107 protein-coding genes, 1 tRNA gene and 2 pseudogenes are annotated in these 112,507 nt (G+C 65.9%); 65 read left to right on the top strand and 45 right to left on the bottom strand.

Annotated elements, in window-relative coordinates; genetic code table 11:
- From SP5_RS00550 to SP5_RS00535, 4 genes are all read left to right on the top strand, one after another.
- A complete protein-coding gene (locus SP5_RS00550) occupies positions 1 to 1,785 on the top strand; it encodes a DUF885 domain-containing protein (RefSeq protein WP_084220505.1) in 1,785 nt (594 codons plus the stop codon).
- A 69-nt stretch (positions 1,786 to 1,854) separates the two neighbouring features.
- Positions 1,855 to 2,769 (top strand): dihydrodipicolinate synthase family protein, encoded by a 915-nt coding sequence (locus SP5_RS00545; RefSeq protein WP_042482501.1) that lies wholly within the window; start codon positions 1,855 to 1,857, stop codon positions 2,767 to 2,769.
- Entirely contained in the window at positions 2,769 to 3,479 is a 711-nt protein-coding gene (locus SP5_RS00540) for a GntR family transcriptional regulator (protein ID WP_083748215.1), read from the top strand. The genes SP5_RS00545 and SP5_RS00540 overlap by 1 nt, the downstream gene beginning before the upstream one ends.
- Positions 3,480 to 3,517: 38 nt before the next feature.
- A complete protein-coding gene (locus tag SP5_RS00535; protein WP_042482499.1) occupies positions 3,518 to 4,921 on the top strand; it encodes an amino acid permease in 1,404 nt (467 codons plus the stop codon).
- On the opposite strand, the gene SP5_RS00530 is transcribed toward SP5_RS00535, so the two are convergent.
- Positions 4,894 to 7,188, bottom strand: a complete 2,295-nt coding sequence (locus SP5_RS00530; protein ID WP_245613349.1) for a bifunctional diguanylate cyclase/phosphodiesterase — start codon at positions 7,186 to 7,188, stop codon at positions 4,894 to 4,896. The two genes, SP5_RS00535 and SP5_RS00530, sit on opposite strands and share 28 nt — an antisense overlap.
- A gap of 182 nt (positions 7,189 to 7,370) precedes the next feature.
- Here SP5_RS00530 and SP5_RS00525 point away from each other — a divergent pair, with 182 nt between their 5' ends.
- From SP5_RS00525 to SP5_RS18370, 3 genes are all read left to right on the top strand, one after another.
- Positions 7,371 to 7,979, top strand: coding sequence for a TetR/AcrR family transcriptional regulator (locus tag SP5_RS00525; protein ID WP_042482496.1), 609 nt, complete (start codon positions 7,371 to 7,373; stop codon positions 7,977 to 7,979).
- Between the two features lie 203 nt (positions 7,980 to 8,182).
- Positions 8,183 to 8,602, top strand: coding sequence for a hypothetical protein (locus SP5_RS00520; RefSeq protein ID WP_042482493.1), 420 nt, complete (start codon positions 8,183 to 8,185; stop codon positions 8,600 to 8,602).
- A 71-nt stretch (positions 8,603 to 8,673) separates the two neighbouring features.
- Positions 8,674 to 9,315, top strand: coding sequence for an alpha/beta hydrolase (locus SP5_RS18370; protein ID WP_167334659.1), 642 nt, complete (start codon positions 8,674 to 8,676; stop codon positions 9,313 to 9,315).
- 120 nt (positions 9,316 to 9,435) lie between these two features.
- Here the strand turns inward: SP5_RS18370 and SP5_RS00510 are convergent, their stop codons facing one another.
- Complete coding sequence (locus SP5_RS00510) at positions 9,436 to 9,660, bottom strand: hypothetical protein (protein ID WP_042482489.1); 225 nt, start codon at positions 9,658 to 9,660, stop codon at positions 9,436 to 9,438.
- 141 nt (positions 9,661 to 9,801) lie between these two features.
- Between SP5_RS00510 and SP5_RS00505 the strand changes: the two genes are divergently transcribed.
- From SP5_RS00505 to SP5_RS00495, 3 genes are all read left to right on the top strand, one after another.
- Positions 9,802 to 10,974, top strand: coding sequence for a hypothetical protein (locus SP5_RS00505; RefSeq protein ID WP_245613348.1), 1,173 nt, complete (start codon positions 9,802 to 9,804; stop codon positions 10,972 to 10,974).
- A gap of 63 nt (positions 10,975 to 11,037) precedes the next feature.
- A complete protein-coding gene (locus SP5_RS00500; RefSeq protein ID WP_042482484.1) occupies positions 11,038 to 12,042 on the top strand; it encodes a zinc-dependent alcohol dehydrogenase family protein in 1,005 nt (334 codons plus the stop codon).
- Positions 12,043 to 12,059: 17 nt separating this feature from the next.
- The gene (locus SP5_RS00495) at positions 12,060 to 13,340 is read left to right on the top strand and encodes an NAD(P)/FAD-dependent oxidoreductase (protein WP_042482599.1); all 1,281 of its coding nucleotides are present in this window, start codon (positions 12,060 to 12,062) and stop codon (positions 13,338 to 13,340) included.
- A gap of 6 nt (positions 13,341 to 13,346) precedes the next feature.
- On the opposite strand, the gene SP5_RS00490 is transcribed toward SP5_RS00495, so the two are convergent.
- Complete coding sequence (locus tag SP5_RS00490; RefSeq protein WP_042482481.1) at positions 13,347 to 13,991, bottom strand: GntR family transcriptional regulator; 645 nt, start codon at positions 13,989 to 13,991, stop codon at positions 13,347 to 13,349.
- Positions 13,992 to 14,097: 106 nt separating this feature from the next.
- Positions 14,098 to 16,152, bottom strand: a complete 2,055-nt coding sequence (locus tag SP5_RS00485) for an NAD(+) synthase (RefSeq protein ID WP_042482478.1) — start codon at positions 16,150 to 16,152, stop codon at positions 14,098 to 14,100.
- Positions 16,153 to 16,380: 228 nt separating this feature from the next.
- Between SP5_RS00485 and SP5_RS00480 the strand changes: the two genes are divergently transcribed.
- The 5 genes from SP5_RS00480 to der all read left to right on the top strand — a co-directional run bounded on the left by SP5_RS00480 (position 16,381) and on the right by der (position 21,213).
- Positions 16,381 to 16,725 carry an ArsC family reductase gene (locus SP5_RS00480; protein WP_042482476.1) on the top strand — a complete coding sequence of 115 codons (345 nt, stop codon included), beginning with the start codon at positions 16,381 to 16,383 and terminating at the stop codon, positions 16,723 to 16,725.
- Positions 16,726 to 16,775: 50 nt separating this feature from the next.
- On the top strand, positions 16,776 to 17,642 hold the full coding sequence (panB, locus tag SP5_RS00475; protein WP_042482473.1) for a 3-methyl-2-oxobutanoate hydroxymethyltransferase: 867 nt from the start codon (positions 16,776 to 16,778) through the stop codon (positions 17,640 to 17,642).
- Positions 17,643 to 17,726: 84 nt separating this feature from the next.
- Positions 17,727 to 18,428: a tetratricopeptide repeat protein gene (locus SP5_RS00470; protein ID WP_042482469.1), complete on the top strand. Its 702-nt coding sequence runs from the start codon at positions 17,727 to 17,729 to the stop codon at positions 18,426 to 18,428.
- Positions 18,425 to 19,747, top strand: a complete 1,323-nt coding sequence (locus tag SP5_RS00465; RefSeq protein ID WP_042482465.1) for an outer membrane protein assembly factor BamB family protein — start codon at positions 18,425 to 18,427, stop codon at positions 19,745 to 19,747. Before SP5_RS00470 ends, SP5_RS00465 begins: the two co-directional genes overlap by 4 nt.
- A 95-nt stretch (positions 19,748 to 19,842) precedes the next feature.
- Positions 19,843 to 21,213, top strand: a complete 1,371-nt coding sequence (gene der, locus SP5_RS00460) for a ribosome biogenesis GTPase Der (RefSeq protein WP_042482462.1) — start codon at positions 19,843 to 19,845, stop codon at positions 21,211 to 21,213.
- Positions 21,214 to 21,407: 194 nt separating this feature from the next.
- Here the strand turns inward: der and bfr are convergent, their stop codons facing one another.
- Positions 21,408 to 21,929 (bottom strand): bacterioferritin, encoded by a 522-nt coding sequence (gene bfr, locus SP5_RS00455; RefSeq protein WP_042482461.1) that lies wholly within the window; start codon positions 21,927 to 21,929, stop codon positions 21,408 to 21,410.
- A 152-nt stretch (positions 21,930 to 22,081) separates the two neighbouring features.
- Between bfr and SP5_RS19855 the strand changes: the two genes are divergently transcribed.
- The gene (locus SP5_RS19855; RefSeq protein WP_042482458.1) at positions 22,082 to 22,717 is read left to right on the top strand and encodes a PAS-domain containing protein; all 636 of its coding nucleotides are present in this window, start codon (positions 22,082 to 22,084) and stop codon (positions 22,715 to 22,717) included.
- Positions 22,718 to 22,739: 22 nt separating this feature from the next.
- Here SP5_RS19855 and SP5_RS00445 read toward each other — a convergent pair.
- From SP5_RS00445 to SP5_RS00435, 3 genes are all read right to left on the bottom strand, one after another.
- Positions 22,740 to 22,815: transfer RNA gene (locus SP5_RS00445), tRNA-Ile, on the bottom strand.
- Between the two features lie 159 nt (positions 22,816 to 22,974).
- Entirely contained in the window at positions 22,975 to 23,241 is a 267-nt protein-coding gene (locus SP5_RS00440) for a hypothetical protein (protein WP_042482455.1), read from the bottom strand.
- Between the two features lie 192 nt (positions 23,242 to 23,433).
- Complete coding sequence (locus SP5_RS00435) at positions 23,434 to 24,831, bottom strand: M20/M25/M40 family metallo-hydrolase (RefSeq protein WP_042482451.1); 1,398 nt, start codon at positions 24,829 to 24,831, stop codon at positions 23,434 to 23,436.
- 106 nt (positions 24,832 to 24,937) lie between these two features.
- Here SP5_RS00435 and ettA point away from each other — a divergent pair, with 106 nt between their 5' ends.
- Both ettA and SP5_RS00425 read left to right on the top strand, forming a co-directional pair.
- A complete protein-coding gene (gene ettA, locus SP5_RS00430; RefSeq protein ID WP_042482449.1) occupies positions 24,938 to 26,617 on the top strand; it encodes an energy-dependent translational throttle protein EttA in 1,680 nt (559 codons plus the stop codon).
- Positions 26,618 to 26,766: 149 nt separating this feature from the next.
- Complete coding sequence (locus SP5_RS00425; protein ID WP_042482447.1) at positions 26,767 to 27,951, top strand: sensor histidine kinase; 1,185 nt, start codon at positions 26,767 to 26,769, stop codon at positions 27,949 to 27,951.
- A gap of 24 nt (positions 27,952 to 27,975) precedes the next feature.
- Here the strand turns inward: SP5_RS00425 and SP5_RS00420 are convergent, their stop codons facing one another.
- The 4 genes from SP5_RS00420 to SP5_RS00405 form a co-directional block, all read right to left on the bottom strand.
- Positions 27,976 to 28,752, bottom strand: a complete 777-nt coding sequence (locus SP5_RS00420) for an NYN domain-containing protein (protein ID WP_042482446.1) — start codon at positions 28,750 to 28,752, stop codon at positions 27,976 to 27,978.
- Between the two features lie 26 nt (positions 28,753 to 28,778).
- Positions 28,779 to 29,159: a DoxX family protein gene (locus SP5_RS00415; RefSeq protein ID WP_042482444.1), complete on the bottom strand. Its 381-nt coding sequence runs from the start codon at positions 29,157 to 29,159 to the stop codon at positions 28,779 to 28,781.
- Positions 29,160 to 29,272: 113 nt separating this feature from the next.
- Positions 29,273 to 29,755 carry a transcription elongation factor GreB gene (gene greB / locus SP5_RS00410; RefSeq protein ID WP_042482441.1) on the bottom strand — a complete coding sequence of 161 codons (483 nt, stop codon included), beginning with the start codon at positions 29,753 to 29,755 and terminating at the stop codon, positions 29,273 to 29,275.
- Between the two features lie 30 nt (positions 29,756 to 29,785).
- On the bottom strand, positions 29,786 to 31,795 hold the full coding sequence (locus SP5_RS00405) for a lytic transglycosylase domain-containing protein (RefSeq protein ID WP_042482435.1): 2,010 nt from the start codon (positions 31,793 to 31,795) through the stop codon (positions 29,786 to 29,788).
- Positions 31,796 to 31,875: 80 nt separating this feature from the next.
- Here SP5_RS00405 and dapA point away from each other — a divergent pair, with 80 nt between their 5' ends.
- The 12 genes from dapA (at position 31,876) to SP5_RS00345 (ending at position 46,210) form a co-directional block, all read left to right on the top strand.
- Entirely contained in the window at positions 31,876 to 32,775 is a 900-nt protein-coding gene (gene dapA / locus SP5_RS00400) for a 4-hydroxy-tetrahydrodipicolinate synthase (RefSeq protein WP_042482433.1), read from the top strand.
- 72 nt (positions 32,776 to 32,847) lie between these two features.
- Positions 32,848 to 33,174, top strand: coding sequence for a hypothetical protein (locus tag SP5_RS00395; RefSeq protein WP_042482430.1), 327 nt, complete (start codon positions 32,848 to 32,850; stop codon positions 33,172 to 33,174).
- 79 nt (positions 33,175 to 33,253) lie between these two features.
- The gene (gene smpB, locus SP5_RS00390) at positions 33,254 to 33,733 is read left to right on the top strand and encodes an SsrA-binding protein SmpB (protein ID WP_007403364.1); all 480 of its coding nucleotides are present in this window, start codon (positions 33,254 to 33,256) and stop codon (positions 33,731 to 33,733) included.
- Positions 33,733 to 34,308, top strand: a complete 576-nt coding sequence (locus SP5_RS00385) for a DUF2062 domain-containing protein (protein ID WP_245613347.1) — start codon at positions 33,733 to 33,735, stop codon at positions 34,306 to 34,308. The genes smpB and SP5_RS00385 overlap by 1 nt, the downstream gene beginning before the upstream one ends.
- A 95-nt stretch (positions 34,309 to 34,403) precedes the next feature.
- Complete coding sequence (locus tag SP5_RS00380) at positions 34,404 to 36,461, top strand: M13 family metallopeptidase (protein ID WP_042482427.1); 2,058 nt, start codon at positions 34,404 to 34,406, stop codon at positions 36,459 to 36,461.
- A 62-nt stretch (positions 36,462 to 36,523) separates the two neighbouring features.
- Positions 36,524 to 38,551: a M13 family metallopeptidase gene (locus SP5_RS00375; protein WP_042482595.1), complete on the top strand. Its 2,028-nt coding sequence runs from the start codon at positions 36,524 to 36,526 to the stop codon at positions 38,549 to 38,551.
- A gap of 82 nt (positions 38,552 to 38,633) precedes the next feature.
- Positions 38,634 to 41,057, top strand: a complete 2,424-nt coding sequence (locus SP5_RS00370; protein WP_042482424.1) for a hybrid sensor histidine kinase/response regulator — start codon at positions 38,634 to 38,636, stop codon at positions 41,055 to 41,057.
- 27 nt (positions 41,058 to 41,084) lie between these two features.
- Positions 41,085 to 41,447 (top strand): response regulator, encoded by a 363-nt coding sequence (locus SP5_RS00365; protein WP_439645588.1) that lies wholly within the window; start codon positions 41,085 to 41,087, stop codon positions 41,445 to 41,447.
- Between the two features lie 88 nt (positions 41,448 to 41,535).
- Positions 41,536 to 43,257 (top strand): dihydroxy-acid dehydratase, encoded by a 1,722-nt coding sequence (gene ilvD / locus SP5_RS00360; protein ID WP_042482422.1) that lies wholly within the window; start codon positions 41,536 to 41,538, stop codon positions 43,255 to 43,257.
- Positions 43,244 to 43,630, top strand: coding sequence for a hypothetical protein (locus SP5_RS00355; RefSeq protein ID WP_042482420.1), 387 nt, complete (start codon positions 43,244 to 43,246; stop codon positions 43,628 to 43,630). The genes ilvD and SP5_RS00355 overlap by 14 nt, the downstream gene beginning before the upstream one ends.
- Complete coding sequence (locus SP5_RS00350; RefSeq protein WP_042482417.1) at positions 43,627 to 45,009, top strand: bifunctional ADP-dependent NAD(P)H-hydrate dehydratase/NAD(P)H-hydrate epimerase; 1,383 nt, start codon at positions 43,627 to 43,629, stop codon at positions 45,007 to 45,009. The genes SP5_RS00355 and SP5_RS00350 overlap by 4 nt, the downstream gene beginning before the upstream one ends.
- 4 nt (positions 45,010 to 45,013) lie before the next feature.
- Positions 45,014 to 46,210, top strand: a complete 1,197-nt coding sequence (locus SP5_RS00345) for a class I SAM-dependent RNA methyltransferase (RefSeq protein ID WP_042482414.1) — start codon at positions 45,014 to 45,016, stop codon at positions 46,208 to 46,210.
- Here SP5_RS00345 and truA read toward each other — a convergent pair.
- Positions 46,192 to 46,941, bottom strand: a complete 750-nt coding sequence (truA, locus tag SP5_RS00340; RefSeq protein WP_042482411.1) for a tRNA pseudouridine(38-40) synthase TruA — start codon at positions 46,939 to 46,941, stop codon at positions 46,192 to 46,194. The two genes, SP5_RS00345 and truA, sit on opposite strands and share 19 nt — an antisense overlap.
- Complete coding sequence (gene fmt / locus SP5_RS00335; RefSeq protein ID WP_042482408.1) at positions 46,938 to 47,843, bottom strand: methionyl-tRNA formyltransferase; 906 nt, start codon at positions 47,841 to 47,843, stop codon at positions 46,938 to 46,940. Before fmt ends, truA begins: the two co-directional genes overlap by 4 nt.
- 53 nt (positions 47,844 to 47,896) lie before the next feature.
- On the opposite strand from fmt, the gene recR reads away from it, so the two are divergent.
- From recR to SP5_RS00320, 3 genes are all read left to right on the top strand, one after another.
- The gene (recR, locus tag SP5_RS00330; protein ID WP_042482407.1) at positions 47,897 to 48,493 is read left to right on the top strand and encodes a recombination mediator RecR; all 597 of its coding nucleotides are present in this window, start codon (positions 47,897 to 47,899) and stop codon (positions 48,491 to 48,493) included.
- A gap of 45 nt (positions 48,494 to 48,538) precedes the next feature.
- Positions 48,539 to 49,060, top strand: coding sequence for a peptide deformylase (gene def, locus SP5_RS00325; protein WP_042482404.1), 522 nt, complete (start codon positions 48,539 to 48,541; stop codon positions 49,058 to 49,060).
- Between the two features lie 92 nt (positions 49,061 to 49,152).
- Entirely contained in the window at positions 49,153 to 50,607 is a 1,455-nt protein-coding gene (locus SP5_RS00320) for a DNA recombination protein RmuC (protein WP_042482401.1), read from the top strand.
- A 196-nt stretch (positions 50,608 to 50,803) separates the two neighbouring features.
- Here SP5_RS00320 and SP5_RS00315 read toward each other — a convergent pair whose 3' ends face one another.
- Positions 50,804 to 52,411 carry a phosphoenolpyruvate carboxykinase gene (locus SP5_RS00315; RefSeq protein WP_042482397.1) on the bottom strand — a complete coding sequence of 536 codons (1,608 nt, stop codon included), beginning with the start codon at positions 52,409 to 52,411 and terminating at the stop codon, positions 50,804 to 50,806.
- Between the two features lie 210 nt (positions 52,412 to 52,621).
- Here SP5_RS00315 and SP5_RS00310 point away from each other — a divergent pair, with 210 nt between their 5' ends.
- Genes SP5_RS00310 through SP5_RS00280 form a run of 7 tightly spaced genes read left to right on the top strand, consistent with a single transcriptional unit; the run spans position 52,622 to position 57,697 of the window.
- Positions 52,622 to 53,329, top strand: coding sequence for a response regulator transcription factor (locus tag SP5_RS00310; protein ID WP_042482394.1), 708 nt, complete (start codon positions 52,622 to 52,624; stop codon positions 53,327 to 53,329).
- Positions 53,298 to 54,863, top strand: a complete 1,566-nt coding sequence (locus tag SP5_RS00305) for a sensor histidine kinase (RefSeq protein WP_042482391.1) — start codon at positions 53,298 to 53,300, stop codon at positions 54,861 to 54,863. Before SP5_RS00310 ends, SP5_RS00305 begins: the two co-directional genes overlap by 32 nt.
- Entirely contained in the window at positions 54,863 to 55,318 is a 456-nt protein-coding gene (locus SP5_RS00300) for an HPr kinase/phosphorylase (RefSeq protein ID WP_042482388.1), read from the top strand. The genes SP5_RS00305 and SP5_RS00300 overlap by 1 nt, the downstream gene beginning before the upstream one ends.
- Positions 55,291 to 56,202, top strand: coding sequence for an RNase adapter RapZ (rapZ, locus tag SP5_RS00295; protein ID WP_157013527.1), 912 nt, complete (start codon positions 55,291 to 55,293; stop codon positions 56,200 to 56,202). Before SP5_RS00300 ends, rapZ begins: the two co-directional genes overlap by 28 nt.
- Positions 56,203 to 56,220: 18 nt before the next feature.
- Complete coding sequence (locus tag SP5_RS00290; RefSeq protein WP_042482384.1) at positions 56,221 to 56,628, top strand: PTS sugar transporter subunit IIA; 408 nt, start codon at positions 56,221 to 56,223, stop codon at positions 56,626 to 56,628.
- Positions 56,625 to 56,897: an HPr family phosphocarrier protein gene (locus tag SP5_RS00285; protein WP_042482381.1), complete on the top strand. Its 273-nt coding sequence runs from the start codon at positions 56,625 to 56,627 to the stop codon at positions 56,895 to 56,897. Before SP5_RS00290 ends, SP5_RS00285 begins: the two co-directional genes overlap by 4 nt.
- On the top strand, positions 56,897 to 57,697 hold the full coding sequence (locus tag SP5_RS00280) for a TrmH family RNA methyltransferase (RefSeq protein WP_042482378.1): 801 nt from the start codon (positions 56,897 to 56,899) through the stop codon (positions 57,695 to 57,697). The genes SP5_RS00285 and SP5_RS00280 overlap by 1 nt, the downstream gene beginning before the upstream one ends.
- A 9-nt stretch (positions 57,698 to 57,706) precedes the next feature.
- On the opposite strand, the gene SP5_RS00275 is transcribed toward SP5_RS00280, so the two are convergent.
- Together SP5_RS00275 and SP5_RS00270 are read right to left on the bottom strand one after the other, a co-directional pair.
- A complete protein-coding gene (locus tag SP5_RS00275; RefSeq protein ID WP_042482375.1) occupies positions 57,707 to 58,162 on the bottom strand; it encodes an NfeD family protein in 456 nt (151 codons plus the stop codon).
- Positions 58,159 to 59,133, bottom strand: a complete 975-nt coding sequence (locus tag SP5_RS00270; protein ID WP_042482372.1) for an SPFH domain-containing protein — start codon at positions 59,131 to 59,133, stop codon at positions 58,159 to 58,161. The genes SP5_RS00275 and SP5_RS00270 overlap by 4 nt, the downstream gene beginning before the upstream one ends.
- Positions 59,134 to 59,259: 126 nt before the next feature.
- Here SP5_RS00270 and guaB point away from each other — a divergent pair, with 126 nt between their 5' ends.
- Genes guaB through SP5_RS00255 form a run of 3 tightly spaced genes read left to right on the top strand, consistent with a single transcriptional unit; the run spans position 59,260 to position 62,459 of the window.
- Entirely contained in the window at positions 59,260 to 60,717 is a 1,458-nt protein-coding gene (gene guaB, locus SP5_RS00265; protein WP_042482369.1) for an IMP dehydrogenase, read from the top strand.
- 18 nt (positions 60,718 to 60,735) lie between these two features.
- Positions 60,736 to 61,923, top strand: coding sequence for an RsmB/NOP family class I SAM-dependent RNA methyltransferase (locus SP5_RS00260; RefSeq protein WP_042482366.1), 1,188 nt, complete (start codon positions 60,736 to 60,738; stop codon positions 61,921 to 61,923).
- A gap of 32 nt (positions 61,924 to 61,955) precedes the next feature.
- Positions 61,956 to 62,459: a tetratricopeptide repeat protein gene (locus SP5_RS00255; protein ID WP_174435488.1), complete on the top strand. Its 504-nt coding sequence runs from the start codon at positions 61,956 to 61,958 to the stop codon at positions 62,457 to 62,459.
- A 132-nt stretch (positions 62,460 to 62,591) separates the two neighbouring features.
- Here SP5_RS00255 and rsmA read toward each other — a convergent pair whose 3' ends face one another.
- The 4 genes from rsmA to SP5_RS00235 are packed head-to-tail and all read right to left on the bottom strand — an operon-like array spanning position 62,592 to position 68,083.
- The gene (gene rsmA / locus SP5_RS00250; protein WP_042482591.1) at positions 62,592 to 63,416 is read right to left on the bottom strand and encodes a 16S rRNA (adenine(1518)-N(6)/adenine(1519)-N(6))-dimethyltransferase RsmA; all 825 of its coding nucleotides are present in this window, start codon (positions 63,414 to 63,416) and stop codon (positions 62,592 to 62,594) included.
- A 1-nt stretch (position 63,417) separates the two neighbouring features.
- Positions 63,418 to 64,413, bottom strand: coding sequence for a 4-hydroxythreonine-4-phosphate dehydrogenase PdxA (gene pdxA / locus SP5_RS00245; RefSeq protein ID WP_084220500.1), 996 nt, complete (start codon positions 64,411 to 64,413; stop codon positions 63,418 to 63,420).
- Between the two features lies 1 nt (position 64,414).
- Positions 64,415 to 65,797 (bottom strand): peptidylprolyl isomerase, encoded by a 1,383-nt coding sequence (locus SP5_RS00240; protein WP_167334658.1) that lies wholly within the window; start codon positions 65,795 to 65,797, stop codon positions 64,415 to 64,417.
- A gap of 57 nt (positions 65,798 to 65,854) precedes the next feature.
- The gene (locus SP5_RS00235) at positions 65,855 to 68,083 is read right to left on the bottom strand and encodes an LPS-assembly protein LptD (RefSeq protein ID WP_174435487.1); all 2,229 of its coding nucleotides are present in this window, start codon (positions 68,081 to 68,083) and stop codon (positions 65,855 to 65,857) included.
- Between the two features lie 181 nt (positions 68,084 to 68,264).
- Between SP5_RS00235 and SP5_RS00230 the strand changes: the two genes are divergently transcribed.
- From SP5_RS00230 to SP5_RS00215, 4 genes are all read left to right on the top strand, one after another.
- On the top strand, positions 68,265 to 69,731 hold the full coding sequence (locus tag SP5_RS00230) for a leucyl aminopeptidase (RefSeq protein ID WP_042482359.1): 1,467 nt from the start codon (positions 68,265 to 68,267) through the stop codon (positions 69,729 to 69,731).
- A gap of 20 nt (positions 69,732 to 69,751) precedes the next feature.
- A complete protein-coding gene (locus tag SP5_RS00225; protein ID WP_042482356.1) occupies positions 69,752 to 70,192 on the top strand; it encodes a DNA polymerase III subunit chi in 441 nt (146 codons plus the stop codon).
- 219 nt (positions 70,193 to 70,411) lie between these two features.
- The gene (gene ndk / locus SP5_RS00220; protein WP_042482585.1) at positions 70,412 to 70,834 is read left to right on the top strand and encodes a nucleoside-diphosphate kinase; all 423 of its coding nucleotides are present in this window, start codon (positions 70,412 to 70,414) and stop codon (positions 70,832 to 70,834) included.
- Positions 70,834 to 71,352 (top strand): GNAT family N-acetyltransferase, encoded by a 519-nt coding sequence (locus SP5_RS00215; protein ID WP_042482353.1) that lies wholly within the window; start codon positions 70,834 to 70,836, stop codon positions 71,350 to 71,352. Before ndk ends, SP5_RS00215 begins: the two co-directional genes overlap by 1 nt.
- A 52-nt stretch (positions 71,353 to 71,404) precedes the next feature.
- Here SP5_RS00215 and SP5_RS00210 read toward each other — a convergent pair whose 3' ends face one another.
- From SP5_RS00210 to purM, 4 genes are read right to left on the bottom strand one after another with little or no spacing between them, the layout of a single operon-like run.
- The gene (locus SP5_RS00210) at positions 71,405 to 72,004 is read right to left on the bottom strand and encodes a hypothetical protein (protein WP_042482350.1); all 600 of its coding nucleotides are present in this window, start codon (positions 72,002 to 72,004) and stop codon (positions 71,405 to 71,407) included.
- Positions 72,001 to 72,288, bottom strand: a complete 288-nt coding sequence (locus SP5_RS00205) for a hypothetical protein (protein ID WP_042482347.1) — start codon at positions 72,286 to 72,288, stop codon at positions 72,001 to 72,003. The genes SP5_RS00210 and SP5_RS00205 overlap by 4 nt, the downstream gene beginning before the upstream one ends.
- Entirely contained in the window at positions 72,285 to 72,878 is a 594-nt protein-coding gene (gene purN / locus SP5_RS00200) for a phosphoribosylglycinamide formyltransferase (RefSeq protein WP_042482344.1), read from the bottom strand. The genes SP5_RS00205 and purN overlap by 4 nt, the downstream gene beginning before the upstream one ends.
- Positions 72,868 to 74,001 (bottom strand): phosphoribosylformylglycinamidine cyclo-ligase, encoded by a 1,134-nt coding sequence (gene purM / locus SP5_RS00195; RefSeq protein WP_042482341.1) that lies wholly within the window; start codon positions 73,999 to 74,001, stop codon positions 72,868 to 72,870. The genes purN and purM overlap by 11 nt, the downstream gene beginning before the upstream one ends.
- 59 nt (positions 74,002 to 74,060) lie before the next feature.
- Between purM and SP5_RS00190 the strand changes: the two genes are divergently transcribed.
- Genes SP5_RS00190 through SP5_RS00175 form a run of 4 tightly spaced genes read left to right on the top strand, consistent with a single transcriptional unit; the run spans position 74,061 to position 79,598 of the window.
- Positions 74,061 to 75,320, top strand: coding sequence for a hypothetical protein (locus tag SP5_RS00190; protein WP_042482338.1), 1,260 nt, complete (start codon positions 74,061 to 74,063; stop codon positions 75,318 to 75,320).
- Positions 75,317 to 75,925, top strand: a complete 609-nt coding sequence (locus tag SP5_RS00185) for an HdaA/DnaA family protein (protein WP_042482335.1) — start codon at positions 75,317 to 75,319, stop codon at positions 75,923 to 75,925. The genes SP5_RS00190 and SP5_RS00185 overlap by 4 nt, the downstream gene beginning before the upstream one ends.
- A gap of 17 nt (positions 75,926 to 75,942) precedes the next feature.
- Positions 75,943 to 78,108, top strand: a complete 2,166-nt coding sequence (locus tag SP5_RS00180; protein WP_042482332.1) for an RNA degradosome polyphosphate kinase — start codon at positions 75,943 to 75,945, stop codon at positions 78,106 to 78,108.
- Between the two features lie 17 nt (positions 78,109 to 78,125).
- A complete protein-coding gene (locus SP5_RS00175; protein ID WP_042482329.1) occupies positions 78,126 to 79,598 on the top strand; it encodes a Ppx/GppA family phosphatase in 1,473 nt (490 codons plus the stop codon).
- Here the strand turns inward: SP5_RS00175 and SP5_RS00170 are convergent.
- Both SP5_RS00170 and rnd read right to left on the bottom strand, forming a co-directional pair.
- A complete protein-coding gene (locus SP5_RS00170; RefSeq protein ID WP_042482326.1) occupies positions 79,585 to 79,872 on the bottom strand; it encodes an I78 family peptidase inhibitor in 288 nt (95 codons plus the stop codon). The two genes, SP5_RS00175 and SP5_RS00170, sit on opposite strands and share 14 nt — an antisense overlap.
- Positions 79,869 to 81,047: a ribonuclease D gene (gene rnd / locus SP5_RS00165; RefSeq protein ID WP_042482323.1), complete on the bottom strand. Its 1,179-nt coding sequence runs from the start codon at positions 81,045 to 81,047 to the stop codon at positions 79,869 to 79,871. Before rnd ends, SP5_RS00170 begins: the two co-directional genes overlap by 4 nt.
- Positions 81,048 to 81,185: 138 nt before the next feature.
- Between rnd and aspS the strand changes: the two genes are divergently transcribed.
- A complete protein-coding gene (gene aspS, locus SP5_RS00160; protein WP_042482582.1) occupies positions 81,186 to 82,997 on the top strand; it encodes an aspartate--tRNA ligase in 1,812 nt (603 codons plus the stop codon).
- Positions 82,998 to 83,087: 90 nt separating this feature from the next.
- On the opposite strand, the gene SP5_RS00155 is transcribed toward aspS, so the two are convergent.
- Positions 83,088 to 83,744, bottom strand: coding sequence for a carbonic anhydrase (locus tag SP5_RS00155; protein ID WP_042482322.1), 657 nt, complete (start codon positions 83,742 to 83,744; stop codon positions 83,088 to 83,090).
- Positions 83,745 to 83,896: 152 nt separating this feature from the next.
- On the opposite strand from SP5_RS00155, the gene lipA reads away from it, so the two are divergent.
- Positions 83,897 to 84,820, top strand: a complete 924-nt coding sequence (gene lipA / locus SP5_RS00150) for a lipoyl synthase (RefSeq protein ID WP_042482579.1) — start codon at positions 83,897 to 83,899, stop codon at positions 84,818 to 84,820.
- Positions 84,820 to 85,278 (top strand): type II toxin-antitoxin system RatA family toxin, encoded by a 459-nt coding sequence (locus tag SP5_RS00145; protein ID WP_042482319.1) that lies wholly within the window; start codon positions 84,820 to 84,822, stop codon positions 85,276 to 85,278. Before lipA ends, SP5_RS00145 begins: the two co-directional genes overlap by 1 nt.
- On the opposite strand, the gene SP5_RS00140 is transcribed toward SP5_RS00145, so the two are convergent.
- Genes SP5_RS00140 through SP5_RS00130 form a run of 3 tightly spaced genes read right to left on the bottom strand, consistent with a single transcriptional unit; the run spans position 85,239 to position 87,423 of the window.
- On the bottom strand, positions 85,239 to 85,739 hold the full coding sequence (locus SP5_RS00140; protein WP_042482316.1) for a CinA family protein: 501 nt from the start codon (positions 85,737 to 85,739) through the stop codon (positions 85,239 to 85,241). The genes SP5_RS00145 and SP5_RS00140 overlap by 40 nt on opposite strands.
- Positions 85,739 to 86,266, bottom strand: a complete 528-nt coding sequence (locus tag SP5_RS00135) for a hypothetical protein (protein WP_042482314.1) — start codon at positions 86,264 to 86,266, stop codon at positions 85,739 to 85,741. Before SP5_RS00135 ends, SP5_RS00140 begins: the two co-directional genes overlap by 1 nt.
- The gene (locus SP5_RS00130; RefSeq protein ID WP_042482311.1) at positions 86,263 to 87,423 is read right to left on the bottom strand and encodes a bifunctional 2-C-methyl-D-erythritol 4-phosphate cytidylyltransferase/2-C-methyl-D-erythritol 2,4-cyclodiphosphate synthase; all 1,161 of its coding nucleotides are present in this window, start codon (positions 87,421 to 87,423) and stop codon (positions 86,263 to 86,265) included. The genes SP5_RS00135 and SP5_RS00130 overlap by 4 nt, the downstream gene beginning before the upstream one ends.
- A 92-nt stretch (positions 87,424 to 87,515) precedes the next feature.
- On the opposite strand from SP5_RS00130, the gene dusB reads away from it, so the two are divergent.
- The 7 genes from dusB to hflX are packed head-to-tail and all read left to right on the top strand — an operon-like array spanning position 87,516 to position 96,625.
- The gene (gene dusB / locus SP5_RS00125) at positions 87,516 to 88,517 is read left to right on the top strand and encodes a tRNA dihydrouridine synthase DusB (protein WP_042482576.1); all 1,002 of its coding nucleotides are present in this window, start codon (positions 87,516 to 87,518) and stop codon (positions 88,515 to 88,517) included.
- Positions 88,438 to 89,568 carry a two-component system sensor histidine kinase NtrB gene (locus SP5_RS00120; protein ID WP_439645587.1) on the top strand — a complete coding sequence of 377 codons (1,131 nt, stop codon included), beginning with the start codon at positions 88,438 to 88,440 and terminating at the stop codon, positions 89,566 to 89,568. Before dusB ends, SP5_RS00120 begins: the two co-directional genes overlap by 80 nt.
- 10 nt (positions 89,569 to 89,578) lie before the next feature.
- Complete coding sequence (gene ntrC / locus SP5_RS00115) at positions 89,579 to 91,033, top strand: nitrogen regulation protein NR(I) (protein ID WP_042482307.1); 1,455 nt, start codon at positions 89,579 to 89,581, stop codon at positions 91,031 to 91,033.
- A 52-nt stretch (positions 91,034 to 91,085) separates the two neighbouring features.
- Positions 91,086 to 93,332, top strand: coding sequence for a sensor histidine kinase NtrY-like (locus SP5_RS00110; RefSeq protein WP_042482304.1), 2,247 nt, complete (start codon positions 91,086 to 91,088; stop codon positions 93,330 to 93,332).
- A 7-nt stretch (positions 93,333 to 93,339) separates the two neighbouring features.
- On the top strand, positions 93,340 to 94,716 hold the full coding sequence (ntrX, locus tag SP5_RS00105; protein ID WP_042482302.1) for a nitrogen assimilation response regulator NtrX: 1,377 nt from the start codon (positions 93,340 to 93,342) through the stop codon (positions 94,714 to 94,716).
- 17 nt (positions 94,717 to 94,733) lie between these two features.
- Entirely contained in the window at positions 94,734 to 95,336 is a 603-nt protein-coding gene (gene hfq, locus SP5_RS00100; RefSeq protein ID WP_281177287.1) for an RNA chaperone Hfq, read from the top strand.
- Entirely contained in the window at positions 95,333 to 96,625 is a 1,293-nt protein-coding gene (hflX, locus tag SP5_RS00095; RefSeq protein ID WP_042482299.1) for a GTPase HflX, read from the top strand. The genes hfq and hflX overlap by 4 nt, the downstream gene beginning before the upstream one ends.
- Here hflX and mazG read toward each other — a convergent pair.
- Together mazG and SP5_RS18630 are read right to left on the bottom strand one after the other, a co-directional pair.
- Positions 96,606 to 97,379 (bottom strand): nucleoside triphosphate pyrophosphohydrolase, encoded by a 774-nt coding sequence (gene mazG, locus SP5_RS00090; protein WP_042482297.1) that lies wholly within the window; start codon positions 97,377 to 97,379, stop codon positions 96,606 to 96,608. The genes hflX and mazG overlap by 20 nt on opposite strands.
- Before the next feature lie 247 nt (positions 97,380 to 97,626).
- Positions 97,627 to 98,346: pseudogene (locus SP5_RS18630) on the bottom strand (efflux RND transporter permease subunit); the annotation flags it as partial.
- Between the two features lie 163 nt (positions 98,347 to 98,509).
- On the opposite strand from SP5_RS18630, the gene SP5_RS00075 reads away from it, so the two are divergent.
- Together SP5_RS00075 and SP5_RS18945 are read left to right on the top strand one after the other, a co-directional pair.
- Positions 98,510 to 100,876, top strand: a complete 2,367-nt coding sequence (locus SP5_RS00075) for a membrane-bound PQQ-dependent dehydrogenase, glucose/quinate/shikimate family (RefSeq protein ID WP_042482292.1) — start codon at positions 98,510 to 98,512, stop codon at positions 100,874 to 100,876.
- A gap of 199 nt (positions 100,877 to 101,075) precedes the next feature.
- Entirely contained in the window at positions 101,076 to 101,285 is a 210-nt protein-coding gene (locus SP5_RS18945) for a hypothetical protein (RefSeq protein ID WP_157013526.1), read from the top strand.
- 444 nt (positions 101,286 to 101,729) lie between these two features.
- Here SP5_RS18945 and SP5_RS00065 read toward each other — a convergent pair.
- The 4 genes and pseudogenes from SP5_RS00065 to SP5_RS00050 form a co-directional block, all read right to left on the bottom strand.
- A pseudogene (locus tag SP5_RS00065) lies at positions 101,730 to 101,957 on the bottom strand (arsenical resistance protein ArsH); the annotation flags it as partial.
- On the bottom strand, positions 101,957 to 103,243 hold the full coding sequence (locus tag SP5_RS00060) for an arsenic transporter (RefSeq protein WP_042482285.1): 1,287 nt from the start codon (positions 103,241 to 103,243) through the stop codon (positions 101,957 to 101,959). The pseudogene SP5_RS00065 and the gene SP5_RS00060, both read right to left, overlap by 1 nt.
- Positions 103,243 to 103,671 carry an arsenate reductase (glutaredoxin) gene (gene arsC / locus SP5_RS00055; RefSeq protein WP_042482283.1) on the bottom strand — a complete coding sequence of 143 codons (429 nt, stop codon included), beginning with the start codon at positions 103,669 to 103,671 and terminating at the stop codon, positions 103,243 to 103,245. Before arsC ends, SP5_RS00060 begins: the two co-directional genes overlap by 1 nt.
- An 11-nt stretch (positions 103,672 to 103,682) precedes the next feature.
- The gene (locus SP5_RS00050; RefSeq protein WP_042482281.1) at positions 103,683 to 104,015 is read right to left on the bottom strand and encodes an ArsR/SmtB family transcription factor; all 333 of its coding nucleotides are present in this window, start codon (positions 104,013 to 104,015) and stop codon (positions 103,683 to 103,685) included.
- A gap of 155 nt (positions 104,016 to 104,170) precedes the next feature.
- Between SP5_RS00050 and SP5_RS18940 the strand changes: the two genes are divergently transcribed.
- Together SP5_RS18940 and SP5_RS00045 are read left to right on the top strand one after the other, a co-directional pair.
- Positions 104,171 to 104,467, top strand: coding sequence for a hypothetical protein (locus SP5_RS18940; protein ID WP_139330397.1), 297 nt, complete (start codon positions 104,171 to 104,173; stop codon positions 104,465 to 104,467).
- Between the two features lie 166 nt (positions 104,468 to 104,633).
- Entirely contained in the window at positions 104,634 to 105,440 is an 807-nt protein-coding gene (locus SP5_RS00045; RefSeq protein WP_042482279.1) for a hypothetical protein, read from the top strand.
- 51 nt (positions 105,441 to 105,491) lie between these two features.
- On the opposite strand, the gene SP5_RS18935 is transcribed toward SP5_RS00045, so the two are convergent.
- The 8 genes from SP5_RS18935 to SP5_RS00005 all read right to left on the bottom strand — a co-directional run bounded on the left by SP5_RS18935 (position 105,492) and on the right by SP5_RS00005 (position 111,399).
- Positions 105,492 to 105,959, bottom strand: coding sequence for a hypothetical protein (locus tag SP5_RS18935; RefSeq protein WP_157013525.1), 468 nt, complete (start codon positions 105,957 to 105,959; stop codon positions 105,492 to 105,494).
- A 127-nt stretch (positions 105,960 to 106,086) separates the two neighbouring features.
- Complete coding sequence (locus SP5_RS00035) at positions 106,087 to 106,707, bottom strand: hypothetical protein (protein ID WP_042482275.1); 621 nt, start codon at positions 106,705 to 106,707, stop codon at positions 106,087 to 106,089.
- A 142-nt stretch (positions 106,708 to 106,849) separates the two neighbouring features.
- Positions 106,850 to 107,683, bottom strand: coding sequence for a 3'-5' exonuclease (locus tag SP5_RS00030; RefSeq protein ID WP_245613346.1), 834 nt, complete (start codon positions 107,681 to 107,683; stop codon positions 106,850 to 106,852).
- 102 nt (positions 107,684 to 107,785) lie between these two features.
- Entirely contained in the window at positions 107,786 to 108,322 is a 537-nt protein-coding gene (locus SP5_RS00025) for a hypothetical protein (protein ID WP_042482272.1), read from the bottom strand.
- A 90-nt stretch (positions 108,323 to 108,412) separates the two neighbouring features.
- Positions 108,413 to 109,348 (bottom strand): AAA family ATPase, encoded by a 936-nt coding sequence (locus tag SP5_RS19400; protein ID WP_052811343.1) that lies wholly within the window; start codon positions 109,346 to 109,348, stop codon positions 108,413 to 108,415.
- Positions 109,348 to 109,962 carry a hypothetical protein gene (locus tag SP5_RS19395; RefSeq protein WP_042482270.1) on the bottom strand — a complete coding sequence of 205 codons (615 nt, stop codon included), beginning with the start codon at positions 109,960 to 109,962 and terminating at the stop codon, positions 109,348 to 109,350. The genes SP5_RS19400 and SP5_RS19395 overlap by 1 nt, the downstream gene beginning before the upstream one ends.
- Positions 109,963 to 110,046: 84 nt before the next feature.
- The gene (locus tag SP5_RS00010; protein WP_084220498.1) at positions 110,047 to 110,862 is read right to left on the bottom strand and encodes a ribonuclease H-like domain-containing protein; all 816 of its coding nucleotides are present in this window, start codon (positions 110,860 to 110,862) and stop codon (positions 110,047 to 110,049) included.
- 75 nt (positions 110,863 to 110,937) lie between these two features.
- Positions 110,938 to 111,399 carry a hypothetical protein gene (locus tag SP5_RS00005; RefSeq protein WP_157013524.1) on the bottom strand — a complete coding sequence of 154 codons (462 nt, stop codon included), beginning with the start codon at positions 111,397 to 111,399 and terminating at the stop codon, positions 110,938 to 110,940.
- Positions 111,400 to 112,507 lie beyond the last annotated feature (1,108 nt).

Here is a 112,507-nt window from a genome sequence, read left to right as displayed (position 1 = left end):
ATGACGAACCGGATCGGATGGCTGCTGGCGGGGACTATGCTGGTGGCGATGCCGCTCGGCACGGCGCAGGCCAAGGATAGCCCTCGGGTCGCCCGCAAGGCCGCTACGCCGGACGCCCGGTTCCGTGCGCTGTCGGATGCCGAATATCAGTGGCGGATCAGCCAGGCCGCCGCCGATGAGGACAGTGGCAGCGCAGGCTCGCGGCAATTGCCCGATGTCGGCCCCGCGGCCCAGGCCGCGCGGCTGGCGCGCTGGGAAGCGACCGCCAAGGCGCTGGATGCGATCGATCCGGCGAAGCTCTCTCCCGACGTGCGCACTGACTATATGGTCTATCGCGGCCAGATCGATGCGCTGCTCGCCGCGCAGCGGTTCCGCGAATATGAAAAGCCGCTCAATTCGGACACCAGCTTCTGGGGCAATCTTGCGAGCTGGGCGCGGGGCAGCTTCAACAAGGAAAGCCAGTATCGGGACTATATCGCGATGCTGCACCAGATGCCGCGTTATTATGACCAGCAGATCGCGAACATGCGCGCTGGCCTGGCGCGGGGCTTCACCGTGCCGCGCGTCACGCTGACGGGCCGTGACATCGGCGTGGCACAGGTGGTCGATGCCGGGACCGGCGACGCTCAGCCCTTTTACGAGCCGTTCAGGACCATGCCCGCCAATATGGCACCCGCAACGGTCGCGGCGTTGCGGGCCGAGGCGAAGGCGGCGATCCGTGACGACGTGTTGCCCGCACATCAACGGCTGCTGGATTTCCTGCGCAACGACTATATCCCGCGCGCACAGACCAGCATTGCGGCCTATGACCTGCCCGATGGCAAGGCCTATTACCGGTCCAAGATCCGCGAATATGTAACCGCCGACCTGACACCCGAACAGGTCCATGCGATCGGCCTGTCGGAGATGCAGCGAATCCGCGCACGGATGGACGGGGTGATGAAGGAGGTGAAGTTCCAGGGCGACCTGCCCGCGTTCCTGACCTTCCTGCGCACCGACCCGCGCTTCTATGCGAAGACGCCGCAAGAGCTTCTCGACAAGGCCGCCTGGATCGCCAAGGGCTTTGACGGGGTGGCGGCCCAGTGGATCGGCCATCTGCCGCGAAGCCGCTTCGCGATCAAACCCGTGCCCGCCGACCAGGCACCCTTTTATACCTCCGGTCGTGGCGGACCGGGCATCTATCTGGTCAACACCTATGACCTGCCCTCGCGGCCGCTCTACGCGCTGCCCGCCCTGACACTGCATGAAAGCGCGCCGGGCCATGCGTTCCAGATGCCCCTGGCGGCGGAGAACAAGAGCCTGCCCGCCTTCCGCCGCGACAATTACCTGTCGGCCTATGGCGAAGGCTGGGCGCTCTATTGCGAGGCGCTGGGCGAGGAGATGGGGTTCTACAAGGATCCCTATGACCGCTTCGGGATGCTCTCCTATCAGGCGTGGCGTGCGGCACGGCTGGTCGTCGACACCGGCGTCCACGCCATGGGCTGGAGCCGCGAAAAGGCGCAGGCCTATCTGCGCGACAATACCGCCCTGTCCAATCATGAGATCGAGACCGAGGTCGATCGCTATATTGCATGGCCGGGCCAGGCGCTGTCCTATTATATGGGGCAGCTGGCTTTCCAGCGGGCGCGGACCAAGGCCGAAAAGGCACTGGGGCCGAAGTTCAACATCCGCGCCTGGCATGATGCGATGCTGCAACTAGGCTTTGTGCCGCTGCCCATCATCGACCAGCGCACCGATCGCTTCATCGCGGAAGGGGGCAAGGGTCCCTATCCCGATGAGGAATGACGATTGACCCGAGAGCGGCGTCGCGTTAAACAGTATACGATATCTAAAACAATGGCAGGAAGATAGATAGTGAGCATCGGCTGGCGCGGCGTATTCCCCGCAGTGACGACCCAGATCCGCGAGGATATGACGATTGACCTCGCCGACACGCAGCGCGTCGTCGACGACTTGGTCAATGACGGCGTGACCGGCGTGATCGCGCTCGGCACGGTCGGCGAGAACAATTCGCTCGACTATGATGAGAAGGTCACGGTCCTGACCGCGATCGTCGAGGCGGTGGCTGGCCGCGTGCCCGTGATTACCGGCTGTTCGGAATATGACACGCGCCGTGCGGTCCGTTACGCGCAGGCGGCCGAAAAGGCCGGGGCCGATGGCCTGATGCTGCTGCCGCCGATGGTCTATGTGCCCAAGGCGCATGAGCTGGTGAACCACTTCAAGGGCGTGGCGGACCAGACCGGCCTGCCGATCATGCTCTATAACAACCCGCCCGCGTACCGCACGGTCATCGACCAGTCGGTGCTGGAAGCGCTGGTCGATGTGAAGAACATCGTTGCGGTCAAGGAATCGGCGCCCGACACGCGCCGCTTCACCGATTTCCGCAACGCGTTCGGTGATCGCTATACCCTCTTCGCCGGTCTGGACGACGTGGCGCTCGAAGGGCTGTACTTGGGCGCGCAGGGCTGGGTCTCGGGCCTGACCAACGCCTTTCCGAAGGAGTCGGTCGAGCTGGTCGCGGCGTTCGACCGTGGCGATCATGCCAAGGCGATGGAAATCTATCGCTGGTTCATGCCGCTCCTCCACCTCGACGCCGAGCATGACCTCGTCCAGTCGATCAAGCTGGCCGAGCAGGTCGTGGGCCGTGGTTCGGAGCGCGTCCTGCCGCCGCGTTATGTCCTCGAAGGCGAACGCCGCGCCGAGGTGATCGCGATGGTCGAAAAGGCCGCCGCGACCCGCCCGGACCTGGGCCAGGCCAAGGCGGCCTGATGGCGACGGCGCTTTCGCTCCCCGACGTCGCCCTGGATGACGGGCGTCATCGGGGCGAGGGCGTCATCGTCGTGCAGACACTGGCGGATCGCATCTTCGCGATCGTGCGCGAACGGATCATCGCGGGGACCATCCCCGCCGATCGCCCGATCCGCCAGGATGCGCTGGCCGCCGAACTGGGCGTCAGCAAGATACCACTGCGCGAAGCGATGGCACGGCTGGAGCAGGAGGGCCTGCTCCACGGTGTCGCCAATCGCGGCTATATGATCGGCGCGCTGTCGGCGGCGCAGGCCGAGGACATTTACGGCCTCCGCCTCAAGCTGGAACCGGCGGCGGCGGCGCGGGCCGCGCTCGTCGCCGATGACGATGATCGCGCCGCGCTGGTCGCCGCGTTCGAGGCGCTGGACCAGGCGGCGGCCAGCGATCTGGCGCGCGTCGCCATCTGCAACCGAAAATTCCATATGGCGATGGTCCGCCCGACGCGGCAGGCCTTGACGATCCAGCTGATCCGCCAGCTCGCATTGCTCGCCGAACGCTATGTCGTCGCGCATCTGCAGCCCGCCGGACGCGATGCGCGGGCGCATCTGGAGCATCGCGAACAGCTCGATGCCTTTCTGGCGCGCGACGCCGACCGGGTTAAGGCATTGCTTGATACGCATATCCGGTCCACCCTGACGGACCTGAAAGGCGGGTTCGCGCCCGTCGACTGACAACGACAAGCCCATAGGGGCGGGGGGATTTTTCGACGATGTTTGGACCGAGAAAGTCGCTGGGTAGCGTCACCCAGCATGCGGAGGGGCAGTCGCTGGCCAAGACGCTCAGCTGGCCGCACCTGATCGCATTGGGGGTCGGCGCGATCGTCGGCACCGGCATCTACACGCTGACCGGCGTGGGGGCGGAGCGGGCGGGACCCGCCGTCATCCTGGCCTTCGCCATTGCGGGCGCGGTCTGCGCCTGTGCCGCACTGGCCTATGCCGAGCTGGCGACGCTGATCCCGGCGGCGGGCAGCGCCTATACCTTCAGCTATACCGCGCTGGGCGAGACGCTGGCCTGGGTCGTCGGGTGGAGCCTGATCCTCGAATATTCTCTGGCCTGTTCGACGGTGGCCGTCGGCTGGTCGGGCTATCTGGTCGGCTGGATCCAGGCGGCGGGCGTGCATCTGCCGCCCGAACTGCTGGCGGGACCGCATGGCGGCGGCATCATCAACCTGCCCGCCGTCGTGGTCGCGCTGTCGGTCATGGGGATGCTGGTCGCCGGTACGCGGGAAAGCGCGACGCTGAACATCATTCTCGTCGTCGTGAAGCTTGTCGCGCTGGGCGTGTTCGTCGCCTTCGCGCTGCCCGCCTTCAACAATGCCAATCTCCATCCCTTCATGCCGTACGGCTTTGGCGCGACCGAGGTGGACGGGGCCAAGCGCGGCGTCATGGCGGCGGCGGCCATCGTGTTCTTCGCCTTTTACGGCTTCGATGCGGTCGCCACCTCGGCCGAGGAGGCCAAGAACCCCGGCCGCGACCTGACGATCGGGATCGTCGGATCCATGCTGGTCTGCACCCTGATCTACATGGCGGTCGCGGTGACGGCGGTCGGCGCGCTGCCCTTCCAGCAACTCGCCAATTCGCCCGAGCCGCTGGCGCTCGTCCTGCGCTCGCTGGGCCAGCCGACGGCGGCGCATCTGATCGCGCTGGCGGCGGTCATCGCGCTGCCCTCGGTCATCCTGGTGATGATGTACGGCCAGAGCCGCATCTTCTTCACCATGGCGCGCGACGGCCTGCTGCCCCAGTCGCTGGCGGTGGTCAGCAAGCGCAGCGGCGCGCCGACCCGCATCACGCTGGTCACGGGCGTATCGATCGCGATCGTCGCCGGTATCTTCCGCCTCGACGAGATTGCCGAGCTGGCCAATGCGGGCACGCTGCTCGCCTTCATCGCGGTCGGCGCGTGCCTGATGGTTCTGCGTCGCCGTGCCCCGGAGGCCAAGCGGCTTTTCCGCTGCCCGCAGCCCTATCTGGTCGGCAGCCTCGCCATTCTGGGCTGTATCTACCTGCTGTTCAGCCTGCCGAGCGCGACGATCGTGCGCTTCATCATCTGGAACCTGGCGGGGCTGGCCTTCTACTTCGCCTATGGGCGTCAGCGTAGCGCCCTGGCCAAGGGCTGAACCTCGACCACGGGTTCCGCAGGACGGCCGAACAGATAGCCCTGGGCCTGGGGGCATCCCTCCTCCAGCACCATGCGATGCTGTTCGGCCGTCTCCACCCCCTCGGCCACGACGGGCAGGTTCAAGCTCTGGCCCAGCCCGACGATGGCCCGGACGATCGATCGCGCGGCGGCGTCGGTGGCGACGCCCGAGATGAAGCTCTTGTCGATCTTGATCTTGTCGAACGGGAAGCATCGCAGGTTGCTGAGCGAGCTGTAGCCGGTCCCGAAATCATCCATGACGATGCCCACGCCCATCGCCTTCAGCTGATGCAGCGTCTTCAACGTCGACGCGCGATCATGGAGCAGCACATTCTCGGTAATCTCCAGCTCCAGCCGGTGCGCGGGAAAGCCGCTTTCGTCGAGCGCGCGCGCAACGATCTCGGCCAGGTTCGGCAGCTGGAACTGGATCGGCGAGATATTGACCGCCAGCGTCAGGGGGGCGGGCCAGGCGGCGGCCGTCCGGCATGCCGTCGACAGCACCCATTCGCCCAGTTGCAGGATGATGCCGGTCTCCTCCGCCAGCGGCACGAACGCGCCGGGCTCGACGGTGCCGCGCTCGGGATGGTCCCAGCGCAGCAGCGCCTCGTGGCCGATCACCGTGGCGCTGTCGGTCGATACCAGCGGCTGATAGGCCAGGCGCATCTGGTTGCGCAGCAGGGCATGGCGCAGGTCATGCTCCAGCGCGAGACGCTTTCGCATCGCCCGGTCCATGTCCTGGTCAAAGAAGGACGCGGTGCCCCGGCCGCTGGTCTTGGCGCGGTAGAGCGCGACATCGGCGTTCTGCCGCAGCGACTGGGCATCGGTCGCGTCCTGGGGATATAGCGAGACGCCGATGCTGACCCCGACCGCCATCGGATCGCGGCTGAGGTCCATTTCGGCGGCAAAGGCATCCAGGATCGACTCGGCCAGCCTGCGGACAGCTTCAGGGTCCTTCATGCCGCGTTGCAGGATCAGAAACTCGTCGCCACCGACCCGCGCGACCACGCCCGCCTCGTCGATGGCGGCGGTCAGGATGGCGGCGACCCGGCACAATATCGCATCGCCCGCGGCGTGGCCGAACAGGTCGTTGACCGCCTTGAAGCGATCCAGGTCGAGCGCGAACAGCGCGAACGGGCCTTTCTGATCCGCCTGAGCGATCGCGGTTTCCAGCGCCTGGTCAAAAAAGGCGCGATTGGGGAGTCCGGTCAGCGGGTCATGCTCCGCCATGAATTCGATCTGGCGCTGGGCACGGCGCTGTTCGGTCAGATCGCGCACCGACATGACCATGGCGCGGCGGCCCCGATATTCGATTTCATGGCCCGCGACTTCGAGGTAGCGATCGAGTGACGCGATATCCCGCGGACGGGTCTCGATCAGCCCGCCATCGACGAGCGAAAGCGGCGCTCCGTCGATCGCTTCCAGCCAGTCCTCGGGGGGCGAGCCAATCAGCCGACCCGGCTCTACGTTGAGCATTGCCGCGAGCCTGCCATTCGCTTCGATGATCCGGCCGTGGTGCAGGATCGCGATCCCTTCGCGGGTCGCCTCGGTCAGGCCGCGCAGGTCGGTGAGGAGGCGGTCGAGCAGCGCCGCTGCGACCAGGGCGACCACGATGCTCGCCGTCACCAGGCCGACCACGCGCGCCAGGTTGAGCGGCTGGAGCGGATGAAGGTTCGGGTCGACGACGACCCCGCCGGGAACCAGCGTGGTGGCCGTCATCGCCCCGAAGTGCAGGACGACGATCCCCAGAGCTGCCACGCCGACGGACAGGACGGTCCGGCCCCGCCCAGGCACTCGGACATGGATATGGAATGCGCCGGTCAACAGCATCATGGCACCGAGAAATGCAACGGCCAGGCCCCAGGGATCATAACGAATCTCTGCCGGGACGATCAGCGCGGCCATGCCGATCAGATGCATGGCGCCGATCCCGATCGTAGTCAGCGTGCCGGCGACCAGGCAACCGCCCAGGTCACGCCGTCGCCGGACATGGCCGAGCGCGATCCAGATGGTCAGGCAGGGTATCGCGACCGAAGCCAACGTCTGGGGAAGGTCGAAGCCCAGCGGCAAAGGCCCTCGATAGGCGAGCATTGACAGGAAGTGCGTACACCAGATGCTGACGCCGCCCGTGATCGCCGCCAGTGCCACCCAGTTGCGTCGGCGAAGCTCGACGCATTCCTCGGCCCGGTCGTGCAGCAGAAACAGGGCGATCAGCCCCAATACGCACACGCCCAGGGCGGGAAATATCAACCAGGGATCATGTTGCCCGATAATGCATCCCACGATGTTGAACATCATATGCGTCATTCCCTCGGCGACACTTTGTTCCATGGTCCATTGAAGAAAGCTTAATATAAGTCCGAAAGCGGACCATTTGTCGTGTGTGCGAGAGGGGCTTTCCAACACCCCGCCAAAATTCTATACCGAGCGTTATGGAAAATGCTCTGCCCGCGTGTAAGGGCCGCCCGCGTGAATTCTGCGTCGATCAGGCCCTGGCCTCCGCGCTCCGTGTCTTCTGGAGCAAGGGCTATGAGGGCGCGTCGATGGCCGACCTGACCGAGGCCATGGGTATCACCAAGCCCAGCCTCTATGCCGCGTTCGGCAACAAGGAGGCTTTGTTCCACAAGGCGCTCGACCTCTATGAGGCGGAGAAACTCGCCTATATCCGCGAGGCGCTGGACCAGCCGACTGCGCGCGGTGTCGCCGAGCATCTGTTGCGTGGCGCGTTGAAGGCCATGACCAGCCAATGGGAGCCGAAGGGCTGCCTGGGGGTGATCCATTCGGTCGCCTGCGGATCGGAGGCCGAGTCGATCAAGGCGGAAGTGGTCGCGCGGCGGGCCTCCGCTCAGGCCGCGATCGTCGGACGTTTCCAGCGCGCGGTGGACGAGGGTGATCTGCCCGCGAATGTCGACCCGGCGGGACTGGCCAACCTGATCTACGCGGTACTGCAGGGCATGGGCGTCCAGGCAGGATGCGGCGTGCCGTCGGAGCAGCTGCAATCGATGGTCGATGCGGCGTTGGCGTTATGGCCCTCGCGCTAGGCGAAAATTTTTAGTACCGGTTGGTATGAAAGTCGTTGACGGCTGTACGGCGGATTAATATACCAGTCGGTATGGAAGGTGATCCTCACCTTCGCGAATGAAATGGCGAGACAGCAGGATGGGTGGCCCCGGTGCCGCTTCCTCGAGCGAGCGCGATGCTGGCCGGGGCAGGATGTTTCGCGCCGGAAAAAGGGGTTTGCATCATGGCCTATGTCGCTTTTCAGGAAATCGGCGCCGCACGGATCGCTGTCGATGCCGCCATGGCACAGCAGGGTGCGGCGGCCATCCGGGCGGATGCCCGTCTGTCGGCCTTGGAGTGGCAGGTGGTCGCACTGGCCCGGCGTGACCGCCTGTCCAGCCTCCGTGAACCGGCCAAGCTGATCCGCGCGATCGGCAGCATCTTCGGCGAGACCCGCAACCCGCGGCTTGCCGATCCCTCGCTGGAAGCGCTCCGCCGGATGGCGGTGTTGAGCTGGCACAGTGGTTACAGCGTGCCCTCGCACGAGGTTCGCGCCTTTCTGGCCGCCGGTTACACGCCCGACCAGTATGAACTGATGGTCGACAGCATCGCGGCCGCGCTCAGTGATTCGCGTCGGCTGGCCCGGCCCATGGCGGCCGGGTAAGATGTGCCGAGGCGGGCGCGCGTCCGTGCCCCCTTGCCCTTCCCCGAAACTGACGTACCGTGTGGGGATCAGTGACGGAGAAGACCATGGCGGCCGTACTGCGTCTGAGCGACCCTTTCTCGATCATCACTCTGCCGATGATGGGGTCAATGGTAGGGCCTATGGCGGAGCCGGGGGCAGGCAAGCCCGATGGCGAACGCGCGATGCCGTGGGAAAGCCTGTTCGCCTGGCCCCGGCAGGGCGATCTGCAAATTCCCTTTGACGGCGGATCGCGCGAAGCGCGCGATATCTGGGCGACCCGGCTGGATCATGCGGTCGCCCATGCCGACAAGGCGGTGCTGCTCGTGGCGGAGGGGGCGGCCTGTCTCGCCAGCATCTGGTGGGCGCGGCTGTCGCCCAGCCATTATGTGTCCAGGGTCGCAGGCGCGCTGTTCTTCCAGCCGCCCGCCGCCGATTCGCTGGACCGGCAGGGCGGCCAACTGTTCGCGTCGCCCGAGGCGGCGTTGCCCTTTCCCTCTCTGATCGTCGACGGTGCGAGCCATGGCCCGGCGCTGGCTAGTATCTGTGGCGGCCGCCTGCTGGTGCCGCCACGCGCCGCGCCTGCGCCGACGGGCATGTGGCGTCAGGCGCAGCGGCTGATCGTGCGTTTTTCGGCTGGGGTGGTCGAACAGGATATGCGCGTCCTGCGTACGCTGGGCATTCCCGAACGCTGACATAAAAACGGTCCGGCGGTTTGTGTGACCGCCGGACCAGTTGATCGCCACAGGGAGCTTCCTTTGGCGAGGCAGGAGCAGTGGGAAGCCCCGGAGAGGGGCTTGCCACCGAAGGAAAATCTAGCTGGCGTTCACGCCGCCCGGCGCCGCTTCATTGTCGAGCAGCACGTTGTCGCCAAAGGTCGCATTGCCATCGGTCAGCCCTTCGTCATTGGCGAGAAGCGCGTCATTCGTCACACCGGTATCGTCGAGGACCGTGCTATTGGCAGGCTCCGACCTGGAGCAGGCGGCCAGCGGTATGGCGGATGCGATCAGAAGCAGCGGAAGGGCATGGCGTCGCAACATCAATTCGGTCCCCTTGGTCGTTTATCCCGTGTATCGCCGCTCATCGGCTCCTCATGAGTAATACATACTAAATCGATGGGATATAACCAGCGCAAATCTTGTCGGCGGAATAGATGGGCTTTCCTGCGCCTGGCGGTCTCCATGCTCGTCATGATGCCGGGCGGTGCATGGGCACAGGCCTTGGCGCCGCTCGACGGGAATGCTGCCCTGGCGCTGGATGCGGCGGAATATGCCACCCTGTCCGGGCAGGCGCCGATGGCGGTCGCACGCGAATTGGCGGTACAGGAGGCGTCGGTGCCGTTGACCGACGCGTTGAAGGCCGAGTTTGCCGACCGCCTCGCCGGACTGTCGGTCGGTCACGCGCCTTTCCATATCGACATATTGCTGACCGGCGATGTCCCCGTGGCGGACCGGGCGGTGCAGGTGGCGGGAAGCCCGGTGCTGGTCCGCTTCCGCACGGGGGCCTATGCGACCCACCATCAATTGGTCGTTGCCCTCGCCCTGCATCAAACCGAGATCCGCGCCAGCCTGACCCAGCCGCCGGGTATCGGCGTCGATCCCCGGATCGGGGCACTGGTCGTGATGGTGGCCCGCGCGGATGCCGAGGCGGAGCCGGGCGATGCCTTGCGCGACCGGATCGCCCGGATCGCGGGCGTGCCGGTGCGGATCGCGACGCTGGATACGTCCGACAGCGATCTGGCGGACCTTCAAGGTGGCGCGCGGCTGACCGGCATCGATCCCGGCAATAGCCGCCGCTATGCCTGCACCAGCGGCTTCGTCGTCCGGCGCGGGAGCGACAGCGCGATCGTGACGGCGGCCCATTGCCCCGACGATCTGGTCTGGACCGATGCCGAACGGCGGCAGCATGCTCTGCCCTTTCTGGGCCAATGGGGATGGGGCTATCAGGACGTACAGGTGAATGGCAGCCCGGCCCCGTTGTCGCCCGCGATCTGGAGCGACACGACCAAGACGATCAGCCGCCGCATCACGGGGCAAAGAACCCGCGATCAGACCCGTGCGGGCGATATCGTCTGCCATCGCGGCGAACGGACGGGTTATAGCTGCGCCGAGGTATGGATACCCGACTTCGCACCCGCCGGGGATTTGTGCGGCGGCGGCTGCACCCCGACCTGGGTGGCGGTGCGGGGGCCGAGCTGTCGCAGCGGGGATAGCGGTGGGCCGGTCTTTCTGGGCGGCATCGCTTACGGCATCGTCAAGGGCGGCAGCTATCGCGGTGGCGACGGAAGCTGTGCCTTTTACTATTACATGTCCGTCGATTTCCTGCCCGACGGATGGTCCCTGGCGACCGGCTGAGGGATCATATTGCACTGCGGCAGCGTTGGTTTTGTATCGACAGACAGCGATGAAGGTGACGGCATGAAGGCGATGATCCTGGATGCACCCGGCGGGCTGGACCGTTTGCGACTGGTGGACCGCCCCGATCCCGGTGCGCCGGGGCCGGGGATGATCCGGGTGCGGCTGCACGCGACGTCGCTCAACTATCATGACTATGGTGTCGTGGCGGGTCGCATGCCGACCCGGGACGGTCGTATCCCGATGGCCGATGGCGCGGGCATCGTCGAAGCGGTGGGCGAGGGTGTCAGCGAATTCGCGGCGGGCGACCCGGTTGTTTCCTGCTTCTTCCCCGATTGGCAGGAAGGGCCGCCCCGCATCGGCGACTTTTCGCGCGTGCCGGGCGATGGGATCGATGGCTATGCCTGCGAATTCGTGGTCGCCCCCGCGACGGCCTTCACCCGCGCGCCCAAGGGCTATGACCATGCCGAGGCGGCGACGATCACCACCGCCGGACTGACCGCGTGGCGAAGCCTGGTCGTCGATGGCGGGCTGAAGGCGGGCGATCGCGTTCTGGTACTGGGGACCGGCGGCGTGTCGATCTGGGCGCTTCAGATTGCGCGGATGATGGGCGCCGAAGTGGCGGTCACCTCGTCCTCCGATGAAAAGCTGGACCGCGCCCGATCGCTGGGGGCCGCGCACATTATCAACTATCGCACTCATCCCGAATGGGGGAAACTCGTCCATGCATGGGCGGGCGAGGGTGTCAACCATGTGATCGAGGTCGGCGGGCCGGGCACGCTCGCCCAGTCGATCGATGCCGTTCGGATCGGCGGCCATATCGGGCTGATCGGGGTGCTGACCGGTTTTGCGGGGGACGTGCCGACCGCCACCCTGATGAGCAAACAGGCGCGGCTTCAGGGCTTGATCGTCGGCAGCCGCCGGATGCAGATGGAGTTCGTCCGCGCGCTGGACGAGGCGCCGTGCCGGCCGGTGATCGACCGCCGATTTGCGTTGGACGATCTGGCCGATGCGTTTCGCTATCAGGAAAGCGGCGACCATTTCGGCAAGATCGCCGTGACCTTCTGATGACGGGGGCGCAGGGTATGACGAGCCGAGGCGTCGATCCCGACTGGCCGCATGTGGTGATCGTCGGCGCGGGGTTCGGCGGGCTCGCGGTGGCGCAGCAACTGGCCGGAGCGCCGGTGCGGGTGAGGGTGGTCGACCGCAACAATTATCACCTGTTCGTGCCGCTGCTTTATCAGGTGGCGACTGCCGCCCTTTCGCCTGCCGATGTCGCCGAGCCGATCCGCCATGTGCTGGGCCGCTACCCCAATATCCAGGTCGTGCTGGGCGAGGTGACGCAAGTCGATACGGGTGCCCGGCAAGTGGCCCTGGCGACGGGCGAGACGCTGCCATATGACCGGCTGGTCGTCGCGACGGGATCGACCAGCAGCTATTTCGGCCATGACGAATGGCGTTGCCATGCCCCGGCCTGCAAGTCGATCGAAGAGGCGCGGGTGATCCGCTCGCGTGTATTGGGCGCGTTCGAGGAAGCGGAACGCGACGGGGCGGCGGACCGCGAGGCGCTGATGACCTTCGTCATCGTCGGTGGCGGCCCGACCGGCGTGGAACTGGCGGGGTCGGTGGCCGAATTGGCGCGCCATGCGCTGACCTCCGACTTTCGCCGGATCCGGCCGGAAACGGCGAAGATCATCCTGATCGAGGGCGGGCCGCGTATCCTCTCGGCTTTCCCGGACTCGCTCGCGAATTATGCCGAACGGGCACTGGCGCGGCTGGGCGTGCAGGTGATGACCGATATGCCGGTCGAGGCGATCACCGCCGAGGGGCTGACCGCCGGGGGGCGGTTCTTCCCCGCCCGCACCGTCCTTTGGGGCGCAGGCGTAGCGCCCACGGGGGCGGCCAAGCTCCTTGGTGTGCCACCGGGTCCGGGTGGACGCGTGGCGGTGCGACCGGATCTGAGCGTCCAGGGACTGGAGAATGTCTATTCGCTGGGCGACGTCGCCGCCTGCCTGGACGAAGACGGCAAGCCCTTGCCCGGCCTGGCGCAGGTCGCCCAGCAACAGGGCGCGTATCTGGGCAAGGCGCTGCGGGCGCAACTGACGGGTGGGCGCGCGCCCGAACCCTTCCGCTTCCACAATCGCGGCAATGCCGCGATCATCGGGCGTCATGCCGCGATCTTCGACTTCGGGCGGTTCCGGATGAAGGGCTATCCGGCCTGGATGCTCTGGGCGATCGTCCATGTCGTGCTGCTGGTCAATTTCGCCCAGCGTATCCGCGTCAGCCTGCAATGGCTGTGGCGCTATCTGACCTACCGGCGCGGTGCGCGGATCATCACCACGCCCTTCGTCCGCCCGCCCGGCTGACCGGGATCAGCGGATCAATTGCGCGCGCAGGTCGACCAGCGTCGCGCCGATATGCTCGGTCAGGAAACCGGCCACCCGCGCCTCGTCGCGCGCCAGCCATGCGTCGAGCAGCGCATGATGCTCCTCGTGCGCACGGTCCTCGCGACCGGCGGGTTTCAGATGCTGGACGACATAGCGTTCGGCGAGCACCTGCAACCGCTCGATCAATTGAAAGGTCAGCGCTGCGCCGAGCGGGCGGACGAGCGCCAGGTGAAAGGCGCGGTTCCGGTGCGCGACCTCGTGCAGGGCGTCACGCGCCGCGACGTCCAGCGCAGTCAGCGCCTCACGTGCGACGGCCTGATCTTCGACGGTTGCCACGCGCGACGCGCGCGCAGCCGCATCGGGTTCCAGCGCCAGGCGAAGTTCGTAAATCTCCTCCGCCTCGCCCGCACCCAGCGAACGGACGAAAAAGCCGCGATTGGCCTGGCTGGTCAGCAGCCCTTCCTGCTCCAGTCGGGCGAGCGCCTCGCGCAGCGGGATCTTGCTGACCCCCAGCTCATTGGCCAGCGCATCCTGCCGGATCGGCTGTTCTTCGGGCAGGTCGCCACTGATGATCCGCTCGCGAATGATCGTGAAGATCTGCTCCGAAAGGGTGCGAACGACAAGGCTCATGGATTCTCTCGTGCCGACAGGCCGGGGAGAAGCCTGTAATTTACGGTAAATGTTACGATCTAGCGGGTCAGCATAGACCCGATGGTCATGGCCTGCCAAGTGTGTATTACATATGCGGAACAGCTTGGCTAAGTTCCTGTAACCATACGGAAGCCGTCCCATCGGATGGCGCACGCCAGTCACCGCGCGGGGACAAGGCGCCGCCGGGCGAAACCTTGGGTCCGTTGGGCAGTGCCGATCGCTTGAACTGGCTGGTCTGGAAGAAGCGGGTCAGGAACCGCTCCAGCCAGTGCCGGATCGTCGGCAGGTCATAGGCGACCCGCGCATCCTGCGGCAGGTCCTCGGGCCAGCCGCCCGCTTCCGCGTCATGCCAGGCATGCCAGGCGAGGAAGGCGATCTTCGACGGCTTCAGGCCATAGCGGATGACGTAATGTGCGAAGAAGTCGTTCAGCGCATAGGGGCCGATCATCGCCTCGGTCGACTGCATCGCGCCGCTGGCGTCGGCGGGGACCAGCTCGGGCGAGATTTCCTGGGCCAGGATCGCCGCCAGAACGTCGTTCGTCGCCTCGTCATATTGCCCGGTGCGGATGCACCAGCGGATCAGGAACTGGATCAGCGTCTTGGGCACGCCCGCATTGACCGCATAATGGCTCATCTGGTCGCCAACGCCATAGGTACACCAGCCCAGCGCCAGCTCCGACAGGTCGCCGGTGCCCAGCACGATGCCGCCACGCTGGTTGGCGAGACGGAAAAGATAATCGGTGCGCAGGCCCGCCTGCACATTCTCGAAGGTCACATCATGGACCGGCTCGCCCTGCGCGAAGGGGTGCCTCATGTCGGCGAGCAATTGCTGAGCGGCGGGGCGGATGTCGATTTCCTCCGCCGTCACGCCCAGCGAGCGCATCAGCGCCCAGGCATGGGCCTTGGTGCCTTCGCCGGTGGCGAAGCCGGGCATGGTGAAGGCGAGGATCCGGTCGCGCGACCAGCCCAGCCGGTCGGTCGCCTTGGCCGCGACGATCAGCGCATGGGTGGAGTCGAGGCCACCCGATACGCCGATGACCAGGGTCTTCGCGCGACTGGCCTCTAGCCGCTTCGCCAGCGCCTCGACCTGGATGTTATAGGCCTCATAGCAATCCGCATCGCGTCGGGCGGGATCGTCGGGCACGAAGGGAAAGCGGTGAACGGCGCGTCGCAGGCCCCGATCGCCAGCCTCCGCGCCGTGGACGAAGCCGATCCGGCGGAAACGCTGCTCGGGATGACCCGCAAAAGCGGCGGCATCGTTGAACGTCCCGAAGCGCAGGCGTTCCTGAACGATCCGTTCGACATCGATATCGGCGCTGGTGAGCGCGGGTGCGCGCAGGAAGCGCTCGGACTCGGCGATCGCCTCGCCCAGTTCGTGGATCAGGCCCTGGCCGTCCCAGGACAGGTCGGTCGTGCTCTCGCCGATCCCCGCCGCCGAATAGACATAGGCGCAGGCCGCGCGGGCCGACTGGGCGGCCGCGAGCATCGCCCGGTCGCGCGCCTTGCCGATGACGATATTCGATGCCGACAGGTTGCAGCAGATCGTCGCCCCGGCCAGCGCGCCCAGCGTCGAGGGCGGGGTAGGCGCCCAGTAATCCTCACAAATCTCGGTATGGATGACGAAGCCCGGCAGGTCCTCGGCGGCGAAGATCAGGTCGGTGCCGAAGGGCACGCTCTGGCCATCCAGATCGATGGTCAGGCCGGTCAGCCCCGCGCCGCTCGCGAACCAGCGCTTTTCATAATATTCGCGGTAATTGGGCAGGAAGGTCTTGGGCACCACGCCCAGGATCCGCCCGCACGCGATCACCACCGCGCAATTATAGAGTCGCCCGTTACGGGGCAACGCCGCGCCGACCAGCATGACGGGCGACAGCGCCGCGCTGGCATCCACCATCTCGCCCAGCGCCGCGAGCGTGGCCGCGTGCATCGCGCCCTGCAAGTGCAGGTCGTCGATCGCGTAGGAGGTCAGCGACAATTCGGGAAAGACGACCAGGTCGACGCCGTCTTCATCCGCCTTGCGCGCCAGGTCCAGCATGGCGTGCGCATTGGCCCGGGCATCGCCCACCGAAGCGGCGGGCGTCGCGGCGGCGACGCGGATCAGGCCATGGGTGTGAAGCGCGTAAAAGGGGTGGTCCTGCATCCGCTCGGGATAGCGGGGCGGGGGGAAGGGCGCCAGCCTGTGTGAGTTGCCAGGGGTTAGGATGTGAGGGGTTTCCCTTGGCCTTCGACGTCGCTCAGGCTGAACGGAGTGGAGGTTTGAACGCCCCACGTCCCGACATCCGTTCAGCCTGAGCGAAGTCGAAGGCCACGCTTCCCCTATCCCGTTGCATTTCGTTAAACGCGGCGGGCTTCTTGAATCCGAGGTAATATGACCACGACTCTCTACGGCATCCCGAACTGCGACACGATGAAAAAGGCCCGCGTCTGGCTCGACCAGCACGGCGTCGCGTATCGTTTCCACAACTACAAGACCGACGGTATCGACGAAGCCACGCTCCGCCGCTGGGTCGATCAGCTCGGCTGGGAAAAGCTGCTCAACCGGGCGGGCACGACCTTCCGCAAGCTGGATGAGGCCGACCGGCAGGATATCGATGCCGACAAGGCGATCCGGCTGATGCAGGCGCAGCCGTCGCTCATCAAGCGGCCGGTGCTCGACCGTGACGGCGCGCTGACCCTGGGGTTCAAGCCCGAGGCCTACGGCGAAATCTTCTGACGGACCAAGGGGGTGGAGCGCACGGCGGACACGGGTTAGAGGCTTTGGTCATGTCCACGACCTACACGCTCGACACCGCGACCAGCCGCGCCAATCCCACGCCCGCGCCGATGAAGCGGCTGACCGTGCCCGCCATCCGCCGTGCCAAGGGGCAGACGCCGCTGGTCATGCTGACCGCCTATACGGTGCGCTCGGCGCAATTGCTCGATCCGCATTGCGACATGCTGCTGGTCGGCGACAGCCTGGGGCAGGTAATCTACGGCCTGCCCTCGACCGTGCCGGTCACGCTCCAGATGATGGCGGCGCATGGTGCAGCGGTGGTGCGGGGCAGCTATCACGCAGTCGTCGTCATCGACCTGCCCTTCGGCAGTTATGAGGCCAGCCCGGAAAAGGCGTTCGAGAATGCCGCCTGGCTCCTGAAGGAAACTGGGGCAGCGGCGGTCAAGCTGGAGGGCGGCCTCGCCATGGCGCCGACCGTCCGCTTCCTGGTCGAGCGCGGCATCCCCGTCATGGGCCATGTCGGCCTGACCCCGCAGGCGGTGAACGTGCTGGGCGGCTATGGCGCGCGCGGTCGTACGCCCGAGGAGGCCGAGAAGATCATCGCCGACGCGGTGGCCGTGGCCGAGGCGGGGGCCTTTTCGGTCGTGATCGAGGGCGTGGTCGAGCCGATCGCGATCGAGATCACCCAGCGTATCGCCTGTCCGACCATCGGCATCGGTGCGTCGGCGGAGTGCGACGGCCAGGTGCTGGTGGGAGAGGACATGCTCGGCCTGTTCGACCGCACCGCCCGCTTCGTCCGCCGTTACGAGACGATGGGCGACCGTATCGGCGAGGCGGCACGCGCCTATGCCGAGGATGTCCGCGCCCGCCGCTTCCCGGGGCCGGAGCAGATCTATGCCCCGCGCGAGGGGGGATAAGCCAAGCCCGCTTCCCACGGGGGCCGCTCCTCGCTAAAGGTCGCGGCTTCTATATTGCCTTGATCCAGAATAGCGGAGCCCGTCTTGGCCCTAACGCCCCAATCCAGCCAGGCCTTTTTGAGCGAGGTCGACGACGAACTGCGTCGCGAAAGGCTGACGTCTTTCTGGACCCGGTGGGGCCTTATCGTCGGCGCGGCGATCATCGTCGCACTCGCGGCGTTCGGCGGCTATCTTTATTGGCAGCATCGCCAGCATCAGGCGGCGGGTGTCGATGGGGAACAGCTGCAGGCTGCCTATGACGCGCTGGGCCAGAACGACACCAAGACGGCGGGCGAGAAGCTGAAGGCGCTGTCCAACACCAATGTCGATGCCTATCGCGCGCTCGCCGAGTTCACCCAGGCCGACATTCTGTTGCAGAAGGACGACATGAAGGGCGCTGCGGCCCGCTTTGCCGCCATCGCCAACGACACGTCGCTGGCCCAGCCGTTCCGCGATCTGGCGCTGGTCCGCCAGACCATGGCCGAATATGACACGATGAAGCCCGAGGCCGTCGTGGCGCGGCTGGGCGGCATGGCGGTGCCCGGCAACGCCTATTTCGGCAGCGCGGGCGAGATGGTTGCTATAGCCTATCTGCGCATGAACAAGCGCGACCAGGCAGGCCGTTTGTTCGGCCAGATTGCCAGCGACAAGGATGTGCCCGATACGTTGCGGCAACGTGCGGTTCAGATGGCCGGCGTATTGGGGGTCGACGCGGTCGGCCAGAGTGAGGACACCAAGACCCAATGACGAAGCATTTCCGCACCTCGGCAGCGCTCGCCGCGCTGATGGCGCTGGGCGCCTGCGGGGTATTCAAAAGCGCGCCCAAGAAAACGCCGACCGTGGGCAATCGCATCCCGATCCTGGTGTCGGAGACAGGGGTCGAGGCGGACAAGACGATCGCCGACGTTCAGGTCCTGCTGCCCGCGCCCGAGGCGAACCCCGAATGGTCGCAGCCGGGCGGCAACGCCGCCAAGTCGATGGGCCAGCTCGCGCTGGCGGAGCAGCCGCAGCGCCTTTGGACCGCGACGATCAACGGCGGTTCGGCGCGTGATCCGCTGGGCGCCGCGCCGGTCGTGGCCGAGGGCAAGCTGTTCGTCGTCGATGTCGAGGGCAATCTCGTCGCGATGAACGCCGATACCGGCGCGCGCCTGTGGTCGACCGGCATCACCGAGGGGGACGCGAACCGCCTTGCCCGCTTCGGCGGCGGGGCCAGCTATGACAGCGGCACGGTGTTCGCGTCGGACGGTCTGGGCGATGTGATCGCGGCCAGCGCCGCCGACGGCAAGGTGCTGTGGCGCGCCAAGCCCAGCGGCCCGTTGCGTGGATCGCCGACCATTGCCAACGGCAATGTCTATGTCCTGACCCAGGACAATCAGCTTTACGCCATCAACCAGGCAGACGGTAAGATCGTCTGGGCCGGGCAGGGGACGCTGGAGACGCAGGGCGTGTACGGCGTCGCGGCTCCGTCGGCCAGCCAGGGGACGGTCGTCGCCGGTTTCTCCAGCGGCGAATTGAACGCCTATCGTTATGAAAATGGCCGTCTGCTGTGGCAGGACGCACTGTCGCGGACGAGCATTTCCACCTCGGTGTCGACCCTGTCGGACATCGACGCCGCGCCGGTGATCGATCAGGGCCGCGTCTATGCGCTGGGCCAGGGCGGCCGCATGGTCGCGCTGGAACTGTCGACCGGCCAGCGCCTGTGGGAACAGAATTTCGCCGGGCTCTCGACCCCGTGGATCGCGGGCGAGTGGATTTTCCTCGTCACCGACGACGCACGCCTGGTCGCGTTGGCCCGGTCGAGCGGCAAGGCCCGCTGGATCGCGCAGCTCCAGCGTTTCCACAAGGAAAAGAAGAAGACCGGCGCGATCACCTGGTTCGGCCCGGTGCTGGCGGGCAACCGCCTGATCCTGACCAATTCGGAAGGGCAGATCGTCTACGCCAATCCGGGGGACGGATCGGTCCAGGCGGCGGTCGACACCAAGACGCCGTTTGCGCTGCCGCCGATCGTCGCCAACAATGTGCTGTACGTCCTCGACCAGAAGGGGCGGATCACCGCCTTCAAGTGATGCCATATCGCCCCGTGGGACATTTGTTCCACGGGGCGGCACATTTGTACCGCTATACGCGTGACGAAAGGCTCGCCTTTCGCTAACGGGGGGCGATGGCTAATCTCCCTATCGTCGCGATCGTCGGCCGTCCCAATGTCGGCAAGTCGACGCTGTTCAATCGTCTGGTCGGAAAGAAGCTGGCGCTAGTCGACGACCGGCCCGGTGTAACGCGCGACCGGCGCGAAGGCGACGCGCACCTGCTGGGCCTGGATTTCCGTATCATCGATACGGCCGGTTACGAAGACGAAGACCCCGACACATTGCCCGGCCGGATGCGCCGCCAGACCGAAGCGGCGGTCAGCGAGGCCGATGTCGCACTTTTTCTGGTCGACGCCCGTGCGGGGATCATGCCGCTCGACGAGGAAATCGCCCGCTGGCTGCGCAGCTCCGACACGCCGATCGTGCTCGCCGCCAACAAGGCGGAGGGCCGTGCGGCCGAACAGGGCATCCTTGAGGCGTTGGCGCTCGGCTTCGGCGATCCGGTCCAGCTGTCCGCCGAACATGGCGAAGGCGTGGGCGACCTGTTCGAGGCGCTGCTGCCCTTTATCGACCGTGAGGTTGAGGAAGAGGAGGAGGTCGACCTCGAAAACCCCTTCGCGCCGCTCAAGCTGGCGATCGTGGGCCGCCCCAATGCGGGCAAGTCGACGCTCATCAACCGTTTCCTGGGCCAGGATCGCCTGATCACGGGGCCGGAAGCGGGTATCACGCGCGATTCGATCGCGATCGATTGGGAATGGCACGACCGTGACGGCGAGGTGCGGCAGGTCCGCCTGATCGATACGGCGGGTATGCGCAAAAAGGCCAAGGTGCAGGATAAGCTGGAAAAGCTGTCCGTCGCCGACGCGTTGCGCGCGGTCGATTTTGCCGAGGTCGTGGTGCTGCTGCTCGATGCGACGCTGGGCCTGGAATCGCAGGATCTGCGCATCGCCGACCGTGTGCTGGAAGAGGGCCGCGCCCTGCTGATCGCGCTCAACAAGTGGGATGTCGCGGAAAGTCCGTCTTCACTGTTCAACGGAGTTCGCAAGGCGCTCGAAGACGGGCTCAGCCAGGTGAAGGGCGTGCCGCTTCTCACCGTGTCGGGAGCGACCGGCAAGGGTCTCGATACGCTGATTGAAGCGGCGTTCGAAACGCGCGCGGCCTGGTCGAAGCGTGTGCCGACCGGCGAACTCAACCGCTGGTTCGAGCGCGCGGTCGAGGCCAATCCCCCGCCTGCGCCCGGCGGCAAGCGGATCAAGCTGCGCTATGTCACCCAGGTCAAGTCGCGTCCGCCGAGCTTTGTTATCTTCGGCACCCGCGTCGATCAGCTGCCCGCCAGCTATGAGCGGTATCTGGTCAATTCGATGCGGCGGGAGCTGGGTTTCGGTGCGGTGCCGGTGCGCCTGACACTGCGTGCGCCGAAGAACCCGTTCGGCAAGAAGGATTGAGGGGCGGGCGGCTCAACTGGAGCCGCCTATCCAACCACCCGTTCAGCCTGAGCGAAGTCGAAGGCCAAGGGGCTGGCATCGGCCCAAGGGCGCAACACGCGTTTTCCCGTGGCCTTCGACTTCACTCAGGCTGAACGGGTGGGTGGGTGATGCCCGGGGACAGGGGGCGGGCCATCAGACCCGCCCCCGTCGCCTTATCCCTGAAGATGCGGAGCCGCGCCCGACTTGGGCGTGTCGTTTTCCGCCATCGCGTTCAACTGAACATAGTTCTGGATGCCCATGCGCGCGATCATCTCGAACTGGCGCTCCAGCGTGTCGACATGCTCTTCCTCGCTCGCCAGGATGCGCTGGAACAGGTCGCGGCTGACATAGTCCCGAACTTCCTCGCAATAGGCGATGGCTTCCTTCAGCTGGGCGACGGCCTCGACCTCGATGGCCAGATCGCCTTTGAGCACTTCCTCGACCGTCTCGCCGATGCGCAGGCGACCCAGCAGCTGGAAATTCGGCAGTCCGTCCAGGAACAGGATGCGTTCGGCCAGCCAGTCGGCATGGCGCATCTCGTCGATGGATTCCTTATACTCGAATTGGGCGAGCTTGTAGACGCCCCAGTGGTCGAGCAGCCGGTAATGCAGGAAATACTGGTTGATCGCGGTCAGCTCGTTCTTGAGCGCCTCGTTCAAATACTCGATGACCTTCGGATCGCCTTTAACCGCCATCAATCCTACCTTTCATGACTGTGTTTGACCGCACCTTAGAAGACCATATGTCGCCCCGACAAGGCCCATTTCATCAGTAAAAATACGTCGCGCTTTCATCTGGTGGGAAAGCTGGTAAAGACAACATAAGTTATAAATGATGAGGTCAACCCGTGTCGGTGAGTGCGGCGGAGCAGCTGGCGCTGGTCATGGAACATGTCCGGCACGGTATCGTGATCTATGATCGGGACGAGCGGATCATCCTGATCAATCATTATGTTGGCCGTATGTTCGGTCTGCCGGACAGCGCCGTGACCAGGGGGGCGAGCCTGGCCGATTATCTCCACCATGTGGGCAATGCGGTGGGCTGGTCGGATGTTCGAAAGGCAGCCATCCTCGACAATCACCGGCAATGGGCGCGTGAGGGGGAGCGGCGCCAGTTCGACCACCATTTCGATGACGGTCATGTCCTGGAGATCACCTATCACCCGCAGCCCGATCACGGCGCGGTGCTGACCTTTGTCGATGTGACGCATGAGCGCGATCTGACGCGCGTCATTCGACAACGCGACGATCTCAACCGCGAAACCGTGGCCATGCTGGAGCGGGTGGGCCGGATTTCGGCCAACACCCGGCTGGTCGCCCTGAACGCGAGTATCGAGGCTGCGCGGCTGGGAGACCAGGGGCGCGGATTCGCGGTCGTCGCCGAGGAGGTGCGCAACCTGTCGATCGAAACGTCGGATGTGCTGGTGGAGATCAGCCGGATCAACGCGGCGTCGCTCGAGCTTGCCGACGACAGGGATCGATAATGGCCGATATCGAGGGGAGGTTTGGTGGGCCCGGCAGGACTCGAACCCGCAACCTAGCCGTTATGAGCGGCCAGCTCTAACCGTTGAGCTACAGGCCCCACCGCAAATGTCGTTAGCGTGATGCAGCCGGACTTCGCAAGCGTCGTGCGGCATCTTTGCACAGGAAATGAGACAAAGAAAAAGGGCGCTTCCGCATGGAAAGCGCCCTTTTCCGACATAGCAGTCGGCGCTTCGGACCCGAAGGCCCGAGGCGGCTATTACTGCATGTTGTCCGCCTTGGCGTCGGCAGCGTCACGGACGTTGTCGGCAGCGGCGTTCATGTTGTCGGCAGCGTTCTCGAGGGTCGCGGCAGCAGCAGCGTTCGAGGTGTTGTCCGCAGCGGCTTCCATGTTGTCAGCCGACATTTCCATGTTGTCAGCCAGCATGTCCGCGTTGTTCTCAACAGCGGCAGCTTCCGGCGACTTGTTGCAGGCGGCGACGGACATCAGGCCGGCGGCAGCGAGAACGAAAGCGATCTTCTTCATTCGAATGCTCCCAAGCAAAGCAAAAATCGCGGCCGGCCCGAATGCCGTCGCGAAGCGGCTCAAATAACGTGCGGTTCATCGCGGTCAATCCGCAAAATTCACGGACAAGCAAGGTTCGCGACGAACCGATGGCACGGATCGGGCTTTTTCAAGGCGTTGACGTTACCAAAAGGTTACCATGAAACCGACGGATCAGCGTGGGCTGACCGGGCCGATCGCTTCGGGCGCGTTGGCGACGACCGCCAGCATGGCGGTCCAGGCGGCGACATTCTGGCGAAGCGCCGCCGGATCGACGCGATCCAACACGTCGTCGGGCGTGTGATGAGTATCGAAATAATCCCATCCCGACTGGTTCAGGTCGATCCCGGCGGTTCCAAGCTCGATCGTCGGGCCGATATCGGTGCCGTCGCCGCCCAGGCCGCTGCCCCGCGTGATGCCCAGCGGCGCGAGCGCGGTCTGGAGCCGGTCCGCGATCGGCCTGGCGGTGGCGGGCAGGTTGACCTCGAACCGCCAGACCCGGTCCGCGCCGAAATCGCTTTCCGATGCCGTGGCATGGCGCTCACCGGCATGGGCCTTGGCATAGGCCTCGCCGCCCATGCCGCCGACTTCCTCGGCCCCGAACCAGACGACGCGGATGGTCCGACGCGGCTGACCCGCATCCATGATCCGCTTGGCCGCCGCGGCGGTGATCGCGATACCGCTGGCATCATCGATCGCGCCAGTCCCGAGGTCCCAGCTGTCGAGATGGCCGCCGACCAGCACGATGCCCGCCGACGGATCGCTGCCGGGCACTTCGGCGATGACGTTGCCCGATTCGCGGGTGCCGACCATGCGCGGGGTCAGGACCAGCTTCATGCGGACCGGCTGGCCCCGGCTGGCAATCCGCTCCAGCTGCTCGGCGTCGGGAACCGAGAGCGCGGCCGCCGGGATGGGCTTCACGCCCTCGGGGAAGTTGGTGGTGCCGGTATGGGGGAAGCGATGATGGTCGGTGCCGATCGAGCGGATGACGATCGCGACCGCGCCGCGCCTGGCCGCCAACGCAGGGCCGGTGAAGCGCGCCGTGCCATAGGCGCCATAGCCCGAACCATCCTGGGTCCGGGGCATGGCATTGCCGATATAGACGATCTTGCCGCGGATCGCGTCATCGGGCGCCGATTGGAACGCCGCCATGCTGGGGAAGACCGCGACCTCGCCCGTCAGGCCGCCCGCCGGTGTCGCGCCCGAATTGCCGAGCGCGGCCAGCGTCAGCTTCTGCGGAAAGGGCGCCAGGATTTCCGCGCTCTCGGCGCCGCGTTCCCATACCGGCATCCGATAGGGCTCGATCCGCACATTCTTGAAGCCCAGCGCCGTCAGCCTGGCCACCGACCATGCCCGTGCGCGCGCTTCGGCTTCGGTGCCGGCCAGCCGCTGGCCGACTTCGGTCGTCAGCCCCTCGACGATATCCCAGGCGACCGTATCGTTCAGCGCCGCATCGCGCAGTCGTTCGACCTCGGGAGCGACGGTTGCGGGCGGGGGCGGCGGGGTCCGTTGCGCCAGGGCGGGGGAGGACAGGGCGGAGGCGGTCAGGGCCGCGAGAAGAATGCGCTTCATGGAATGGAGTGTTACGCAGCCGGTCCCGTTTGCCAACCGCCCGCGCAACCACTACATGGGCGGGCAAATATCCCACAGTCGCAAAAGCACGGAGCCCCGCGCCGCCATGGCCGTCCAATATACCTATGTGATGAAGGGTCTGACCAAGACCTTCCCCGGCGCCAACAAGCCTGTCCTCAACAACATCCACCTTCAGTTCCTGCCGAGCGCGAAGATCGCGATCATCGGCCCGAACGGCGCGGGCAAGTCCACGCTGATGAAGGTGATGGCGGGCATGGACACCGACTTCACCGGCGAGGCCTGGGCCGCCGAGGGTGTCCGCGTCGGCTATCTTGCGCAGGAGCCGCAGCTCGATCCCACCAAGGACGTGATGGGCAATGTCAAGGACGGCGTGCGCCCCGTCGCCGATCTGGTCGATCGCTTCAACGCCATTTCGGCCGAGATGGGCGATCCCAAGGACGACACCGATTTCGACGCCCTGATGGAAGAGATGGGCGAGCTTCAGGCCAAGATCGATGCGGTCGACGGCTGGTCGCTCGACAGCCAGCTCGAACAGGCGATGGAAGCGCTGCGCTGCCCGCCGGGCGACGCCGACGTCACCCGCCTGTCGGGTGGTGAGAAGCGCCGCGTGGCGCTCTGCAAGCTGCTGCTCGAAAAGCCCGACGTGCTGCTGCTCGACGAACCGACCAACCACCTGGACGCCGAAAGTGTCTCGTGGCTGGAAAACTATCTGAAGGAATATGCGGGTAACGTCATCCTCGTCACCCACGACCGCTACTTCCTGGATAACGTCGTCAACTGGGTGCTCGAGCTGGATCGCGGCCGCTACTACACCTACGAATCCAACTATTCCGGCTATCTGGAAAAGAAGGCCAAGCGCCTGGAGCAGGAGGAGCGCGACGAGGCGGGCAAGCAGAAGGCGATCGCCGACGAGCTGGCCTGGATGCGTCAGACGCCCAAGGCCCGTCAGACCAAGTCGAAGGCGCGTATCCGCGCGTTCGAGGAACTGATGGAGAAGCAGGAGAACCGCGTCGCGGGCAAGGCGCAGATCCTGATCCAGATCCCCGAGCGCCTGGGCGGCAAGGTGATCGAGGCCAAGGGGCTGACCAAGTCCTATGGCGACAAGCTGCTGTTCGAAAATCTCGACTTCATGCTGCCGCCAGGCGGTATCGTCGGCGTGATCGGTCCGAACGGCGCGGGCAAGTCGACGCTGTTCAAGCTCATCACCGGCCAGGAACAGCCCGATGCGGGCACGATCGAGATCGGTTCGACCGTGAAGCTCGGCTATGTCGACCAGAGCCGCGACGACCTCGATCCCAACAAGAATGTCTGGCAGGAAATCTCCGACGAGCTGGAGGTCTTCCGTTTCGGCAAGCAGGAGCTGGGCACGCGCGCCTATGTCGGCGCGTTCAACTTCCGCGGCCCCGACCAGCAGAAGAAGGTCGGCCAGCTGTCGGGCGGCGAGCGCAACCGCGTCCATATGGCCAAGATGTTGAAGGAGGGCGGCAACGTCCTGCTGCTCGACGAACCGACCAACGACCTCGACGTGGAAACGCTTCGCGCGCTGGAAGAGGCGCTGGAGACGTTCGCGGGCTGCGCCGTGGTCATCAGCCACGACCGCTTCTTCCTCGACCGCCTCTGCACCCACATCCTGGCGTTCGAGGGCGACAGCCATGTCGAATGGTTCGAGGGCAATTACGAATCCTACGAAGAGGACAAGCGTCGCCGTATGGGCGATGCCGCCGATCGTCCGACGCGTCTGGCCTATAAGAAACTGACCCGCTGATCCCGGCGACGTCGGTTTCGGATGACGCCCTTCCCGAGCGATCGGGGAGGGCGTTGCCGTATCGGGCGCTGGCCCATGGGTTTAAACCGATGCGGCCAATCCCCATCTGGACCGTTATAACGACAGGGTAACAAAGGGCGCGGTGGGGAATGGCGGTAGTGGAGCAGGCGCAGGGCGAAGATCGTGAGATCGCCAGCGCAGGGCAGTTGCATTATCGGCTCCGCCAGCAATCGGTCCTCGCCGCCTTCGGGATCGAGGCATTGCGCGCCCGCGACCTGGACCCAATGCTGCAGCGGGCGACCGAGCTTTGTGCAGAGGGGATGCGATCTTCCTTCTGTAAATTTCTGGAATACAAGGCAGACCGGGAAACGCTTCTGGTTCGCACCGGCGTGGGCTGGGGGGCGGGTGTGGTCGGCTCGACCGAGATGCGCACCGATATGGGTTCGCCAGCAGGCTTTGCGCTCCAGACGGGGCAGGGGGTCATTTCCAACCATCTCGACCAGGAAGAACGGTTTCGGACGCCGCAATTCATGGCCGACCACAGGATTCGCCGCGCGATCAACGTGCTGGTCGAGGCATCCGGCCAGCGTTACGGGGTGCTGGAGGTCGACAGCCCGGACGAGGGCCGTTTCGAGGAGGCCGACCTTGCCTTCATGCAGGGTTTCGCCAATCTGATCGGTGTCGCGATCGAGCGGCAGGAGGCCGAGCGCCGTCTGGCCGAGGCGGTGGAGCATCAGCAATTGCTGACGCGTGAGGCCAGCCACCGGGTCAAGAACAGCCTGGCGCTGGTGTCGGCCATGCTGAACCTCCAGAAGCAGGAGGATGACGACCCCCGTGTTCTGAGGATGTTGAACGATGCGCAGGCGCGGATCGCCGCCATCGCGCAGACCCATGACCGGCTGTGGCGCAGCGAGCGGGTCGGCATGGTGTCGCTCGACGACCTGGCCTGTGGCATCGCGGATCAGCTGGCCCAGCAGGCCAAGGATCATGAGGTGCATTGCGATATCGAGGCGATCGAGATGAACGCCGATACCGCGATCCCCATCGGGCTGATGCTGACCGAGCTGCTGACCAACGCGATCAAATATGCCTATGGCGAGGAAGGCGGCGTGATCGATGTCGGCCTGCACGCGCGGGACGGACAGATCGTCCTGTCGGTGCGCGACAAGGGCAAGGGCCTGCCCGCCGATTTCGACATGAAGGCAGCCTCCCGCCTCAGCCTGGGCATGCGGATGATCACCAGCCTAGCCCGGCAGTTGCGGGGCGAGGTGCGGTTCGACGATGCCGCGCCGGGGACCTGCGCGACGCTGACCATGCCCGATCCGAGGGATTGAGAATCCTTCCCGCTCGGGGGAGGATTACCGCACCCGCTTCACATAGGTCCGGCCGTCTTCGCGCCGTTCGGTCTGGAAATTGGGGACCGCCTCGATCAGGTCGGACAATCGCTTGAAGCCGAAATTGCGCGTGTCGAAGCTCGAGCGGTTGCCCGCCAGCTGGCCGATGGCCGACAGGCTGGCAAAGCCGCGCTCGTCGCGCTTCACCGAATTATAGGCGTCGACCAGCAGCTTGAGCAGTTCCTCGTCGATCGGGCGCGGTGTACCAGCCGTCCGCTTGGCCTGTTCGATCGAGGGCGGTAGCGAATCGGCCAGCGGGACGTCGGCCGTAACGGGCTTCGCAACAGCGGGGCGGGCCGCTTCGCCGATCAGCGCGCCCACATCGATGAAGCGGCTGCATGCCTGCTTGAATGCCTCGGGCGTACGGCTGTTGCCGAAGCCATAGACGGGAAAGCCGTCCTGCCGGATGCGCGTGGCCAATGGCATGAAGTCGCTGTCCGACGACATGATGCCGAACCCGTCGATTCGCCCCCGGAACAGCAGGTCCATGGCATCGATGGTCATCTTCATGTCGGTGGCGTTCTTGCCCTTGGTCAGGTCGAACTGCTGCTGCGGCTCGATGCCGTGCTTGACCATGACGTCGCGCCAGCCCTTCAGGCCGGGCTTGGACCAGTTGCCATAGGCGCGGCGGACATTGACCGTGCCCAGCTCGGCAAGCACGGTCAGCACAGGGTCGATGGCGGCCGACTGCGCATTGTCGGCATCGATGAGCAGCGCGATATTGTGGGTCAGGGCGTTCATGGCGCCCTGACTATCAGAGCCGCGGATCAGTCGCCACGGCGCATTGCATCGACGCCGATCGAACCGCCACCGGCCGCCGCGAGGTACAGAAAGGCGAAGCAGTACAGAATCGCCGCCTCACCGCCATTGGCCAGCGGCAGGAAACCCTGCGGCGCATGGGCCGTGAAATAGGCGACCGCCATCTGGCCCGCCAGCAGGAAGGCCACGGGCCGCGTGAACAACCCGATCAGCAGCAATGCGCCACCGCCCAGTTCCAGCACGCCCGCCGCCGTCAGCAACGGACTGAGCGGCATGGGGAAGGGCGGGAGCCCGAAGAATTTCGAGACGCCGTGCGCCAGGAACATCAGGCCGAAGACGGCCCGGAACAGCGACAGAAGCGGGGCGGAGAAACGGGCGGGGATAGGCATGACCGATACTCATTCAGGAAGGGCCGCGAGGATCGCTGTCCCATGAGCAATATCTTGCTGTCCGCCAGTCCCACAGCAAGAACCGGATATGAAACGAACCGTTGCGAATGCGGTTACGGATCGGGATAGGCGATGGCGATCACTTCATATTCGCGTTCCCCCGCCGGCAGCGTCACGCGCCGCAGATCGCCGACCGACGCCCCGCGCAGCGCCCGGACGAGGGGCGCGTTCCAGCCGACCCGGCCTTTGCCCGCATCCGCCTCGTCATCACCGACCAGCGTGAGCACGCGCTCGTTGTCGTCTTCGTCGGCGATCGTGACGGTCGCGCCGAACCAGACCTTGCCGCGGTCTTCCTGCCGGGCAGGGTCGATGACCTTGGCAGCCTTCATCCGCTTGGACAGCCATCCCAGCCGCCGGTCGATTTCGCGCAGGCGCTTGCGACCATAGATATAGTCGCCATTCTCGGAGCGGTCGCCATTGCCAGCCGCCCAGGCGATCGTGTCGACCAGCTTGGGTCGCTCGACCGCGAACAGCGCCTCATATTCCTGACGCAGCGCGGCATAGCCCGCCGGGGTGATATAGTTGGGACGATCCATCGCCCCCCTCTATTCCCTATGCCGCCGCGATCAACCCGGCCGCGACGACTTGCCCAGATACCAGCTGAGCGGCGTCGGTCCCCGGCTGGTCGCGCGCGCCGGGTTCATCAGGTCATAGACGACCGCATTCTCCAGGACCCGCTGCACATAGTTGCGGGTCTCGGAATAGGGAATCGCCTCGATCCAGTCGACGATGTCGACCGAGCCGGTGCGCGGGTCGCCATTGGCGCGAAGCCACTTGTTCACATTGCCGCCGCCCGCATTATAGGCTGCAATCGCAAGTGGATAGCTGCCATAGTTATTGCGGATTCTCTCGAAATAACTGGCGCCCAGCTGGATCGACAGGTTCGGATCGGTGGTCAGCGCGGCGGGCGAGTAGGACAAGCCGATCTTGCCCGACTGCTCGGCGGCGGTGGCGGGCATCAGCTGCATCAGGCCACGCGCGCCCGCATGGCTGACGGCGGCGCGGTCGAACTGGCTTTCCTGCCGCGCGATGGCGTGGATGATCGTCCAGCTCTGCTCATAGCCGGTCGGGACCGGGATCGTCGGAAAGCCAGCGGCCGAATAATCGGTCAGCCCGTTCTGCATCGCGCTGCGCCCGACCATGACGGCCAGGTCGGGGCGGTTGATGCTGCGTGACAGGTCCGCGGCAAGCAGGTGATCATTCTCGTCCTCCGCATCCGCCGCGATCTGGCGGATGAAGGCGCTCTGGTCCTGCCACTGGCCGATCATGCCCAGGAACCGGGCGGCGCGCACCGTCTCGCGCGCATCGAAGGCGGCGCGGACGGCTGGCGCGACATTGGTCGCGGCGATCACGGGCGGCGCGACCAGCGGGCGGCCGGTCCGCTCCAGCGCCAGCTGACCATAGAATTGATCGCGATATTGCGCGGCCCGGTTGTAGAAACCCGCCGCCTCGCTCGAACGGCCAGCCGCCTCCGCCGCGCGACCCGCCCAATAGAAGCCCTTGGCGCGGGTCTGCGGCGACTGGCTACCCCGGCCATAGCGGTCGAACAGCGTCATCGCATCGGCGGGGCGGGCCAGTTTCATCGCGGTTTGCCCCGCGAGCCAGACCAGGCTCGTATAGTCGTCGCGCTCGCCATAGGGCTTGGTCGAGACATCGGTGCCCGCCGGATAGGCGTCGTCCACCTGCCGCGCGATGTCATAGGCGGTCTGGAGCTGGTTGTCGGCCGCCGCCGCGCGCGCATTGACGAGCAATGCCTCATAGAATTTCTCGACATTGCCCGGCCGGGTGGCCAGTTGCCGCGAACGGGCGAGCGAGGAGCGCGCGGTCAGGCTGTCGCCGGTATCGCGCAGCCACATGGCACGGTCGGCGATATAGCCCGCATCATTGGCATAGAGTTCGGCGGTGGAGGCCGACAGGCTGGGGGCATCCGCCGATCGGGTGCGGAAGGCCAGTCGTGCCGCGAAGATCGGACGCCGTGCGGCACTGGTATAGTTGAGCTGACGCGCCGCCGCAGTCGTCTGCCCCGACCAGAGCAGGGCATCCATCCGAGCGTCCTGATCCTCGGGCGTCAGCGCGGAGGCGAAGGTCGACATGACCAGCGCTTCGTCGTTCGGTGACAGCACGCCGCGCCGCCATGCCGTTCGCGCCGCCTGCGCCGCTTCGGCGGGAGCGCCGGTCGCGAGCAGCGCGCGGGCATAGGCCACGCCGCCCGCCGCCGACTGGGGCGGGAAGCGGCGGAAATAGGCGACGATGCTCGATGGCGCGGCGGTGAAGTTCGCCGCCTGCTTCTCGGCGGCACGGCGGTTGCCCGTCTCGCCCGGCCAGCCCGGATGCGCCATCAGGAACCCGGCATAGCTGTCGAAGGGCAGCGAATCGGTCTGTTGCAGCGCGCGCCACTGGGCCAGCGCCGCCGCGATCGCGCCGTCGGCGGGTGCAGGCATGCCCTGCACCGTCTGATTGGGGCTCATATTCGCCATTTGCGTGCGATATCGGTCGAGCTGGTCCTGCCCGCCCGGTGCCACCATCGATCCCGCCAATGTCGCGAGGAGCGCCCCCGCCTTCGTCAATGCCATCATGGTGGACAGAATAGGGACTCTACCCGTACATGTCCTGAACAAATTGTCCCACTCGGCGCAGCAGGAGCGCGTTTCCTCTCATGTTTTCAGGGTCCATTCCGGCGCTTGTGACGCCGTTCGACGATCAGGGCGGTCATGTCGGCGGAGCGTTCAATGAGGCGAAATTCCGGGATTTCGTCGAATGGCAGATTTCGGAAGGCTCCACCGCGCTGGTCGCCTGCGGCACCACGGGCGAAGCGGCGACCATGCCCAAGGACGAGCATTTCCACGTCGTGCGCGTCTGCGTCGACCAGGCGCGCGGCCGGGTGCCGGTGATCGCGGGCGCAGGCTCGAACGACACGATCGTCGCGATCGAAAACCTGAAGGCCGCGCAGGAAGCCGGGGCCGACGCCGCGCTGATGGTGCCGCCCTATTACAACCGGCCGAGCCAGGAGGGCATCGCGCTTCACTTCGCCGAGCTGGCGAAGAATGCGCCGCTGCCCATCGTCCTCTATAATGTGCCCGGCCGGACCGTCACCGATATCCAGCCGTCGACGCTGATCCGCATCGTCAAGGCCGCTCCGCATGTGTTCGTGGGCGTGAAGGATGCCAGCGGCGCGCTGCCCCGCGTGTCGCATCATCGCGCAGCGCTGGGGCCGGATTTCTGCCAGCTGTCGGGCAATGACGATCTGGCGCTGGCCTTCAACGCGATGGGCGGGGTGGGGTGCATCTCCGTAACGGCCAATGTCGCGCCGCGCCTGTGCGCGGAGTTTCAGGCGGCCTGTGCGGCCGGGGACATGGCGCGTGCGCTCGAACTGCACGACCGGCTGTTCCCGCTGCACGAGGCGATGTTCACCGACGCCTCGCCAGGTCCGGTCAAGTACGCACTCAGCCGCATCATGCCGCATTTCCCGCAAGGCGTCCGACTGCCGATGACCTGGCCGTCCGAGGCATCGCGCGCGCAGGTGGATGCCGCGCTGGCACATGCCGGATTGATCTGAACCCGGCCTTCCTTCGGCCGCAATCCCGGACGAACATCGCGTCGACGATGGGCGGCGCAGGGAGAGCGGCCGATGTGGACCTTGGTGATGATCGCCATGCAGACGGGCGCGGTGGCCGGGCCTGTCCTGCCTGCGCCCCGAAAGGCCCCAACCACGCGTCATTGCCCGCCCGACGATGGTGGCGGTGACGTGGTGGTATGCGGTCGCTCCTCCGACGCATACCGGATCGGCATCGTTCCCGATTATTCCGCGCCGATGACCCTGCCCAAGGCGCGCACGGAAATAGCAGGCGTCGGCGCGGTTTCGGCGGAAGCCGAGCAGGTGGATGTCGGCGGCATTCCCAGCAAGCGCGCCATGATCCGGCTTGCCATCCCGCTGGGTGGCCGCCGCAAGCCGTGAATGTTCCGTCCCAGAAACGGGATAGAGGCATCATCAGCGGCTTTTCAGGACGCGTTCGAGCGCCTACATCGACCCGTCCATGCGCCCGAAACCCCAAACCTTCGACAAGAAGAAGATCGTCGCCGAGAACCGGCGCGCCCGCTTCGATTATGCCATCGAGACGACCTATGAGGCCGGTATCGCCCTGACCGGGACCGAGGTGAAGTCTCTCCGCTTCGGTGAGGGATCGATCGCGGAATCCTATGCCGAGGTGCGCGGCGAGGAGGTGTGGCTGGTCAATTCCAACGTCCCCGAATTCAGCCATGGCAATCGCTTCAATCACGAGGCGAAGCGCCCGCGTAAATTGCTCCTTCATGAGCGCGAGATAAACAAGCTCCACGGTGCGGTGGCGCGCGAGGGCATGACCCTGGTGCCACTGATGATCTATTTCAACTCGCGCGGTCGCGCGAAGGTGGAGCTGGCATTGGCGAAGGGCAAGAAGGCGCACGACAAGCGCGATTCGATCAAGGAACGCGATTGGAAGCGCGAGCAGGGCCGTATCCTGCGCGATCGCGGCTGATGGCCTCGGCCGTGCCGACCATGTGGGGCCGTACCCTGGGATGGGTCCGGCGCAACATGCCGACCCGCGATTCGATGGAGAACAACCGGCTGCTCCGGCCGGTCGCGCACCGTGTCCTGGCGCCCGAACTGTGGCGCTTTACCCGGCGGTCGGTGCCGCGCGGCGTCGCGCTGGGCGTGGTGGCGGGTTTCCTGTTTCCGGTCGCGCAGATCGCGATCGCGGCGGTCTTCGCATTGCCATTCCGTGCCAATGTGCCGGTCGCGGCGCTGACGACCTTCATCACCAATCCGCTGACCACGCCGATCATCTGGGTCATCGCCTATCGCATCGGCACGTTCCTGTTGCGCAGCGAGGCGCCGCTCAACACCCAGCCGGTGGCCGAGGCCGCGACGGGCTGGCTGCAATGGGCGTTGAGCGCCTTTCACTGGCTATGGGAACAGGGTCCGGCTTTTGGTCTCGGGCTGTGCGTGCTGACCGGCGGGTGCGCGGTGATCGGCTATGCCGCCTCGGCATTGGGCTGGCGCGTGTGGATCGCGCGCAAATGGCGCAACCGGCGGAAAAATGCGGCCTTTTGATAGCGCTATTGCCGTTTGGCGTGACTTTCTAACGGTTTGACTGGGCGTATCGGCTCGTTACAACAGTCGCATCCATCTCCTTTTCGGGAATTCAGATGCGCTCTCTGCTGATCGCCGCTCTTCTTACGACCGCCATTTCCCCCGTCATGGCCCAGACTGTGAACCCCGTCGACAAGGCCGCTGTCGGCCCGGTCAAGCCCAACGCCAAGAACCGCCCCGAGATCGGCGATTTCGGTTTCGACATGGCGGGCCGCGATATTTCGGTGAAGCCGGGCGACGACTTTTTCGATTATTCGAACGGCACCTGGTACAAGAACACGACGATCCCCGCCGATCGCTCGTCCTATGGCATGTTCCACGTCCTGCAGGACCGCTCGCTGGAGCAGACCCGTACCATCCTGGACGAGGCGACCAAGCAGCCGGGCAACAAGGCCGGTGATTTCTACGCCAGCTTCATGGACGAGGCCGCCGTCAACGCGAAGGGCGTGACCCCGGTCAAGCCGTGGCTGAGCGCCATCAAGGCGACCCAGAGCCGCGACGCGCTGGCGATCGAGATGGCCAAGCTCCAGCGTCAGGGCGTCGGCGCACCCTTCGGCGTCTATATCGGCCAGGACGACAAGGCCCCCGACACCTATATCCCGAACTTCGGCCAGAGCGGCCTGGGCCTGCCCGACCGTGATTATTATCTGAAGGACGACGCCAAGCTGGCGACGATCCGCACCGCCTATCAGGCCTATCTCGCCCGGATGCTGACGCTGGCGGGCGAGCCCAATGCCGAGGCGCGGGCGGCGGCCGTGTTCAACTTCGAAAAGGGTCTGGCGGGCGTCCACTGGACCCGGATCGAGAGCCGCGACGCGGACAAGACCTATAACAAGTGGATGGCTGCCGACTTCACGACCAAGGCGCCGGGCTTCCCCTGGGCGCAATATATGCAGACGCTGGGCGTGGCAGGCCGTCCGGCCTATCTGGTCGCACAGCCCAGCGCGATCACCGGCGAGGCCAAGGTCTATAGTGAGACGCCGCTCAATGTCCTTCAGGACTATGCGATGCTGAAGGTCCTGCGCAGCTATGCAGGCTATCTGTCGAGCGATTTCGACAAGACCAACTTCGCCTTTTACGGCACCACCCTGTCAGGTACGCCGCAGCAGCAGGCGCGGTGGAAGCGCGGCGTCGGCCTGGTCTCCGACGGCTTGGGTGAGGAAGTCGGCAAGCAATATGTCGCCAAATACTTCCCGCCGGAATCGAAGGCCGCCGCCGATGCGCTGGTAAAGAACCTGATCTCGGCGATGGGCGACCGTCTGCGCAACCTCGAGTGGATGGCGCCCGAGACCAAGCAGAAGGCGTTGGCCAAGCTGGCCGCCTTTACGCCCAAGATCGGCTATCCCGACAAGTGGAAGGATTATTCGGCGCTGCAGATCCAGCGCGGCGATCTGGTCGGCAATGTCGCGCGCGCCAATGCTTTCGAGTTCCAGCGGGACCTCAACAAGCTGGGCCAGCCGATCGATCGCGGCGAATGGTTCATGACGCCGATGACGATCAACGCCTATGCCAACCCGCCGATGAACGAGATCGTGTTCCCGGCGGCGATCCTCCAGCCGCCCTTCTTCGATCCGAAGGCGGACCCGGCTGTGAATTATGGCGGTATCGGCGCGGTGATCGGGCACGAGATCAGCCATCACTTCGACGATCAGGGCCGCAAGTACGACGCCACCGGCAAGCTGACCGACTGGTGGACGCCGCAGGACGTGGCGCGGTTCAAGACCTTCACCGATGCACTGGTAAAGCAATATGACGGTTACGAACCGCTGCCCGGCCAGCACATTCAGGGCGGCCTGACGCTGGGCGAGAATATCGCCGATCTGGCGGGTCTGACGGTGGCACTCGACGCCTATCACAAGTCGCTGGGCGGCAAGCCCGCGCCGATCATCGACGGCACGACCGGCGACCAGCGTTTCTATTATGGCTGGGCGCAGGTGTGGCGGACCAAGTGGCGCGAACCCGCGCTGCGCCAAGCGCTGCTGTCCGATCCGCACTCGCCGGGTCATGAGCGCGTGCTGACCGTGCGCAACCTCGACCCCTGGTATGCGGCGTTCGGCGTCAAGCCGACCGACAAGATGGCGCTGACCCCGCAGCAGCGCGTCCGCATCTGGTAATCGACTGAATGACAGGCCCTCCGGTACGCACCGGAGGGCCTTTTTCTGTTTTGGAGAGAATGATGAAGAGTTTGGCCATCGCCGCGCTGCTTGGCGCGACCGCGATCACGGGAGCCGTGGCGCTGAATGCGCAGGACCGCCCCGCCGCCGCCAACGGCCCGACCTATGGGCGGTTCGGCTTCGACGAGAAGGGCATGGACAAGTCGGTCCGCCCCGGTGACGACTTCTATGCCTTCGCCAATGGCGAATGGGCCAAGACCACCGCCATCCCCGCCGACAAGTCGAGCTACGGCGCGTTCGACAAGCTCGCGGACCTGTCGCGGGAGCGGACCCATACCATCCTGGAACAGGCCAAGGGGCAGCGGAACCAGATCGGCACCGCCTATGCCACCTATCTCGACACCGCCACGATCGAGGCCAAGGGTCTGGCGCCGATCCAGCCCTGGCTGAACCGGATCAAGGGGCTGAACGATAAGTCGGGCTATGCCGCCTTGCTGGCCGAGGCGGATCGCAACGGCGTTGGCATCCCCTTCGGCTCGGGCGTCGGGCAGGATGCGCGCCAGCCCAATCTCTACACCGTTGGCCTGCGCCAGTCGGGGCTGGGGATGCCGGACCGCGACTATTATCTGAGCGACGACCCCAAGCTGTCGGCCGCGCGGGCCGCCTATCAGGCGCATCTGGCCAAGATGCTGACCATGGCCGGCGAGTCCGATGCCGAGGCGCGCGCCGCCGCGATCGTCGCCTTCGAGACGCAGATCGCCAAGGTCCACTGGACCCGGATCGACAGCCGTGACCGGACCAAGACCTACAACAAGATGACCGTCGCCGATCTGGCAAGGACCGCGCCGGGCTTCGACTTCGCGACCTATCTGAAGGGCGTGGGCACGCCGGTCGACACGCTGGTCGTCGCGCAGCCGACGGCGGTGACGGGGATCGCCGCGCTGATCCAGTCGACGCCGATCGCGGTGCTCAAGGACCAGTTGCTGGTCCGCTCGCTCGACGAGTTCGCCGATGTCCTGCCCGCCAAATTCGACCAGGAGCAGTTCGCCTTTTACGGCACCGTCCTGTCGGGCACGCCGCAGCAGCAGGAGCGCTGGAAGCGCGCGGTCGACTTCACCAGCAGCGCACTCGCCGATGAGGTGAGCAAGGTCTATGTCGCGCGCTATTTCCCGCCCGCGACCAAGCTGGCCGCCGATGCGCTCGTGAAGAACGTCCTGGCCGCGATGGGCAAGCGGATCGACCAGCTCGACTGGATGGCCCCGGAAACCAAGGCGAAGGCCCATGCCAAGCTGGCCGCCTTCACCCCGAAGATCGGCTACCCGGATCGTTGGAAGGATTATTCGGGTCTGAAGATCGTCAGCGGCGACGCTTTCGGCAACGCACTGCGCGCGGCCCAGTGGCGGCACGAGGACAATATCGGTCATCTCGGCAAGCCCATCCAGCGTTGGGAATGGGGCATGACCCCGATGACTGTGAACGCCTATGCCAATTTCGGCATGGTCGAGATCGTCTTCCCCGCCGCCATCCTACAACCGCCCTTCTTCGATCCAAAGGCCGATCCTGCGGTCAATTATGGCGGCATCGGTGCGGTGATCGGCCATGAACTCAGCCATCACTTCGACGATCAGGGATCGAAGTTCGACGCCAAGGGACAGTTGACCGACTGGTGGACGGACAAGGACGTCGCGGCGTTCAAGGAACGCACGGCGGCGCTGGTGAAGCAGTATGACGCCTATGAGCCGCTGCCCGGCCTTCATGTGAAGGGTGCGCTGACCCTGGGTGAGAATGTCGCCGATCTGGCGGGGCTGTCGGTTGCCTATGACGCCTATCACGCCTCGTTGAAGGGCAGGGCGGCGCCGGTGATCGACGGCTTTACCGGCGACCAGCGCTTCTATCTCGGCTGGGCGCAGGTGTGGCGTCGCAACTACCGCGAGGCGAACCTGCGCAACCGCTTGCTGACCGACCCGCACTCGCCGTCTCAGCAGCGCGCCTGGGTCGTGCGCAATCTCGATCCCTGGTATGCGGCCTATAGCCCCAAGCCGAACGAGAAACTGTATCTGACGCCCGAACAGCGCGTCCGTATCTGGTAATCATCATCCACCTCCTGGCATGGGCCGTCCGTCCGAGGGATCGGGCTTGACCCATGCCGGGTTGCCGGATGATGGGTTGAGGATGGCGATCGCGTCCCTCGAAAGATTTCACCCCACCCGCCTCGCGGCCGCCGTATCGGTCGCGAGCGGAGCGGGCGCGGCCATCCTGTTGTTCATGGCGATCCGCAGCTGGGTCGTGGCGGCGGGGTTTCTGGCGGCGGCGCTGCTGGCCTTTGGCGTCATCCTGGTCTGGCGCATCCTGACCCCCAGGGTGGAGCATAGCCGACGCAGCGTGGATTGGGACTTCGCGCGGGTCGTGGCGGATGCCAGCCTGGACGCGATCGCCGTCACCGACCGGGCCGGGCGTCTGGTCTGCGCCAATGACGCCTATGCCTCGCTCTTCCCGATGATGCCGACCCCGCCTGGCGTGCCGCTCGACGCAGCGTCGGTGGAGGCGCTGGCGGAGGCGGGGCGGACCGCGTGGCGCGACGGCCTGGGCCGGGCGGACCGGATCGCGGTGATGGGAACCGAATTGTCGGTGCTGGTCACACGGGCGGGCGACGAGGCCGACCTGCTGGTCTGGCGCTTCGCCATTGCCGAGGAACAGGACCTGGCCGAGACGGTCGAGCGGCTGATCGGCGGCATCCATGGCGACCGGCTGGGCACGGCGGGGATCATGGCGGCGCTGATCGCACCCGATGGCCGGGTGCGGGCCGCCAACCGGGTGCTGTGCGCGCGGGCGACGGGCGGCGAGATGATCTCGATCGTCGGCCGCGACTTCGCGACCTTCCTGGCGCATGATCCGGGCGGGCAGGTCCGCTTTGCCGCCGAACTGGCGAAGGGCGAAGGCAAGCCGCTGCGCATCCTGCAAATCCCCTTTGTCGAGGGGGACTCCGCCCCGATGCTGGTCGCGCTGCTCGACGAAGACGAGCAGCTGGTCGCACCGGCAGGCACGAGCGCGGGCAGCCATGTGCGGGGCCTTGTCTCGCTGATGCCCTTCGGAATCGCGCTGGTCGATCGCGACGGCCGTTTCATCCAGATGAATTCGGCCTTCATGCGCGCCGCCGGGGTCAACGGCACCACGCCGCCGCTCTATCCGGGGGATCTGGTGGTGCGCGAGGACAAGGCGGCGGTCGCCGACGCGATCCGGCGCTTCGCCAGCGGCGCCACCCATTCGGCCGACATGGCGGTGCGGCTGAAGGATCACCCCGAAGAGCCGGTGGCGTTGACCATCGCGGGCGCGCGGGGGCTGGGCGAAGCGGCGGTGCTGCTGAGCCTGAAGGACAATTCGGAGGAAAGCCGCCTGAAGCGCGAGGTCGCGCAGGCGACCAAGATGCAGGCGGTCGGTCAGCTCGCGGGCGGCGTCGCGCACGACTTCAACAACATCCTGACCGCGATCATCGGCCATTGCGACCTGATGCTGATGCGCCATTCGCCCGGCGACAGCGATTATGATGATATCCAGCAGATTCGCACCAACTCCAACCGCGCCGCCAGCCTGACCCGCCAGCTGCTCGCCTTCTCGCGCCAGCAGACGTTGCGGCCCCAGATCCTGCAATTGCCCGACGTCGTGTCGGAGGTGTCGAATCTGCTCAAGCGGCTGCTTGGCGAGCGCGTGCGGCTGGACGTCAGCCATGGCCGCAATCTTGGTCCGGTCCGCGCCGATCCGGGGCAGTTGGAGCAGGTGGTCGTCAATTTGGCGGTCAATGCGCGCGACGCGATCCTGGAGAACGAACCGGCGGGCGGCGGCATATTGACCATCCAGACGCGCGCCGTGTCGATGGCCGATGCGCGGGCGCTGAACAATGAAATCCTGCCCGCCGCCGATTATACCGCGCTCATCATCAGCGACAACGGCACCGGCATCCCGCCCGATATCCTGGGCAAGATCTTCGAGCCATTCTTCACGACGAAGGAACTGGGCAAGGGCACGGGCCTGGGCCTGTCGACCGTATACGGCATCATCAAGCAGTCGGGCGGTTATATCTTCGCCGACTCGCCGCCGGGCGGCGGTGCGAAATTCTCCATCTATCTGCCCGTCCATGCCGCCCCGGCCGTCTCGCCCAACCAGGCAAGCCCCGCCAAGCTGCCGGCCAAGGTCACGACCCCCTGGGGCTCGGGCACGATCCTGCTGGTGGAAGACGAGGACATGGTCCGCGCCGTCGCCGAACGCGCGCTGTCGCGCCAGGGCTATACCGTCATCTCGGCCGAGAATGGCGAGGCGGCCCTCGAAGTGCTCGACAAGCATGGCAAGCCCGATCTGCTGATTTCCGACGTGGTCATGCCGACGATGGACGGGCCGACCATGGTCGGGCTGGTCCGCAAACGCTATCCCGACCTCGCCGTGCTGTTCATGTCGGGTTACGCCGAAGAACAGCTGCGCAAGTCGATTACGCTGCCCAATGTCGGCTTCCTGCCAAAGCCTTTCTCCGTCCAGCAACTGGCCGAGGCGACGCAGGTCGCGCTGGCCCAGGGAAACAACGGGCAGGGGGCGGATCGCAACTAGCGGCTGGCGCGGGGCGCAAAGCATGTTATGGCGATGCTGATGACAGAGCCCGTGCAGATCCTCATCGTCGAGGACGAACCCCTGATCGCCATGATGCTCGAGGATTTCCTGGACGTCCTCGACAAACAGGTCGCGGGCACCGTGGACAGCGTCGATGACGCGCTCGCACGGGTAGCCGAAGGCGGTATCGACGCCGCCATTCTCGACGTCAACCTGCGGGGCGGCCAGAAGAGCACCCCCGTCGCCGAAGCGTTGGCCGAGCGTGGCGTGCCGTTCGTCTTTGCCACTGGCGGTGCCGACGATGCGTTGGACGAGCGGTTTCGTGACCGTCCCCGTCTGCAAAAGCCGTTCACGATGGACGGCGTGGCGAAAGCATTGGGTTCGCTCTGACCCGCTGACGCCTGCAAAGGCCCGGAATTAAGGGTCGTTGCGAAATTTGCTTGCGTCTGGGGGCTGTCTGGCGACATAGGCCTGCGCCATGACACGCCAATTCGACAAGTCTCGCCTGCCGTCCCGCCACGTTTCCGTCGGCCCGGAGCGCGCACCCCATCGCAGCTATTATTATGCGATGGGCATCCAGGAAGAAGATATCGCCAAGCCCTTCGTCGCGCTGGCGAGTGCGGGCAACAACTCGGCCCCTTGCAACACCACGCTGGATGCGCAGGCCGATGCCGCGCAGGCGGGGGTCATTCGGGGCGGCGGCATGCCGCGCCGTTTCAACACCATCACCGTGACCGACGGGATCGCGATGGGGCATCAGGGGATGAAGTCCTCGCTGGTCAGCCGCGAGGTCATCGCCGATTCGGTCGAGCTGTCGGTGCGCGGCCACTGCTATGACGCTTTGGTCGGCTTTGCGGGGTGCGACAAGTCGCTGCCCGGCATGATGATGTCGATGCTGCGCCTGAACGTGCCGTCGATCTTCGTCTATGGCGGCTCGATCCTGCCCGGCCGCCACCACGACCGCGACGTGACCGTGGTCGACGTGTTCGAGGCGGTGGGCCAGCATGCGGCGGGGAATTGCCCGCTCCACGATCTGATCGCGCTCGAAAAGGTCGCCTGCCCGGGCCACGGCGCGTGCGGCGGCCAGTTCACCGCCAACACCATGGCATGCGTCGGCGAGGCGATCGGCCTGTCGCTGCCCAACAGCAACATGATGCCCGCGCCTTTCCTCGACCGCCACGGCATCGCCGAGGCGGCGGGCGAGCAGGTGATGGAGCTGATTGCGCGCAACATCCGTCCGCGCGACATCTGCACCCGTGAAGCCTTCGAGAATGCGGCGCGTGTCGTGGCGGCAACGGGCGGATCGACCAATGCGGGGCTTCATTTGCCTGCCATGGCGAACGAGGCAGGGATCGACTTCGACCTGTTCGACGTTGCCGAGATCTTCAAGACCACGCCCTATATCGCCGACCTGAAGCCGGGCGGCCGCTATGTCGCCAAGGACATGTACGAGGCGGGAGGCGTCTATATGTTGATGAAGACGCTGCTGGCGGGCGGGTTCCTGCATGGCGACTGCATCACCGTGACCGGCAAGACGCTCGCCGAGAATATCGACGAGGTCACCTGGAACCCCGACCAGAAGGTCATCTACGACGTGAAGACGCCGCTCAGCCCGACCGGCGGCGTGGTCGGCCTGCGCGGGTCGCTGGCGCCTGAGGGGGCGATCGTGAAGGTCGCGGGCATGAAGCGTCTCCAGTTCGAGGGCACCGCAAAGGTCTTCGACTGCGAAGAAGAGGCCTTCGCCGCCGTCGAGGCGCGCGCCATCACCGAGGGCACTGTCGTCGTCATCCGCTACGAAGGGCCGAAGGGCGGTCCGGGCATGCGCGAGATGCTGTCGACCACTGCCGCGCTCTACGGCCAGGGTCTGGGCGAGAAGGTCGCGTTGATCACCGATGGCCGCTTTTCGGGCGGCACGCGCGGCTTCTGCATCGGCCATGTCGGTCCCGAGGCGGCCGATGGCGGCCCGATCGCTCTGGTCGAGGATGGCGACAGCATCCGCATCGATGCCGAGGCGGGCACTATCGACCTGCTGGTCGAACCCGCCATATTGGATGAGCGCCGTGCGCGCTGGACGCCGCGCGTGAACGATTATCAGGCTGGTGTGTTGTGGCGCTATGCCCAGAATGTCGGCCCCGCGCATCAGGGCGCGGTCACGCACCCCGGCGCCAAGTCCGAGCGCCATGTCTATGCGGATATCTGATCCGCAGTGGCTGGTCGGTGCCCTGGCTCTGGCTGGCTGCTCGGGCGGTGAGGCGGATCGGCAGGCGGCGGCGCAGAACGGCCCCGTCGCCGAACAGAAACCCGGTCTGGCGATTCACTGTGCGCTGGCGGGGGTGGAAGCCTTCGCCGATGACTGCACGGTGGAACAGTCGGGAATGGGCGATGCGGTCATCTTGACCGTCCGGCATCCCGATGGCGGGTTCCGGCGGCTTCGGGTGACTCGCGATGGGCACGGCGTCGCGGTCGCGGACGGGGCGCAGCCCGCATCGGTATCGCTTGCGGGAGAGCGGCAGATCGAGGTGGCGGTCGGTGGTGACCGCTACCGGCTGCCCGCCACGGCAGGAACGCCGTGATCCCGATCGACGGGCTTCCGGTCCTGACCGCCGCCGAAATGCGGGCGGCGGAACAGGCGGCGATGGTCGGGGAGGTGACCGAGGCGACCCTGATGGATCGCGCTGGATCGGCCATCGCGCAGGCGGTCGCCCGGCTGGCCGCAGGGCGAGAGATACTGGTGTTATGCGGCCCCGGGAACAATGGTGGCGATGGCTATATCGCGGCAGCGGCGCTCAAGCGACAGGGCTTGGCAGTACGGGTGGCGTCCAGCGAAGCGCCGCGCAGCGCCGGTGCCGGTCGGGCGGCCGCGATCTGGGGTGGGGCGGTCGAACCCCTGGATGGCACGCGGCCCGCACCTGTCCTTGTCGACGCCATCTTTGGAACGGGTCTGTCGCGCCCCCCTTGCGATGAAGTGCAGGATACGCTGACCCGGCTTGCCGAAGCGGCATGGCTGAGGATCGCGGTCGATCTTCCAACAGGGATCGCGACCGACAATGGCAAGGCGCTGGGCAAGGTGCCGCGCTTCGACGTGACATTGGCACTTGGCGCAGTGAAGCCGTCGCATCTGTTGCAGCCCGCTGCCAACGCCATGGGGCAGGTGCGCTTGCTGGATATCGGCATCGCCACCCATTCGCAGGCCCGCGCCCTGACGCGGCCGAACCTGCCCGAGCCGGACGCGAATTCCCACAAATACAGCCGCGGCATGGTTGCTGTCATGGCAGGCAGCATGTCGGGGGCATCCGAGCTCGCCGCGCTCGCGGCCTTGCGCGCGGGCGCGGGTTATGTGCTCCACCTCGCATCGGGTGGGAGGCCCGGTTCGGCCGCACCTCATGCGATCGTTCGCCGGGATTATGCGCCCGACGCGCTGGACGAGGATCGCATCGGGGCCGTCGTGATCGGTCCGGGCCTGGGGCGGGACCGCGACGCGTCCGAACGGCTGGAAGCGGCGCTCGCCAGCGGACGGCCATTGGTCATCGATGGCGACGCACTCCGGCTGGTCGAGCTGGCGACGCTGGCCACGCATCACGGCCCCCGGATCCTCACCCCGCATGGTGGGGAGTTCGTCCATCTGTTCGGCGAAGTGACCGATGACAAGCTCACCGCCACCCGTCGCGCCGCCCGGCAGAGCGGAGCAGTCGTCGTCCACAAGGGCGCCGATACGGTCATCGCCGCGCCCGATGGCCAGGCGATCCTGTGTCCCGAGGCAAGTCCATGGTTGTCGACGGCGGGCACCGGCGATGTGCTGGCCGGAGCGGTCGGCGCGATGCTCGCGGCAGGGCTGGAACCGCTGGCCGCTGCGGAGGCGGGCGTCTGGCTTCACGCCCAGGCGGCGCGGGCCTGTGGCAAGGCTTTCATCGCGGACGACTTGGCAGACGCGCTTTCCGCCGTCAGAGGCTGATCGCATGAGCGATACCATCATCCGCGTCGCCGCCCGGGGCGACGGCGTGACCGCGAACGGCCGCCACGCCGCCTTTGCCGCACCCGGCGACACCCTGTCGGTCGACGGCACCGTCATGCCCGGCCCGCATCACCAGACGCCGCCCTGCGGCCACTTCCCGCGCTGCGGCGGGTGCCAGCTCCAGCATCTGGACGACGAAAGCTATGCCGGGTTCGTCACCGACCGCATCGCTTCCGCGCTCGATGCGCAGGGCCTGACCGCGCCGTTGCGCCCCGCGCATTGTTCGCCGTCGCACAGCCGCCGTCGCGCCACGCTGCATGCCGAGGCGAAGGGTGGGCGCGTGCTGATCGGCTTCTCGGAGGAAAAGAGCCACGCCATCGTCGACATGGCCGAATGCCATATCCTCCACCCGACGCTATTTGCGGTGGTCGGCCCGCTTCGCACGCTGCTCCAGCGGTTGGGGTTCAAGCGGCGCGGCGACGTGCATCTGGCGTTGGCCGATCAGGGGGCGGACATTCTCGTCACCGGCTTCTCGCCTGACGGGCTGGAAGCGGCCGAGACGATCATCGCGTTCTGCCAGCGGCACGGCGTTGCGCGCTTCTCGGTCGATGACGGCCTGGGCGCCGAGACGCGCTGGGAACCCGAGCCCGTGACGATCACGCTGGGCGGGGTCGGCGTACCCCTGCCGCCCGGCGCTTTCCTCCAGGCGACCGCCGATGGCGAGGCCGCCCTGGTCGCCGCGGTGCGTGAAGCGGTGGGCAATCCCCGCACCACCGCCGACCTGTTCGCCGGGCTCGGCACCTTCGCGCTGGCTCTGCCGGGCAAGGTCTATGCCGCCGAGGGCGCGCGCGACGCGATCCTGTCGCTGAAGGGCGCGGCCAATGGCGCGGGGCGTATGATCTTTGCTGAGCATCGCGATCTGTACCGCCGACCGCTGACCAAGGCGGAGCTGGATCGGTTCGACGCCATCGTCCTCGATCCGCCGCGTGCAGGCGCGCGGGATCAGGCCGACGCGCTGGCCAGCGCCGAGGTGCGCGCGGTCGCCTATGTCTCGTGCAATCCGTCCAGCTTTGCGCGCGATGCCAAGGCGATGGTCGATCAGGGATGGCAGCTCGACTGGGTACAGCCGGTGGGCCAGTTCCGCTGGTCGACCCATGTCGAACTGGCCGCGCGTTTTTCGCGTCAGCCTTCGTCCGGGTAATCCGCCGCCACGAAGAACAGCCCGTCCGACGGCGCGTTCAACCCCAGCTGCGCGCGGTCGCGGGCGTTCAGCGCCGCTTCCACATCGTCGGGGGACCAGCGGCCCATGCCGACCAATGCCAGGCATCCGACCATCGACCGCACCTGATGATGCAGGAAGGAGCGCGCGGCGGCCCGGATGTACAGCCGTGGCCCGACCCGCTCGACCGACAACAGGTCGAGCGTCCGCACCGGGCTGTCCGCCTGGCAGTGAACCGATCGGAAGGTCGTGAAATCATGCCACCCCACGAGCCGCGCGGCGGCGTCCGCCATGGCGACTTCGTCGAGCGGCTGCGGCACCTGCCACGCCAATCCGGCTTCGTGGGTCAGCGGCGCGCGGCGGTTGACGATACGATATTCATAGGATCGCCGGATGCATGAGAAGCGCGCGTGCCAGTCGTCCGGCACCGTCACGCAATCGAGTACGGCGACCGGGTTCGGCCGGATCCGCGCGTTGATCGCCTCCATCAGGCGGAAGGGCGCGATGTCCTTTGCGATGTCCACATGCGCGCGCATGGCGAGGCCGTGTACGCCTGCATCGGTACGGCCTGCCGCATGGACGGCAGTGCGCTCGCCGGTGACGGCATGGACGGCGTCCTCCAGCGCCTGCTGAACGCTGGGGCCATGCGACTGGCGCTGCCAGCCCATGAAGGGCCGTCCGTCGAATTCGACCGTCAGCGCAAATCGCGTCAAAGCCGCGTCCCCGCCGGGATGGCAAAACCGCGCAGCAGATCGTCGGCGCTGGATACGCCGCGCCCGGCGCGCTGGAGGGTGACGGGACGCAGCGCGCCTTCGCCGCACGCGATGGTGAGCCGATTGTCCAGTATTTCGCCGGGAGCACCATGGGCGTCCACCAGCTCGGCCGACAACAGCTTGATCCGCTCCCCCTGATATTCGAACCACGCGCCGGGAGCCGGATGAAAGGCGCGGACCAGCCGCTCCAGCTCGATCGCACTCCTGGTGAAATCCAGTCGCGTTTCCGCCTTGTCGATCTTGGCGGCATAGGTGACGCCCTCGACCGGCTGGGGGCGGGCCGGATATCGGTCCGGGTCAGCCAGCACCTTGACCATCAGTTCCGCGCCCATGGCCGCCAGTTTCTCAGTCAGTTCGCCCGTCGTCTTGCGTCCGATCGGCGTCGAGCCTTCCAGTCGCACCGGGCCGGTGTCGAGACCTGCCTCCATCTGCATGATACCCACGCCCGTCACGACATCGCCCGCCAGGATCGCGCGCTGGATGGGCGCGGCCCCGCGCCAGCGCGGGAGCAACGAGCCATGGACGTTCAGGCACCCCAGTCGCGGGGCGTCGAGGATCGCCTGCGGCAGGATCAGGCCATAGGCGGCGACCACCGCGACATCGGCGTCCAAATCCGCAAATCGTGCCTGTTCCTCCGCCGAGCGCAGCGAAACCGGCGTCATCACCGGAATGTCCAGACTTTCCGCCATCTGCTGCACAGGCGAGGGGACCAGCTGTCGCCCGCGCCGCCCGCCGGGACGCGGCGGCTGGCTGTAACTGGCGACGACCTGATGCCCGGCCTCGACCAGCGCTTGCAGAACCGGGACGGCAAAGCCCGGCGTACCCATGAAGATGATCCGCATAAGGACGCCTCTCTGCGCTGGCGGGACGGCGCGCAACCCCCTATCTGTTCCCTATGGCATCCCCCGAGATCGAGGCGCTGACCCAGGCGCTGGCGCGTATTCCTGGCCTTGGCCCCCGATCGGCCCGTCGCGCGGTCCTGCACCTGCTGAAAAAGCGGGAGGCGGCGCTGGTGCCGCTGCTGACCGCGCTGGGGGCGGTCGAGGAGCGGCTGGAGACCTGCGCGACCTGCGGGAACATCGACACCGCCAACCCGTGCGCGATCTGTGCCGATCCCCGGCGGGATGCGGGCGCGCTGTGCGTGGTCGAGGAGGTCGCCGATCTCTGGGCGCTGGAGCGTTCGCGGCTGTTTCCGGGGCGCTTCCATGTACTGGGCGGGCGGCTGTCGGCACTGGAGGGCGTGCGGCCCGAAGACCTGACCATCGATGCGCTGGTCCGCCGGATCGAGGGCGGCGGCGTCGACGAGGTCGTGCTGGCGATGAACGCCACGTTGGAGGGGCAGACCACCGCGCACTATATCGCCGAACGGATCGAGCGCTTTCCGGTGCGCGTCACCCAACTGGCCCATGGCCTGCCGGTCGGCGGCGAGCTGGACTATCTCGACGAGGGGACGCTGGCCCAGGCGTTGCGCGCACGCCGGCCGGTGGTCTGATCCGCCGGCTTGACGGTTCGGACCGCTGACCGTAGCGAAACCGACATGGCCATTCTTCCGATCGTCGAAATTCCCGACCCCCGCCTGCGTCTCGTCTCCAAGCCTGTCGAGACGGTGGATGATGGCGTCCGCCAGCTCGTATCCGACATGATCGAGACGATGTACGACGCGCATGGCATCGGCCTTGCCGCGATTCAGGTCGGCGTCGACCAGCGCATTCTCGTCATCGACCTCCAGGAGGAAGAGGATGAGGAAGGCAAGCCGGTCAAGAACCCCAAGGCCTATATCAACCCCGAAGTCCTGTCGGTCAGCGACGAACTGTCGACCTATAACGAAGGCTGCCTGTCGATCCCCGAGCAATATGCCGAGGTGAAGCGGCCCGCCTCCTGCCGCGTGAAGTGGCTGGACGAAAAGGGTGAGGCGCACGAGGCCGAACTCGACGGCCTGCTCGCGACCTGCATGCAGCATGAGATCGACCATCTCAACGGCGTGCTGTTCATCGATCATGTCAGCCGGTTGAAGCGCGATATGCTGATGCGCAAGCTGAACAAGATGCGCAAGGGCTGACCTTTACCGGCGTGGCCGGTCGAATGGCCTTGTTCGACCGGCTTCGTTCGTTCTATGTTCCGACCTGTCCCTAAGTCTGACAGGTTGTTGAAATGCCCGAATTGATCGCCGTTGCGCTGCTCGCCCTGTTGCTGGGGGGCGTGGTCGGCTGGATGGCCGCGCGGCGCAAGGCCGATGGCCTGGCCGCCGAGCTGGCGACCGCCACGACCCGTGCGGGCGAAGTGGAGCCGCTGCGCGCCGCGCGTGACGCGGCCGAGCGCGACCGGAGTGAGGCGCTTCAGGCGCTGGCCGAACTGCGCGGTCGTGCGGCGGATCTTGATGTCATCCGGGCGGCACGCGATGCCGTCGAAGCCGAGCGCAACGCCGCGCATCGTGAACTGGCCGAATTGCGGGCACGCGCGCAGGAACGCGAAACGGCCTATGCCCAGACGCTGGAGGCGCTGGGGCAGGCGCGCGAACAGATCAACGCCCAGTTCGGCGAAGCCGCCGCCCGCGCCCTTGAAGTCGCCCAGCGCCAGTTTCTGGAACGGGCAGAGGCACGCTTTCGCCAGTCGGAAGAGGCATCCGGCCAGACGCTCAAGGCGCTGCTCGACCCCGTCCATCAGCGGCTGCAACGCTATGAGGAAGGCGTGCGCAAGGTCGAGGACGAGCGTCGCGACGCCTTTGGCGAATTGAAGGGCCAGATCGAGGCGATGCGGATCGGGCAGGAGCGCGTGTCGGGAGAGGCGGCCAAGCTGGTCAATGCGCTGCGCAACGCGCCCAAGGCGCGCGGACGCTGGGGCGAGCAGCAGCTTCGGAACGTTCTCGAGAGCTGCGGCCTGTCCGAACATGCCGATTTCCAGACCGAGGTCAGCGTCGATGACGGCGAGGGCGGTCGTCTGCGCCCCGATGCGATCGTCCGCGTCCCGGGCGGCAAGGCGCTGGTGATCGACGCCAAGGTGTCGCTGAACGATTATCAGGACGCGTTCGGCGCGATCGACGAGCCGGAGCGGCAGCTGGGACTGGCACGCCATGCCGCCGCGATGCGCGCGCACGTCAACGGACTGGGCAACAAGAGCTATTGGAACCAGTTCGAGGACGCGCCGGACTATGTCATCATGTTCGTGCCCGGCGAACATTTCCTGTCGGCCGCGCTCGAGAATGACCCGACGCTATGGGATTTCGCATTCGACAAGCGCGTGCTGCTGGCGACGCCGACCAACCTGATCGCTATCGCGCGGACGGTCGCGGCGGTCTGGCGGCAAGAGAAGCTGGCGCAGGAGGCGCGCCAGATCGGGGCGCTGGGCAAGGAACTTTACGCGCGCCTTGCCGTGATGGGCGGCCATGTGTCGAAGCTGGGCAAGAACCTGGATACCGCGATGACGGCCTATAACGCCTTTGTCGGGAGCCTGGAGAGCCAGGTGCTGACCAGCGCGCGGCGCTTCGAGGCGTTGAACATCGATACGGGCGGCAAGAGCATCGATTCCCCGCCGATCGGCGAACAGGCGGTGCGTCCGCTGAGCAAGCTGCTGCCGGTTACGGATCTGGCCGAGGGGGGTACGGAATAGGCGGGGCTTAGGCGCCGCTGGGGGCGGGTCGGGTTTTTATTCCTCCCCTGTAAGGGGAGGGGGACCATGCGTGGCATGGTGGAGGGGTGTCACCCTATCGAGAGCGGGACACCCCTCCGTCAGTCCTGATAGCCTGCCACCTCCCCTGCAAGGGGAGGAATAGGGAGACGCCTGCCGGAAGCGTCTCCCCATATCGTCAGGCCGCTTCCGTGACCTTCGGCGCGGCGGCGCGAACGCCTTCATCGACATGGTCGGCGAATTGCTGAAAGTTCTCGTTGAACAGACCGACCAGCTTGGCCGCCGTTGCGTCATAGGCGGCCTTGTCGGCCCAGGTGTCGCGCGGGTTCAGGATCGCGGCGTCGACGCCGGGCACCGACACCGGAACCTGGAACCCGAAATTCGGATCGGTCCGGAACTCGACCTGGTTCAGGCTGCCGTCGAGCGCGGCGTTGAGCAGCGCGCGCGTCGCCTTGATCGGCATGCGGTGGCCGACGCCATATTTGCCGCCGGTCCAGCCGGTGTTGACCAGCCAGCAATCGACGCCGCCCCTGGCGATCCGCTCCTTCAGCAGATTGCCGTATACCGACGGGTGACGCGGCATGAACGGCGCGCCGAAGCAGGTCGAGAAGGTCGCGTCCGGCTCGGTCACGCCGATCTCGGTGCCCGCCACGCGTGCGGTATAGCCCGACAGGAAGTGATACATCGCCTGTTCCGGCGTCAGCTTGGCGATCGGCGGCAGGATGCCGTACGCGTCGGCGGTCAACATCACGATGTTGCGCGGTACGCCCCCCATATTGTCCTTCGACGCATTGGGGATGAAGTCGATCGGATAGGCGCCCCGGCTGTTCTCGGCCAGACTGTTGTCGTGCAGGTCGAGCTGGCGCGTCACCGGGTCCATGACGACGTTTTCCAGTACCGTGCCGAAGCGCTTGGTCGTCGCGAAGATCTCCGGCTCCGCCTCGGGCGACAGGCGGATCATCTTGGCGTAGCAGCCGCCCTCGAAATTGAAGACCGCCGTGTCCGACCAGCCATGTTCGTCATCACCGATCAGGGTGCGGCTGGCATCCGCCGACAACGTCGTCTTGCCGGTGCCCGACAGGCCGAAGAACACCGCCGTCGATCCGTCCGCGCCCATATTGGCGGAGCAATGCATCGGCATGACGCCCGTCGTCGGCAGCAGATAGTTGAGCAGGCCGAAGACCGACTTCTTCATCTCGCCCGCATAGCGCGTGCCGCCGATCAGGATCAGCTTCTCGGTCATGTTGACCGCGATCACCGTCGAGGAACGGCAGCCATGACGTGCGGGATCGGCGCGGAAGCTGGGCAGGTCGATGATGGTGTATTCGGCGGCGAACTTGCGGAGTTCATGCTCCTCGGGGCGGACCAGCATCGTGCGGATGAACAGATTGTGCCATGCCAGCTCGGTCACGACGCGAACGCGGACGCGGTGCTCGGGCTGCGATCCGCCGTACAGGTCCTGGACGAACAGGTCTTCTTTCTGACCGAGCGCGGCGAAAAAATCGGCCTTGAGCGCGGCGAAATGGTCCGGGCTCATCGGCTTGTTGGTCTTGCCCCACCAGACCGTATCGCGCGTCGTGTCGTCGCGGACCATGAACTTGTCCTGTGCCGAACGGCCGGTGTGCTCACCCGTCTCGACGACCAGCGGACCGTCGGCCGATAGCTTGCCCTCGCCGCGCGCGACCGCGGTTTCGATCAGCCGGGCGGTGACGAGGTTCCAATGCAGGGTGGCGCGGGTCTCGATCCCCTGGGCCTGCAGACCGATCTCCGGAATCCGTTCGTTCATAAGAGCTTCCTCGTTCCCCAAGGCGGCGGGTTCTGATGGCCCGGCGCTGTTTCACCGCACGTGAATACGTATGCGTCGGATCGACTCATACGCGTTTTGTTAAACACGTCAAACACACTGTTTGGCGAAGATGGTTGAGCCGTGTGTCACTTTGGCTTAACCGATGGCCATGGCGGTCTTTTCGCACGATATGGGTTCGGGGTCGGTTGCATGACGGCCACCATTGCGCTGGTCGATGACGACCGGAACATCCTGACCTCCGTATCCATCGCGCTTCAGGCCGAGGGCTTCGTCACGCGCGTCTATGCGGATGGCGAGGCCGCGCTAAAGGCGCTGATCGACAACCCGCCCGACCTGGCGATCTTCGACATCAAGATGCCGCGCATGGACGGGCTGGAGCTGCTTCGCCGCCTGCGTGAGAAGAGTCAGATTCCGGTCATCTTCCTGACCAGCAAGGATGACGAGCTGGATGAGGCGCTGGGGCTGGCGATGGGCGCGGACGACTATATTGCCAAGCCGTTCTCGCAGCGGCTGCTGATCGCGCGGATCCGCGCCATCCTGCGGCGATCCGAATATGTCGGCGCGCCGCAGGGAACCCCCGCCGCCGATGTGCAGGGGCCGCTGACCCGCGGGCAGCTCGCCATGGACCCGGCCCGCCACCGCGTCACGTGGAAGGGCGAGCCGGTCACGCTGACCGTCACCGAGTTCCTGATCCTGGAGACGCTGGCGCAGCGCCCCGGCATCGTGCGCACCCGCAACCAGTTGATGGATGCCGCCTATCAGGATGACATCTATGTCGACGATCGCACCATCGACAGCCATATCAAGCGCCTGCGCCGCAAATTCCGGCAGGTAGATTCCGAGTTCGACGCCATCGAGACGCTCTATGGCGCCGGTTACCGATTCTCCGAGGAGTGAAGCTCCCGACCTGGCATTGCGCTGGTCGGGCCAGATTTCGCTGACCCAGCGGATTCTGGCGCTCAACATCTTTGCGCTGCTGCTGTTGGCAGGCGGGTTCTTCTATCTCGATTCCTATCGCACGCGGCTGCTCGATAACCGAGTGGCCCAGTCGTTGCGCGAAGTCCGGCTGATGGGGGAAGCACTGACTTCGGTGCGCAGCGAGGAACGCGATCCTCTGGTCGTGCGGCTGGCACGCGATACCGGCGGGCGTATCCGGCTGTTCGATTCGGCGGGGCGACTGGTCGCCGACAGCCGGGCGCTCGGCGTGCGCAATGTCGTGCTGCGCGATCCCGACAAGCAGGATTGGGGGCAGGCGATCGCGCGCTTCCTGGATGCCGGGATCGACACCGTCGTCGGCGCGGCCCGGCCGCCGCTTTATCGTGAGCGGCGCGGCGGCGCGGAATGGCCGGATGTTCGCGCGGCGCGGGACGGGCGGGTCTCCGCCTCGGTCTGGCGCGCGCCCGATCGCACCCCGGTCATCACGGCCGCCGCACCGTTGCCCAGCGGCGGTGCGCTCATGGCGACCGAGAATGCACGCTTCATCACCGAAACGGTTCGGATCGAACGGTTTCGGCTGAGCGTGCTGCTGGCGCTGGTGGCGCTGATCTCCGTCTTCCTCTCGCTTTTCCTCGCGCGCACCATCGTCCGGCCGCTGCGGCGGCTGGCGCGGGCGGCGGTGCGGGTGCGGCTGGGCCGGGCACGCGAGGTGGTGGTCCCGCGTCTGCCGGACCGCCGGGACGAATTGGGAATGCTCGCCCGGGCGCTATCCGACATGAGCCTGGCGCTGCGTGCACGGATCGACGCGACCGAGGCCTTTGCGGCCGATGTGACGCATGAGTTGAAGAACCCGCTGGCCTCGCTCCGCTCCGCCGTCGATACGCTGGAGACGGTCCATGACCCTGACCTTCAGGCGCAGCTGCTGGCGATCGTTCGCGACGATGTACGGCGGCTCGACCGGCTGATCACCGACATTTCCGATGCCTCGCGACTCGACGCGCAGCTCAGCCGGGCGAAGTTCGATCCCGTCGATCTGAACGCGCTTCTCGCCGGGCTGATCGCCCAGCGTGAGGCGCGCGGGGTCGAACGGGGCATCCGCCTTCGCTTCGATTCCACTGAGCCCGGACCTGCGATGGTATCCGGCGAAGGTGCAAGGTTGGAGCGGGTCTTTGAGAATCTGGTCGACAACGCACTGTCCTTTTCCCCCGACGAGGCGGTCGTCGCGATCAGTCTGGCGCGCGAGCCGGATGATTGGGTGGTCCGTGTCGAGGACGAGGGGCCGGGCGTGCCCGAGGACGCGCGTGAGGCGATCTTCCGCCGCTTCCACTCGATCCGGCCGAGTTCGGAGAATTTCGGACGCCATTCCGGGCTGGGCCTCGCCATCGCCCGAACCATCGTCGAGGCGCATCAGGGGCGCATCCATGTCGAGGCCCGTGAGGACCGGATGAGTGGTGCGCGCTTCGTGGTACGCCTGCCGCTGGCCGCGATCGTCTGATGGGTGAACTCATCCATGCCACGTGCGTGATGATCGGCGGCGTCGGGATAATGCTGCGGGGGTCTTCTGGGGCCGGCAAATCCGATCTGGCGCTGCGGTTGATCGACCGGGGGGCGGTGCTGATCGGGGATGATTATGTCGAGGCAACGGCCAGGGACGGCGCCTTGCACGTCACCGTGCCGGAGCGGATCGCCGGGTTGATCGAGGTTCGGGGCGTCGGCATCGTGCCGGTTCCGTACCAGGCCAGCGCGATCGTCAGCCTGGTCGTCGAACTGCCCGTCGACCCGGATCTTGAAGAGCGCCTGCCCGAGGCACGCCAGACCGTGATCGCAGGCATCTCGCTCCCTATCTATAGGCTCAACCCGCGTCCGGCTTCGACCCCGATCAAGGTCGAGCTGCTGGCGTCACGCCTCAAGGAATGCTCGCAATGGACCGAAAACGCATCTTGCTGGTGACCGGCATGTCCGGGGCTGGCACCTCGACCACGCTCAAGACGCTGGAAGACCTGGGCTGGGAAGTGGTCGACAATCTGCCCCTGTTCCTGCTGAACGGTCTGCTGGAGGCCGCGCCACCCAAGGGCATGGAGGGCAAGAACCGGCCGCTGGCGATCAGCATCGGCGTGCGGACGCGGGACTTTGCACCCGACCAGATCACCCAGAGCATCCGGCGTCTGAACGAGCGGCCCAATCTGGCCATCGAGACGCTGTTCCTGAATTGCGGGGGGGCGGAGTTGAAGCGGCGCTATGCCGAGACCCGGCATCGCCATCCGCTGGCGATGGACCGCGCCGCCGATGACGGTATCGCGCATGAACGCGCGTTGTTGGGTCCGGTGCGGGACATGGCCGACCGGATGCTCGACACGACCAACATGACCAGCAACGACCTGGGGCAATGGATTCGCGCCAATTACGCGGTCGACGGCCTCAGCGAGCCGGTGCTGACGGTCATGTCCTTCGGTTTTTCCAAGGGGTTGCCGCGCAACGCCGACCTGGTCTTCGACATGCGGTTCCTTCGCAATCCGCACTGGTCGGCCGAACTGCGTCCCGGCACCGGGCTGGACCAGGGGGTCATCGACTATATCCGGCATGACCCGGCCTATGAAACGGCCGTGGGGCAGATCGAGACGCTGCTCGACACGCTGACGCCGCGCTATGTTTCCAGCGGAAAATCCTACATCACCATCGCGATCGGCTGTACCGGCGGGCGGCATCGTTCCGTCCATGTCGCCGAACGGATCGCGGGACGGTTGCGCCAGAGCGGTTTTTCCCCCACGGTGTTGCATCGTGATTTGGGTGCCGCGCCGAAAGACTCCTTGGAAGCCAGGCCGGCCAAACAATGATGGATATGCGTGTCTGACATGATCGGTCTGGTTCTGGTGACGCACGGGCGGCTCGCCGATGAGTTCGTGACCGCGATGATACATGTGGTCGGGCCGCAGGAGCGGATCGCCACCATCGCGATCGGGCCGGAGGACGACATGGAGGAGCGGCGTGCGGACATCGCCGCCGCCATCGCCACCGTCGATGCCGGGCGCGGGGTGATCGTCCTGACCGATCTGTTCGGCGGCACACCCTCCAACCTCGCCATCTCGCTGATGGAGCGGGGTCGGGTCGAGGTGATCGCGGGTATGAACCTGCCCATGCTGATCCGGCTGGGCTCGGCGCGCAAGTCGATGCAGGTCGTCGATGCGGTCGCCGCCGCGCGCGAGGCTGGCCGGAAATATATCTCCGTCGCGTCCGAAGTGCTGGGCGAGGCGGCGGCATGACGGAGCAGACACGCACGGTCCTGATCACCAACCGCCGGGGCCTTCACGCGCGCGCCAGCGCCAAGTTCGTGACGCTCGCCTCGACCCAGCCTTGCGAGGTGCGGGTGGCCAAGGATGGCAGCACGGTGACGGGCACCTCGATCATGGGCCTGATGATGCTGGGCGCGGCGATGGGCGACACGATCACGATCAGTGCCGCCGGTGACGGGGCCGATGTGACGGTCGAGGCGCTGGCCGCGCTGGTGGAAGCGAAGTTCGGCGAAGACTGATGCCCCGTGAAATTACCGCTTATTCCAACCCGCTGATCAAGTGGGCGCGCGACCTGCGTGACAAGCGCCATCGCAAGCAATCCCGCCAGTTCCTGGCCGAGGGGCTGCGCATCCTGACCGAGGCGCGCGAGACGGGGCGGCTGCCGACCCTGTTATTCTATGCCCGGCCGTCGGCGGGCCATCCGCTGGTCCGCGACCTGATCGCGGCGGTGGAGGCGTCGGAAGGTGAGGCGATCGAGACGACGCCCGACATCCTGTCGAAACTGTCGGGCAAGGACAATCCGCAGGCGGTCGTCGGCGTGTTCGAGGAGCTGGGCGTCACGCTCGACGAGCTGGATCGCAACGCGTCCGGCATCTGGCTGGTCGCCGAGCGTCTGCGCGATCCGGGCAATCTGGGCACCATCCTGCGTACCGGCGATGCGGTCGGGGCAGGGGGGCTGATCCTGATCGGCGAGTGCGTCGATCCCTTCTCGGTAGAGGCGGTGCGCGCGAGCATGGGGGCATTGTTCACCGTGCCGATCGTCAAGACCGAATGGCAGCCTTTCCTCGACTGGCTGCGGCAGGGGCCGGGTCAACTGGTCGGGCTGAGCCTGGACACCGAGTCGGATTATCGCGCCGCTCGTTATGCCGCGCCGACCTTCCTGCTGACGGGCAACGAGGCGCAAGGGATGCCCCCCGAATATGCCCAGGCCTGCGATACGCTGGTCAAGATTCCGATGCTGGGCAAGGCCGACAGCCTGAACGCGGCCGTGGCGACCGCGGTCATGGCCTATGAGGTGCTGGCGCAGCAGCGGGGCTGATCGGCGGGATCAGGCTTCGGGTTCGATCGGCTCGACCAATAGCGTCCCGCCATCGACATGAGCGACCCGCAAGCGGGTGCCGCTGATCGTATCAGGCCCACGCACCGGCCATTCGCCATCGCCCAGCCGTGCGCGCCCCTCTCCGCCAACGATCGGGGTGGTGACGGTCACGATTTGTCCGCGCAGCCGCCGGGCGGGTTCGTTGAGGCTCGGCGCATCGCTTTCGACCGGAAAGTCGCGATACCATCGGCGTCCGATGAAGACGCACACCACGCTCCAGACCGCGAAATCGGCCAGTTGCAGCCCGATCGGCAAGTCCGGCAGCGCCCACGTGGTCAGCGCGGTCACGCCTGCGGCCACGGCGAGAAAGATCAGGAATACGCCCGGCACCAGCAACTCGGCGATGCCGAGCGCCAATGCCCCCGCCAGCCAGAGTGCGGCGGGGTCGAGGTGTCCGATCGTCATGACGGTGACTGGTCGAACGGCCCCGGCTTGGTGGTGACCCGCGGGGTCGCGGCCTCGGACGTGTTGCTCCCCAGCGCCTCCTTGGCCAGTTCGCCAATACCGCCCAGCGTACCGATCAGCTGGGTTGCTTCGACGGGGAACAGGATCGTCTTGGCGTTGGGGCTGGTGGCGAACTTGCCGACGGCCTCGACATATTTTTGCGCGATGAAATAGTTGATCGCCTGGGTCCCGCCCGACTCGATCGCCTCGGAGACGACACGCGTCGCCTTGGCCTCCGCCTCGGCAGCGCGTTCGCGGGCTTCGGAGTCGCGATAGGCCGACTCGCGGCGACCTTCGGCTTCCAGGATACGGGCCTGCTTCTGCCCTTCGGCACGCAGGATTTCCGATGCGCGCGAGCCTTCCGCCTCCAGGATATTGGCGCGTTTCTCGCGCTCCGCCTTCATCTGGCGGGCCATGGCGTTGACGATATCGACCGGCGGGCGGATGTCCTTGATCTCGACGCGGGTGATCTTCACCCCCCAGGGCGTCGTGGCATGGTCGACGACGTTGAGCAGTCGCGCGTTGATCTCGTCGCGCTTGGACAGGGTTTCGTCGAGATCCATCGAACCCATGACGGTGCGTAAATTGGTCGTCACCAGGTTTAGCAATGCGACGTAGAGATCCGACACCTCATAGGCGGCCTTGGGCGCGTCCAGCACCTGAAAGAAGACGACCCCGTCGGTCGAGATCATCGCATTGTCTTTCGTGATGATCTCCTGTCCCGGAATGTCGATCACCTGTTCCATCATGTTCACCTTGCGGCCGACACGATAGAAAAAGGCGGGATAGAAGTTGAAACCGGGGATCGCCGTGCCCGTATAGCGGCCGAAATGCTCGATCGTGTATTGATAGCCCTGCCGGACGATCTTGATCGACATCATCAGATACATCAGCACCAGCAGGACGGCGAGCGCGGCGATAATCAGGCCCATGGACGGCTTCCCCCATAATCGGTCCTCCGGTGTTCTAGCATGGCGATGCACCAAGGGCCTAGCGGGAACGGCTTGCTTTGGTTACATGGCCCGCCACTTGTTCCCTCCGCAGGATTTGGCAGCCCCATGGATATCCGCCTCGGCCTCACTTTCGACGACGTGCTCCTCATACCCCAGGAGTCCGACGTTCTGCCGAGCACCGCAGACACGCGGACGCAACTGACCCGCACGATCGCGCTGAACATCCCCGTCCTGTCGGCGGCGATGGATACCGTGACCGAGGCCGACATGGCGATCGTCATGGCACAGCTGGGCGGCATGGGCGTTCTTCACCGCAACCTGACCGTCGAGCAGCAGGTCGCCGCCGTCCGCCAGGTCAAGCGGTTCGAGAGCGGCATGGTCGTCAATCCGATCACCATCTCGCCGACCGCGACGCTGGCCGAGGCGCAGGCGCTGATGGCGCGGCACCGGATCAGCGGCATTCCCGTCGTCGAGTTCGACGGCCGCTTGGTCGGCATCCTGACCAACCGCGACGTGCGTTTCGCCGAGAATCCGCAGCAGCCCGTCTCCGAGCTGATGACGCATGAGGATCTGGCGACCGTGAAGGTCGGCGTCGGCCAGGACGAGGCACGCCGCCTGCTCCATGCCCGCCGGATCGAAAAGCTGCTGGTCGTCGACGACAGCTATCGCTGCGTCGGACTCATCACGGTCAAGGACATCGAAAAGGCCGTCACCTATCCGTCGGCCACTAAGGATGGCTCGGGCCGCCTGCGTGTCGCAGCGGCCTCGACGGTAGGTGAGAAGGGTTTCGAGCGCACTCGCGCCCTGATCGAGGCCGAGGTCGACTGCGTCATCATCGATACCGCGCACGGCCATAACCGCGACGTCGCGCGAGCGGTCGAGGCCGCCAAGAAGCTGTCCGACACGGTGCAGGTGATTGCCGGTAACGTCGCGACCGCCGCCGCTACCCGTGCGCTGATCGATGCGGGTGCCGATGCGGTGAAGGTCGGCATCGGGCCGGGTTCGATCTGCACCACCCGTGTCGTCGCGGGCGTCGGCGTGCCGCAGCTGACCGCCGTCATGGACTGTGCCGAGGAAGGCTGGAAGGCCGGTGTGCCGGTCATCGCCGATGGCGGCCTGCGCACCTCGGGCGATCTCGCCAAGGCGCTGGCAGCGGGCGCGGGCGCCTGTATGGTCGGCTCGCTGCTGGCGGGCACCGAGGAAGCGCCGGGCGAAACCTTCCTGTATCAGGGCCGCGCCTATAAGTCCTATCGCGGCATGGGCTCGGTCGGGGCGATGGGCCGGGGTTCGGCCGACCGCTATTTCCAGGGCGATATCAAGGACCAGATGAAGCTGGTGCCGGAGGGCATCGAGGGTCAGGTCGCCTATAAGGGGCCGGCGCGCGACGTCATCCACCAGCTGGTCGGCGGCATCAAGGCGGCGATGGGCTATACGGGTTCGGCGACGCTCAAGGATCTGCGCGAACGCGCGCAGTTCGTCCAGATCACGGGCGCGGGCCTGAAGGAAAGCCACGTCCATGACGTGACCATCACGCGGGAAGCTCCCAATTACCCGACTCGCTAAGCTGACGGAGCGCTTCGCATGACTCCCGGCGCCCGTACCCAGGCGGCGATCGAACTGCTGGACGAGATCGTCGCCGCGGCCGCCAGTGGCGGTGCGGCGGCGGACACGCTGATCGCCCGCTATTTTGCGACGCGCCGTTATGCCGGGTCCAAGGACCGGCGGGCGGTGCGTGAGCTGGTCTATGCCGCCATCAGGCACGCCGGGCCGGTGCCGATATCCGGGCGTGCGGCCATGCTGGCGGTGGCGGACCGGGATCCGGCGATTGCGGCGACGTTCGACGGGACGGGCCATGGGCCTGCGACGATCGCACCCGATGAACCGCGTGCCGAGGGCGGGGTTGCTCCTGCCTGGTTGGTCGAGGCCCTGACCGCCTCCGGACTGGGCGCGGCGCAGCAGGCTGCCCTGGTCGATCGTGCCCCGCTCGACCTGCGGGTCAACGGCCTGGCGACGACGCGGGATGCGGTGTTGGAGCAATGGCCCGACGCCGCGGCGACCTCGCACGCGCCGATGGGCATCCGCCTGCCCAATGGAACGCCGGTCGAACAGTCCGACCTGTACCGCGCCGGGCTGGTCGAGGTGCAGGACGAAGGCAGCCAGCTGGTCGGCGAGGCCCTGGCCGCGAAGCCGGGTGAGTGGCTGGTCGACCTTTGCGCCGGGGCAGGGGGCAAGACCCTTCAGCTGGCGGCGGCAATGAATAATCAGGGCGCGCTGCTCGCTTGCGATATCGACCGGGCGCGGCTGCAGCGGCTGGCGCCCAGGGCCGAACGGGCCGGGGCGACGATTATCGAGAGTCGCCTGCTCAATCCCGGCCGGGAGGCCGAGATGCTTGCGGACTGGGCGTCCAGGGCGGATGGCGTGCTGATCGATGCCCCCTGTTCCGGGACCGGGACCTGGCGGCGCAATCCCGAGGCGCGCTGGCGCCTGACACCGGAGCGGCTGGCCCGATTGGGTGCGATGCAGACCCAGGTGCTGGACATCGGCGCTGGCCTGGTCAAGCCGGGCGGACGGCTGGTCTATATCGTCTGTTCGCTGCTCGATACCGAGGGGAGCGGCCAGGTGGCCGCCTTCCTGTCGCGCCATCCCGGCTGGTCGGCCGAGCCGATCGAACCGGGGATCGGGACGCCGCATGGCCCGGGCCGGCGACTCGATCCGGCAACCCATGGCACGGACGGCTTTTTTGTCGCCTGCCTCCGGGCACCATGCTAGCATTCGGCCCAGTGCCACGTCCGGAGTTCCTCATGCGTTTGTCGTCCCTGGCTGCTGCCGCCGCATTGGCGGTGGTTTCGCTTTCCACCTCGCTCAGCGGCCAGCGCCCGGACAGCCAGATCGATGCCCGATCGATGCAATTGCTCGAACAGGCGCGCGGGTTGAAGGCGGCGGGCAATCTGGAGGGCGCGACCGACATGCTCGAGACGGCCGTGACGGTCGATCCGCGCAATCGGGCGGCGTTTATCCTGCTCGCCGAAGTGGCTGATGCGCGCGGCCTGCCGGGCAAGGCGATCCGCCTGTATCGCGAAGCCTTGTTGCTCGACCCGAACGACACGCGCGCGCTGCGCGGGCAGGGCGAGGCGCTGGTTCAGCGCGGTGCGGTGGCGCGCGCCAAGGACAATCTCGCCAAGATCAAGACGCTCTGCAAGAGCGACTGCGCCGACGCGACCGCGCTCGCCGCGCAAATCGCCAAGGGGCCGCCCGCGACGGTGACGACGGCGCAGGTCGACAGCAAGACGCCACCGACGCCGTAAACATCCTCCCCGCTACGGGGTGGTGGCAGGCCGTAGGCCTGACCGAGGGGAGCTCCCCATGGGATGCCTTTGCGGCACGCCCCCTCCACCATGCTTCGCATGATTCCCCTCCCCGTGCCGGGGAGGGCATGTTCACCCCAAAGCGCGCGCCAGGGCGACGAACTCGTCCACCGACAACGTTTCAGCCCGACGGGCGGGATCGAGGCCGATCGATTCCATTGCCTCCACCGCACCGGCAACCGGCTTCAAACTCTGGCGCAGCATTTTGCGACGCTGGCCGAAGGCGGCGGCCGTCAGGCGTTCCAGCGTGCGGAAGCTGACACCTTCAGGGGCAGGCTTGGGCGTGATGTGGACGACGGCCGACATGACTTTGGGCGGCGGTGTGAAGGCCGAGCGGTGAACCGGCATCGCGATCCGGGATTCGCTCCGCCACTGGGTCAGCACGGCCAGACGGCCATAGGCGGACTGGTCGGGCGCGGCGACGATCCGCTCCGCCACTTCCTTCTGGAACATCAGCGTGCAGGACTGCCACCAGGGCAGCCACGCGCCCGACAGCCAACCGACGAGCAGCGGCGTGCCGACATTATAGGGCAGGTTGGAGACGATATGCGGCTTGCTCTCGAACAGCTCGGGCGCGTTGATGCGCAGGGCATCGCCCTCGATCACCTTGAGCCTATCGGGAAAGGCCTCGGCCAGTTCCGCGAGCGCCGGAATGCAGCGACGGTCGCGTTCGATCGCGGTGACCTTGGCCCCCGCCATCAACAGCGCGCGGGTCAGGCCGCCGGGGCCGGGACCGATCTCCAGCACCTGGCGGTCGGTCAGATCACCGGGGATCGCGGCGATCCGGGCCAGCAGCTGGCCATCGAACAGGAAATTCTGACCCAGCGACTTGGCGGCGGACAGGCCATGGCGCGCAATGACATCGCGCAACGGGGGAAGCGGCGTGACGGGATCCATGTCAGGCGGCCGCTTCCGCACGACGCCGCGCGGCGTCACCGGCCATCGCAATCGCCGCGATCATCGCACCGGGATGCGCGGCATCCTGTCCCGCCAGCCCGAAGGCGGTGCCGTGATCGGGCGAGGTGCGCACGATCGGCAGGCCGAGCGTGATGTTGACGCCTTCGTCGAAATGCAGCGTCTTGATCGGCACCAGCGCCTGATCGTGATAACAGCAGAGCGCGGCGTCGTAGCGGGCACGCGCACGCGGATGGAACAGCGTATCCGCCGCGAATGGCCCGCTCGCGTCGATGCCTTCGGCGCGAAGCTGCGCAATGGCGGGTTCGATGAAGTCGATTTCCTCACGCCCGATCGCGCCGCTTTCACCCGCATGGGGGTTCAGTCCGGCAAAGACGAGCCGCGGTTCGCGGATTCCGAAATTCTTGCACAGCCCGCGCGCTGTGGCGCGACCCTTGGCGACGATCAGCTCGACCGACAACAGGCTCGACACCGCCGCCAGCGGAACATGGGTGGTGATCGGCACGACCCGCAAGGACGGGCCTGCCAGCATCATCACCGCATTCTCGCCCGCCACGCCGCAGCGTTCGGCCACGAACTCGGTCTGGCCGGGATGGGTGAAGCCGATATCGTAAAGCTGCGCCTTGCTGACCGGCCCGGTCACGAGCGCGCTGGCCGCGTCCGAGCGTACCAGCCCGACGGCCAGCTCCAATGCGTGGAGGGCGCACCGCGCGCCTTCGACATCGGGCTGGCCGGGGCGGATCTCGCCCGCATCGTCGACCGACAGGATCGGCAGCGCCTCTTCGAAGACGGCAACCGCAGACGCCATGTCCGAGACACGGACGGTCGGGCCGTTCCAGACCCGCGCGATGGCACGCGAGTCACCCACCGCGAGGAAGGGCGGCAGCACCGCCTCCCGGCGCGCGGCCCAGGCCTTGGCGATGATCTCCGGCCCGATCCCGGCCGGGTCGCCCATCGAGATCGCGAGCGGCCGGATCATCTTAGCGATATTCGATCACCGCGTCGCGACGAAGGTCGCGCATCTTCTGGTTCGCGCGCAGGTTCACCCGCTGCTGCTCGACCTGATTCTGGATCTGGTCGTTGGTCGGCAGGTTGCCCGAGCGCGGTTCCTCGCGGCCGCACAGGACCAGCGAACGGACGCCCTGTTCCGGCGACCCGAAGGGCGGCGTCGCCTCACCGACCTGAAGCTTCAACAGGATTTCCTGAAGCGGGGCGGGCAACTGGCGGATCGTCACCTGATCGTTGTCGACCACCTCGGCCTTCAGCGCGGTCGCGACACGCTGCACGTCGCCGCAGCCGCGGATCGCCTGCGTCGCCTTGGCGAACTCGGCCGCGCGCGCGCTGGCCTGCGCCTGGGTGGTGCCCGCCGGGAACTTGACCGTCAGCTGCTTGAGCGACAGGCGCGAATCGCGCGGGTCGGCGGTCAGGACCTGGCGCTTGTCGGTCAGGTACAGGATCGAGAAGCCGCCAGGGATCTGGATCGGCCCGGCAACCTGGCCGACCTGCATCTGCCCCACGGCGGCCTGAAGCTCGGGCGGCAGCTGCGCCGCGCGGACCCAGCCCAGATCGCCGTTCACCGCCCGGGTCGAGGCCTCGGAAAAGCTGCGCGCGAAATATTCGAAAGGCTGCTGGCCCTTCTGGATTTCGCCGATGATCTGGCGGGCATTGTTGAACACCTGCTGCCCGGTCGCCTCGTTGGCGGAGAGGAAGATCTCCTTGAGATTATATTCCTCGGTGCCCTTGGCCGCTTCCAGGCGGGCGCGGATCGCGTTCACCTCCTCGTCGCCGACATTGACGAACGGCTCGACCCGTTTGCGCAGATAGCGGCTCCAGGCCAGCTCGCCCTCGATCTGGCGGCGCATCGATTTCTCGGACGAGCCGACCTGCCGCAGGAAGGTGTTCATTTCGGCTGGCGTCTTGCCGAACTGCTTGGAGAAACGGGCATAGGCCTGGTTGATCTCGTCGGCGGTGACGGTGACCTCGGCGGTCTTGGCCTCCTGGATCTGCAACGTCTCGTCGATCAACTGACGCAGGATCTGCATGCGCAGACGGTCGCGATCCTCGGCCGACAGGTTGGTCACGTTGTTCAGCGCCATGGCCAGTGCCATGCGCTGGTCGATGTCGGTCTGGGTCAGCACCGTGTCGTTGACGATCGCGGTCGGCTTGCGGACATTGGGGTCCAGCTTGCCGAAAAGCTGCAGGTTCGAGGGGATGTTCAGCCCGCCGGTGTCCGGTACGGCCTGATCCGGAACGGTCTGCGCCAGCGCGCCGGTCGCCAGTGCGACCAGCATCAGCGTTGCGCCCGCGCGGATGCCGCGGCCCTTGGTACGAATGTCGTGCTTCACCGTGTCTGTGATCCTCATCGCGCCTGATGGGGCGCGTAACCGTCGCGATATGGGTCGACCATGCTGAATACCGGCTTAGCGGCCGAGATTGGTGAAGGCCAGAGTCAACAGAAAGCTGTTGCCCGCCCGCGCGTCACCCGTCTGCACATAGTCGCGCCGCCAGGTGAAGCCGAGCCGCAGGCAGTCATCCTCATATTGTACGCCAATCCGGTGCCGAATCGGATCGAACCCGTTCGACAGCGACAGCGCATCCTCCGACCGGTCGGTCAGGTCGATGACCGTGGAGCCAAAAGCCGACCAGAAGCGGGCGAACTGCACCCGGCCCGCCAGCCGGACTTCCTCGCGATCCTGCAAATCCTCGATCGAGGTGAAGATGTTCCGCTTCAGCCGCAGATAACCGATCTGCCCGTAGGTGGTGCGTGATCCGACCGTCGCGTCGATCTCGTTCCGGCGCACCGCGAAGCTGTCCTTGTCGAGCCGGAAACGGTGGGTCAGCGAGACGAAGTCCCGGAAGCGCATTTCCGTCCGCCCGACGATATCCGACCACCGGTCCGACAGGCCGGTGCCTGGATAGAGGATCGTCGGCCGGTCGTTCAGGCGGAAGCTCTGCCCGACGAGCGTGTCGAAGGTGAAGCCCGGCAGGGTCAGCGCCCATTGCGCGCCGTAGGTGATGCGCGTCGAATCCTCGAACCGGTCGTAACCGGGGAAGCGGTTCAGCGCGAAGAGGTTGGAATCCTCCAGATCGACCGAGCGGGCGTCCTCGTTGGGGATCTCGATATTCTTGATCTTGGGGCTGGCGACGATCTGGACACGCGGGGTGAAGCGCTGGCTGCCGCCCCAGAGTTCGCCGACAAACGGCCATTTGACGTCCACCGCCAGTGCGCCGATGCCGCGCCCCTGGAACCCGGCCAGCCCCTGATAGACCAGGGGCGTGGAGGCGATGTTGTTGGCATTATAGGCGTCGGCCCGGCCATAGGCGGTGAAGGTCACTTCCTGGCCCCAGTTGGTCAGGCGGCGCAGGTCCCAGCGCATGCTGGCAAAGGCGCGCTGCGTATCCTGACCCGCCGTCCGGCTGATGGCCAGGGTGTTGAGCTGCACCTCGAACTTGCCGCCGAGCAGCCCGTCGTCGAACCGGCGACGATAGTCCAGCTCGGGCAGCGCGATCGGCTGCTGACCCTGCGGATCGTTGACCCGCAGCGTTTCGACATACCATCCGGTCAGCGAGAAATAGCTGTTGGCGTCGATATGCTCCAGGCTGGCGGTGGTGCGCAGCCGGTCGTCGCGGGAAATGTCATAGCGACGCAGAAAGGTGCGGTCGGTGGTGATCCGCATCGACCCCGACAGGCTCCATTCCGGCGAGAACTGGTAGCGGCCGACCGCATCCAGATAGCCACGAAACGCCTGGCTGGTATCGGTGGGGTTCAACGTGTTCAGGTCGTCGCTGCGACGGCTGGCCGTGCCATAGCCGGTGATGCGGAACGCACCCTTGGTAGTCAGCGCCTCATATTGCGCTTCCAGCATCGGCAGCACGGCGGTGAAGACGTGCGGCGTGACGGTCAGGCCCTTGTTGGGGGCGAGGCGCCAGTAATAGGGCACCGCGATCTCGACCCCGTTCACCCGGTCCAGCCGGATGTCGGGCGTCAGGAACCCGCTGTCGCCGCCCGAGCCGACGGGGGCGGACAGGCGCGGCAGCGGAATGGTCGGCAGGCCGAACAGGTTGAGCTTGGCCCCGTTGAAATAGACACGCTCGCGATCGGGGCGATAGGTGACGCGGATGGCGGTGATCTTCCAGGACGGCTCCTTGGGGCAGCCCTCCGACGTCTCGACCGCGCACGGCGTATAGGCGGCGCGTTCCAGATTGACCGTGCCGTCCTGCTGACGGGTGCCGCGAACGGCGGCCAGGCGGCCACCCTGTTCGAGGACGACCAGCATATTGTCGACCACGCCGTCCTTCAGCGAATCGGTCAGCTCGATCTGGTCGCCATAAGCGATATCGCCCTGCGGATTGGTGACGGCGATATTGCCGGTCGCCAGCACCTTTCCGGTCTTGCGGTTCCACGTCACCTTGTCGGCGCGCAGCCGCTCGCCCTCGCGAAGCATCCGGACTTCGCCGGTCGCCGTCACGATATCGGCGTTGATATCATATTCCAGCTGGTCGGCGCTGAAGCGGACCTGATCGGGATTGGCCGGGGCCGGGCCTTCGCTGGGCGGCGGCGAGACGGGGCGATCCTGAAGATCCTGCGCGACGGCAGGCATGGCCACACACAGGGCGAAGGGCAGGGCGCTGCCGGTCAGAAGCGTCATTCTGCGCACGATGATAGCTGTTCCGTCCTTGCCGACACGATGATGAAGCCTCCCCCGGCAGGGCGACGCCTTGAAAGGCCTGCCTATCGCATCACCGGCGGCTTGCTGCAATCGCGCGCTTGCCACGACGGTCCAAGAGCCTAGATGATAGCAACTGTTACCAGTTCAGCAGAGGGTTTCCATGCAGATCGCCTTTACCTCCACCGTCGAAGCCGGTGACGTGCTCGTCCTTCCCTTTCCGAAGGATGCGGTCGATACCGGCCGGATCGAAGGGGAGGGTGCGGCCGCGCTCGCCAAGGCGGCCGTCGACGCCGCGCGCTTCAAGGGAGAGGCCGGTTCGATCGTCGAGCTGTTCGCCACCATCGGTGGCGCAGCCCGCCGTGTCCTGCTGCTCGGTGTGGGCGAAGGCAAGGAAGCCGATTGGCGCAAGGCTGGCGGCGCGGTGACCGCCAGGTTGTTGACCAATGCCTCCTCGGTCTCGGTCGATCTGAATGGGCTTCCGACCAAGCCTGCCGCCGATGCGGTGGCGAGCTTTGCCGGTGCCGCTGTACAGCGGGGCTGGCGGCATGACGTGTACCGCACCAAGCTGCCCGAAACCTCAAAGCCGATGCTGACCCGTATCGCCATCGTCGGCGCGGGTGACGAGGCCGAGGCCGCCTATGCGCGTATCCACGCGGTCAATGGCGGGCTGGAGCTGACCCGCACGCTGGTGTCCGAGCCGCCGAACAAGCTCTACCCGGAAAGCTTTGTCGAGCGCGTCCTGAACGATGTCGAGGGCCTGGGCCTGGAAGTCACCGTACTGGACGAGGCGCAGATGCGCGACTTGGGCATGGGCGCGCTGCTGGGCGTCAGCCAGGGTTCGGTGCGCGAAGGGCGGCTGCTGGTCCTGAAGTGGAATGGCGGCGCGGCCGATGCCGAAACGCTGGCTCTCGTCGGCAAGGGCGTGACCTTCGACACCGGCGGCATCTCGATCAAGCCCGCCGCGGGCATGGAAGACATGAAGTGGGACATGGGCGGCGCGGGTGCGGTCGCCGGTGCCATGAAGGCGATTGCGGCGCGCAAGGCGAAGGCCAATGTGGTCGGCGTCATGGGCCTGGTCGAGAACATGCCCGACGGCAATGCGCAGCGTCCCGGTGACGTCGTCACGTCCATGTCGGGCCAGACGATCGAGGTCATCAATACCGACGCGGAAGGCCGCCTGGTCCTGTGCGATGCGCTGACCTGGGTCCAGAAGACGCATTCGCCCTCTACCATCGTCGACCTCGCCACCCTGACTGGCGCGATGATCATCAGCCTCGGCAGCGAGCATGGCGGCCTGTTCGCCAATGACGACACGCTGGCCGAATCGCTGCTGGCGGCGGGCACCGCGACCGGCGAGAAGCTGTGGCGCTTCCCCCTGGCCGATGCCTATGACAAGCTGATCGACAGCCAGATTGCGGACATGAAGAATGTCGGCCCGCGCGGCGCGGGTTCGATCACCGCGGCCCAGTTCCTGAAGCGCTACATCAACGAGGGCGTCGCCTGGGCGCATCTGGATATCGCGGGCATGGTCTGGTCCGACAAGCCGGGCGTCAACCACGACAAGGGTGCGACCGGTTACGGCGTTCGCCTGCTCGACCAGTTCGTCGCGGACCGGTTCGAGGCGTAAGGCAGGTAAGGGGCGGCGCGATGCAGGTCGATTTCTATCATCTGACGATCGCGCCGCTCGACCGTCTGCTGCCTGTCATCGCAGAGCGCGTGACGGCAGGGGGCGGGCGGTTGCTGATCGTCAGCGGTGACGCGGACCAGCGCGCCGCACTCGACCGGCAGCTCTGGATGATACCGGCGGACGGCTTCCTTCCCCATGCCCAGGCGGGCGACGGCGACGATGCCGCCCAGCCGGTGCTGATCGCGGGCGAAGTCCAGCCGACGAACGGCGCACGTCATGTGGCGCTGGCGGATGGCGTATGGCGTGACGAAGCGCTGAGCTTCGACCGGGCATTTCACTTCTTCGACGGCGACCGTATCGGCGAGGCGCGTGCTGCGTGGCGGGCGCTGGCCGACCGCGAAGGGGTTGAGCGGCGCTACTGGAAGCAGAACGACCAGGGCCGCTGGGAACAGGCGGCCTGAATCCTCCCCGGTACGGGGAGGGGGACCAGCAAAGCTGGTGGAGGGGGTTAGCCGTTAAGGATGTTCTGTGCGGAAGCCCCCCTCCGTCAGACCTTCGGTCTGCCACCTCCCCGTGCCGGGGAGGGTCGGATCACCATCAGACATTGCAATACTGGCCGCCCCCGACTAGGGCGGCGCCACTTCCAGCCAACTCATTTATTCAGGAGCTGCGTGACCATCATGGCCGCGAACCGTACCTTTTCGATCATCAAGCCCGACGCGACCCGCCGCAACCTGACCGGCGCCGTCACCAAGATGCTGGAGGAAGCCGGCCTGCGCGTCGTCGCCTCGAAGCGCATCCAGATGACCCGCGAGCAGGCGGAAGGCTTCTACGCGGTCCACAAGGAGCGCCCCTTCTTCAACGATCTGGTCGAGTTCATGATCTCGGGTCCGGTCGTCGTGCAGGTGCTCGAGGGCGAGAACGCGATGCAGCGCAACCGCGACATCATGGGCGCGACCAACCCGGCGAACGCCGAACCGGGCACGATCCGCAAGGAACTGGCCGAGTCGATCGAAGCCAACACCGTCCACGGTTCGGACTCGGACGAGAATGCCGCGATCGAGATCGCGTATTTCTTCAAGCCGGAAGAAATCGTCGGCTGATGGAATGGCGGCTGCGACGGGCAGGGCCGGGCGATGCGCCTGCGCTGTCGCTCGTCGCGGCCGCCACCTTCCTCGAGACGTTTGCCGGGACCATCGCCGGTCCCGACATGGTGCGCCACTGCACCCTCAACAGCTCGCCCGCCAAGTTCGACGCCTGGATCGCCGATCCGGCCTGCGTGGCGACACTCGCAGAGCATCCCGACGGCGCGGCGCCGGTCGGCTATACGTTGCTCACCCCGCCCGATCTGCCGGTCGAGACCGATGCGCGGGATATCGAGCTTCGCCGCATCTACACCCTGTCCCTGACGAACAGCTCCGGCCTGGGCCACAGGCTGATGGCCTGGGCGATTGACGATGCGCGCGCTTTGGGCCGCCGCCGTATGCTGCTCGGCGTACTTGGCATCAACGAGCGCGCCCGTGCTTTTTATGAGCGCGAAGGCTTCATCCTTGCGGGGACGCGGCGCTTCCGGGTCGGCGACACCGTCTTCGACGACGTCGTCTATGCGCGGGGTATCTGAAAGTCGACGGGCTTTGCATTCCCCCCCTTAAAGGGGGGGGATTGGGATGCTTCTATCCGCGCCGTGCTGTCCAGGCGGCGTCGAGTTTGGCGGTGGTGCCGTTCCGGTCACGCAGCCGCAATCCCTCCAGTCGCAGCGTCCGGCCGCGCAGCAGGCGGCCATGGGTGCTCCAGATGATGTCGTAGAGCCCGGTGACGGTCCGTGCGGTATCGCCATCCCAATAGCGGACGGTGATCAGCGCTGGCAGCCGTCCCTCGCGCGTATCCGCCTTGCCGTCCGTCAGTGCGAGCATCGGTCCGGCGATCGGCTCGGCCTCGATGGCGGGATCACCGACCGGGGCCTGACGGCCGATACCCGACGCCTTGGGAAAGTCGATCGCGACATCCTGAAGATCGTGATTCGGATCGCGCAGCAGCAGGCGGCGTCCGTCCCCCTCGACCGTGGCGGTCAGGTCGAGCCGGGCGCGTTCCTGCCGCTGGGCGGTGGCGGAGGCGGCCTTGTCCTCGGCGTCGCTGCGCCGCTGCGACCAGTTGAGGTACAGCGTCAGCGCGGCCACCATCAGCCCGGCAACCGCCACGAACTCGGCCAGCGTCAACAGGCGCCGCCGCGACTTGGCGCGCTCGGCGGCCTCTTCGCTCGCCGGTCCGTTCATCGCCCGCCCGCCTCCAGCAACTCGGTCGGCGCGACCAGTTCCCAGCTGCGCGCGATCCGGTCCTCGACCAGCGTCCAGTCGCTATCGGTGTCGAGCGTCACCTCGGTCCAGTGCGGTTCCTGTCCTTCATCCGCGATGCAAAGATGGATGGCCGACGACGTGCGGCTCACCCGGAGGAAGGGCGCATCCTCGACCAGAAAGCGGGTTTCGCCATCGCCAGCCTGTTCGGTCGTGCCGGGCAGCAGCAGGGCGATGTCGCGGATGCGGGACAGGAAATCGGTCATCGACGCACGAACTCCGTGAGTATTTGCGGGTACAATCGATGCTCCTCAACGAGCACGCGCGCCGCAAGTGCCGCTGCGTCGTCGCCGGGCAGGATCGAAACCTCCGCCTGACCCAGCACTTCGCCGTCATCCAGCGCCTCGGTCACGACATGGACCGAGCAGCCCGCCTTGGCATCGCCCGCCGCGATGGCGCGCTCATGCGTGTCGAGCCCCTTGTAGAGCGGCAGCAGCGAGGGATGGACGTTCAGGATGCGTCCCTGCCAGCGCGATACGAAATCGCCCGACAGCAGCCGCATATAGCCCGCCAGTGCGATAACCTCGACACCCGCATCGCGCAGCGCCTGATCGATCGCGGCTTCGTAGGCAGGCTTGCCGATCCCCTTGGGCGACAGGGCGAAGGTGGCGATCCCCTGGTCCTTCGCCCAGGCCAGCCCGGCTGCCTCCGGCTTGTCGGAGGCGACCAAGGCAACGGCATAGGCGGCGTCCGCCCTTTTGGACGCCGCCACCAGCGACTGCATGTTGGAGCCGCGGCCGGAAATCAGGATGCCGACTTTGATCAGCCCATCCTTAACCAGCCCGTCAGCCGACATGGGTCGCGGTCCAGTCCGCCTTGGCGCTCCAGGTCCCGGCCGAACCCTTGACGGTGCAGCCGCGCTCACCCGCTTCGACCCGGCCGATGGTGACGACCGTCTCGCCTTCGGCGCGCAGCGTTTCGGCCAGTGCTTCGGCCTGGTCGGCCGCGACGATCACCGCCATGCCGACCCCGCAGTTGAAGGTGCGCGCCATTTCCTCCGGCTCGATGCCGCCCTGTGCCTGGAGGAAAGCCATCAGGCGCGGCTGTTCCCAGCCATCCGCATCGACCACGGCATGGGCACCCTTGGGCAGCACGCGCGGGATGTTTTCGAGCAGGCCGCCGCCGGTGATATGGGCGAGGCCCTTGATCGTACCCGCCTTGATCGAGGGGAGCAGCGAGCGGACATAGATTCGAGTCGGAGCCATCAGCGCCTCGATCAGCAGCACGTCCTGATCGAACAGCGCCGGGCGATCGAGCTTCCAGCCCTTGTCGGCGGCCAGACGGCGGACCAGCGAAAAGCCGTTGGAATGGACGCCGGAGGAGGCCAGGCCCAGGATCACGTCGCCGTCACCGATGGTCGCGCCGGTCAGCACCTGGTCGCGCTCGACCGCACCGACACAGAAGCCCGCAAGGTCGTAATCACCCGGCGCATACATGCCCGGCATCTCGGCCGTCTCACCACCGATCAGCGCGCATCCGGCGATGCGGCACCCTTCGGCGATCGAGGCGATCACACGTTCCGGCACATCGCCTTCCAGCTTGGCGGTGGCGTAATAATCGAGGAAAAACAGCGGCTCGGCGCCCTGCACCACGAGGTCGTTGGCGCACATGGCGACCAGATCGATGCCCACGCCGTCATGGCGGTCATGCTCGATCGCGAGTTTCAGCTTGGTGCCGACGCCGTCATTGGCCGCGACCAGCAGCGGATCGGTGAAACCGGCGGCCTTCAAGTCGAAGAAACCGCCAAAGCCGCCCAGGTCGGCATCCGCGCCCGGCCGCCGCGTCGCCTTGGCGAGCGGGCCGATCGCGCGGACCAGCGCGTTACCGGCGGCGATCGAAACGCCAGCATCGGCATAGGTGTAGGACGCGCCCTTTTCGGAGGGCGAAGGGCTGGTGGACGGCGTGCTGTTGTCGGTCATGTTTGCCCGTTAGCTATATCGCGCTTGGATTTCCACGCCTGCTTCGCCAAAAGGCCGCGATGCGTTTGCGATTGCCCTCCATCATGGCCGGTCTGGCCGCCCTTGCCGGGCTTGGCATAGGGGGCGGCGCGGTCCTCGCCCAGATCGAGGGACAGACGCGCGGCGTCGCGCCGGTCGACAATGGCGGCTCCTATGAGGTCACCGGCGTCGCGGTCGACGTATCGGGCAAGACGCCCGAGGCCGCGCGGCTCGGCGGCTGGCGGATCGCGCAGCGGAAAGCCTGGGCGATATTGGCCCAGCGCCTGGGCCGCGGCGGCACCGCGGCGTCGGACGGTCTGCTCGATTCGCTGGTCAGCGGCATCGTGGTCGAGAATGAACAGATCGGCCCGACCCGCTATGTCGCCAAGCTGGGCGTGTTGTTCGACCGTGTTCGCGCTGCATCGGTGCTGGGCGTGTCGGCCTATGCCGATCGCTCGCCGCCGATGCTGGTCATGCCGCTGCAGGTTTCGGGCGGCGTGTCGCAGATGTTCGAGGCGCGCACGCCCTGGCAACAGGCATGGGCTCGGTTCCGGACCGGGAACAGCACGATCGACTATATACGCCCATCGGGCACCGGCGCCGAGCCGCTGCGGATGAATGCCGGGCAGGTCGGGCGGCGTTCGCGCGGCTGGTGGCGGTCTATCCTCGACCAATATGGCGCGTCGGATATCCTGATCCCCGTCGTGCATCTCTATCGCCAATGGCCCGGTGGCCCGGTGATCGGCGTGTTCGAGGCGCGGCATGGGCCGGACAACACCCTTCTTGGCACGATCACCTTGCGTGTCGGCAGCACCGACGGGTTGTCGCAGCTGCTGGATACCGGCGTCGCGCGCCTCGATGGGCTGTATCAGAGGGCGCTGGCCAGTGGTTCGCTAAACCCCGATACGACGCTCGCCCCGCCGCCCAGGTCGCAGGCCGTGGTCATCGACGATGCGACGCCGGGCGAGGAACCGATTGCCGGGCTGGATGCGACCATCGCCTCGTCGGGAGCGGGGATCGCCGTCACGCTGCAATATGATGCGCCGACCGCCAGCGCGGTCGCCAACGCCGAAAGCCTTGTCCGGGGCATCCCGGGCGTGGTGCGCGCCGGTACGACCAGCCTGGCATTGGGGGGCGTGTCGATCATGGCCGTCACCTATGACGGCGACCCCGATCAGCTTCGCCGTGCGCTTGAACAGCGCGGTCTTCAGGTGTCCGGATCGGGCACCACCCTTCGCATTCGGCGCGCTCCGCAAGTGCCCGCGCCGGTGCCTCCAGCGGATACTGTGATTACCGGATGAACCAGATGGCGCTGCCGCTGCAATGGCCGGCGGACCCCCGATCCGATGCGTTCCTGCTGACCGATTCCAACCGAATGGCGGCACGGATGCTGGAACAATGGGAAGCGTGGCCGACCATGGCCGCGATCCTCACCGGCCCGCGCAAGTCGGGCCGGTCGCTGCTGGCGCGCATCTTCGCGGCCAAGAGCGGGGGCACGATCATCGACGATGCCGAGCGCGTGCCCGAGGTGCAGATCTTCCACGCCTGGAACCGGGCACAGGCCGATCGGCTGCCACTGCTGATCGTCGCCGATTCGCCGCCGCCGCGCTGGCAGGTGAAGCTGCCCGACCTTCGCTCGCGCCTGGCGAACAGCAGCCTGGCCGAGATCGGCGCGCCCGACGACGAACTGGTCGCCGGGCTGTTCGAGCATCTGTTCGAGCGGCGGGGCCTGGATGCGCGGCCCGATCTGATCGAGTGGCTGACGCTTCGGATCGAGCGTAGTCACCTTTCTGTCATCCGCGCAGTGGATATGCTCGACCAGGGGGCGATGGAACGGCGTGCGCGCTTGTCCATTCCCCTTGCACGCTCCACTCTGATCGCGGCCGGTCTGATCGCCGAGCCGTAAGCCCTAAGCGAGACACGATGACCCGTCCTGCCCATATCGCGCAAATGTCAGAACCCGACGACGATCATTTCGCGACGGAGCCGAATGGGCGGTACTTCAACCGCGAACTTTCATGGCTGGCCTTCAACCGCCGCGTGCTGGAGGAGGCCTGCAACACGGCGCACCCGCTGCTGGAGCGGTTGCGCTTTCTGTCGATCTCGGGGTCGAATCTCGACGAGTTCTTCATGGTCCGGGTGGCGGGCCTGAAGGGGCAGCAGGCGCAGGATGTCGAGCAGCGGTCGGTCGACGGCCTGACGCCGGGCCAGCAGCTGAGCGGTATCGTCGCCGAGGCGGACCGCCTGATGGCGAGCCAGCAAGAGGTCTGGGGCGACCTGCGCAATTTGCTGGACGAGGCAGGCATCTTCGTTCTCCGGCGCGATGCGATCGACCCGGAGGCGAGCACCTGGCTGGAGACGCATGTCCGCGAGCAGATCTTTCCGATCCTGACCCCGCAAGCGCTCGACCCGGCACATCCCTTTCCGTTCATCCCGAACAAGGGCCTGTCGATGATCTTCGACCTGACCCGCGTGTCGGACAAGGCACCGATTCGCGAGCTGGTGATGATCCCGCCGACCATGCCGCGTTTCGTTCGCCTGCCGGGTGAGGGCGCGCGCTATGTCTCGATCGAGACGATCTTGCGTCGTTTCTCCGGGCTGTTGTTTCCGGGGTATGTGGTCAATGGCGCCGCGACCTTCCGCGTGCTGCGCGACAGCGATATCGAGATCGAGGAAGAGGCGGAGGATCTGGTCCGCTATTTCGCCAACGCCATCAAGCGGCGGCGGCGCGGGCGGGTGATCCGGCTGGAGCTGGAGACGGGCATGCCCGACGAGCTGGCCGATGTGCTGCGCGGCGAGTTGGGCGGCGTGGATGCGATCATCACCGAGAGCGGCAATATGCTGGGGATCGGCGACCTCGACACGCTGGTCGACTCGGATCGTCCCGACCTGAAATTTCCGCCTTATGCACCCCGATTTCCCGAGCGGATCCGGGAATTTGCGGGCGATTGCTTTGCCGCGATCAAGGCCAAGGATATTGTCGTCCACCACCCCTATGAAACGTTCGAGGTGGTGATCGCCTTCCTGAAGCAGGCGGCGGCGGACCCGGATGTCGTGGCAATCAAGCAGACGCTCTACCGTGCGGGCAAGCAATCGGCGATCATCAACGCGCTGATCGCGGCGGCCGAGGCGGGCAAGTCCGTGACGGCGATCGTCGAGTTGAAGGCGCGCTTCGACGAAGAGCAGAACCTGTATTGGGCCTCCGCCTTGGAGCGGGCGGGCGTGCAGGTCGTCTATGGCTTCATCGACTGGAAGACGCATGCCAAGGTGTCGATGGTCGTGCGGCGCGAGGGCAGCGATTTTCGCACCTACTGCCATTTCGGCACGGGCAATTACCACCCGATCACCGCGCGTATCTATACCGATCTGAGCTTCTTCACCGCCGATCCGCTGCTGGGCCGCGATGCGGCGCAGATGTTCAATTATATCACGGGCTATGTCGAACCCGTGGCCATGAACCGGGTGAGCCTCTCGCCGCGCGACCTGCGCCATAACCTGATGGCGCTGATCGACGCCGAGATCGCGCATGCCCGTGCGGGACGGACCGGCAGCCTGTGGGCGAAGGTCAACTCGCTGGTCGATCCGCAGGTCATCGAGAAGCTGTACGAGGCGAGCGGCGCGGGGGTCGAGATCGACCTGATCGTACGCGGCATCTGCTGCCTGCGCCCTGGCGTGCCGGGCATGTCGGAGAATATCCGGGTCAAGTCGGTCATCGGCCGCTTCCTGGAACACAGCCGCATCTGGGCGTTCGGCGACGGCAAGGCTCTGCCCCATGACGCGGCGAAGGTCTTCATTTCCTCGGCCGACTGGATGCCGCGCAACTTCGACCGGCGCGTCGAATATATGCTGCCGATCCTCAACCCGACCGTCCACGACCAGATCCTGGACCAGGTGATGGTCGCCAATCTGCTCGACAATGAACAGAGTTGGGAACTGGAGCCGGACGGCAGCTATGTCCGCGACCAGCCCGGCGATCGCCCCTTCAACCTGCATCGGTATTTCATGACCAATCCCTCGCTTTCCGGGCGCGGCGCCGCGCTCGACACCAGCAAGGCCGTGCCGACCCTGTCGCTCCGGCGGCAGCGTTGACGGGCGACCGCTGAGACATGGCAGGCACTCGCGCGCCGCGCACGGCGATCATCGATATCGGCTCCAACTCGGTTCGGCTGGTCGTCTATCAGGGACCGCCGCGCCTCCCCGCGATCCTGTTCAACGAAAAGGTGATGGCCGGGCTGGGGCGCGGCCTGGCGGCGACCGGGGCGATCGATCCGGCCTCGCTGGTCAAGGCCCAGGTCGCGCTGGCCCGTTTCGCCAGCCTGGCGCGCGAAATGGGCGTCACCACGCTCCGCACGGTCGCGACGGCGGCGGTGCGCGACGCGGCCAATGGCGGCGAACTGATCGCCTGTGCCGAGTCGCTGGGGCTGGAGGTCGAACTCCTGTCCGGCGAACAGGAGGCCAAGGCGGCGGGGGAGGGGGTTCTCTCCGCCATTCCCGATGCTGACGGGATCGTCGGTGATCTGGGCGGCGGCAGCCTGGAGCTCGTTCGCGTCCGCGAGGGCAGCGTCGAGGATCGGGTGTCCTTTCCGCTGGGCGTGCTGCGCATTCCTGCGCTGCGTGAGAAGGGCAGCAAGGCGTTCGAGCGGCATATCGGTCGCCTGATCGATGACGCGGGCTGGGAAGGGCGTGGGCGTGGCCTGCCTTTCTACCTTGTCGGTGGATCGTGGCGCGCGCTGGCACGGCTGGACATGACGCTGGCCGATTATCCCCTGCCGATCATCCATCATTACGAACTGACGCCGCTCGACATTTTGCGCCTGACGCGGACGATCCCGCATCTCAGCAAGGCCCGCCTGCGCGAGGTGAAGGGACTGTCGTCCAGCCGCGCCGCGACGCTGGCCGATGCGACGGCGCTGCTCAGCGTGCTGCTCAAGCATCTGGGTAGCAGCACGACCGTGGTGTCCGCCTTCGGCCTTCGCGAGGGGCTTCTCTATGGCGGGCTGGATGCGAAGACCCGCGCGCTCGATCCGTTGATCGTCGCCGCGCGCGAGGAAGGGCGGTTGCTCGGCCGATTCCCCGAACATGGCGATCTGCTGGAAAGCTGGATCGCGCCGCTGTTCGCCGGGGAAGCGGCAGCGGAAGCACGGCTGCGTCACGCGGCTTGCCTGCTCGCCGATGTCGGCTGGCGGGCGAACCCGGAATTCCGCGCCGAGCGTGGCGTCGAGATCGCACTGCACGGCAATTGGGTCGGCATCGATGCGGAGGCGCGGGCGATGCTGGCGCAGGCGCTCCATACCAGTCTGGGCGGTGGTCTGGACGTGCCGTCGCCGCTCGCCGAACTGGCCAGCCCCGCGCAGTTGAAGCTCGCGACGAGCTGGGGCCTGGCGATCCGGCTGGGCCAGCGGCTCAGCGGCGGACTGGCCGGGCCGCTGGAGCGGACGGGCCTGGTTCTGGACGACAGCCGCCTGGGTCTGGAGATGCTGGAGGCCGACCGGGGCTTTTATGGCGAGGCGGTCGAGCGCCGCCATGCGACGCTGGCGACCGCGTTGGGCAAGACGCCGGTCCGGCTTAGCCGCACTTAAGGCGAGCGACCCGGCCGTCCGCATCGGTTTCGATGTTCAGCCGGTCGGGTCGATAATCCATCGTCACCGCATCGCCCGGCGCGATGACCCGCAGATTTTGCGTGCCGGCGCGCTTCTGGGTCGGCGCGCGGAGCGCCTCGGTCCAGTGCTTGCCGATTAGGTTGGCCACCTTGGTATCGCCGCATCCAGACATATCGGGCAGCCCTGCGACCTCAGGCGTCGTCGTGCAGGCCGCGAGCGGCAGTAAAACGAAGAGAGCCGCCGCGCGTATCATGCCTCGTCCTCGGCGGTGCGAACCATCTTCAACTTGCCGCCCTTCACGATAAAGCCGGTGCGCCCCTCGACCAGATCGAGTGCGTCGCGGCCGAACTGCTCGAACCGCCAGCCGTCGAGCACCGACAGGCCGGAGCGGACACCGGCGGCCAGCATTTCCAAATCGTCGGCACGGGCCAGCAGACGGGGTGCCACGTCGATGTCGCGCGCCCGGATTTTCAGCAGCAGCTTGAGGAGATCGGCGACCAGCGCACCCTCACGACCCATGCCCGGCTTGCGATCGTCGCGCGCGGGCAGTTCGTCGGCGCCCAGCGGTTCGGCACCGTCCAGCGCATCCATCAGGCGCGCACCGATGTCATTGCCCGCCCAGGTCGCCGACAGGCCGCGCACCTTGGCGAGGTCGGCCTGCTTGCGCGGCGGATGCCCGGCGAGGTCGGCCAGCGTCTCGTCCTTGACGATACGGCCGCGCGGCAGGTCCTTGGCTTGCGCCTCCAGCTCGCGCCAGCGGGCCAGCGCCTTCAGGCGGCCGAGCATGTCGGGCTTGCGGCCCGAGACGCGGACACGCTTCCACGCCACGTCAGGGTCGTTGGCATAGTGCGCCGGGTCGGCCAGCCGCTCCATTTCCTGGTCCAGCCACGCGCCGCGCCCGGTCTTGCGCAGCCGCTCCAGCATCTTGGGGAAGATCGCCGCCAGATGGGTGACGTCGCCGATGGCGTAATCGACCTGGCGCTGGTCGAGCGGGCGGCGTGACCAGTCCGTGAAGCGCGCGCCCTTGTCGACCGAAATGCCCAGCCAGCTGTCGACCAGGTTGGAGTAACCGATCTGTTCGCCCTGACCCAGCGCCATCGCCGCGATCTGGGTATCGAACAGCGGATGCGGGGTCTTGCCGGTCAGGTTGTAGATGATCTCGATATCCTGCCCACCGGCATGGAAGACCTTGAGCACCTGGTCATTGTTGACCAGCAGGTCGAGCAGCGGGGTCATGTCCAGCCCCGGCGCCTTGGGATCGATCGCGGCGGCCTCTTGCGTGTCGGCGATCTGAATCAGGCAGAGTTCTGGCCAATAGGTGCTTTCGCGCATGAACTCGGTATCGACCATCACATAGTCGGCCTGGGAGAGGCGGGCGCAGAGATTGGCGAGCGTGGCGCTGTCGGTAATCAACGGATGAACGTGCATCGCATGCACATAGCCCGGCTCACGCGGGTTGACAAAGAGGAACGCGAGAGAAGCCCGTTCGGGCACATTAGGATTGACAAAAACCAGTAGGGCGGGGAAGCGGCAGCACTTTCCCCAGACGTACAGAGAATGTCCGCCATGCACGCCTATCGTACCCACACCTGCGCCGCGCTGACCGCTGAGGCGGTCGGCGAGACGGTTCGCCTGTCCGGCTGGGTCCATCGCAAGCGCGATCATGGCGGCGTGCTGTTCGTCGATCTTCGCGACCATTACGGCATCACCCAGATCGTCGCCGACAGCGACACCCCCGCGCTCGCCATCCTGGAGAGCGTCCGGGTCGAGTCGGTCGTGACGATCGACGGCGTGGTGAAGGCGCGCTCGGCGGGCACCGTCAACGCCAACCTGGCGACCGGCGAGATCGAGGTGTTCGCGCGCGGCGCGACCGTGTTGTCGGCGGCCGAGGAACTGCCGATGCCGGTGGCGGGTGAGCAGGAATATCCCGAGGATATCCGCCTGCGCTATCGCTTCCTGGACCTGCGCCGCGAGACGCTGCACGCCAATATCGTCCGCCGGACCCAGGTGATCTCCGACATGCGTCGCCGCATGGAGGCAGGCGGCTTCACCGAATATTCGACCCCGATCCTGACCGCATCGTCGCCCGAGGGCGCGCGCGACTTCCTGGTGCCCAGCCGCATCCATCCGGGCAAGTTCTACGCACTGCCCCAGGCGCCGCAGCAGTATAAGCAGCTGCTGATGGTCGCGGGTTTCGACCGTTACTTCCAGATCGCGCCCTGCTTCCGCGACGAGGATCCGCGCGCCGACCGTCTGCCGGGCGAGTTCTACCAGCTCGACCTGGAGATGAGCTTCGTCACCCAGGAAGAGGTGTGGGAAACGATGGAGCCGGTGATCGGCGGCATCTTCGAGAAGTTCGCCGATGGCCGCACCGTGACCCCGATCGGCCAGTTCCCGCGCATCCCATATTCGGAGTCGATGCTGAAGTACGGCAACGACAAGCCCGATCTGCGCAACCCGCTGATCATCACCGATGTCTCCGAGCATTTCACGACTTCGGGCTTCGGCCTGTTCGAGAAGATCGTCGGTTCGGGCGGCGTCGTCCGCGCGATCCCCGCGCCCAAGACCGCGGAGAAGAGCCGCAAGTTCTTCGACGAGATGAACGAGTGGGCGCGCGCCGAGGGTCATGCGGGCCTGGGCTATGTCACCCGCAAGGGCGGCGAGTTCGGCGGTCCGATCGCCAAGAACCATGGCACCGAGGGCATGGAGGCGATCTACGCCGCGCTCGGCCTCGGTCCCGATGACGGCCTGTTCTTCGCGGCGGGCAAGGTCGAGGCGGCGGCCAAGCTGGCAGGGCTCGCACGTACGCGGGTCGCCGAACAGCTCGGCCTGATCGAGGAAGGCGCGTTCCGCCTGTGCTGGATCGTTGACTTCCCCTTCTACGAGTGGGACGAGGACGAGAAGAAGGTCGAATTCGCGCACAATCCCTTCTCGATGCCGCAGGGTGGCATGGAGGCGCTGAACTCCGCCGATCCGTTGTCGCTGAAGGCCTATCAGTATGACCTGGTCTGCAACGGCTTTGAGATTGCGTCGGGTTCGATCCGCAACCAGTCGCCCGAGTTGATGGTCGCGGCGTTCGAGAAGGTCGGCCTGTCCAAGGCGGATGTCGAAGAGCGCTTTGGTGGCCTCTACCGCGCCTTCCAATATGGCGCGCCGCCGCATGGTGGCATGGCCGCCGGTGTCGATCGCATCGTCATGCTGATCTGCGGTGCGCAGAACCTGCGCGAAATCTCGCTGTTCCCGATGAACCAGCGTGCCGAAGACCTGTTGATGGGCGCGCCCAGCCTGCCCAGCAACAAGCAGATGCGCGAGCTGTCGCTGCGCTCGACGGCGGAAGCGAAGAAGGATGTCGATCAGGTCGTCGCTTCGGCCGGCTGATCCCGAATGACGGGGTAAGAAAAAGGGCGGGCGCCGGATGCGGCGTCCGCCCTTGTTTTTGCCTCGGGTCCGGGTCCCGGACCGAGTTTCTTAGGCCGCAGTCAGTGCCGCGGCGGCGGGCTTGAACTCGCCGCTTTCGTCCATCAGGTGCAGCACGCCGTCGGCGATCGCGAAATAGGCGCCGCGCAGCGTCAGCTTGCCCGCGTCCTCACGCTTGGTGACGAAGGGGAAAGTACGCAGGTTCGCGATGGAGGTACGGACCGATTCCAGCTCCATCTCGCGCATCGCATTGGCATCGGCACCGTCGCCATGCTTGGCGATAACCTTCTCGCGAGCGCCGTCGAGCAGGCTCACCCAGTCGGAGACAAAACCGCCTTCACCCTGCGGCGCATGTGCGAACCCTTGCGTCAGTGCGGCCTTGCAGCCGCCGCAGGCGCCGTGGCCCATGATGACGACATCGGTCACTTCCAGCTGCGTCACCGCGAATTCCAGCGCGGCCGACACGCCGTGATGGCCGCCGCCCGTCTCGAACGGGGGAACGAGGTTGGCGACGTTACGCACGACGAAGATTTCGCCGGGCAGGGTGTCGAAAATCTGCGCCGGATCGACGCGGCTGTCCGAGCAGGCGATGACCATCACCTTGGGGCTCTGGCCTTCCTTCAACTCGGCCCAGCGGTCGCGCTGGCGACGCCAATCGGAGGTCCGAAAGCGCTGATAGCCATCCACAAGGTCGTTAAAGTCGGTCATTGCTCTCTCTTATCCAGATAAGGAAACGATGCTGTAGCAGGCGAACCCGAGCATGGCCGTTTCGGTTCCATATCAAAATGTGTCTGTCCAGAGATATGTCGGCTGTGTTCGTGGGCATTGTGTCGGGCGGGCAGCATCGCTATTTCGCGGGCATGAACGAGTTGACACCGTTGGCCGCGCCGGTGCGCGCGCGCAAGCCGGACTGGATCCGCGTCAAGGCCCCGACGAGCGCCGGTTTCGCCGCGACCCGCGAGCTGATGCGTGCCAAGAGCCTGACGACCGTGTGCGAAGAAGCGGCGTGTCCCAACATCGGGGAATGCTGGTCGAAGAAGCACGCGACCGTCATGATCCTGGGCGATACCTGCACCCGCGCCTGCGCCTTCTGCAACGTGAAGACCGGCATGCCGCGCAAGGTCGATGCGATGGAGCCGCAGAATGTGGCGGACGCCGCCGCGCAGATGGGGCTGAAGCATATCGTCGTCACCTCGGTCGATCGGGACGACCTGCCCGATGGCGGCGCGTCGCAGTTCGTGAAGGTGATCCAGGCGCTGCGCCGCACGACGCCCGATACGACGATCGAGATCCTGACCCCCGATTTCCGGAACAAGGCGCAGGCCGCGATCGAGTCGATCGTCGAGGCACGGCCGGACGTCTACAACCATAATCTGGAAACGGTCCCACGCCTCTATCCGACGATCCGGCCGGGCGCGCGCTATTATGCGTCGCTGCGCCTGCTGGAGAGCGTGAAGCGCCATGATCCGTCGATCTTCACCAAGTCGGGCGTGATGCTCGGCCTGGGCGAAGAGCGGCTGGAGGTCCATCAGGTTATGGACGACATGCGCTCGGCCGATATCGATTTCCTGACCATGGGCCAGTATCTCCAGCCGACGCCGCGCCATGCCAAGGTTGCCGAGTTCGTGACGCCCAAGGCGTTCGACGCCTATGCCGCGATCGCGCGGGCCAAGGGCTTCCTGCTGGTCGCCAGTTCGCCGCTGACCCGGTCGAGCTATCATGCGGGCGACGATTTCGAACGGTTGCGGTCGGCCCGCGAGGCGAAGTTCGCAAGCGCGCGCTGATGCCCAAGCATAGCGAGACGCGGCATCTGCCCTATACGCCGGAGCAGATGTTCGACCTGGTCGCCGATGTGGCGCGCTATCCGGAATTCCTGCCCTGGGTTTCGGCGATGCGTGTCCGTTCGGACACGCCGACCGAAACGGTGGCGGACATGATCGTCGGGTTCAAGGGGCTGCGCGAGACCTTCACCAGCCGCGTGACCAAGGATCGGCCCGGTGCGATCGACGTCGAATATCTCGACGGGCCGCTCAAATATCTGCGCAACAACTGGCGTTTCCGGCCCGAGGAACAGGGCTGCGCGGTCGATTTCACCGTCGACTTCGCATTCAAGAACCGCGTGTTCGAAATGCTGGCCGGACAGGTGTTCGGCACCGCGCTGCGCCGCATGATCGGCGCGTTCGAGGACCGCGCCGCCAGGCTTTACGGCAGCAGCAGCTCCAGCGCCAGCAGCGCCGCCTGAAGCCGGATCGCGCCGCGACCGATATCGCCGAATTCGTGACGTTCGGCCTTCATTTCGTCCGGGTCGCCGCCGCGTAGGGCGCGGGCGAACACGACGGTGCCGACCGGCTTCTTGGCCGTGCCGCCGCCGGGGCCTGCGACACCGGTAATGGCGACGGCGACGTCCGCCTCGGTCGCGGCCAGGGCGCCCCGTGCCATGCCCCAGGCGGTCGCCGTCGACACCGCGCCGAACGTCTCGATGACTTCGGGGTTGACGTTCAGCAGCGCGATCTTGGCCTGGTTCGAATAGGTGACGAAGCCCGCCTCGACCACATCCGACGAACCGGGGATTTCGGTCAGGGCCGCCGAAACCAGCCCGCCGGTGCAGCTCTCGGCCACGGCGACACGACGACCGGCCGCACGATTGGCGATGACCACCCGTTCGGCCAGTTCGACCAGTTCGCGGGGAAGAAGCACGTCCATCAGCGATTTCCGTTGGTGCAGAGTGGAAGGTCGGGCACGGCAACCTGCCGTCCGCGCGCCTTTTCGGTCTTCAGATATTGCAGCGCGGTCACGACGACCGACGCCATGTTGCGCGGGGGCAGGGGAGCCAACTGGGTCACGAGCCTGTCGATCGTCCCGCAATCCTCCAGTCCGATGCGCCCCACGATGAAGGGCACGAGCAGTGACGTCAGCAGAGGCCGGGCATAATCCGATTGAAGCAGCGTATCGATCGCCGGATCGGACAGCTTGACGATGGCGGCGCGAGCCGTCGGCCACGCCTGGTCTGCCGCGCCTTCATATTTTGAGATCAGCGTGCCATTGCCCCGGATCAGGCTGCTCGCGGGCAGTCGTGCGCCGCAAACTCGTCCCGTCTCGTGCAATATGTCGGGCATGGAGACCAGCGTCATCGCTTCCGCCTCGGGCGCGGTGATGCAGGCCCGCTGGGCCGTCGCCATCTCCGGCGCGGTCAGTGCGGCGAGCGCGACGATCAGGCCCAGCCGTTTCATGCCTCTGCCCCGCCCGGCAGGCGGACGGTCGCCACCGCCTGGGTCGCGATGCCCTCGCCGCGTCCGGTAAAGCCCAGACGCTCGGTCGTCGTGGCCTTCAGGCTGACCCGGCTCTGGGCGATGTTCAGCAGACCCGCGATCCGCTCGACCATGGCGGCGCGGTGCGGGCCGATCTTGGGTGCTTCGCAGATGATGGTCAGGTCGACGAAATCGATCCGGCCGCCCTTGTCGGCGATCAGCTTGGCCGCATGCTGCAGGAACTGGCCCGACTCGGCACCCTTCCACTGCGGATCGCTGGGGGGGAAGTGGGTGCCGATATCGCCTGCCGCGATCGTGCCCAGCAGTGCATCGGTCAGCGCGTGGAGCGCGACGTCCGCATCGCTATGACCCGACAACCCCTGATGGTGCGGGATCAGCACGCCGCCGAGCCACAATTCCTCGCCATCCTCCAGCCGGTGGACATCATAGCCCATCGCGGTCCGGGTTTCCCAGGTCAGGCGCATATCGGCGCCGGTCATGTCGTCGGGATAGGTGATTTTCTCGAGCATGGGATCGCCCTGCACCAAAGCGACGCGCCCGCCAAGCCGTCGCACCATCTGTGCGTCGTCCGTCGCTTCCGCTTCGGCGGGCCAGGCGGCGTGGGCGGCGATCACGGCTTGCAGTTGGAAACCCTGGGGGGTCTGGACGCGGACGACGCCATCGCGGGGGACGATCTCGCCCAGAACATCGTCCAGCGACCGGGCGAGCGTGTCGGCAACGGGCAGGACAGGCATCGCGCCATCGGCGGACTCGAGCCCCGCCAGTACGCGGTCGATGACGTCTGCCGACAGGAACGGACGCGCGGCGTCATGGATCAGCACCCGCGTCACGCCGTTCAACGCGAGGTGACGAAGCCCGCGCGCCACCGATTCCCGCCGACTGGCGCCGCCCGCCTCCACCCACGCGCCGGGTAGGATCGACTGGGCACGATCCATCTGCCCCTCCGCGACCACCGTCAGGACGGTGTCGACGGCAGGGTGCGCGGCGAAGGCGGCGTGGCTCCAGGCAAGCATCGGCCGTCCACCAAGTTCGCGAAACTGCTTCGGCATGCCGTCACCCATGCGGGAACCCCCGCCCGCCGCGACGATCAGTGCGGCGATCTTTCCATCCTGGCTCATGTCGTCCGCCTAGCGGCTTTTGACGGCGCTCGCCAATCTTGCCATGTTGGCCCCATTCCCGTATGGGGGCTGCTTAATTTTCAGGCAGTATGATGCGTAACCTCGCTCCCATCCAGGTCGGTCCGGTGACGATCGACAGCCCCGTCGTGCTGGCGCCGATGACCGGCGTCACCGACATGCCGTTCCGTACGCTTGTCCGCCGCTATGGCTCGGGTCTCAACGTCACCGAGATGATCGCCAGCCAGGCCGCGATCCGCGAAACGCGCCAGTCGATCCAGAAGGCCGCATGGCATCCGCTGGAAGAGCCGGTGTCGATGCAGCTGGTCGGCTGCACCCCGTATGAGATGGGCGAGGCTGCCAAGCTGAACGCCGATCGCGGCGCCGCGATCATCGACATCAATATGGGCTGCCCCGTACGCAAGGTCGTCAACGGCGACGCAGGTTCGGCGCTGATGCGCGACCTGAAGCTGGCTTCGGCGATCATCGAGGCGACCGTCAAGGCGGTCGATGTCCCCGTCACGCTGAAGATGCGGATGGGCTGGTGCCATGACAGCCTGAACGCGCCCGAGCTGTCTCGCATCGCCGAGGATATCGGGGTCAAGATGATCACCGTCCATGGCCGCACCCGCAACCAGATGTACAAGGGCAGCGCCGACTGGGCGTTCATCCGCAACGTCAAGGATGCGGTGTCGATCCCCGTCATCGCCAATGGCGATATCTGCTCGATCGACGATGCCGACAAGGCGCTCGACCAGTCGGGGGCAGACGGCATCATGATCGGGCGCGGCGCCTATGGCCGTCCCTGGCTGCTGGGGCAGGTGATGCATTGGTTCGCCACCGGCGAACGCCAGGACGACCCGGCGCTCGACGAACAATATCGCGCCGTTACCGAGCATTATGACGCAATGCTCGACCATTATGGCACCGAGACGGGCGTCAACATGGCCCGCAAGCATATCGGCTGGTACACGCGTGGCCTGCACGGTTCGGCCGAGTTCCGCAACACGGTGAACCATGAGGCCAGCGCCGAGCGGGTCAAGGCGATGCTGTACGATTTCTACATGCCGCAGATCGAGCTTGCAGCGGCTGCCTGACACGGCGGGTCACGGTCGGCCCGGCTTCGGCGCGTTGTTCGCCGCGCTGCCGGTCGCCGTGGTCGTGGTCGATCCCGACGATCGCATTGCCCATGCCAATGGACTGGCCGAGCAACTGCTCAACCTGTCCGAGCGGTTGATGATCGGGCAGCCGCTCGCCGCGATCCTGCCCCCGCCCGATGCGCCGCGCAGCCGCGACGGGCATGGCTTCGCCGTGTACGACACGGTGATCGCCATACCGCACGGGCCGAAAATCCGCGTCGATTTCGTCGAGGCGCAAATCCCGGATTATCCCGGCTGGCGTGCCATCACCTTGCATAGTGCCGCCCCTTCACGGCGACTGGCCCATGCGTCCGATCGCAGCGCAGGCGCGCGGGCGGCGGTCGGTGCTGCCGCGATGCTGGCCCATGAGATCAAGAACCCGCTGTCGGGCATCCGCGGCGCGGCGCAGTTGCTGAATGGCGGCGAACTGACCACACTCATCACGACTGAGGTGGACCGCATCGCCGCACTGATCGACCGGATGCAGGATTTCAGCGATACCCGGCCGCTGCCGCTGGCGTCGGAGAATATCTATCCGCTGCTCGGCCACGCCCGCGGCGTTGCGCTGGCGGGCTTTGCGCGGGGCATTCCCATCGAGGAGCGGTTCGACCCCTCACTGCCTCCGGCCCGGATCAATCGCGACGCGCTGCTCCAGATCGTCATCAACTTGCTGAAAAATGCTCGCGAGGCCGTTCGTGCGGTTCGCAACCCGCACATCGTCCTGACCACCGCTTATCGCCATGGCATGTCGGTCAGCGCAGGGGAGGGGCGGCCCCGTCTGCCGCTGCCGATCGAGATCTGCGTGATCGACAATGGCCCCGGCGCGCCCGTCGATATCGTAGACCATCTGTTCGACCCGTTCGTGTCGGGGCGGCGCGAAGGGCAGGGGCTGGGCCTCGCGCTCGTCGACAAGCTCGTCCGCGACATGAGCGGGATCATCCAATATGCGAGGGAGGGTACGCCGGAAATGACGGTCCTCCGCCTGCTTCTGCCGAGAGCCCATCCATGAGCCGCCCATCATGAGCCACGTCCTCGTCGTCGATGACGACGCCGCCATCCGTACCGTCGTCGGTCAGGCCCTGCGGCGGGCCGGGCATGAGGTGACGGCGGTCGAGACGCTGGCGCGGCTGGACCGGATCCTTGCGGGTGGCGCGCCGGACGTGCTGGTCACGGACGTGATCCTGCCGGACGGCGACGGGATCGATCATATCCGGGGCGTCGCCGAGCGGTTTCCCGCCCTGCCGATCATCATTTTGTCGGCGCAGAACACCCTGACCACCGCAGTCCGCGCGGCGGAAGTGGGGGCGTATGAGTATCTGCCCAAGCCCTTCGATCTCGACGCGTTGACCCATGCTGTCGCGGGCGCGCTTGCCCGACGCGGTGTGCTGGTCGAGGACGGGCTGGGTGAGGATGACCGCGCGCTGCCGCTGATCGGCCGGTCACAGGCCATGCAGGGCGTGTACCGTGTGATCGCCCGCGTCGTGTCGACCGATCTGACCGTCCTCGTCTCGGGCGAATCGGGGACCGGCAAGGAACTGGTCGCCCGGGCGATCCACGACCTTGGTCCCCGCCGCGCCGCGCCCTTCGTCGCGCTCAACATGGCCGCGATCCCGCGCGAGCTTATCGAGGCCGAGCTGTTCGGTCACGAACGCGGTGCCTTTACCGGCGCGGCCCAGCGCAACGCGGGCCGGTTCGAGCAGGCGGCGGGCGGTACGCTGTTCCTCGACGAGATCGGCGACATGCCGATGGAGGCGCAGACCCGCCTGCTGCGCGTCCTGCAATCGGGGGAGTTCACGACGGTCGGCGGCGCACGGACGATCCGCACCGATGTCCGCATCGTGGCGGCGACCAACCGTGACCTCAGCCAGCAGGTCGCCTCGGGCCAGTTCCGCGAGGATCTGTTCTACCGCCTGAACGTCGTGCCGATCGCCTTGCCGGCGCTTCGCGAACGGCGGCAGGATATTCCGCTGCTCGCCCGGCACTTCCTGGAGAATGCCGCGCTCCAGGGCCTGCCCAAGCGCCGGATCGATACCCATGCGCTCGACGTGCTGGTCACCCATGACTGGCCGGGCAATGTCCGAGAGCTGGAGAATATGATGCGCCGTCTCGCCGTGCTCGCGCGCGACGAGGTGATCGATGCAGAGGCGGTGCGGACCATATTGGGCAAGGCGCGGTCGGCCTCTGGATCGGCCGGAGCCGGGGCCGCCGATGGCGACTTGTCGGCGGCGGTGCGCGCCTATATCGCGCGGCTTGCCATGGCGCATCCGACTTCGCTGGATGACGGCACGCTTTATGACCGGATCATCGGCGAGGTCGAACGCCCCTTGATCGAGGCGATGCTGGCACGCCATGGCGGCAACCAGCTTCGCGCCGCCCGCGCCATGGGGATCAATCGCAATACCCTGCGCAAGCGGCTTGATACGCTCAACATCCCGGTCAACGGCGATGACGAGGGTGGCGAGGCCTTGACATAATTTTCACGAATTGTGGCTTGCAGGACACGCTTCACGTTGTACGGTTGCAACGATGTTGGCGTCCGTGAAGACCGCTGAACCTGCCGAAGGGCCGCGCTCTCGCTTCGCGGTCACTCCGGTCATGGAGGTCGCGGTCATTCTGGGGGCGGTCGCGGTGGCGGTCGGCACCTATGTCTATATCGACAGTCGCCATGATGCGCAGGGCCTGATCGCCCCGCCGGTGATGGCGGGCTTGCTGGCGCTCAATCTGGTGCCCGGTGTGCTGCTGCTGATGCTGCTGGGTCGGCGGGTGGCGATGCGGCGGGCGGCCCAGTCGCCGGTCGGCGGTGGTGGACGGCTTCATGTCCGGTTGGTTGCACTGTTCTCGCTGACGGCGAGCATTCCGATCCTGTTGACCGTCGTCACCGCTTCCGTCCTGTTCCAGTCCTCGGCCGAATTCTGGATTTCCGACCGCGCGCGCCAGGCCTTTGGCGACGCCATGGATATCGCCCGCCAGTCCCAGCAGCAGATCATCAAGCGCTGGGTCGATACCGGGCGGGCCATGTCGCAGGATCTTGGCCGTAACCTGCCCGCGCTGCGCGAGAACCGGCGCGATTTCCATGACTATCTCGTCCAGCAGACGGTCGTGCGCGACACGGTGGAGTCGGTCCTCTTCTCCTACGACCCCAAGCAGGGCTTCAAATTCTACGACTTCTTCAACCAGCCTTCGGACACGACCTTTCGCGAGCTGGTGACGCCGGAAATGATCCAGCAGGCGAGCAAGCTGAGCCGTCCCGAGGTCGGCATCAATGAGCAGCGCGTCTGGGTGGTCACCCCTCTTCCCGAGGGCAACGGACTGATGCTTTATATCGGCACGCCGGTGAATGCCGAGTTCCTGAGCAAGCAGCATTTCGCCGCCGAGGATGTCTTCGACGATTATCGCGCGCTCCAGGGGCGTGCCCGGTCGCTCCAGCTGAAGTTCAACCTCGTCCTGTTCGCGATCGCCTTGCTGATCGTGGGCATCGCAGTCTGGATCGCCCTGGCGGTGGCGGATCGCCTCGTCCGTCCCGTGGGCGAGCTGGTCGACGCCGCGCGGCGGATCGCGGGCGGTGACCTGACCGCACGCGTGCCCGATCCCAAGACCCGTGACGAGGTCGGGACGCTCGCCAACGCCTTCAACCAGATGACCGGCCAGCTGGAGCGCCAGAATACCGAGCTGGTGACGGCCAACGCCCAGCTCAACAACCGGCGCGCGCTGATCGAGGCGGTGATGGCGGGCGTTTCCGCGGGCGTCGTGGCGATCGGACGCGATCGGCAGGTGCGGATCGCGAACAATTCGGCCGACATCCTGCTGGGCGCGGACCAGGGTGGATTGGTCGGGCGGAAGTTGGGCGAGGTCGCACCCGAGCTGGACGAGCTGCTCGACCAGGGGCGGCGCGAAGCCACTGTGCAGGTAGAGCTGAATGGCGACATGCGCACGCTTGCGGTGCGGATAGCCCAGACCGGCGACGGCCCCATTCTGACCTTTGACGACATAACCCAGCAATTGCTCGACCAGCGCCGCGCCGCCTGGTCGGACGTGGCGCGCCGCATCGCGCATGAGATCAAGAACCCGCTGACCCCGATCCAGCTTGCCGCCGAACGGCTCCAGCGCCGCTATGGCAAGGTCATCGGGCCGGAAGATCCCACCTTCGGCCGCCTGACCGAGACGATCGTCCGCCAGGTCGGCGATCTGCGCCGTATGGTCGACGAGTTTTCGTCCTTCGCACGGATGCCCAAGCCGGTATTCCGCGAAGAGGCGATCGCCGATATCTGTGCCCAGGCGATGTTCCTGCACGAGGTCGCGCACCCCGAGGTGCGGTTCCAGCTCGATCAGGAAGAACCCGCTCCCACGCTGGTCTGCGACCGTCGCCAGATGAGCCAGGCGCTGACCAACATCGTCAAGAACGCGGTGGAAGCCATTGCATCCCGGCCCGAAGGCATGGCGGGCGGCGAAGTCGTGATGACGGTTGGCCAGCAGGGTGGCATGGTCACCATCACGGTGACCGACAATGGCATCGGCCTGCCGCCCGAACGCGACCGGATCATCGAGCCCTATATGACGACGCGCGCGCGCGGCACCGGACTGGGCCTCGCCATCGTCAACAAGATCATTGCGGAACATGCCGGTACGATCGGCTTTTCCGACAATCCCGCCGGTGGGACCATCGTTTCGATGATGTTCGACGCCGGTGCTCTGGCGGCGCTGGATCAGGGAGGCGCCGAACCCGAACTGGCTGGGGAGGGCCAGCTCACCGCTTTGACTCGTACCCGGACGTAAAAAGATCATGGCTTTGGACATCCTCGTCGTCGACGACGAACTCGATATCCGCGAACTCGTCGCGGGCGTGCTGGAGGACGAGGGCTATGACGCCCGCGTCGCGGCCGATAGCGACTCCGCGTTGGAGGCGGTGGCGGTGCGACGTCCGTCGCTTGTGCTGCTCGACGTCTGGCTACAGGGCTCCAAGCTCGACGGGCTGGAACTGCTCGACGAGATCAAGCGGCGCGATCCGTCGATCCCGGTGCTCGTCATCTCCGGCCATGGCAATCTCGACACGGCCGTCGCCGCGATCCGCAAGGGGGCGGCCGATTTCATCGAAAAGCCGTTCGAGGCCGAACGCCTGCTCCTGATGGTGGCACGCGCGACCGAAACCGAACGGCTGCGCCGGGAAAACGCCTCGCTGCGTGCTTCGGCCGGGCGTGAGACCGATCTGACCGGATCGTCGAGTGCGATAAATGGCATCCGTGCGACCCTGAAGCGCGTGGCCGCGACGGGCAGTCGGGTGCTCATCATGGGGTCCGCGGGTGTCGGCAAGGAAGTCGCCGCGCGCCTGCTCCACGGCTGGAGCAATCGGGCCGAAGCCCCGTTCGTCGTCGTCAGCGCGGCGCGCATGACGCCCGAACGGGTCGAGGAGGAGCTGTTCGGTGTGGAGGAGGGCGGCGATCTGGTCCGCACCGGCCTGCTCGAACAGGCGCATGGCGGCACGCTGTTTCTCGACGAGATCGCCGACATGCCGATCGCGACCCAGGCCCGCATCCTGCGGGTGCTGACCGACCAGAGCTTCACGCGTGTCGGCGGCACCCGTGTCGTCAAGGTCGATGTCCGCGTCGTGTCCGCGACCGCACGCGACCTGACCCAGGAAATCGCCGAAGGACGGTTCCGGGAGGACCTGTATTACCGCCTCAACGTCGTGCCCGTGACCATCCCGTCACTCGCCGAGCGGCGTGAGGACATCCCGCCACTGGTCGAGCATTTCATGGCGCATTATGCGACCGAGCGGCGCGTCCGCACCCCGGAGATCGCGCCCGACGCCATGGTGGCGATGCAATCCTATGACTGGCCGGGCAATGTCCGCCAGCTCCGCAATGTCGTCGAACGGACGATCATCCTGGCGCCGGGTGACCGAGTGGGGCGGATCGACCTGGACCTGCTGCCCGCCGAGGTGCTGGGTGAGGGGGCCGATATGGGCGGCGGTGGCGCGACCGCAATCATGGGCGCGCCGTTGCGCGAAGCCCGCGAAAGCTGGGAGCGCGAATATCTGCGCGTCCAGATCCGGCGTTTTTCCGGAAATATCTCGCGTACGGCCAGCTTCATCGGGATGGAACGCTCGGCGCTGCACCGGAAGCTGAAGCTGCTGGGCATCAGCGAGACACGCGAGGATTGATCGCCGCCTCTGGACGAATGCCTGCCGAGACCATAAATACCGGATGCGCCCGGCACACGGGCGCAATTCCGACGCCGGGAAACGGCGCTACTCGCGGGCACGGACCCGCCAAGAACAAGGGCTTTCCCATGGCCGACAAATCGGGTTCGCTACAGGACCTGTTTCTGAACGCACTGCGCCGTTCCAAGGCGCCTGTGACCATGTTCCTCGTCAAAGGTGTCAAGCTCCAGGGCATCGTCACCTGGTTCGACAATTTCTCGGTGCTGCTGCGCCGCGATGGCCAGTCGCAGCTGATCTACAAGCACGCCATCTCCACCATCATGCCATCCGGCCCGCTGGACGTCGCGGCGATCGTTGACGGCGTGAACGAACAGCAGCGCAAGAATCCGCTTTTGCAGGAAATTTTCCTGAACGCGGTGCGCAAGTCCGAAGACCCCGTCACCATGTTCCTGATCAACGGCGTCATGCTGCAGGGCCAGATTGCGGGCTTCGACCTGTTCTGCATGTTGCTTCAGCGTGAGGGCATGGCCCAGCTCGTCTACAAGCACGCCGTTTCGACCATTCAGCCCGCACGGCCGCTGAACCTGGCCGAAGAGCAGGCGGGATCGGCCGAGGATTGAGCACGGGTTTCGATCGCGATCGCGGTGAATTCACGCGCGGCGCCCGCACGGTCATCGTCCTGCCCGACCAGGGCGATGCCGTGCGTGACGCCGAAGCGCGTCTGGAGGAAACCGCCGGACTCGCCATGGCGATCGGCCTGGATGTGGTCGAGCGCGTGGCGGTCCGCGTCCGCACCCCCAAGCCCGCCACGCTGATCGGCAGCGGCCAGGTCGAGCAGGTCGCGCAGCAGGTCCGGATGGAAGAAGCCCAGTTGGTCGTCTTTGACGCCTCGCTGACCCCGGTGCAGCAGCGCAACCTTGAAACCGCGCTGGAGGCCAAGGTCATAGACCGGACCGGCCTGATCCTTGAAATCTTCGGCGAGCGCGCCGCCACCGCCGAAGGGCGGTTGCAGGTCGAACTCGCGCATCTCGACTATCAAGCGGGCCGGTTGGTGCGCAGCTGGACTCATCTGGAGCGGCAGCGCGGCGGCTTCGGCTTCCTGGGCGGTCCGGGGGAAACGCAGATCGAGGCCGATCGCCGGATGATCCGCGATCGCATGGCGCGGCTCCGGCGCGAACTGGATCAGGTCAGCCGGACGCGCGGCCTCCATCGCGAACGCCGTCAGCGCGCGCCTTGGCCGGTGATCGCGTTGGTCGGCTATACAAATGCCGGAAAATCGACGCTTTTTAATCGCTTGACTGGCGCTCATGTCATGGCGAAGGATCTTCTCTTCGCCACGCTTGATCCGACCTTGCGCCAGCTTTCCTTGCCCGGCATCGACAAGGCGATCCTGTCCGACACGGTGGGCTTCGTCTCCGATCTGCCGACGCAGCTGGTCGCCGCATTCAAGGCGACGCTGGAAGAGGTGGTTTCGGCGGATCTGCTGATCCATGTCCGCGACATCGCGCACCCCGACACCGAGGCGCAGCGCGCGGATGTCGAGGCCGTGCTGACCGAGATCGGTGTCGATCCCGAAACGCCGCGGTTCGAGGCGTGGAACAAGATCGACCTGATCGAGGGGGACACCCGCGAGGATGTGCTGGTCGATGCCGAACGCCGCCCCCATATCGTCGCGGTGTCGGCGATGACGGGGGAGGGCATTGACGACCTGATCGAACACGTCGCGGCGACGCTGACCGCCGGGCATCGGCGGTACCGCGTCACGCTGGACGCGGGCGACGGGGCGGGGGCCGCCTGGTTGCACGCCCATGGCGAGGTGCTGGATCAGGTGATCGAGGACGACCGGGCGGTCTACGATGTCCGCCTTGCCGAGTCCGACTATGAACGGTTCACCCGTCGCGATGCTTGACGGTCTGCCATAGGGCTTCCTTGGCTTCCAGATCGAGCGCGGGGAATGCGTCGCCCGCCTGTGCTTCCATCGCCCGAAAGCGGCGCTCGAACTTGCCATTGGCATAACGGAGCGCCGCTTCGGCATCCACGCCGCAATGGCGCGCCCAGTTGACGACCGAGAACAGCAAGTCGCCGAATTCCTCCGCCAGCATCTCGGGCGGGGCTTCGGTGATTTCCCGAATCTCCTCGTCGACCTTCGCGCGCGATCCTTGGGCATCGGGCCAGTCGAAGCCGACTCTGGCGGCACGCTTCTGAAGTTTTTCCGCTCGCATCAACGCCGGGAGGCCCAGTGCCACACCGTCCAGCGCACCACCCGCTGCTTTGGCCCTGCGTTCCTCGGCCTTGATCTGTTCCCACAGATGATGGCCACCTTCGGCGTGATCGCCGAAGATATGAGGGTGGCGCCGTTCCATCTTGTCGCTGATCGCCGCGACGACATCGGGAAAGGCGAACTGCCCGTGATCCTCGGCAATCTGTGCATGGAAGACCACTTGCAGGAGGAGATCGCCGAGTTCGTCCTGCAAGTCCGCCATGTCTCCGCGCGCGATGGCATCGGCGACTTCATGCGCTTCCTCGATGGTGTAAGGCGCGATGCTCTCGAAGCTTTGCGCTATATCCCATTCGCAACCGCTCTGCGGATCGCGGAGGCGTTTCATGATGGTCAGCAGACGTTCCAAATCGGCGCTCCTTGTTCCAGCGAATGGGGAGGACATATTCTTTGCCAGAAGGAAATGACACCATATGGTAGCAGCGGGAGCCGTGCGGAGCCATCCAAGGCGTGGACGATGCTCAGCCGCTGCCTGTCCTCCTGTTCCATAGCTCGGCAAGCGAGCGGTCGTTCCGTCGTCTCGCGGTCAAGGGAGTGGCGCGTCTTCCGGTCCTGTCTGGTGCCGAGGTGCGACTATTCGACCCCAGTGGCCTGCTGTCCGGGCAAGCGGGGCATTCCGTTGTGCGATAAGGTCAGCAACGGTAGAAGATGACGTAGATAGCTGGAATGAGTAGTACCGTCAGCAGCGTTGAGGCCGAATAGCGGCGAGATCGCAAGTCCCTGGAAGATCGGGTCGGTCAGGATCACGGCGGCACCGATCATGGCCGCCAATGCGATCAGCAGGATCGGCTTGAAGCGGATTGCCCCGGCCTCGATCAACACCTCGCGCAGCGCTCTGTCGGGGGGTCGGCCGTGGCGAATGAAATCGACCAGCAGGATCGAGTTGCGCACGATGATGCCCGCCAGCGCGATGAAGCCGATCATAGAGGTGGCGGTGAACGATGCGCCGAAGATCAGGTGACCGATAACGATACCGATGAGCGGCAGGCGGAAGCTGCAGAATTGCGCGATGACAAGGACGTAGATGCCGAGCAACGCCGCACCGAACGTGGCCCCATGTCGCGGAAGGTGACCCAGGTGATCTCCCATTCGCCGTCCCACAGGATCGTCGGTCGCCGTTCATCCTCCGGTCGACCGTGCAGGCGGGTCACCGGCCGGACCAGTCCCTGCGCCGCCCAGTCATGCGCCGCGATCGCGCGATTGATCGCGATGATGCCACAGACCGGAGCCTCGAACGTCCCCGCCAATTCCGCGGTCACCATGTCCGCTGCGCCGGCGTCGCGCCGGAACAGGATCGGACTGCCACGCTCGAGACGCGCATCGATCACCTCGCCCAGTTCGACCAGTCGCCCGGCCCCGAATGGGCTGTGTCCGATGGATTTCACCTAAGTCCATAGCTTTACGGTTTTCGTCGATCCGGCCGTGCAGCAGCTTCGTGCGCTGGGTTTATTGGCGCGGCGGCGACTTTTCCTCGTGACAGGCGTTGAGCGGCTGTAAACGCCGGGAGATTGGGTGATGAGGGGGGTGTTGGTCCGGGGCCTGGGTTGGTTCGTCGCTATTCTCGGCGGCTTCTTCGCGGTGGCGGGCGGGGTACTCGCATCGATTGGCGGATCGACCTATTATGTCATTGCCGGGATCGCGATGATCGCCAGCGGGGCGTTGATCGGCCGTGACAAACCCCTCGGCCGCTGGCTGTTTGTAGGGATCTGGGTCGGAACGCTCCTGTGGTCGCTTTGGGAGGTCGGCCTTGACGCCCTGCAACTGGTTCCCCGTCTCGTCGCTCCCACCGTATTGCTGGTGCTCGTCCTGCTGACGGGTTGGCGATCCCGATCCTGGCGATCGCGTGCCCATGCCGCGCCCGCAGTCGCCGCGGCGGTGCTCGCCCTCGGGGTCGGCGGCGTCATCCTCCACGGCGATCCGATCACCGCACAGGAGGCGCCCCAAGGCGCTGTGCTTCCAGCCGCACCCACGGGCGAGGCCGACGCGGACTGGCGCGATTACGGCGGCACGCTGTCGGGACGGCGCTATTCCGCGCTGGCCGACATCACGCCGGGGAATGTCGGACGGCTGGAGCTTGCCTGGACGCAGCGCACCGGCGACCTGCCAATGGAAGCCGAATCCAAGGAGCATAAGCGCGAATATCACTCCGAAGCGACGCCGATCCACATCGGCGACACGCTTTTCACCTGTACGCCCCATTCCTTCGTGCAGGCGATCGATGCGACCACTGGCAAGACCAAGTGGAGCTGGCACGAGAATGCGAAGATCGAGGGCAATAACTATCTCGTCTGCCGTGGCGTCACCTATTTCGAGGCACCGGCGGGGACTCCATGCCCTCGTCGCATCTTCGCGCCGACGTTCAACGCCCGGTTGGTCGCGCTGGACGCGGACACGGGACGCCTGTGCCCGAGCTTCGCCAGCGGCGGCGCGATCGACCTGCGCGCCAATATGGGCACGTCCAAGCCATCCGACCAAATTGGCACGACGCCACCGGTGGTGGTCAACGGTCGGCTCATCATCGGCGAGCGGATCATCGACAACGTCAACCGCGACATCCCGTCCGGCGTCGTGCGGGCCTATGATCCGGTGTCGGGCGCGCCGGTCTGGGCGTGGGACGTGGGCCGTTCGCCGGACGCGATCGCGCCGCTGCCGGCGGGGCAGACCTACACGCGTGGTACGCCCAACGTCTGGGGCGCGATCACGGCTGATGCGGCCAACGGTCTCGTCTATCTCGGCACGGGCAATGCCTCGCCGGATTATTGGATCGGTTACCGCCGACCGTTCGACGACCGCTTCGGTTCGTCTATCGTCGCGCTGGAGGTGGCAACGGGGAAGTTGCGCTGGACGCGGCAGCTGGTCCACCGTGACATGTGGGACATGGACCTGCCGATCGGTCCGTCGCTGTTCGACTATCGCGCGCCCGATGGCCAAGTGATCCCCGCACTGATCCAGACGACGAAGATGGGGCAGGTCTTCTTTCTCAACCGCCTGACCGGCGCGCCGATCGCCGCGATCACCGAGCGGCCGGTGCGCACCGATGGCGCGACGCCGGGCGTCCGCGTCTCGCCGACGCAGCCCTTCTCGACCGGCATGCCCAGCTTCACGCCGCCTGCGCCAACCGAAGTTGCGACCTGGGGGGCAACGCCGATCGACCAACTGTTCTGCCGCATCGACATCCGCCGCGCACAGGGGACCGGCATCTACCAGCCGATGGGGCTGAAGCCGATCATCGGTCATCCGGCGTTCGACGGGGTCACCGACTGGGGCGGCGCGGCTGTCGATCCCGTGCGCGGGATCATGACTGTCAACACGATGGAGATGCCGTTCAAGCTATGGCTGATGCGGCGCGACGATCCACGGGTCGCGCCGATGATGAAGCAGAAGCAGGGCGGCGAGAACGCCATGCAGGCGCAGCTCCAGACCCAGTACAACACGCCCTATGTCGCGGTGGTGAAGGCATGGGTCGGCATCTTCGGCGCTCCGTGCGTCGCGCCGCCCTGGGGGCATTTGACCGCAGTCGATCTCGGCACCCGGCGCGTGCTGTGGAGGAAAGTGCTGGGCACCGCGCGCGACACCGGACTGTTCGGGTCGCACCTGGGCGTGCCGATCAAAACCGGCGTCCCGAATCTGGGTGGATCCATCATCACTGCGGGCGGACTCGCCTTTATCGGGGCGACGACGGACCAGTATCTGCGCGCTTACGACCTCAATACGGGCAAAGTGGTTTGGAAGGCACGGCTGCCCGCCGGGGCGCAGGCGACGCCGATGACCTATCGCGGTCGGGACGGGCGGCAATATGTCGTCATCACCGCAGGCGGTCATGGCGCGCTGGGCACGCGATACGGGGATTACACGCTCGCCTATGCACTGCCGAGACGCTGACGAAAGATCGATGCCTTTCGCCGCAATGGGCATTCCTTGTACGATCCCGTCCGCGAGCGATCGTGCCGCGACAGCGGGGCAAATGTGCGATGCGCCGTCAGGTTCGGCGTCGCGTCGCACAGCAGGCCAAGCCGCGTCCGAATGATTGCCGCACCGGCCTTAGCGAACCCTGGCTTGCGGGATTTGTAGCCGCCCGGATATGGCCGATGATGTCATTGATGATGACCTGCTTGGCGCCTTGATCCCCGCGAGAAATTTTGCCGCATATATTGATCACCATATTTTCGAAGATATCGACCAGCGCTTGCATAAAAACGGGGCCAACCAAGGCTGTACGGATCGCTGCGCGCCGTCTTGGTTTCCATCGTTTGGATTTCCCCAAGGGCCTGTTTCAACGGGGAATTCGTAGTGCCCGCCGCGGGCGTTGCCCATGCGAGTTTCGGTGCAAGGCCATCATCTCCCATCGGGCCGACAGCCGGGGGACGAGGCGTCCGGCCTCGACCGGGTCGGCCGTCTTGCTCATAAAATGGTTGGCGGCGCTTCGCTGGTAGAGATAGGTGGGCAAGGTCACATCCACGTCTTATACGATCACCGGCGCGGACTTCGACTGCGGGTGGACGACGGCGGTGTGCGCGCAGCCTGATGTTGCAGCCCGGTGTCCCGCCAAGCGCGGCCGGACGCCGGAATAGCGGAAATCCGGGGGTTCGCGCTAATGGGGAGCGGGTGAAGGGATTCCGTTCCATGATTTTGCCACACTGAAACCCGCAGAAAACTGCGGTTTCTAGATCGTCCGAAAGGCTATGTGCTACAGTTTGGTGCCCAGATCAATGCGCCTTGCCTACCACAGATTCAGCAGCCTCGATGGATCGAAGATGCGCGTTTCGCAGCCGAAGAAACGGAGCAGTCGCGCCGCCTCCTCGATGCACAGGCGCGGATAAGACCGCTCACGCAGCGCCCCGTAGAGCAGCAGGATGCGGGGCGGCGGATCGCCAGCGCCCAGCCCGAGGACGGGCCGATCGAGCGCGTAGCGCCGGTCGAGCGCGGGCAGATGGTCGGCGTCGGCAAGGTCGCGGAGGGGCATCAGGCAATCCCAATTCGCAGCGCGAGCGCCGCTAGCGTTATGAGCAGGACAGGCAGAGTCAGCGTGACCCCGACCCGGAAGTAATAGCCCCATCCGATCCTGACGCCCTTCTGCCCTAGGACATGCAGCCACAGCAGCGTCGCGAGCGAGCCGATCGGCGTCAGCTTGGGGCCGAGGTCGCAGCCGATCACGTTGGCGTAGATCATCGCTTCCCTGACGGCCCCGGTCGCGTGCGTTGCGTCGATCGACAGAGCGCCCACCAGCACGGTCGGCATGTTGTTCATCACCGACGACAGGACCGCTGCGATGACGCCCGTGCCCAGCGCAGCGCCCCACACGCCGCCTTGCGCGCTGCTATCGAGCAGCGCCGCCAGATGATTGGTCAACCCTGCGTTCCGTAGGCCATAGACGACCAAGTACATGCCGAGCGAGAAGATCACGACCTGCCACGGGGCGCCGCTCAGCACCTTGGCCGTTGGGATCACGTGGCCCCTCCCTGCGATCACAAGCAGCAGGATCGCGCCGGCAGCGGCCACGGCGCTGACCGGCACGCCGAGCGGTTCGAGCAGGAAGAAGCCGGCGAGCAGCAAAGCGAGCACGATCCATCCAGCGCGGAACGTTGCGGCATCGCGGATCGCCTCGCGCGGCGCGCGCAGCGCCCGCACGTCATAGTCTGTCGGTATGTCGCGCCAGAAGAACAGCAGCAGCGCCGCCAGCGTCGCAGCGATCGACACGAGGTCGACCGGCACCATAACGGACGCATAGTCACCGAACCCGACTTGGAAAAAGTCGGCCGACACGATGTTGACGAGGTTCGACACGACCAGCGGCAGGCTGGCGGTGTCGGCAATGAACCCGGCCGCCATGACGAACGCCAGCGTCGCCTTGTCCTCGAACCCCAGCGCCCGCAGCATGGCGATGACGATCGGCGTCAGGATCAGCGCCGCACCGTCATTGGCGAACAGCGCGGACACGCCTGCGCCGAGCAGCACGATCAGAACGAACAGCCGACAACCATTCCCCCCGCCCCAGCGGGCGACATGCAGCGCCGCCCACTCGAAGAACCCGGCTTCATCGAGCAACAGGCTGATGAGGATGATCGCGACGAACGCAGCGGTCGCGTTCCATACGATGCCCCATACCACTGGCACGTCGGATAGGGTGACGACGCCCGCGAGCAGCGCCACGACGGCCCCGCCCATCGCGCTCCACCCGATCCCAAGGCCTTTGGGCTGCCAGATGACGAGCGTGATCGTCGCGACGAAGATCAGGATGGCAAGAAGCATCAGGCGACGCGATGGCCCGACGCATCGACCACCTCTTCGCCGTCCTCCTTTGCGAACGCGGCAAGCTGGCCGCTCGGCAGCAGATCAAGGACGGCTTGAGAAGGGCGGCACAGCTTCACGCCGAGCGGCGAGACGACCAGGGGTCGGTTGACGAGGACGGGATGCGCCATCATCGCATCTATCAGCGCTTCATCGGACAGCGACGTGTCGCCCAAGCCCAGCTCCGCATAGGGCGTCCCCTTCTCGCGTAGCAGATCGCGGGGCGTCATGCCGGCGCGGTCGATCAGCGCGACCAGCAGCGCACGCGCGGGTGGGGTCTTCAGATACTCGACCACATGCGGCTCGATGCCGGCATTGCGGATCAGCCCAAGGGCGTTGCGCGACGTGCCGCATTCCGGATTGTGATAGATGACGATATCGACAGCCACGGGGCGTCTTTTCAGCAGCAGGGGGCGAGTTCGGCGATAAGCGGCGCGCACAGTTCCGCGTTGCTGGCGCAGCAATCCTTGACGAGGAACAGCGTCAGCGCCCGCAGGCCGTCTAGGTCGGCGCGGTAGATGATAGACCGGCTATGGCGTTCGGAGCGGACCAGTCCCGCGCGGGCGAGAATACCGAGGTGCGCGGACATGGTGTTCTGCGGGACTTTGAGTTGGCGGGCGATTTCGCCAGCGGCCATCCCGGCGGGTTCGTGGCGCACCAGCAGGCGGAACACTTCTAGGCGCGTTGCCTGTGCGAGAGCGCCGAATGCAGCGATTGCCGAATCAGTTTCCATATATCCAGCATAGTGGATTCGTCGCTATTGTCATCCTAATGGATCGCTTCGGCCTACCCGATCTTACCCAAGTCAGATTCTGCTAGGAGCAGACTTTCTTCATGCGATTGCCATCGAGTTGGCGGCGTGGACGCGCCAGCCTATAAAGACAGACAATGAGCAGTTCGGCCCCTTCTCAGACCCTGTCTGCGCCCTTGAGCGCCCAGCGGTGTGACGCGATCGGAACACTGCTTGCCGCCGTGTCGCGCATCGTCGGTGCAAGGGCTGACCGCCGTCGCGGCGGCGCCGGTGTATATCGTTGCCTGCAGTCGATCATCGTGACGCTATTTTCGATCGGCATGCTGGTTTGGCTGCGTCTGCAATCGGGCATCCGTCGTATTAGCGCTGCGTTCGACCCACTTGCGCTGCAACGGTCGTTGAATCGTCCGCCCCAACATTGGGCCGCACCATAACCGCCATCGTCACCAAATCCCGCGCCTGACCCAATTGGCTCTGGCGCAAGATGACAATGTGCCAGTCGGATCGACCTGTTGAATGCCGTCTCCTGCGAGACCTGCGATATCGCAGGTCTCGCAGCTTTCGCAGGATCAGTCGGGCTCGCAGACGGCGAGTGATACCATGAAGAAGAGTGAGGATTGGCTCCGTCCCAATGTCTTGGCGGAGAAGCTCGAAAATTTGGTCAAGTCCGGACAGTGGAAACCGGATGGCTGTATTAATAAGGCGGCGGCCTTGTTGGGCGTCGAGCCCAACGGCCTCTTTTACAAAAATGTGAGGCTCTGGGTGGCCGCCGGGGCTGAAAGGGACGCTCCGCCGGCGCTCGAAGTCCCGCCCGAAGTCCGCGCAGCGTTTGAGAGCCTTTTCGACCGGTTCACAGCGGATGGAATGAATACCTTGCTCAGCGCCTTCCGGGATACGGTCAATGCGATACATCGCGAGGCTTCGCTCCGTATCGCGACGGCCGAACAGCGCGTCAGCAGGAGCGAAGCCGAGGTTAGCACGCTGATGGAGCGCTGGATTAAAACGGAGCAGGAACGTGATAACGCAAGAGCCGAAAGCAACCAGCTCAGGGCTCAGCTCGATGATGCCCGTCGTCGTGAAGATCGACTGATCGGACGGCTGGAGCAACTTTCTATTCAGTCGGATAAGCCCACGATCACCAAGGTCGGCGGGGTCGAACTCGGTGCGAGCGATCAGCCTTCGGCTGAGATCAAGTCGAATGACAGGCCGGACGGCGACCATGACGATCGCGAACCCGTTGCTGACACCGACGCCGACATTCAAATCCGCAGCGAGCAGCCCGAGACGATCGAAGGGTCGCACAGTAGCGGGACCGTATCGGCGGGCGATGCTGAACCCGATACGATGCCGATGAGTGAAATCTGGAGCGGCGGCACCGCTGACGAGCAGGGTAAAATGGAAAGCTGACCTAACAGCGCCCGTACTGCCGCCGGCGGCGTCAGTACGGGTTACATATGCTCACATCCGCTCGAGGTTGTAAGCCTGCGTGGTCGTCATCCAATCTACCCGCAACAGGAACTCCACCGCATTCTTTTCCAAATTCCTTGCTCGGATTATATTGGCATTGGCGAAGGTAACGATGAAATGTTCGGGTAATTCCACGACATCTCCGAGCGGTGTGGCGGATCGGTAGAGCTTGGCGATAACGGCTTCGGAAAGGGTATTCCCTCGAATGACCAGTTTAGCACGCCGATTGCGCATCTCGTCATAAAAAATTCCATCACGCATCTGATACGTCAGCCAAAATCTACCATGATAGATGATGCCGCCGTCAGGAAAATATTCATCTCTACAATCTGGATTTTGGTCGGATGATATGCGGCGAGGTGTGACGCCACGGCCATTTTTCCATCGATCCATCATCAAATCGATATTTAGGCCGTACCGTGCCAGCCACGCGAGGCCCGCTAGCGAAATATATTCCATTCACCTCTCCTTGTTGATTTTTACGTGCAGCCATCTTGACAGCAGATCTTGCCATCTCGTCTGCGGCCAGTGCCGCGCCACCCTGGATTGCGCGAAAGCTGGATAGAAGCCCACGCGGCTCCATCTTTTACTGTGCGCCGGCTGACGCCTCGGATCGGAAGATCTGCGTATCGAAGTCGATCCACAGACGTTGTGCGTGACGCTTCAGCGCGCGACGCACGGTGGCGAGATCCTGCATGGACAGGCCCAGGTGGTCGGCAAGCGCCTGCCCGCGCAACCCAAGGCCGATCCCGTCGACCAGCGCGGCCTGACGCGGTGAGGCAGCACTGAGCTGGTCGAGGATGCGTTCGCACACCAGCCGGACGCGTTCGATCTCGATGACGTCGTCGGCCGCCAAGACGGTATAGCCGCCCATCGCCATTTGTTCGGCCAGGACCTCGACTGGCAGCGACACGACGTCCTCGCCGCGCCGTTCACGAGCGCGGCGATGGGTCGAGGCGATGCTGCGCATGATGCCCGCCAGGAACCGCTCGCCCGACACACCTTCACGACACGTACGCGTTGTCAGCGCACCGACGATTGCCGTCTGTAGGAGATCACGCCCTTCACCCGGATAATCGGCGGCGAATTGGTCGGCGCAGCGCGTCATTGCGGCGCCGGGCGCCATATCGATCCTGACCAGCTCCGCCTTGATTTCGTCGCGGGTGAGTTGGCGGGCGTCCTCGGCAGGAACGAAGGGCTTGGACATGACAGGTCCTACTTCCTCATGCGCCACGCCGAGAATTTGCAGACAGGCTGTCCGCGTTTTTCCGTAATGGCGCATGTGAGAGTAGGACCAGCCTTGTCATGACGGCGAGGCTAACGCAGGTTGGTGAAGCAAGGGTGAAGGGTCAGGCGGCGTCCTGATCCAACCACGGCGCCAAGATCGCGGCATCGTTGGCGGCTTTCGCATATTTTGCGGCGAAGCGCCGATCCCGATGCGCCTGCAACGCTGCGATATATCCCCGATCCGGTCGCTGTTCGATGACGCGGCGAAGGATGCGATCCTCGACCGCCTCGGCTTCGGCGCGGGGGTCCGTCAGCCGCCGCCAGCGGGCCAGCAACAGTGCGGTCGAGATGACGTCGACCTCGCAGGCGGACGCCACCTCTTCCCATCGTCCCGTCTCGATCAGCCGGGTGACCGCGAAGGGCGGACAGGTGATCTTGCCTGGCAGGTCCATCGCGGCGAGAACCTCGGCCAGATGGATCGGCTTGATCTTCATGCCTGCGGTCAGCGCGCGGGCCAGGTCGATATGCCGGTCGCGGTGGAAACCACCATGCGATAGCCAGCCCCAGCATTTCGGTAGCGACAGACCGTGCCGCATCGCGGCCGCAATCAGCACAGGGATGTCATGGACCAATCCCATCCAGGTGCAGAGTTCAGCCTCTGGCGGGGCGTCGGCCAGCACGCGAAGAACGCCGGCCACAACACCGCGTTCATCCAATTCCGGGGCGGACAACGTCTCGAAGCTTCGCACATCAAAACCGCCCTCAGCATCCTCGACCAGCACCATGATCGACGCGACGCAGAGCGTCTGGAAAATCCATCGCGGACAGGTCAGCGGGTCTTCGCTGCGGGTGTAGCCACGGCGGATTGGTTTGTTCGGCGACGGCGTCCAGCGCTCCATCTGCTGGTAGCGCTGGTGGGCGGCATGATCGAGAACGGCGGACTCAATATCGAGCACGATCCAGCTGCGTCGTGGGCGAGGCGTTGTGGCTTCGAGGGGCATGTAAGGTCTCTAGAACAATCAGGAATTAGCGGCCACCAACTGGTGCCGCCGGGTAAGTCAGGCGAAGCGGACGATCGTCTCGTGCAAGGGCTGCGGGCAGGTAACGGCGGCACCGGTGGCAACGAACTGGTTATCCGGCAGCAAGTCGCTGCTGCGGGTGGCGGCCACCGCCTTGATCCGCGACATCGCCAGCGCACGGCCGTCGCGCACGGCCTTCGGCCGACCCGCCATGCGGATCAGCGAACCCCGCGTGTCGATCGCGAAATGCTCGTCGGTGGAGGTGCTGACCAGGATCACGCGTGCGCGATCGTCCGCAGCGAAGGGAACAAGCCGATCGATGATGTCGACCGTGACCAGATCGCGAAAGGCCACCGCGAAGCCATCCGGTTCCCTGGCGGTGATGGTCGACCATCCCGAATAGACAAGGTCCTTGTTCAGCGCCTGTGCGATACGGCCAAGCTCAACGCCAACCGGCGCTGACATCGTCTGGCCCGAGGTAAATGCGATCGCGTTGTTCACCGGCGCGAAGGTGGGCCAGCCCATCAGCTGACGCAGCGCGAGCATGAAGTTCTGGTGGCGGACGATCATTTCCATGGGTGCATTCCTTTCTGGTGACGGCCGCTTCCCGGCCGGAGCATTTTTTCCCGTTCCTGACGGTGCTCACCGCACCGCCTTCGATGATCATCAATGGACTTCGCGGAGCCGGTGGCGTGCCGACACGGCGACCAGCGTCTCGATCGCCTGGCTCAGCCGGCGTATGGAGCGCGTCCGTCGGAACAGGCGCAGCAGCGCGTTTTCGGCGGCCTGTTCGACCTGCGGCAGTGCCGATGGCGGCAGGCCGAGCTGATGGGCAACGTCCCGCCAGAGGGCGGGCAGCACCAGTTCGGCATCTTCCGGTCGTGGCCCCGACACGTGGATGACCTCGACCCGCGACAGAAGGGCTGCGGGCAATCGGTCGATGCGGTTGGCCGTCATCACCCAGTTGATGTGCGACAGGTCGATCTCGGCGGCGAGGCAGCCGTCGAAGTAGCGGCTGGCACCACCTCCCTCCAGCATGCCGACCAGCGTCGCGACCGCATCGCCGAGGTCGCTCGCCACCGCCTTCTCGACTTCATCGATGACGATCACCGGATTGGCGGTTTTGGTCCGCTGCATGATCATCGCAGGCAGGCTGGGCTGCGGATGCCGAAAGCCCCTCGGATTGCCCGCCAGTACCGCGTTGCTGTTGACCCCGGCGAAGGACAGCACTGCATCGCCGCAGCCCGACAAGGCCCCCAACCTGCGCGCCAGATACGTCTTGCCCGCCCCCGGCGGTCCGACAAGCAACATAGGGCGCAACGCCAGCCATGGCCGCCCCGCCCAGATGCTCAGCGCGGCGCGTTCTGCGATCCGGTCGGCGAATGCCGCCATCCACGGTGCCTCGGCGCGCAGCGCCGCCGCCAGCCGTGCCTCGCCGCTGCTGCCTGCGCGCTCCAGCATTGCGCCGCCGGCGAGCGGCAGCGGCTGGGTGAGCATCGCATACTGCGTGGGGATTGAGGTGCTCCATTCGTTGTCCGCCAGACCGTCGGACGGGATCGAGCGGCACGGACGGACATGCGGCCTGCAATTGATGACCATCATCACGACCGCACCTCTGCCGCCGGTGTGGCGAGCCAGGCTTCGGCGGCGGCGCGGACCGGGCCAGTGTCCGGCTGGCCGTCCAGCCACAGACGCCATGTGGCTTTGGCACGGGCGGCAAGGTGATCTTCGATATCGCCGTGATTGCCGTTCCGGTGCGCGTCGGCGAGCGCGTTGGCCGACATCGGCACGAACGGCAGACCGGCGCGGTGGGCGATGGCGTCGAACGACGTCGCGGCGGAACCGCCAAAGGCGTCGGCGACGTCGACCATCTCGCCTTCCAGCGCCGCATGCAGTCCGCACAACATCCGGGCGGCGGCGACCGCGTTGCGCGCGGTGCCGGCGCATTCGATCAGGGCAGGAACGACGATGTCCTCGGCGCGCCATAGCAGCAGCCTTCCGGGCGGATGGCGTAGGCGGTCGGCCAGCCAGGCGATCGTTTGGGCCGGATCGTCGGTGACGGTGGTGCTGTCGGCAACGAGATCGAAGCCATAGGTGCCGAAGCTTCGGCGTACCGCGAGTGTTGCGGCGCCGATCAGCAAAGTGCGCGCCGGTCGTTGCGCCATGGCCGGTTGGCGGATGCAGGCGACGGACAGGACAAGGGTGTCGGTGGTCATGACGGGGGTCCTTAAATGACAACGGCCCGGCCATCTGCGTTGATGGCCGGGCCGTCCGGGGAGACTCGTTGATGATGGTCGTGGTCAGGCGGCGGCGAAGGCCCGCTCATCGGCTTCACGGCGGAGCGTCGCGGTGACGCAGTCCAGCGCGGCACCCACGTCAGCGGCGAGCGCCCGTGGGCGCGACCAGCGCATCAGCGGACAGTCGACGAAGGCGTGGAGATGATGGATTTCCGGCGTCGCCTCGATCCGTCTCGCAAGCGCTGCCAGCGGTCGCGTCACCAGCGCCTCGTCAGCGTGGCGCGCAGCCGTCCAGGCGAACCACAGAACGAGAGTGGCGACCGCATCCTCCATCACATAGCGGCCGATGCGTTCATGCTCGCCCGCCTCCCACAAGGCGGCGACATCGCCGCCCGCGACATCGGTCTTCACCGGGATGCCGATCTGGTCGCACAGCGCCGCCAATCCCACCTTGCGACCGAAGCTCGCATAGCGGTCGGCGAGATCAAGATGCTCGCCGCCATAGCGATGCGCGGCGGCATGATCTGCCAGCGCCGGCAGGTTCCACAACCTGCAGCGCTGGGCGGCCAGCCGCAGGACCAGCGCATCGAACTGGGTCGAGTTATAGCCGGTAACGACCTGCGCCTGGGAGAAGCGGCGGTCGGCCGCGCGGATCAGATCGGCCTCGTCGGTATCGCCGGTTGCGACCAGCGCCTTGATGTCGAACGTCCATTCGCCATTCCGGCGGGACGCGGCGGCAAAGCCGATCGCCACCGGCCGGTGCAGCGGCCAGGGCGGGAACGCACCGTCCGGCATCGCCGGGGCGATCGTCTCGATGTCATAGGCCAGGATGGAGCCCGGTACGCGGGCGTGGCTAGACGGGCGCTGTGAAGAACGCATAGGTCACCTCATGCTCTGGAAAGCGGGACGATGTCCGCGGGCACGATCAGCGCGGCGGCGGGGCCGGTGTGCCTCTCACCTTTTCCTCACCATCCACCTGATCAAGCGGCATGCGGTAAACGGATGAAGCCGCACGTCCGGGGTGCGGCATTCCTTGTCGGTACGAATGGGCGGGACGTCGCGCAGCCGGGCCGCGACCTTGCGGCGTATGTACTTGGCGACGACGGCCCAATCCTTCTCGGTCATGACCTCATGATCGCCACGCACGATGCCATGCCGGTGCATCGCCGCGACGAAAGGACCGTAGACCGTGTCGTTCTTCTCGAAATCTGACGCGGCGTCGACCTCACGGGCACGTTGGCGTTCCGCATCATCCAGCGCGCTAAGCATCTCCTCGGCCAGCTCGATCGTGACGATATGTCCGAGCGCCTTGCTCAGCGGTTCGCCCAGCGCCCGCATCGCGTTCAGCCGGTCGGTCTGTAATCTCCCACGAATGCTGTCCGGATAGGTCTGAACTCGGAAGGCGTTCACGAGCATTCGGCGGGTACGTTCGCCTTCGCTGGTCTTTGCGCCGCTGGTGGACCGAATGCGGGTCAGTGCGTCGTCGAGCCTGCTCCAGCGGCCATGAAAACGGCGGGCGAGATGCTTAAACGCGGCGTAGAGTTCGTTTATGATGATGTCCCGACAGTGTCGGTGGTTCTATGTTGGTCGGGCGTTCGCGCCAAGCGAACGCCCCAGCCCCGATGCGGTCGAAGCCGCATCGGGGCGCCCGAGGACGCCGTGCGTCCGACCCGAGGCGCCTCGCGCCGAGCCCAAACGAGCGTATGCGAGCCAACCACCCCCGAAGCACGGGGGTGGCGCAGTAGTTGTGTGGCTTGCCACACAACTACGGTATTGCGCCTGATATGAATTTATCCCTTTACCCGTCCGACCATGGAGGTCGGCGGTGCAGGTCCGAATTTGTACCAATCTGGTTATCCGGAAAATGCCGGATGGTGTCCGCAGAGGCGGCTTTTCGCCCTATTCTGCAAAAATAGGGCATTTTCTGGATAAGGTTTTCGGGTTTGACCCAAAAATCAATATTTTGGTTTGACCTAAAATACCGCATTTTAAGGATAAACGCTAAATCAAAGGCTTATGGGCGATTTGGCTGTGGATTGCCGGTAGTCGACCGCCCAATGGAATGGTCTGATGCCGCAGTCAGGCATAGTCGTATCCGCGTTTGCCCCGAAAATCGGCATAGCTACAAAAACAGCGCTTTCTGAGCCGTTGCAAGGATCGACAGCGAATGGCCCCAAAAACGCCTTGTCCCAAAAATCAGGTATTTTGCGGATAAGCGGTTTGTCCACAAAATGGGCTATATCCCAGATAATCTCGATTTTTGGGTCAACAGCCCAGTTTGGTACCGGTTCTACGGGACAACAGAGGTGTTTGCAGAATGCGGTCGGTTGTCCCGGAAGACCACAACCAACCGCGCCGCTAGGAATTTGTTAACGATCCGGCTATAGCCTGAGGCGGCCTGCGAGACTTTCAGTTCCGCAGGCCGGGGCGTCGAAACCCTGCAGTAAAAGCCGGTCGCAAGACCAAACACGGTCGCAGAGCTCTTTGTGACCGGGTGGCGGACGCGTATGTCCAGGCCACCCGG

The sequence above is a fragment of the Sphingomonas parapaucimobilis NBRC 15100 genome, from assembly GCF_000787715.1.
Taxonomy (GTDB): domain Bacteria; phylum Pseudomonadota; class Alphaproteobacteria; order Sphingomonadales; family Sphingomonadaceae; genus Sphingomonas; species Sphingomonas parapaucimobilis.
This window is presented reverse-complemented; position numbering and strand designations above follow the sequence as displayed.

Coding starts and splice junctions, on each gene's coding strand:
- SP5_RS00550 (WP_084220505.1), top strand. CDS start 1: ATGACGAACCGGATCGGATGGCTGCTGGCGGGGACTATGCTGGTGGCG.
- SP5_RS00540 (WP_083748215.1), top strand. CDS start 2,769: ATGGCGACGGCGCTTTCGCTCCCCGACGTCGCCCTGGATGACGGGCGT.
- SP5_RS00535 (WP_042482499.1), top strand. CDS start 3,518: ATGTTTGGACCGAGAAAGTCGCTGGGTAGCGTCACCCAGCATGCGGAG.
- SP5_RS00525 (WP_042482496.1), top strand. CDS start 7,371: ATGGAAAATGCTCTGCCCGCGTGTAAGGGCCGCCCGCGTGAATTCTGC.
- SP5_RS00520 (WP_042482493.1), top strand. CDS start 8,183: ATGGCCTATGTCGCTTTTCAGGAAATCGGCGCCGCACGGATCGCTGTC.
- SP5_RS00510 (WP_042482489.1), bottom strand. CDS start 9,660: ATGTTGCGACGCCATGCCCTTCCGCTGCTTCTGATCGCATCCGCCATA.
- SP5_RS00505 (WP_245613348.1), top strand. CDS start 9,802: ATGCTCGTCATGATGCCGGGCGGTGCATGGGCACAGGCCTTGGCGCCG.
- SP5_RS00500 (WP_042482484.1), top strand. CDS start 11,038: ATGAAGGCGATGATCCTGGATGCACCCGGCGGGCTGGACCGTTTGCGA.
- SP5_RS00495 (WP_042482599.1), top strand. CDS start 12,060: ATGACGAGCCGAGGCGTCGATCCCGACTGGCCGCATGTGGTGATCGTC.
- SP5_RS00490 (WP_042482481.1), bottom strand. CDS start 13,991: ATGAGCCTTGTCGTTCGCACCCTTTCGGAGCAGATCTTCACGATCATT.
- SP5_RS00485 (WP_042482478.1), bottom strand. CDS start 16,152: ATGCAGGACCACCCCTTTTACGCGCTTCACACCCATGGCCTGATCCGC.
- SP5_RS00480 (WP_042482476.1), top strand. CDS start 16,381: ATGACCACGACTCTCTACGGCATCCCGAACTGCGACACGATGAAAAAG.
- panB (WP_042482473.1), top strand. CDS start 16,776: ATGTCCACGACCTACACGCTCGACACCGCGACCAGCCGCGCCAATCCC.
- SP5_RS00465 (WP_042482465.1), top strand. CDS start 18,425: ATGACGAAGCATTTCCGCACCTCGGCAGCGCTCGCCGCGCTGATGGCG.
- der (WP_042482462.1), top strand. CDS start 19,843: ATGGCTAATCTCCCTATCGTCGCGATCGTCGGCCGTCCCAATGTCGGC.
- bfr (WP_042482461.1), bottom strand. CDS start 21,929: ATGGCGGTTAAAGGCGATCCGAAGGTCATCGAGTATTTGAACGAGGCG.
- SP5_RS00440 (WP_042482455.1), bottom strand. CDS start 23,241: ATGAAGAAGATCGCTTTCGTTCTCGCTGCCGCCGGCCTGATGTCCGTC.
- SP5_RS00435 (WP_042482451.1), bottom strand. CDS start 24,831: ATGAAGCGCATTCTTCTCGCGGCCCTGACCGCCTCCGCCCTGTCCTCC.
- ettA (WP_042482449.1), top strand. CDS start 24,938: ATGGCCGTCCAATATACCTATGTGATGAAGGGTCTGACCAAGACCTTC.
- SP5_RS00425 (WP_042482447.1), top strand. CDS start 26,767: ATGGCGGTAGTGGAGCAGGCGCAGGGCGAAGATCGTGAGATCGCCAGC.
- SP5_RS00420 (WP_042482446.1), bottom strand. CDS start 28,752: ATGAACGCCCTGACCCACAATATCGCGCTGCTCATCGATGCCGACAAT.
- SP5_RS00415 (WP_042482444.1), bottom strand. CDS start 29,159: ATGCCTATCCCCGCCCGTTTCTCCGCCCCGCTTCTGTCGCTGTTCCGG.
- greB (WP_042482441.1), bottom strand. CDS start 29,755: ATGGATCGTCCCAACTATATCACCCCGGCGGGCTATGCCGCGCTGCGT.
- SP5_RS00405 (WP_042482435.1), bottom strand. CDS start 31,795: ATGATGGCATTGACGAAGGCGGGGGCGCTCCTCGCGACATTGGCGGGA.
- dapA (WP_042482433.1), top strand. CDS start 31,876: ATGTTTTCAGGGTCCATTCCGGCGCTTGTGACGCCGTTCGACGATCAG.
- SP5_RS00395 (WP_042482430.1), top strand. CDS start 32,848: ATGTGGACCTTGGTGATGATCGCCATGCAGACGGGCGCGGTGGCCGGG.
- smpB (WP_007403364.1), top strand. CDS start 33,254: ATGCGCCCGAAACCCCAAACCTTCGACAAGAAGAAGATCGTCGCCGAG.
- SP5_RS00385 (WP_245613347.1), top strand. CDS start 33,733: ATGGCCTCGGCCGTGCCGACCATGTGGGGCCGTACCCTGGGATGGGTC.
- SP5_RS00380 (WP_042482427.1), top strand. CDS start 34,404: ATGCGCTCTCTGCTGATCGCCGCTCTTCTTACGACCGCCATTTCCCCC.
- SP5_RS00375 (WP_042482595.1), top strand. CDS start 36,524: ATGAAGAGTTTGGCCATCGCCGCGCTGCTTGGCGCGACCGCGATCACG.
- SP5_RS00370 (WP_042482424.1), top strand. CDS start 38,634: ATGGCGATCGCGTCCCTCGAAAGATTTCACCCCACCCGCCTCGCGGCC.
- SP5_RS00365 (WP_439645588.1), top strand. CDS start 41,085: ATGGCGATGCTGATGACAGAGCCCGTGCAGATCCTCATCGTCGAGGAC.
- ilvD (WP_042482422.1), top strand. CDS start 41,536: ATGACACGCCAATTCGACAAGTCTCGCCTGCCGTCCCGCCACGTTTCC.
- SP5_RS00355 (WP_042482420.1), top strand. CDS start 43,244: ATGCGGATATCTGATCCGCAGTGGCTGGTCGGTGCCCTGGCTCTGGCT.
- SP5_RS00345 (WP_042482414.1), top strand. CDS start 45,014: ATGAGCGATACCATCATCCGCGTCGCCGCCCGGGGCGACGGCGTGACC.
- fmt (WP_042482408.1), bottom strand. CDS start 47,843: ATGCGGATCATCTTCATGGGTACGCCGGGCTTTGCCGTCCCGGTTCTG.
- recR (WP_042482407.1), top strand. CDS start 47,897: ATGGCATCCCCCGAGATCGAGGCGCTGACCCAGGCGCTGGCGCGTATT.
- def (WP_042482404.1), top strand. CDS start 48,539: ATGGCCATTCTTCCGATCGTCGAAATTCCCGACCCCCGCCTGCGTCTC.
- SP5_RS00320 (WP_042482401.1), top strand. CDS start 49,153: ATGCCCGAATTGATCGCCGTTGCGCTGCTCGCCCTGTTGCTGGGGGGC.
- SP5_RS00315 (WP_042482397.1), bottom strand. CDS start 52,411: ATGAACGAACGGATTCCGGAGATCGGTCTGCAGGCCCAGGGGATCGAG.
- SP5_RS00310 (WP_042482394.1), top strand. CDS start 52,622: ATGACGGCCACCATTGCGCTGGTCGATGACGACCGGAACATCCTGACC.
- SP5_RS00305 (WP_042482391.1), top strand. CDS start 53,298: ATGGCGCCGGTTACCGATTCTCCGAGGAGTGAAGCTCCCGACCTGGCA.
- SP5_RS00300 (WP_042482388.1), top strand. CDS start 54,863: ATGGGTGAACTCATCCATGCCACGTGCGTGATGATCGGCGGCGTCGGG.
- rapZ (WP_157013527.1), top strand. CDS start 55,291: ATGGACCGAAAACGCATCTTGCTGGTGACCGGCATGTCCGGGGCTGGC.
- SP5_RS00290 (WP_042482384.1), top strand. CDS start 56,221: ATGATCGGTCTGGTTCTGGTGACGCACGGGCGGCTCGCCGATGAGTTC.
- SP5_RS00285 (WP_042482381.1), top strand. CDS start 56,625: ATGACGGAGCAGACACGCACGGTCCTGATCACCAACCGCCGGGGCCTT.
- SP5_RS00280 (WP_042482378.1), top strand. CDS start 56,897: ATGCCCCGTGAAATTACCGCTTATTCCAACCCGCTGATCAAGTGGGCG.
- SP5_RS00275 (WP_042482375.1), bottom strand. CDS start 58,162: ATGACGATCGGACACCTCGACCCCGCCGCACTCTGGCTGGCGGGGGCA.
- SP5_RS00270 (WP_042482372.1), bottom strand. CDS start 59,133: ATGGGCCTGATTATCGCCGCGCTCGCCGTCCTGCTGGTGCTGATGTAT.
- guaB (WP_042482369.1), top strand. CDS start 59,260: ATGGATATCCGCCTCGGCCTCACTTTCGACGACGTGCTCCTCATACCC.
- SP5_RS00260 (WP_042482366.1), top strand. CDS start 60,736: ATGACTCCCGGCGCCCGTACCCAGGCGGCGATCGAACTGCTGGACGAG.
- SP5_RS00255 (WP_174435488.1), top strand. CDS start 61,956: ATGCGTTTGTCGTCCCTGGCTGCTGCCGCCGCATTGGCGGTGGTTTCG.
- rsmA (WP_042482591.1), bottom strand. CDS start 63,416: ATGGATCCCGTCACGCCGCTTCCCCCGTTGCGCGATGTCATTGCGCGC.
- pdxA (WP_084220500.1), bottom strand. CDS start 64,413: ATGATCCGGCCGCTCGCGATCTCGATGGGCGACCCGGCCGGGATCGGG.
- SP5_RS00240 (WP_167334658.1), bottom strand. CDS start 65,797: ATGAGGATCACAGACACGGTGAAGCACGACATTCGTACCAAGGGCCGC.
- SP5_RS00235 (WP_174435487.1), bottom strand. CDS start 68,083: ATGACGCTTCTGACCGGCAGCGCCCTGCCCTTCGCCCTGTGTGTGGCC.
- SP5_RS00230 (WP_042482359.1), top strand. CDS start 68,265: ATGCAGATCGCCTTTACCTCCACCGTCGAAGCCGGTGACGTGCTCGTC.
- SP5_RS00225 (WP_042482356.1), top strand. CDS start 69,752: ATGCAGGTCGATTTCTATCATCTGACGATCGCGCCGCTCGACCGTCTG.
- ndk (WP_042482585.1), top strand. CDS start 70,412: ATGGCCGCGAACCGTACCTTTTCGATCATCAAGCCCGACGCGACCCGC.
- SP5_RS00215 (WP_042482353.1), top strand. CDS start 70,834: ATGGAATGGCGGCTGCGACGGGCAGGGCCGGGCGATGCGCCTGCGCTG.
- SP5_RS00210 (WP_042482350.1), bottom strand. CDS start 72,004: ATGAACGGACCGGCGAGCGAAGAGGCCGCCGAGCGCGCCAAGTCGCGG.
- SP5_RS00205 (WP_042482347.1), bottom strand. CDS start 72,288: ATGACCGATTTCCTGTCCCGCATCCGCGACATCGCCCTGCTGCTGCCC.
- purN (WP_042482344.1), bottom strand. CDS start 72,878: ATGTCGGCTGACGGGCTGGTTAAGGATGGGCTGATCAAAGTCGGCATC.
- purM (WP_042482341.1), bottom strand. CDS start 74,001: ATGACCGACAACAGCACGCCGTCCACCAGCCCTTCGCCCTCCGAAAAG.
- SP5_RS00190 (WP_042482338.1), top strand. CDS start 74,061: ATGCGTTTGCGATTGCCCTCCATCATGGCCGGTCTGGCCGCCCTTGCC.
- SP5_RS00185 (WP_042482335.1), top strand. CDS start 75,317: ATGAACCAGATGGCGCTGCCGCTGCAATGGCCGGCGGACCCCCGATCC.
- SP5_RS00180 (WP_042482332.1), top strand. CDS start 75,943: ATGACCCGTCCTGCCCATATCGCGCAAATGTCAGAACCCGACGACGAT.
- SP5_RS00175 (WP_042482329.1), top strand. CDS start 78,126: ATGGCAGGCACTCGCGCGCCGCGCACGGCGATCATCGATATCGGCTCC.
- SP5_RS00170 (WP_042482326.1), bottom strand. CDS start 79,872: ATGATACGCGCGGCGGCTCTCTTCGTTTTACTGCCGCTCGCGGCCTGC.
- rnd (WP_042482323.1), bottom strand. CDS start 81,047: ATGCACGTTCATCCGTTGATTACCGACAGCGCCACGCTCGCCAATCTC.
- aspS (WP_042482582.1), top strand. CDS start 81,186: ATGCACGCCTATCGTACCCACACCTGCGCCGCGCTGACCGCTGAGGCG.
- SP5_RS00155 (WP_042482322.1), bottom strand. CDS start 83,744: ATGACCGACTTTAACGACCTTGTGGATGGCTATCAGCGCTTTCGGACC.
- lipA (WP_042482579.1), top strand. CDS start 83,897: ATGAACGAGTTGACACCGTTGGCCGCGCCGGTGCGCGCGCGCAAGCCG.
- SP5_RS00145 (WP_042482319.1), top strand. CDS start 84,820: ATGCCCAAGCATAGCGAGACGCGGCATCTGCCCTATACGCCGGAGCAG.
- SP5_RS00140 (WP_042482316.1), bottom strand. CDS start 85,739: ATGGACGTGCTTCTTCCCCGCGAACTGGTCGAACTGGCCGAACGGGTG.
- SP5_RS00135 (WP_042482314.1), bottom strand. CDS start 86,266: ATGAAACGGCTGGGCCTGATCGTCGCGCTCGCCGCACTGACCGCGCCG.
- SP5_RS00130 (WP_042482311.1), bottom strand. CDS start 87,423: ATGAGCCAGGATGGAAAGATCGCCGCACTGATCGTCGCGGCGGGCGGG.
- dusB (WP_042482576.1), top strand. CDS start 87,516: ATGCGTAACCTCGCTCCCATCCAGGTCGGTCCGGTGACGATCGACAGC.
- SP5_RS00120 (WP_439645587.1), top strand. CDS start 88,438: ATGAGGCCAGCGCCGAGCGGGTCAAGGCGATGCTGTACGATTTCTACA.
- ntrC (WP_042482307.1), top strand. CDS start 89,579: ATGAGCCACGTCCTCGTCGTCGATGACGACGCCGCCATCCGTACCGTC.
- SP5_RS00110 (WP_042482304.1), top strand. CDS start 91,086: ATGTTGGCGTCCGTGAAGACCGCTGAACCTGCCGAAGGGCCGCGCTCT.
- ntrX (WP_042482302.1), top strand. CDS start 93,340: ATGGCTTTGGACATCCTCGTCGTCGACGACGAACTCGATATCCGCGAA.
- hfq (WP_281177287.1), top strand. CDS start 94,734: ATGCCTGCCGAGACCATAAATACCGGATGCGCCCGGCACACGGGCGCA.
- mazG (WP_042482297.1), bottom strand. CDS start 97,379: ATGTCCTCCCCATTCGCTGGAACAAGGAGCGCCGATTTGGAACGTCTG.
- SP5_RS00075 (WP_042482292.1), top strand. CDS start 98,510: ATGAGGGGGGTGTTGGTCCGGGGCCTGGGTTGGTTCGTCGCTATTCTC.
- SP5_RS18945 (WP_157013526.1), top strand. CDS start 101,076: ATGGCCGATGATGTCATTGATGATGACCTGCTTGGCGCCTTGATCCCC.
- SP5_RS00060 (WP_042482285.1), bottom strand. CDS start 103,243: ATGCTTCTTGCCATCCTGATCTTCGTCGCGACGATCACGCTCGTCATC.
- SP5_RS00050 (WP_042482281.1), bottom strand. CDS start 104,015: ATGGAAACTGATTCGGCAATCGCTGCATTCGGCGCTCTCGCACAGGCA.
- SP5_RS18940 (WP_139330397.1), top strand. CDS start 104,171: ATGAGCAGTTCGGCCCCTTCTCAGACCCTGTCTGCGCCCTTGAGCGCC.
- SP5_RS00045 (WP_042482279.1), top strand. CDS start 104,634: ATGAAGAAGAGTGAGGATTGGCTCCGTCCCAATGTCTTGGCGGAGAAG.
- SP5_RS18935 (WP_157013525.1), bottom strand. CDS start 105,959: ATGGAATATATTTCGCTAGCGGGCCTCGCGTGGCTGGCACGGTACGGC.
- SP5_RS00035 (WP_042482275.1), bottom strand. CDS start 106,707: ATGTCCAAGCCCTTCGTTCCTGCCGAGGACGCCCGCCAACTCACCCGC.
- SP5_RS00025 (WP_042482272.1), bottom strand. CDS start 108,322: ATGGAAATGATCGTCCGCCACCAGAACTTCATGCTCGCGCTGCGTCAG.
- SP5_RS19400 (WP_052811343.1), bottom strand. CDS start 109,348: ATGATGGTCATCAATTGCAGGCCGCATGTCCGTCCGTGCCGCTCGATC.
- SP5_RS19395 (WP_042482270.1), bottom strand. CDS start 109,962: ATGACCACCGACACCCTTGTCCTGTCCGTCGCCTGCATCCGCCAACCG.
- SP5_RS00010 (WP_084220498.1), bottom strand. CDS start 110,862: ATGCGTTCTTCACAGCGCCCGTCTAGCCACGCCCGCGTACCGGGCTCC.
- SP5_RS00005 (WP_157013524.1), bottom strand. CDS start 111,399: ATGCTCGTGAACGCCTTCCGAGTTCAGACCTATCCGGACAGCATTCGT.